111 protein-coding genes, 4 tRNA genes, 1 other RNA gene and 2 pseudogenes (2 of these 118 cut by a window edge) are annotated in these 115,343 nt (G+C 36.3%); 53 read left to right on the plus strand and 65 right to left on the minus strand.

The window, feature by feature from the left end:
- The 4 genes from uvrA to mreD form a co-directional block, all read left to right on the plus strand.
- Nucleotides 1-2,322 carry the 3' portion of an excinuclease ABC subunit UvrA gene (gene uvrA, locus HSM_RS05425; RefSeq protein ID WP_012340239.1) on the plus strand. The gene continues 510 nt to the left of window position 1, outside the view, so 2,322 of the gene's 2,832 nt are visible here — the last part of the coding sequence; its start codon lies beyond the left edge, outside the window; its stop codon occupies nucleotides 2,320-2,322.
- 171 nt (nucleotides 2,323-2,493) lie between these two features.
- A complete protein-coding gene (locus tag HSM_RS05430) occupies nucleotides 2,494-3,549 on the plus strand; it encodes a rod shape-determining protein (protein WP_011609282.1) in 1,056 nt (351 codons plus the stop codon).
- 81 nt (nucleotides 3,550-3,630) lie between these two features.
- Entirely contained in the window at nucleotides 3,631-4,683 is a 1,053-nt protein-coding gene (gene mreC / locus HSM_RS05435) for a rod shape-determining protein MreC (RefSeq protein ID WP_012340241.1), read from the plus strand.
- Complete coding sequence (mreD, locus tag HSM_RS05440; protein ID WP_011609280.1) at nucleotides 4,683-5,171, plus strand: rod shape-determining protein MreD; 489 nt, start codon at nucleotides 4,683-4,685, stop codon at nucleotides 5,169-5,171. Before mreC ends, mreD begins: the two co-directional genes overlap by 1 nt.
- A gap of 25 nt (nucleotides 5,172-5,196) precedes the next feature.
- Here mreD and HSM_RS05445 read toward each other — a convergent pair whose 3' ends face one another.
- The 3 genes from HSM_RS05445 to mazG form a co-directional block, all read right to left on the minus strand.
- Nucleotides 5,197-5,871, minus strand: coding sequence for an SPOR domain-containing protein (locus HSM_RS05445; RefSeq protein WP_012340242.1), 675 nt, complete (start codon nucleotides 5,869-5,871; stop codon nucleotides 5,197-5,199).
- A 71-nt stretch (nucleotides 5,872-5,942) separates the two neighbouring features.
- Nucleotides 5,943-8,135: a primosomal protein N' gene (priA, locus tag HSM_RS05450; RefSeq protein ID WP_012340243.1), complete on the minus strand. Its 2,193-nt coding sequence runs from the start codon at nucleotides 8,133-8,135 to the stop codon at nucleotides 5,943-5,945.
- A 4-nt stretch (nucleotides 8,136-8,139) separates the two neighbouring features.
- Nucleotides 8,140-8,949: a nucleoside triphosphate pyrophosphohydrolase gene (gene mazG, locus HSM_RS05455; RefSeq protein WP_041605067.1), complete on the minus strand. Its 810-nt coding sequence runs from the start codon at nucleotides 8,947-8,949 to the stop codon at nucleotides 8,140-8,142.
- Between the two features lie 512 nt (nucleotides 8,950-9,461).
- Between mazG and HSM_RS05460 the strand changes: the two genes are divergently transcribed.
- The 3 genes from HSM_RS05460 to HSM_RS05470 are packed head-to-tail and all read left to right on the plus strand — an operon-like array spanning nucleotide 9,462 to nucleotide 12,079.
- On the plus strand, nucleotides 9,462-10,475 hold the full coding sequence (locus HSM_RS05460; protein ID WP_012340245.1) for an aKG-HExxH-type peptide beta-hydroxylase: 1,014 nt from the start codon (nucleotides 9,462-9,464) through the stop codon (nucleotides 10,473-10,475).
- Entirely contained in the window at nucleotides 10,459-10,860 is a 402-nt protein-coding gene (locus HSM_RS05465) for a carboxymuconolactone decarboxylase family protein (RefSeq protein WP_012340246.1), read from the plus strand. Before HSM_RS05460 ends, HSM_RS05465 begins: the two co-directional genes overlap by 17 nt.
- Nucleotides 10,850-12,079 carry an MFS transporter gene (locus tag HSM_RS05470; RefSeq protein WP_041605069.1) on the plus strand — a complete coding sequence of 410 codons (1,230 nt, stop codon included), beginning with the start codon at nucleotides 10,850-10,852 and terminating at the stop codon, nucleotides 12,077-12,079. Before HSM_RS05465 ends, HSM_RS05470 begins: the two co-directional genes overlap by 11 nt.
- A gap of 62 nt (nucleotides 12,080-12,141) precedes the next feature.
- Here the strand turns inward: HSM_RS05470 and HSM_RS10815 are convergent.
- Nucleotides 12,142-12,255: pseudogene (locus tag HSM_RS10815) on the minus strand (nucleoside triphosphate pyrophosphohydrolase); the annotation flags it as partial.
- Nucleotides 12,256-12,423: 168 nt separating this feature from the next.
- Here HSM_RS10815 and uspA point away from each other — a divergent pair.
- The 5 genes from uspA to galU all read left to right on the plus strand — a co-directional run bounded on the left by uspA (nucleotide 12,424) and on the right by galU (nucleotide 18,393).
- Nucleotides 12,424-12,849 (plus strand): universal stress protein UspA, encoded by a 426-nt coding sequence (uspA, locus tag HSM_RS05480; RefSeq protein WP_011609276.1) that lies wholly within the window; start codon nucleotides 12,424-12,426, stop codon nucleotides 12,847-12,849.
- Nucleotides 12,850-13,040: 191 nt separating this feature from the next.
- A complete protein-coding gene (gene alaS, locus HSM_RS05485; RefSeq protein WP_012340248.1) occupies nucleotides 13,041-15,665 on the plus strand; it encodes an alanine--tRNA ligase in 2,625 nt (874 codons plus the stop codon).
- Nucleotides 15,666-15,851: 186 nt separating this feature from the next.
- Nucleotides 15,852-16,034 carry a carbon storage regulator CsrA gene (gene csrA, locus HSM_RS05490; protein ID WP_012340249.1) on the plus strand — a complete coding sequence of 61 codons (183 nt, stop codon included), beginning with the start codon at nucleotides 15,852-15,854 and terminating at the stop codon, nucleotides 16,032-16,034.
- A 33-nt stretch (nucleotides 16,035-16,067) separates the two neighbouring features.
- Complete coding sequence (locus HSM_RS05495; RefSeq protein WP_012340250.1) at nucleotides 16,068-17,432, plus strand: phosphohexomutase domain-containing protein; 1,365 nt, start codon at nucleotides 16,068-16,070, stop codon at nucleotides 17,430-17,432.
- 73 nt (nucleotides 17,433-17,505) lie between these two features.
- On the plus strand, nucleotides 17,506-18,393 hold the full coding sequence (galU, locus tag HSM_RS05500) for a UTP--glucose-1-phosphate uridylyltransferase GalU (RefSeq protein WP_012340251.1): 888 nt from the start codon (nucleotides 17,506-17,508) through the stop codon (nucleotides 18,391-18,393).
- Between the two features lie 47 nt (nucleotides 18,394-18,440).
- Here galU and HSM_RS05505 read toward each other — a convergent pair whose 3' ends face one another.
- From HSM_RS05505 to HSM_RS05535, 7 genes are all read right to left on the minus strand, one after another.
- Nucleotides 18,441-19,304, minus strand: coding sequence for a Dam family site-specific DNA-(adenine-N6)-methyltransferase (locus HSM_RS05505; RefSeq protein ID WP_012340252.1), 864 nt, complete (start codon nucleotides 19,302-19,304; stop codon nucleotides 18,441-18,443).
- A gap of 6 nt (nucleotides 19,305-19,310) precedes the next feature.
- Nucleotides 19,311-20,399: a 3-dehydroquinate synthase gene (gene aroB, locus HSM_RS05510; protein ID WP_012340253.1), complete on the minus strand. Its 1,089-nt coding sequence runs from the start codon at nucleotides 20,397-20,399 to the stop codon at nucleotides 19,311-19,313.
- 19 nt (nucleotides 20,400-20,418) lie between these two features.
- Nucleotides 20,419-20,946, minus strand: coding sequence for a shikimate kinase AroK (aroK, locus tag HSM_RS05515; protein ID WP_012340254.1), 528 nt, complete (start codon nucleotides 20,944-20,946; stop codon nucleotides 20,419-20,421).
- 181 nt (nucleotides 20,947-21,127) lie between these two features.
- On the minus strand, nucleotides 21,128-22,261 hold the full coding sequence (gene pilQ, locus HSM_RS05520) for a type IV pilus secretin PilQ (protein WP_012340255.1): 1,134 nt from the start codon (nucleotides 22,259-22,261) through the stop codon (nucleotides 21,128-21,130).
- A gap of 15 nt (nucleotides 22,262-22,276) precedes the next feature.
- Nucleotides 22,277-22,774 carry a hypothetical protein gene (locus tag HSM_RS05525; protein WP_011609266.1) on the minus strand — a complete coding sequence of 166 codons (498 nt, stop codon included), beginning with the start codon at nucleotides 22,772-22,774 and terminating at the stop codon, nucleotides 22,277-22,279.
- A 3-nt stretch (nucleotides 22,775-22,777) separates the two neighbouring features.
- Complete coding sequence (locus HSM_RS05530) at nucleotides 22,778-23,317, minus strand: PilN domain-containing protein (RefSeq protein ID WP_012340256.1); 540 nt, start codon at nucleotides 23,315-23,317, stop codon at nucleotides 22,778-22,780.
- A 3-nt stretch (nucleotides 23,318-23,320) separates the two neighbouring features.
- Entirely contained in the window at nucleotides 23,321-24,106 is a 786-nt protein-coding gene (locus HSM_RS05535; RefSeq protein ID WP_012340257.1) for a hypothetical protein, read from the minus strand.
- Nucleotides 24,107-24,230: 124 nt separating this feature from the next.
- Between HSM_RS05535 and HSM_RS05540 the strand changes: the two genes are divergently transcribed.
- The 5 genes from HSM_RS05540 (at nucleotide 24,231) to hflX (ending at nucleotide 31,012) form a co-directional block, all read left to right on the plus strand.
- Nucleotides 24,231-26,771 carry a penicillin-binding protein 1A gene (locus tag HSM_RS05540; RefSeq protein WP_012340258.1) on the plus strand — a complete coding sequence of 847 codons (2,541 nt, stop codon included), beginning with the start codon at nucleotides 24,231-24,233 and terminating at the stop codon, nucleotides 26,769-26,771.
- Between the two features lie 59 nt (nucleotides 26,772-26,830).
- Complete coding sequence (locus tag HSM_RS05545; RefSeq protein WP_012340259.1) at nucleotides 26,831-27,676, plus strand: 23S rRNA (adenine(2030)-N(6))-methyltransferase RlmJ; 846 nt, start codon at nucleotides 26,831-26,833, stop codon at nucleotides 27,674-27,676.
- 89 nt (nucleotides 27,677-27,765) lie between these two features.
- Nucleotides 27,766-29,136, plus strand: a complete 1,371-nt coding sequence (gorA, locus tag HSM_RS05550; RefSeq protein WP_012340260.1) for a glutathione-disulfide reductase — start codon at nucleotides 27,766-27,768, stop codon at nucleotides 29,134-29,136.
- Between the two features lie 206 nt (nucleotides 29,137-29,342).
- Nucleotides 29,343-29,633 carry an RNA chaperone Hfq gene (gene hfq, locus HSM_RS05555; RefSeq protein ID WP_012340261.1) on the plus strand — a complete coding sequence of 97 codons (291 nt, stop codon included), beginning with the start codon at nucleotides 29,343-29,345 and terminating at the stop codon, nucleotides 29,631-29,633.
- Nucleotides 29,634-29,635: 2 nt separating this feature from the next.
- Nucleotides 29,636-31,012: a ribosome rescue GTPase HflX gene (hflX, locus tag HSM_RS05560; RefSeq protein WP_012340262.1), complete on the plus strand. Its 1,377-nt coding sequence runs from the start codon at nucleotides 29,636-29,638 to the stop codon at nucleotides 31,010-31,012.
- A 16-nt stretch (nucleotides 31,013-31,028) separates the two neighbouring features.
- On the opposite strand, the gene HSM_RS05565 is transcribed toward hflX, so the two are convergent.
- A complete protein-coding gene (locus HSM_RS05565) occupies nucleotides 31,029-31,970 on the minus strand; it encodes a sigma 54-interacting transcriptional regulator (protein ID WP_012340263.1) in 942 nt (313 codons plus the stop codon).
- A gap of 206 nt (nucleotides 31,971-32,176) precedes the next feature.
- On the opposite strand from HSM_RS05565, the gene fumC reads away from it, so the two are divergent.
- Nucleotides 32,177-33,571: a class II fumarate hydratase gene (gene fumC, locus HSM_RS05570; protein WP_012340264.1), complete on the plus strand. Its 1,395-nt coding sequence runs from the start codon at nucleotides 32,177-32,179 to the stop codon at nucleotides 33,569-33,571.
- 82 nt (nucleotides 33,572-33,653) lie between these two features.
- Here fumC and HSM_RS05575 read toward each other — a convergent pair whose 3' ends face one another.
- On the minus strand, nucleotides 33,654-34,145 hold the full coding sequence (locus HSM_RS05575; RefSeq protein ID WP_012340265.1) for a hypothetical protein: 492 nt from the start codon (nucleotides 34,143-34,145) through the stop codon (nucleotides 33,654-33,656).
- Nucleotides 34,146-34,306: 161 nt separating this feature from the next.
- Here HSM_RS05575 and HSM_RS05580 point away from each other — a divergent pair, with 161 nt between their 5' ends.
- The gene (locus HSM_RS05580; RefSeq protein ID WP_011608826.1) at nucleotides 34,307-34,696 is read left to right on the plus strand and encodes a helix-turn-helix domain-containing protein; all 390 of its coding nucleotides are present in this window, start codon (nucleotides 34,307-34,309) and stop codon (nucleotides 34,694-34,696) included.
- Between the two features lie 281 nt (nucleotides 34,697-34,977).
- Here HSM_RS05580 and tyrA read toward each other — a convergent pair whose 3' ends face one another.
- Nucleotides 34,978-36,102, minus strand: coding sequence for a bifunctional chorismate mutase/prephenate dehydrogenase (tyrA, locus tag HSM_RS05585; RefSeq protein WP_041605073.1), 1,125 nt, complete (start codon nucleotides 36,100-36,102; stop codon nucleotides 34,978-34,980).
- Nucleotides 36,103-36,302: 200 nt separating this feature from the next.
- Between tyrA and purE the strand changes: the two genes are divergently transcribed.
- Entirely contained in the window at nucleotides 36,303-36,800 is a 498-nt protein-coding gene (purE, locus tag HSM_RS05590) for a 5-(carboxyamino)imidazole ribonucleotide mutase (protein WP_012340268.1), read from the plus strand.
- A 210-nt stretch (nucleotides 36,801-37,010) separates the two neighbouring features.
- On the opposite strand, the gene srlR is transcribed toward purE, so the two are convergent.
- From srlR to srlA, 7 genes are all read right to left on the minus strand, one after another.
- On the minus strand, nucleotides 37,011-37,820 hold the full coding sequence (srlR, locus tag HSM_RS05595; RefSeq protein ID WP_012340269.1) for a glucitol operon DNA-binding transcriptional repressor SrlR: 810 nt from the start codon (nucleotides 37,818-37,820) through the stop codon (nucleotides 37,011-37,013).
- A 42-nt stretch (nucleotides 37,821-37,862) separates the two neighbouring features.
- The gene (hxpB, locus tag HSM_RS05600; protein ID WP_012340270.1) at nucleotides 37,863-38,510 is read right to left on the minus strand and encodes a hexitol phosphatase HxpB; all 648 of its coding nucleotides are present in this window, start codon (nucleotides 38,508-38,510) and stop codon (nucleotides 37,863-37,865) included.
- Between the two features lie 74 nt (nucleotides 38,511-38,584).
- A complete protein-coding gene (gene gutM / locus HSM_RS05605; protein ID WP_011608831.1) occupies nucleotides 38,585-38,953 on the minus strand; it encodes a transcriptional regulator GutM in 369 nt (122 codons plus the stop codon).
- A 54-nt stretch (nucleotides 38,954-39,007) separates the two neighbouring features.
- Nucleotides 39,008-39,796, minus strand: a complete 789-nt coding sequence (gene srlD / locus HSM_RS05610) for a sorbitol-6-phosphate dehydrogenase (protein WP_011608832.1) — start codon at nucleotides 39,794-39,796, stop codon at nucleotides 39,008-39,010.
- Between the two features lie 46 nt (nucleotides 39,797-39,842).
- The gene (srlB, locus tag HSM_RS05615) at nucleotides 39,843-40,208 is read right to left on the minus strand and encodes a PTS glucitol/sorbitol transporter subunit IIA (protein WP_012340271.1); all 366 of its coding nucleotides are present in this window, start codon (nucleotides 40,206-40,208) and stop codon (nucleotides 39,843-39,845) included.
- A 60-nt stretch (nucleotides 40,209-40,268) separates the two neighbouring features.
- Nucleotides 40,269-41,264: a PTS glucitol/sorbitol transporter subunit IIB gene (gene srlE, locus HSM_RS05620; RefSeq protein ID WP_012340272.1), complete on the minus strand. Its 996-nt coding sequence runs from the start codon at nucleotides 41,262-41,264 to the stop codon at nucleotides 40,269-40,271.
- Between the two features lie 36 nt (nucleotides 41,265-41,300).
- A complete protein-coding gene (srlA, locus tag HSM_RS05625) occupies nucleotides 41,301-41,855 on the minus strand; it encodes a PTS glucitol/sorbitol transporter subunit IIC (RefSeq protein WP_011608835.1) in 555 nt (184 codons plus the stop codon).
- 669 nt (nucleotides 41,856-42,524) lie between these two features.
- Here srlA and HSM_RS05630 point away from each other — a divergent pair.
- Both HSM_RS05630 and HSM_RS05635 read left to right on the plus strand, forming a co-directional pair.
- A complete protein-coding gene (locus HSM_RS05630) occupies nucleotides 42,525-43,877 on the plus strand; it encodes a ShlB/FhaC/HecB family protein (protein WP_012340274.1) in 1,353 nt (450 codons plus the stop codon).
- 31 nt (nucleotides 43,878-43,908) lie between these two features.
- A complete protein-coding gene (locus tag HSM_RS05635) occupies nucleotides 43,909-49,176 on the plus strand; it encodes a two-partner secretion domain-containing protein (protein ID WP_012340276.1) in 5,268 nt (1,755 codons plus the stop codon).
- Nucleotides 49,177-49,237: 61 nt separating this feature from the next.
- On the opposite strand, the pseudogene HSM_RS11270 reads toward HSM_RS05635, so the two are convergent.
- The 5 genes and pseudogenes from HSM_RS11270 to HSM_RS05655 all read right to left on the minus strand — a co-directional run.
- Nucleotides 49,238-49,303 (minus strand): annotated as a pseudogene (locus HSM_RS11270) (IS3 family transposase); the annotation flags it as partial.
- A gap of 141 nt (nucleotides 49,304-49,444) precedes the next feature.
- The gene (locus HSM_RS05640; RefSeq protein ID WP_012340277.1) at nucleotides 49,445-50,620 is read right to left on the minus strand and encodes an FAD-dependent 2-octaprenylphenol hydroxylase; all 1,176 of its coding nucleotides are present in this window, start codon (nucleotides 50,618-50,620) and stop codon (nucleotides 49,445-49,447) included.
- Between the two features lie 26 nt (nucleotides 50,621-50,646).
- Nucleotides 50,647-51,846 carry a 2-octaprenyl-6-methoxyphenyl hydroxylase gene (ubiH, locus tag HSM_RS05645; protein ID WP_012340278.1) on the minus strand — a complete coding sequence of 400 codons (1,200 nt, stop codon included), beginning with the start codon at nucleotides 51,844-51,846 and terminating at the stop codon, nucleotides 50,647-50,649.
- Between the two features lie 27 nt (nucleotides 51,847-51,873).
- Nucleotides 51,874-53,208, minus strand: coding sequence for a Xaa-Pro aminopeptidase (gene pepP / locus HSM_RS05650; protein WP_012340279.1), 1,335 nt, complete (start codon nucleotides 53,206-53,208; stop codon nucleotides 51,874-51,876).
- Nucleotides 53,209-53,363: 155 nt separating this feature from the next.
- Nucleotides 53,364-53,921 (minus strand): YecA/YgfB family protein, encoded by a 558-nt coding sequence (locus HSM_RS05655; protein ID WP_012340280.1) that lies wholly within the window; start codon nucleotides 53,919-53,921, stop codon nucleotides 53,364-53,366.
- Nucleotides 53,922-54,064: 143 nt separating this feature from the next.
- On the opposite strand from HSM_RS05655, the gene HSM_RS05660 reads away from it, so the two are divergent.
- The 3 genes from HSM_RS05660 to HSM_RS05665 all read left to right on the plus strand — a co-directional run bounded on the left by HSM_RS05660 (nucleotide 54,065) and on the right by HSM_RS05665 (nucleotide 55,226).
- Nucleotides 54,065-54,364, plus strand: a complete 300-nt coding sequence (locus tag HSM_RS05660; RefSeq protein WP_011608840.1) for a cell division protein ZapA — start codon at nucleotides 54,065-54,067, stop codon at nucleotides 54,362-54,364.
- A gap of 81 nt (nucleotides 54,365-54,445) precedes the next feature.
- Nucleotides 54,446-54,631: non-coding RNA, 6S RNA (gene ssrS, locus HSM_RS10595), on the plus strand.
- Between the two features lie 28 nt (nucleotides 54,632-54,659).
- Entirely contained in the window at nucleotides 54,660-55,226 is a 567-nt protein-coding gene (locus tag HSM_RS05665) for a 5-formyltetrahydrofolate cyclo-ligase (RefSeq protein WP_012340281.1), read from the plus strand.
- On the opposite strand, the gene HSM_RS05670 is transcribed toward HSM_RS05665, so the two are convergent.
- Nucleotides 55,215-55,913, minus strand: coding sequence for a YtjB family periplasmic protein (locus tag HSM_RS05670; RefSeq protein WP_011608842.1), 699 nt, complete (start codon nucleotides 55,911-55,913; stop codon nucleotides 55,215-55,217). The genes HSM_RS05665 and HSM_RS05670 overlap by 12 nt on opposite strands.
- Before the next feature lie 67 nt (nucleotides 55,914-55,980).
- Here HSM_RS05670 and serB point away from each other — a divergent pair, with 67 nt between their 5' ends.
- Together serB and HSM_RS05680 are read left to right on the plus strand one after the other, a co-directional pair.
- Nucleotides 55,981-56,934, plus strand: coding sequence for a phosphoserine phosphatase (gene serB, locus HSM_RS05675; protein ID WP_011608843.1), 954 nt, complete (start codon nucleotides 55,981-55,983; stop codon nucleotides 56,932-56,934).
- Nucleotides 56,935-56,950: 16 nt separating this feature from the next.
- Nucleotides 56,951-57,442, plus strand: coding sequence for a YajQ family cyclic di-GMP-binding protein (locus HSM_RS05680; protein ID WP_012340283.1), 492 nt, complete (start codon nucleotides 56,951-56,953; stop codon nucleotides 57,440-57,442).
- Between the two features lie 97 nt (nucleotides 57,443-57,539).
- On the opposite strand, the gene HSM_RS05685 is transcribed toward HSM_RS05680, so the two are convergent.
- The 4 genes from HSM_RS05685 to argH form a co-directional block, all read right to left on the minus strand.
- Nucleotides 57,540-58,292: an energy transducer TonB gene (locus HSM_RS05685; protein WP_012340285.1), complete on the minus strand. Its 753-nt coding sequence runs from the start codon at nucleotides 58,290-58,292 to the stop codon at nucleotides 57,540-57,542.
- Nucleotides 58,292-58,681 carry a TonB system transport protein ExbD gene (exbD, locus tag HSM_RS05690; protein WP_012340286.1) on the minus strand — a complete coding sequence of 130 codons (390 nt, stop codon included), beginning with the start codon at nucleotides 58,679-58,681 and terminating at the stop codon, nucleotides 58,292-58,294. The genes HSM_RS05685 and exbD overlap by 1 nt, the downstream gene beginning before the upstream one ends.
- A gap of 1 nt (nucleotide 58,682) precedes the next feature.
- A complete protein-coding gene (gene exbB, locus HSM_RS05695; RefSeq protein ID WP_011608847.1) occupies nucleotides 58,683-59,138 on the minus strand; it encodes a TonB-system energizer ExbB in 456 nt (151 codons plus the stop codon).
- Between the two features lie 393 nt (nucleotides 59,139-59,531).
- Complete coding sequence (gene argH / locus HSM_RS05700; RefSeq protein WP_012340287.1) at nucleotides 59,532-60,905, minus strand: argininosuccinate lyase; 1,374 nt, start codon at nucleotides 60,903-60,905, stop codon at nucleotides 59,532-59,534.
- A gap of 449 nt (nucleotides 60,906-61,354) precedes the next feature.
- On the opposite strand from argH, the gene HSM_RS05705 reads away from it, so the two are divergent.
- Complete coding sequence (locus tag HSM_RS05705) at nucleotides 61,355-62,221, plus strand: virulence factor BrkB family protein (RefSeq protein WP_012340288.1); 867 nt, start codon at nucleotides 61,355-61,357, stop codon at nucleotides 62,219-62,221.
- Entirely contained in the window at nucleotides 62,218-62,652 is a 435-nt protein-coding gene (gene dtd / locus HSM_RS05710; RefSeq protein WP_011608850.1) for a D-aminoacyl-tRNA deacylase, read from the plus strand. The genes HSM_RS05705 and dtd overlap by 4 nt, the downstream gene beginning before the upstream one ends.
- Before the next feature lie 47 nt (nucleotides 62,653-62,699).
- On the opposite strand, the gene nanA is transcribed toward dtd, so the two are convergent.
- The 6 genes from nanA to HSM_RS05740 are packed head-to-tail and all read right to left on the minus strand — an operon-like array spanning nucleotide 62,700 to nucleotide 67,221.
- Nucleotides 62,700-63,578 (minus strand): N-acetylneuraminate lyase, encoded by an 879-nt coding sequence (gene nanA, locus HSM_RS05715; RefSeq protein WP_011608851.1) that lies wholly within the window; start codon nucleotides 63,576-63,578, stop codon nucleotides 62,700-62,702.
- Between the two features lie 32 nt (nucleotides 63,579-63,610).
- Nucleotides 63,611-64,480, minus strand: coding sequence for a MurR/RpiR family transcriptional regulator (locus HSM_RS05720; RefSeq protein ID WP_011608852.1), 870 nt, complete (start codon nucleotides 64,478-64,480; stop codon nucleotides 63,611-63,613).
- Nucleotides 64,461-64,982, minus strand: coding sequence for an N-acetylneuraminate anomerase (nanQ, locus tag HSM_RS05725; protein ID WP_012340289.1), 522 nt, complete (start codon nucleotides 64,980-64,982; stop codon nucleotides 64,461-64,463). The genes HSM_RS05720 and nanQ overlap by 20 nt, the downstream gene beginning before the upstream one ends.
- Before the next feature lie 15 nt (nucleotides 64,983-64,997).
- Nucleotides 64,998-65,876 (minus strand): N-acetylmannosamine kinase, encoded by an 879-nt coding sequence (locus tag HSM_RS05730; RefSeq protein WP_012340290.1) that lies wholly within the window; start codon nucleotides 65,874-65,876, stop codon nucleotides 64,998-65,000.
- Between the two features lie 16 nt (nucleotides 65,877-65,892).
- On the minus strand, nucleotides 65,893-66,585 hold the full coding sequence (locus HSM_RS05735) for an N-acetylmannosamine-6-phosphate 2-epimerase (protein ID WP_012340292.1): 693 nt from the start codon (nucleotides 66,583-66,585) through the stop codon (nucleotides 65,893-65,895).
- Nucleotides 66,586-66,630: 45 nt separating this feature from the next.
- A complete protein-coding gene (locus tag HSM_RS05740) occupies nucleotides 66,631-67,221 on the minus strand; it encodes an SGNH/GDSL hydrolase family protein (protein ID WP_012340293.1) in 591 nt (196 codons plus the stop codon).
- A gap of 232 nt (nucleotides 67,222-67,453) precedes the next feature.
- Here HSM_RS05740 and HSM_RS05745 point away from each other — a divergent pair, with 232 nt between their 5' ends.
- From HSM_RS05745 to HSM_RS05760, 4 genes are all read left to right on the plus strand, one after another.
- Nucleotides 67,454-68,440: a sialic acid TRAP transporter substrate-binding protein SiaP gene (locus HSM_RS05745; RefSeq protein WP_012340294.1), complete on the plus strand. Its 987-nt coding sequence runs from the start codon at nucleotides 67,454-67,456 to the stop codon at nucleotides 68,438-68,440.
- A 54-nt stretch (nucleotides 68,441-68,494) separates the two neighbouring features.
- The gene (locus HSM_RS05750) at nucleotides 68,495-70,360 is read left to right on the plus strand and encodes a TRAP transporter large permease subunit (protein WP_012340295.1); all 1,866 of its coding nucleotides are present in this window, start codon (nucleotides 68,495-68,497) and stop codon (nucleotides 70,358-70,360) included.
- 350 nt (nucleotides 70,361-70,710) lie between these two features.
- On the plus strand, nucleotides 70,711-72,852 hold the full coding sequence (pnp, locus tag HSM_RS05755) for a polyribonucleotide nucleotidyltransferase (protein ID WP_011608859.1): 2,142 nt from the start codon (nucleotides 70,711-70,713) through the stop codon (nucleotides 72,850-72,852).
- 402 nt (nucleotides 72,853-73,254) lie between these two features.
- A complete protein-coding gene (locus HSM_RS05760; protein WP_012340296.1) occupies nucleotides 73,255-75,060 on the plus strand; it encodes a DEAD/DEAH box helicase in 1,806 nt (601 codons plus the stop codon).
- A gap of 61 nt (nucleotides 75,061-75,121) precedes the next feature.
- On the opposite strand, the gene infA is transcribed toward HSM_RS05760, so the two are convergent.
- Nucleotides 75,122-75,340, minus strand: coding sequence for a translation initiation factor IF-1 (gene infA, locus HSM_RS05765; protein WP_005627617.1), 219 nt, complete (start codon nucleotides 75,338-75,340; stop codon nucleotides 75,122-75,124).
- Between the two features lie 210 nt (nucleotides 75,341-75,550).
- Here infA and HSM_RS05770 point away from each other — a divergent pair, with 210 nt between their 5' ends.
- The 6 genes from HSM_RS05770 to HSM_RS05795 all read left to right on the plus strand — a co-directional run bounded on the left by HSM_RS05770 (nucleotide 75,551) and on the right by HSM_RS05795 (nucleotide 82,124).
- Nucleotides 75,551-76,222: an acylneuraminate cytidylyltransferase family protein gene (locus HSM_RS05770; RefSeq protein ID WP_012340297.1), complete on the plus strand. Its 672-nt coding sequence runs from the start codon at nucleotides 75,551-75,553 to the stop codon at nucleotides 76,220-76,222.
- 106 nt (nucleotides 76,223-76,328) lie between these two features.
- Nucleotides 76,329-77,348, plus strand: a complete 1,020-nt coding sequence (gene rfbB / locus HSM_RS05775; RefSeq protein ID WP_012340298.1) for a dTDP-glucose 4,6-dehydratase — start codon at nucleotides 76,329-76,331, stop codon at nucleotides 77,346-77,348.
- A gap of 266 nt (nucleotides 77,349-77,614) precedes the next feature.
- On the plus strand, nucleotides 77,615-79,201 hold the full coding sequence (locus HSM_RS05780) for an L-lactate permease (RefSeq protein WP_012340299.1): 1,587 nt from the start codon (nucleotides 77,615-77,617) through the stop codon (nucleotides 79,199-79,201).
- Between the two features lie 79 nt (nucleotides 79,202-79,280).
- Nucleotides 79,281-80,012, plus strand: a complete 732-nt coding sequence (locus HSM_RS05785; RefSeq protein WP_011608864.1) for a (Fe-S)-binding protein — start codon at nucleotides 79,281-79,283, stop codon at nucleotides 80,010-80,012.
- Between the two features lies 1 nt (nucleotide 80,013).
- Nucleotides 80,014-81,426 (plus strand): LutB/LldF family L-lactate oxidation iron-sulfur protein, encoded by a 1,413-nt coding sequence (locus HSM_RS05790; RefSeq protein ID WP_012340301.1) that lies wholly within the window; start codon nucleotides 80,014-80,016, stop codon nucleotides 81,424-81,426.
- Nucleotides 81,426-82,124 (plus strand): LutC/YkgG family protein, encoded by a 699-nt coding sequence (locus tag HSM_RS05795; RefSeq protein ID WP_012340302.1) that lies wholly within the window; start codon nucleotides 81,426-81,428, stop codon nucleotides 82,122-82,124. The genes HSM_RS05790 and HSM_RS05795 overlap by 1 nt, the downstream gene beginning before the upstream one ends.
- A gap of 72 nt (nucleotides 82,125-82,196) precedes the next feature.
- Here the strand turns inward: HSM_RS05795 and HSM_RS05800 are convergent, their stop codons facing one another.
- Entirely contained in the window at nucleotides 82,197-83,909 is a 1,713-nt protein-coding gene (locus HSM_RS05800) for a protein-disulfide reductase DsbD (RefSeq protein ID WP_012340303.1), read from the minus strand.
- A 207-nt stretch (nucleotides 83,910-84,116) separates the two neighbouring features.
- Between HSM_RS05800 and arcA the strand changes: the two genes are divergently transcribed.
- On the plus strand, nucleotides 84,117-84,833 hold the full coding sequence (gene arcA, locus HSM_RS05805; protein ID WP_012340304.1) for a two-component system response regulator ArcA: 717 nt from the start codon (nucleotides 84,117-84,119) through the stop codon (nucleotides 84,831-84,833).
- 178 nt (nucleotides 84,834-85,011) lie between these two features.
- Here arcA and rluC read toward each other — a convergent pair whose 3' ends face one another.
- Nucleotides 85,012-85,992: a 23S rRNA pseudouridine(955/2504/2580) synthase RluC gene (gene rluC / locus HSM_RS05810; protein ID WP_012340305.1), complete on the minus strand. Its 981-nt coding sequence runs from the start codon at nucleotides 85,990-85,992 to the stop codon at nucleotides 85,012-85,014.
- A gap of 418 nt (nucleotides 85,993-86,410) precedes the next feature.
- Between rluC and rne the strand changes: the two genes are divergently transcribed.
- On the plus strand, nucleotides 86,411-89,239 hold the full coding sequence (gene rne / locus HSM_RS05815; protein ID WP_012340306.1) for a ribonuclease E: 2,829 nt from the start codon (nucleotides 86,411-86,413) through the stop codon (nucleotides 89,237-89,239).
- A 289-nt stretch (nucleotides 89,240-89,528) separates the two neighbouring features.
- On the opposite strand, the gene HSM_RS05820 is transcribed toward rne, so the two are convergent.
- Nucleotides 89,529-89,605 (minus strand) — tRNA-Ile (locus tag HSM_RS05820).
- A gap of 91 nt (nucleotides 89,606-89,696) precedes the next feature.
- Nucleotides 89,697-92,552: a DNA polymerase I gene (polA, locus tag HSM_RS05825; RefSeq protein ID WP_012340307.1), complete on the minus strand. Its 2,856-nt coding sequence runs from the start codon at nucleotides 92,550-92,552 to the stop codon at nucleotides 89,697-89,699.
- A gap of 207 nt (nucleotides 92,553-92,759) precedes the next feature.
- On the opposite strand from polA, the gene rep reads away from it, so the two are divergent.
- The 5 genes from rep to HSM_RS05850 all read left to right on the plus strand — a co-directional run bounded on the left by rep (nucleotide 92,760) and on the right by HSM_RS05850 (nucleotide 96,438).
- On the plus strand, nucleotides 92,760-94,772 hold the full coding sequence (gene rep, locus HSM_RS05830) for a DNA helicase Rep (protein WP_012340308.1): 2,013 nt from the start codon (nucleotides 92,760-92,762) through the stop codon (nucleotides 94,770-94,772).
- A 121-nt stretch (nucleotides 94,773-94,893) separates the two neighbouring features.
- Nucleotides 94,894-94,987: transfer RNA gene (locus HSM_RS05835), tRNA-Ser, on the plus strand.
- A gap of 10 nt (nucleotides 94,988-94,997) precedes the next feature.
- Nucleotides 94,998-95,074, plus strand: a tRNA-Arg gene (locus HSM_RS05840).
- A 76-nt stretch (nucleotides 95,075-95,150) separates the two neighbouring features.
- Nucleotides 95,151-95,227, plus strand: a tRNA-Arg gene (locus HSM_RS05845).
- 221 nt (nucleotides 95,228-95,448) lie between these two features.
- Nucleotides 95,449-96,438 (plus strand): tyrosine-type recombinase/integrase, encoded by a 990-nt coding sequence (locus HSM_RS05850; RefSeq protein ID WP_012340309.1) that lies wholly within the window; start codon nucleotides 95,449-95,451, stop codon nucleotides 96,436-96,438.
- Here the strand turns inward: HSM_RS05850 and HSM_RS05855 are convergent.
- The 7 genes from HSM_RS05855 to HSM_RS05885 form a co-directional block, all read right to left on the minus strand.
- Nucleotides 96,435-96,731: a hypothetical protein gene (locus HSM_RS05855; protein ID WP_012340311.1), complete on the minus strand. Its 297-nt coding sequence runs from the start codon at nucleotides 96,729-96,731 to the stop codon at nucleotides 96,435-96,437. The two genes, HSM_RS05850 and HSM_RS05855, sit on opposite strands and share 4 nt — an antisense overlap.
- A complete protein-coding gene (locus HSM_RS05860) occupies nucleotides 96,700-99,063 on the minus strand; it encodes a replication endonuclease (RefSeq protein WP_012340312.1) in 2,364 nt (787 codons plus the stop codon). Before HSM_RS05860 ends, HSM_RS05855 begins: the two co-directional genes overlap by 32 nt.
- 18 nt (nucleotides 99,064-99,081) lie before the next feature.
- Nucleotides 99,082-99,375, minus strand: a complete 294-nt coding sequence (locus HSM_RS05865; RefSeq protein WP_012340313.1) for a hypothetical protein — start codon at nucleotides 99,373-99,375, stop codon at nucleotides 99,082-99,084.
- Complete coding sequence (locus HSM_RS05870; protein ID WP_012340314.1) at nucleotides 99,372-99,725, minus strand: hypothetical protein; 354 nt, start codon at nucleotides 99,723-99,725, stop codon at nucleotides 99,372-99,374. Before HSM_RS05870 ends, HSM_RS05865 begins: the two co-directional genes overlap by 4 nt.
- A gap of 15 nt (nucleotides 99,726-99,740) precedes the next feature.
- On the minus strand, nucleotides 99,741-100,031 hold the full coding sequence (locus HSM_RS05875) for a hypothetical protein (RefSeq protein ID WP_012340315.1): 291 nt from the start codon (nucleotides 100,029-100,031) through the stop codon (nucleotides 99,741-99,743).
- 148 nt (nucleotides 100,032-100,179) lie between these two features.
- Nucleotides 100,180-100,449, minus strand: coding sequence for a hypothetical protein (locus HSM_RS05880; RefSeq protein ID WP_041605076.1), 270 nt, complete (start codon nucleotides 100,447-100,449; stop codon nucleotides 100,180-100,182).
- Nucleotides 100,430-100,675: a helix-turn-helix domain-containing protein gene (locus tag HSM_RS05885; protein ID WP_012340316.1), complete on the minus strand. Its 246-nt coding sequence runs from the start codon at nucleotides 100,673-100,675 to the stop codon at nucleotides 100,430-100,432. Before HSM_RS05885 ends, HSM_RS05880 begins: the two co-directional genes overlap by 20 nt.
- Nucleotides 100,676-100,814: 139 nt before the next feature.
- Between HSM_RS05885 and HSM_RS05890 the strand changes: the two genes are divergently transcribed.
- Nucleotides 100,815-101,504: an XRE family transcriptional regulator gene (locus HSM_RS05890; RefSeq protein ID WP_012340317.1), complete on the plus strand. Its 690-nt coding sequence runs from the start codon at nucleotides 100,815-100,817 to the stop codon at nucleotides 101,502-101,504.
- A 96-nt stretch (nucleotides 101,505-101,600) separates the two neighbouring features.
- A complete protein-coding gene (locus HSM_RS10820; RefSeq protein ID WP_157857766.1) occupies nucleotides 101,601-101,750 on the plus strand; it encodes a hypothetical protein in 150 nt (49 codons plus the stop codon).
- Nucleotides 101,751-101,786: 36 nt separating this feature from the next.
- Here the strand turns inward: HSM_RS10820 and HSM_RS05895 are convergent, their stop codons facing one another.
- From HSM_RS05895 to HSM_RS05915, 6 genes are all read right to left on the minus strand, one after another.
- Complete coding sequence (locus tag HSM_RS05895) at nucleotides 101,787-102,962, minus strand: contractile injection system protein, VgrG/Pvc8 family (RefSeq protein WP_012340318.1); 1,176 nt, start codon at nucleotides 102,960-102,962, stop codon at nucleotides 101,787-101,789.
- Nucleotides 102,959-103,402 (minus strand): phage tail protein, encoded by a 444-nt coding sequence (locus HSM_RS05900; protein ID WP_012340319.1) that lies wholly within the window; start codon nucleotides 103,400-103,402, stop codon nucleotides 102,959-102,961. The genes HSM_RS05895 and HSM_RS05900 overlap by 4 nt, the downstream gene beginning before the upstream one ends.
- A 61-nt stretch (nucleotides 103,403-103,463) precedes the next feature.
- The gene (locus tag HSM_RS11275; RefSeq protein ID WP_221265079.1) at nucleotides 103,464-103,688 is read right to left on the minus strand and encodes a GpE family phage tail protein; all 225 of its coding nucleotides are present in this window, start codon (nucleotides 103,686-103,688) and stop codon (nucleotides 103,464-103,466) included.
- Nucleotides 103,607-103,915 carry a phage tail assembly protein gene (locus HSM_RS05905; RefSeq protein ID WP_012340320.1) on the minus strand — a complete coding sequence of 103 codons (309 nt, stop codon included), beginning with the start codon at nucleotides 103,913-103,915 and terminating at the stop codon, nucleotides 103,607-103,609. The genes HSM_RS11275 and HSM_RS05905 overlap by 82 nt, the downstream gene beginning before the upstream one ends.
- A gap of 27 nt (nucleotides 103,916-103,942) precedes the next feature.
- Nucleotides 103,943-104,452: a phage major tail tube protein gene (locus HSM_RS05910; RefSeq protein ID WP_012340322.1), complete on the minus strand. Its 510-nt coding sequence runs from the start codon at nucleotides 104,450-104,452 to the stop codon at nucleotides 103,943-103,945.
- Nucleotides 104,453-104,462: 10 nt separating this feature from the next.
- Entirely contained in the window at nucleotides 104,463-105,716 is a 1,254-nt protein-coding gene (locus HSM_RS05915; protein ID WP_012340323.1) for a phage tail sheath protein, read from the minus strand.
- A gap of 212 nt (nucleotides 105,717-105,928) precedes the next feature.
- On the opposite strand from HSM_RS05915, the gene HSM_RS05920 reads away from it, so the two are divergent.
- The 3 genes from HSM_RS05920 (at nucleotide 105,929) to HSM_RS05930 (ending at nucleotide 106,843) form a co-directional block, all read left to right on the plus strand.
- The gene (locus HSM_RS05920; protein ID WP_012340324.1) at nucleotides 105,929-106,177 is read left to right on the plus strand and encodes a type II toxin-antitoxin system Phd/YefM family antitoxin; all 249 of its coding nucleotides are present in this window, start codon (nucleotides 105,929-105,931) and stop codon (nucleotides 106,175-106,177) included.
- Complete coding sequence (locus tag HSM_RS05925) at nucleotides 106,177-106,440, plus strand: Txe/YoeB family addiction module toxin (RefSeq protein WP_012340325.1); 264 nt, start codon at nucleotides 106,177-106,179, stop codon at nucleotides 106,438-106,440. The genes HSM_RS05920 and HSM_RS05925 overlap by 1 nt, the downstream gene beginning before the upstream one ends.
- A gap of 214 nt (nucleotides 106,441-106,654) precedes the next feature.
- Complete coding sequence (locus HSM_RS05930) at nucleotides 106,655-106,843, plus strand: hypothetical protein (RefSeq protein WP_012340326.1); 189 nt, start codon at nucleotides 106,655-106,657, stop codon at nucleotides 106,841-106,843.
- 2 nt (nucleotides 106,844-106,845) lie between these two features.
- Here HSM_RS05930 and HSM_RS05935 read toward each other — a convergent pair whose 3' ends face one another.
- Both HSM_RS05935 and HSM_RS05940 read right to left on the minus strand, forming a co-directional pair.
- Nucleotides 106,846-107,322, minus strand: coding sequence for a hypothetical protein (locus HSM_RS05935; protein WP_012340327.1), 477 nt, complete (start codon nucleotides 107,320-107,322; stop codon nucleotides 106,846-106,848).
- On the minus strand, nucleotides 107,315-107,941 hold the full coding sequence (locus tag HSM_RS05940) for a DUF4376 domain-containing protein (protein WP_012340328.1): 627 nt from the start codon (nucleotides 107,939-107,941) through the stop codon (nucleotides 107,315-107,317). The genes HSM_RS05935 and HSM_RS05940 overlap by 8 nt, the downstream gene beginning before the upstream one ends.
- A gap of 62 nt (nucleotides 107,942-108,003) precedes the next feature.
- On the opposite strand from HSM_RS05940, the gene HSM_RS05945 reads away from it, so the two are divergent.
- On the plus strand, nucleotides 108,004-108,255 hold the full coding sequence (locus HSM_RS05945; protein WP_012340329.1) for a type II toxin-antitoxin system RelE family toxin: 252 nt from the start codon (nucleotides 108,004-108,006) through the stop codon (nucleotides 108,253-108,255).
- A complete protein-coding gene (locus tag HSM_RS05950) occupies nucleotides 108,239-108,556 on the plus strand; it encodes a helix-turn-helix domain-containing protein (RefSeq protein WP_012340330.1) in 318 nt (105 codons plus the stop codon). Before HSM_RS05945 ends, HSM_RS05950 begins: the two co-directional genes overlap by 17 nt.
- Nucleotides 108,557-108,591: 35 nt before the next feature.
- On the opposite strand, the gene HSM_RS05955 is transcribed toward HSM_RS05950, so the two are convergent.
- The 8 genes from HSM_RS05955 to HSM_RS05990 form a co-directional block, all read right to left on the minus strand.
- Complete coding sequence (locus tag HSM_RS05955; RefSeq protein ID WP_012340331.1) at nucleotides 108,592-110,691, minus strand: phage tail-collar fiber domain-containing protein; 2,100 nt, start codon at nucleotides 110,689-110,691, stop codon at nucleotides 108,592-108,594.
- A gap of 45 nt (nucleotides 110,692-110,736) precedes the next feature.
- Entirely contained in the window at nucleotides 110,737-111,291 is a 555-nt protein-coding gene (locus tag HSM_RS05960; RefSeq protein WP_012340333.1) for a phage tail protein I, read from the minus strand.
- Nucleotides 111,281-112,195 (minus strand): baseplate assembly protein, encoded by a 915-nt coding sequence (locus HSM_RS05965; protein ID WP_012340334.1) that lies wholly within the window; start codon nucleotides 112,193-112,195, stop codon nucleotides 111,281-111,283. Before HSM_RS05965 ends, HSM_RS05960 begins: the two co-directional genes overlap by 11 nt.
- Nucleotides 112,179-112,535 (minus strand): GPW/gp25 family protein, encoded by a 357-nt coding sequence (locus tag HSM_RS05970; RefSeq protein ID WP_012340335.1) that lies wholly within the window; start codon nucleotides 112,533-112,535, stop codon nucleotides 112,179-112,181. The genes HSM_RS05965 and HSM_RS05970 overlap by 17 nt, the downstream gene beginning before the upstream one ends.
- On the minus strand, nucleotides 112,535-113,146 hold the full coding sequence (locus tag HSM_RS05975; protein WP_041605078.1) for a phage baseplate assembly protein V: 612 nt from the start codon (nucleotides 113,144-113,146) through the stop codon (nucleotides 112,535-112,537). Before HSM_RS05975 ends, HSM_RS05970 begins: the two co-directional genes overlap by 1 nt.
- Before the next feature lie 228 nt (nucleotides 113,147-113,374).
- Nucleotides 113,375-113,722: a type II toxin-antitoxin system RelE/ParE family toxin gene (locus HSM_RS05980; RefSeq protein WP_012340337.1), complete on the minus strand. Its 348-nt coding sequence runs from the start codon at nucleotides 113,720-113,722 to the stop codon at nucleotides 113,375-113,377.
- Complete coding sequence (locus HSM_RS05985) at nucleotides 113,710-113,994, minus strand: hypothetical protein (RefSeq protein ID WP_012340338.1); 285 nt, start codon at nucleotides 113,992-113,994, stop codon at nucleotides 113,710-113,712. Before HSM_RS05985 ends, HSM_RS05980 begins: the two co-directional genes overlap by 13 nt.
- Nucleotides 113,995-114,148: 154 nt before the next feature.
- Nucleotides 114,149-115,343, minus strand: the end of a protein-coding gene (locus HSM_RS05990; protein WP_012340339.1) for a phage tail tape measure protein. 1,304 nt of this gene lie beyond the right edge of the window; only the last 1,195 of its 2,499 coding nucleotides appear in the window; its start codon lies off the right edge, out of view; the stop codon is at nucleotides 114,149-114,151.

A 115,343-nucleotide genomic window follows, 5' to 3' on the forward strand; every position in this document is an offset into this window, starting at 1 on the left:
GCACAAGGCTATATTCGGGCAAGGATTGATGGTGAAATTTGCGATTTATCGGATCCGCCTAAATTAGAATTACAGAAAAAACATACAATTGAAGTGGTGGTTGATCGCTTTAAAGTGCGGTCTGATTTGGCTACTCGTTTGGCTGAATCTTTTGAAACAGCGTTAGAGTTGTCCGGTGGGACAGCAATCGTTGCGGATATGGAGAATTCGCAAGTGGAAGAATTGATTTTTTCCGCTAATTTTGCTTGCCCTCATTGTGGTTATTCTATCCCTGAATTAGAGCCGAGGTTGTTTTCTTTTAATAATCCTGCCGGTGCTTGTTCTACTTGTGACGGTTTAGGCGTGCAACAATATTTTGATGAAAAACGTGTTGTACAAAACGCATCGATTTCTTTAGCCGGTGGAGCGATAAAAGGGTGGGATCGGCGTAATTTTTATTATTACCAAATGTTGATGTCTTTAGCTAAGCACTATGATTTTGATATTGAACTACCTTTTGAAAAGTTACCGAAAAAAATTCAGCAAATTATCTTAAACGGTTCAGGTGACGAGGAAATTGAATTTCAATATATGAACGATCGTGGTGATGTTGTTCTTCGCCATCATAGTTTTGAGGGGATTCTCAATAATATGGCTCGCCGTTATAAAGAAACCGAATCTATGTCTGTACGAGAGGAATTGTCCAAAAATATTAGTAGTCGACCTTGTGTAGATTGTTGCGGTTCGAGATTACGTTCGGAAGCTCGCCATGTTTATATCGGTGAAGCTAATTTACCTGATGTATCAGAGAAAAGTATCGGAGAAGCACTCAATTTTATTGATAACCTGACATTGACGGGACAACGTGGACAAATTGCAGACAAAATTCTGAAAGAGATTAAAGAGCGGTTACAATTTTTAGTGAATGTGGGGCTGAGTTATTTATCTTTATCTCGTTCAGCGGAAACTTTATCCGGTGGAGAAGCACAGCGTATTCGTTTGGCAAGTCAAATTGGTGCAGGATTAGTTGGAGTAATGTATGTACTTGATGAACCCTCAATCGGTTTACACCAACGAGATAATGAGCGTTTATTAAATACTTTGTTGCATTTGCGTAATCTAGGCAACACAGTGATTGTGGTTGAACATGATGAAGATGCTATCATGGCAGCTGATCATATTATTGATATTGGTCCCGGAGCCGGTGTGCATGGAGGAAATGTTGTTGCACAAGGTAATGCACAAGAAATTATGGCTAATCCAAATTCTTTAACAGGTAACTTCTTGTCAGGTAAGGAAAAAATTGAAATTCCGCTGAAACGAACCGCAGTTGATAAGCAAAAAATGCTTAGATTAAAAGGAGCAAGCGGTAATAACCTGAAACAGGTGAATTTGGATATTCCCGTTGGTTTATTTACCTGTGTAACAGGTGTATCCGGTTCGGGAAAATCTACTTTAATCAATGATACTTTATTTCCATTGGCTCAAAATGCGTTAAATCGTGCGGAAAATTCCCAGTTTGCACCTTATCAATCAATTGAGGGACTTGAGTTTTTTGACAAAGTGATCGATATAGATCAAAGTCCGATAGGTAGAACGCCTCGTTCCAATCCTGCAACCTATACAGGGTTATTTACGCCAATTCGTGAGTTATTTTCCGGCGTGCCGGAGGCTCGAGCGAGAGGTTATAATCCGGGGAGATTCAGTTTTAATGTGCGTGGCGGACGTTGTGAAGCCTGTCAAGGTGATGGCGTTATCAAGGTTGAAATGCACTTTTTACCTGATGTTTATGTGCCTTGTGATCAATGTAAAGGTAAGCGTTATAATCGAGAAACGTTGGAAATTCGTTACAAAGGCAAAACTATCCATCAAGTGCTTGATATGACAGTAGAAGAAGCACGAGTGTTTTTTGATGCTATTCCAATGGTAGCTCGTAAATTACAAACGTTGATTGATGTTGGTTTATCCTATATTCGTTTAGGTCAATCTTCGACAACCTTGTCCGGCGGAGAGGCTCAAAGAGTTAAATTAGCAACAGAGCTTTCTAAACGAGATACAGGGAAGACGTTATACATTTTAGATGAACCGACTACAGGATTACATTTTGCCGATATTAAACAACTCCTGACCGTCTTACATTGTTTACGTGATAAGGGAAATACCATAGTGGTAATTGAACATAATCTCGATGTAATAAAAACCGCTGACTGGATCGTTGATTTAGGACCGGAAGGGGGAAATGGTGGAGGACAAATTATTGCTACCGGCACGCCGGAAGAGGTTTGCCTAGTTGAAGGATCTCATACGGCGAGATTTTTAAAAACTATGTTGGCTAAAAAATAACATCATAAATTAGAAACCGTACTTCATGGATTCGATTTTAATAAAGTGCGGTTTTTTCTTTGCTTTTTATAAAAAAGTTCTGTTACAAAGGGTGTTTTTTTGCTAAATTTAGCACAATTTTTTCGTTAAGCTCGGTAGAGCGTTTTTATACAATTTATTAGCGGACTTCTTATGTTATTCAAAAAAATTCGTGGTTTATTTTCCAATGATCTCTCAATCGATCTTGGTACGGCAAATACGTTAATTTATGTAAAAGGTCAAGGTATTGTTTTGGATGAGCCTTCAGTTGTTGCAATTCGCAAGGATAGAGCAGGTTCACTTAAAAGTATTGCGGCGGTCGGAAAAGAGGCTAAATTAATGTTGGGTCGTACGCCAAAAAGTATTGAAGCTATTCGTCCAATGAAAGATGGTGTCATTGCTGATTTTTTTGTCACAGAAAAAATGTTGCAATACTTTATCAAACAAGTTCACAGTGGCAATTTTATGCGACCGAGTCCTCGAGTGTTGGTTTGTGTTCCTGCTGGAGCAACACAAGTCGAACGTAGAGCTATTCGTGAGTCAGCAATTGGTGCGGGAGCAAGAGAGGTTTACTTAATTGAGGAGCCAATGGCAGCAGCTATTGGTGCGAAATTACCCGTTTCAACGGCAACAGGATCGATGGTTATTGATATTGGTGGTGGTACAACAGAAGTTGCAGTGATTTCTTTAAATGGTATTGTTTATTCTTCTTCTGTGCGTATTGGTGGTGATCGCTTTGATGAAGCTATTATCGCTTATGTTCGCCGCACTTTTGGTTCAATTATTGGAGAACCAACAGCAGAACGTATTAAACAGGAAATAGGTATTGCTTATATTCAAAATGATGATGAAGTGAAAGAAATGGAGGTTCATGGGCATAATTTAGCAGAGGGAGCCCCACGCACATTTAGCTTAACTTCAAAAGATGTTTTAGAAGCATTACAACAACCTTTAAATGGCATTGTGACCGCTGTACGTACAGCGTTAGAGGAATGCCAACCGGAACATGCGGCAGATATTTTTGAGCGTGGTATTGTATTGACGGGTGGTGGAGCTTTATTGCGTAATATTGATGTATTGCTTTCAAAAGAAACCGGTGTTCCGGTAATTGTTGCAGATGATCCATTAACTTGTGTCGCTAGAGGTGGTGGTGAGGCTTTAGATATGATTGATATGCACGGCGGCGATATTTTCAGTGATGAAATCTAGTTTTAACAACATGAAAAGTGCGGTAGATTTTACCGCACTTTTTGTCTTAACTATTTAATCTGTTGTGATAAATCAATCTTTATGAAACCTATTTTCAGTAAATCACCTCCTTTAGGTATTCGGCTTATTTTAGCCGTGGTAGTTTCTATCACTTTAATTCTGTTTGATGGCAAAACTAGTGCAATGATTAATCTTCGTGGTTTTATGGAAACTGCGGTAGGAAGTTTATATTATTTAGCCAATACGCCACGTGTTATACTGGATGGTGTATCGGAAAATTTGATCGATACAAATAAATTGCAAATCGAAAATAAAGTATTACGTGAACAATTACGAGAAAAAAATGCTGATTTGCTCTTGTTGGATCACTTAAAAGTTGAAAATCAGCGTTTACGTTTATTGTTAAATTCGCCACTAAGAACAGATGAATATAAAAAAATTGGTGAAATTTTAACCGCTGAAACGGATGTTTATCGCCAACAAGTTATTATCAATCAAGGTGCGAAAGACGGTGCTTATGTTGGACAGCCTGTTATTGATGAAAAAGGTGTGGTTGGTCAGATTATTTCAGTGGGGGAAAATACTAGTCGAGTATTATTATTAACTGATGTCATGCATTCTTTACCTGTTCAAGTTTTACGCAATGATGTGCGTGTAATTGCCAGTGGAACAGGGCGAAGTGATGAATTGACTTTAGAGAATGTGCCGAGATCGGTCGATATTGTAAAAGGTGATTTACTTGTTACGTCTGGACTTGGGGGGCGTTTTTTAGAAGGTTATCCCGTCGCAATTGTGGAAAATATTTCTCGTGATAGCAAAAATTACTTTGCCACTATTACAGCTAAACCTTTGGCTTCTATAGAACGTTTACGCTATATTTTACTACTTTGGCCAACGCATGAAGATATGCGTAAAGCACAATCTCTGACACCTGAAGATGTTCGTAAAGCAGTGCAACAACGTCTAGAAATGCAGCATAATTCTTCTACATATAAGGTGAAAAAGACTCCGGTACAGGAGGAATTTTTTCCATCTAATAATACAGATGAGTATTCAGTAGATATATTAGAAACCTTACCGGAAAATTTACCTGAGCAAGAGTTTCTACAAAAAGAGCAGGGGGATGAAAATTAATGAAAGTAAAATTTTTGTTACAAATTTTAGTGATCAGCGGTTTGTTTATTTTTACTTTTGCTCTTGAACTTATGCCTTGGCCAGTAACTTTTCAGAGTTTCAAACCCTCTTGGCTAGTGTTGGTTTTGCTTTATTGGATTTTAGCGATTCCGAATAAAATCAGTATTGGTACCGCATTTATATTAGGTATTATTTGGGATCTAATTTTGGGCTCGATATTAGGTGTGCATGCTTTGGTTTTATCTGTCTTTGCATATTTGATTGCAATTAATCATTTGGTTTTAAGAAATTTATCTTTATGGTTCCAAGGTATTCTTACTATTTTATTTGTTATCGCTATTCGTTTTTCAATTTTTTTGATCGAATTCTTTTTAAATGGTGTACATTTTAATTGGCAAGCGATTTTTGGAGCTATCACAAGTGGGATATTATGGCCTTGGTTATTTTTATTATTGCGTATAATTAGACGAAAATTAGATTTAAGATAGTTTTGTTCTTGCGAGGATTAAGTAATCACATGCCAATAATCACACAATTTCCAATGGAGTTGACTTTTTCTAAAGTTGTTTTTGTTGTGTTATGATCTCCAATGGGACCAATGACAACTCTGTTCCAGTTTTCACTACGTTTAATTTTAGCATCGAAACCGGCAATAGATAAACGTGCTTGCATGTTTTCTGCTTGAGCACGATTTTTAAAAGCCCCACATTGCAAGCCAAATTTCTTTTCTGGCGAATTTACAGTAGGGTTGTTTTGTATAGACTGTGCTGTTTGTACCGGCTTTGCGGACACAATATCTATTTTCTCACGTCCTTTATCTTCTTTAATTCTTGCCCGTTCAGCCGCTTTTTGCTCTTTTTCCATTTCCAGCAAAATTTTCTTTTGCTCTTCGCTTAAACGAATATCGTTATTTAACGATTGATTATTATCAACAGGAACTGTTCTTGTTTCTAGGGCTTTAATGTAACTCCATACTTCTTCCGGTGGGGTAGGGAGGACGCTTTTGGGTTTTTCAGATTTTACGGGTACCTGTATAGTTGTATTCTTCGTTTTGGTTTTCAAAAAATACAACCCAGCCACAAAGCCAATAATGATCAAAAGAATCAAGGTAATTAAGAAGATTTTATGCTTTCCTTTTGTCTGTTTTTTCTTTTTAGACTTCACACCTGTTCCGTAATCTTTTGCCACAATAAAATCCTGAATAACGAATAAGTAATAAAAATGGCAATTCTACTCAAAAAACTATAACTAATCTAGTACTAGCTCAAATCCAGCGGATCTATATCTAAAACTAACCGCACTTGTTGTAATCTTAAAAAATTTTCTTGCTGAAAAGAGTGTAAAATTTGTTGTAATTCTGCTTTGGATTTATGTTGTAATAAAAGGTGCCAGCGATATTGCCCCGCTTTTTTGCTAAAAGGTGCTTGGATAGGCCCCAAGATTTGCAAGTTTTTGCTTGAGGTATTATGAAAATAGGCGGCAATTTGGTGTAACACTTCCTCAGCTTTTTGTGAGTGGCGACTTTGGGCTTTAAACAGTGCTTGAGCACTGAAAGGCGGTAACCCCATTTGGTTACGCAAAGTGAGGGCTTGTTGGGCAAAGTAAGGATAACCTTGACTTAATAAACTAACCAATAAAGGATGTTCTGGATAGTGGGTTTGCAAGACGACCTCTCCTTGTTTTTCTTCTCGTCCGGCTCGTCCTGCAACTTGAACATAAAGTTGGGCTAAACGTTCTTCTGCCCGAAAATCAGTAGAAAAAAGTGCACTATCCACGTTTAACAGTGCCACTAAAGTTACATTGGGGAAATGATGCCCTTTGGCTAGCATTTGTGTACCAATTAAAATTTGGCTTTTTCCTAATTGAATATCCCGTAGATATTGTTCCAATTTTCCTTTGCGAGCGGTACTATCTCTGTCAATACGGGTAATCTTATAGTTTGGAAAACGTTGGTTTAAACTTTCTTCCAATTGTTCTGTTCCTAAACCTGTCGTCACTAAATGTGTCGAACCGCAATTTACACATTGCATTGGAATAGGTTTTTGTGTTCCGCAATGGTGGCAACGTAGAACTCGCTGATGTTGATGATAAGTATAAGGCTTTTCACAATGTTGGCATTCTACAATCCAGCCACATTCATGACAAAGTAGAACAGGTGCGAAACCACGGCGGTTTAAGAACAATAAAACCTGATTTCCCTTTTTTAAGTGATTTTTCATCATTGTCAACAAGGTTTCAGATAAACCGTTATGTACTATTTGTCGCTTTAGGTCGATAACCGAATGACGAAGTGCGGTAGTATTTTTTGCTCTTTTTTTGAGTGTGATGTGACGATATTTGCCTTGTCGCACATTATTGATGCTTTCCAAACTTGGCGTTGCAGATCCTAACACGATAGGAATATCCAATTGTTTAGCGTAAACTACTGCAAGATCACGAGCATGATAACGCCAGTTATCTTGTTGTTTAAATGAAAGATCATGTTCTTCATCAACGATAATTAGCCCCAGTTGTTTAAAGGGAGTAAATAGTGCTGATCTCGTGCCGATGATGACCGCACTTTCGCCATTTTTAGAACGTTGCCATACTTTCAAACGTTGGTTATCATTTAAATTTGAATGTAACACATCAATTTCAATATTAAATCTCGCTTGAAAGCGTTGTACTGTTTGTGGCGTGAGACCAATTTCCGATACCAGTACTAAAATTTGTTTCTCTTGTTGTAAAATTTCCTCAATAAATTGAAGATAGATTTCTGTTTTTCCTGAACCGGTTACGCCTTCTAATAACCAACAGATAAATCCGGATTGAAAGATTAATTGGCTGAGTGCAAGAGCTTGCTCTTGGTTAAGAGGAAGACGATCGTTAGTTTTTACAATAGATTGATGATTTAATTTTTGTTGCCAAGAGATACTTGTTTTATGTATTTCTTGTTCAGATATATACCCCTTACTTTTTAAGGTGCTCCAAACTTGGTTATGAAAAGGATTGTTATTTTTTTCTGTGATATTTTTTTGTAGATAATGTAGAGCCTCAAGCTGTTTTTTTGCTCTTTTTAACTTGTTGTTGTCTAATGCTTGTTGCCCCTGTTCCGTTAGTTGAAAGAAAAATGTTGATTTTTCTACCGCACTTTCACCACGGCGTAATTTGCTTGGCAAGCTGCTTATTAATACTTCTCCTAAGGGAAATTGATAATAGTCCGCTCCCCAATGTAGTAGACGCCATAATTCAGGGGTAAAAACAGAATGATGATCAAGAACGGAGATAATGGGTTTGAGTTGTGAAATATCTATCTCCGTTTTTTCAGGTAACTCAGTGACAATACCAATTAATTTTTGTCGTCCGAAAGGGACTAATACTCGACAGCCGACAGCGGTTGAAAGGGCATTTGGAATAAGATAATCAAAAAAACTAAACAGAGGAACGGCAAGAGCAACTCGTGCAAGTTTCATTATGTTATTTTCCTTGCGTAGTTTGTGTGATTTCATCTCGTTTAACTTCATCCCCAAAAATATCCATTTCAGCTAAAGAGGTATTTTCAAAGGTTTTGTTTACTTCACGCAATTTTTGCTCGACAGCACGAAAACGGCGTTCAAATTTTTTATTGGCTTTACGCAAGCTTTCTTCAGGATTACATTTTAGATGACGACTTAAATTTACTACCGCAAAAAGAAGATCGCCGATTTCTTCTTCAATTTTTGTTTGGTTGATAGGATTTGTTTGATATTCCTGTTTAACTTCTTCTAATTCCTCTTGTACTTTAGCTATCACAGGATTGACATTATTCCAGTCAAAACCTATTTTGGCACAGCGTTTTTGTAATTTTTCGGCACGCTTCAATGCTGGAAAAGCATGGGGAATATTATCTAAGATTGATTGATATCCTTTTTGAATATATTCACTTGCTTTTGCTTTGTTCCAATTTTCTAATGCCTCGTCTGCATTATTAGCTTTATGCTCACCAAACACATGAGGATGGCGACGCAAGATTTTTTCTGTAACGGCATGTACCACGTCATCAAAAGTAAAATATTGATCTTCCGTAGCAAGTTGGCTAAAAAATACAACTTGTAAGAGCAAATCACCTAATTCTTCTTTCAGATCAGACATGTTATTTTGCTCTATTGCTTCAATGACCTCATAAGTTTCTTCAATTAAACAAGTGATCATCGAACGATAATTTTGCTTTAAATCCCAAGGACAACCATTATTAGGATCTCGTAATTGGGCAATGATACGAATAAAATCTTGAATGTGGTAGCTCATAAATAATCTCATGAAATAAATAGTATTTGAAATAAGGATATCATAGCCTTGAATGAACAGAAAAATGAAAAATTTTTTAAATTTTTAGCCACACTGTCCCAGGAAATGACGATGAACTATCATTTGATAAATATATTGGGTCGATGAGTGCATCTATTATGTGATGAGTGCACCAAGACTGACAAGCATTTTTTTGAATCAAATATTAAAAAATTATGCTCATTTCTAAAAAAACATTTTAACATCTTGATGTTTTTAGTTTACAAGAAAAGAGCCATAGATTAACGAGGCATTTGGTTTATGGAGCTGACTTTTATTTTTTATTTTATTCACATAAGGAAGGTATTATGTTAAAGAAATTAGACCCAAGTAAAGTTGTTGGACTTAAAAACCAATCGAACTGCAAAACAATTATGACAATTGGTGTTCAAGACAAGAAATAACTCCAGTTGAGAAGACACTAGGTTGCAATCTAGTGTCTTTTTTTATTAATTAGATTTTAAGGATAATGAATGAACTTTAATGATATTTATAATCCAAACCAGTCTTTGGCGATTGCGTTGCATAGTGCAAATAACCAAAAGATTGTAGATTCTTTTTATTATTTATTGGATGTGTGTGATGAAATCTTGGATGTAAACTCCAAAGAAAATATAATAAAAGGCATAGATTTTATAAAATCCAATTCGATATTGAGAGGTATTTTATTTCAATTTGTTAATCATCTTGTTAAGTCAATTTCTAAAAATGATATTGATGAAATAAAAGATGTATTTACTTATTTTAATAATTTTATCTTATTTTATAGCCGAGAAAAAATAATTTTTTCTAGTGTAGGAAATATAGGTAACTTATATCTAAATCAGTTTAATAAAATTAATGATGATGCCTATGAGTTTTCTTGTACACCTATCAAGGATAATTTAATTAATGAATATAGGTTAAAAATTAATAATCTTATGAAATTTATCAGAGATATTGATTTAGAAACCTATATGGAAATTGAGAATATAGTCGATGATATATATGTATTTGGTGTGAATTTTAAAGATAGTCAAGAAATGATTTATTCTGGTAGTGATTTTGCCAAACTTGGTTGTATTTTCTTTAATGAAGATATTTTTTTAGATAAAGATGATTTGTTTATCTTGGATAAGATTATACATGAATCCGCTCATCAGATATTATTGTCTGTAATGATACATGATGAAGTTGTGCTAAATTCAGATGATGAGCGTTATCCATCACCTCTTAGAACCGGACTAAGAACAATGAATGGTATATATCATGCAGCTTTTGTTTTGTATCGGATAGCAAGATCAAGATTTTTTAATCAAATTATTGAGAGAAAAAATACTCAATATCCTTATAATCATTTGATTTCTTATTTTAACAAAAATAAAGAACAATTTTTGGTTTGTTATGATGTTATTTCTAAAAATGGAAAATTAACAGATTTAGGAAACGTTATCATCGAAAACTGTTATAAAGAATTAAGGAGTATGTCTAGTGAAATTGACAGATAAGCTATCTAAAAAAACCATTGAATTGATGCAAAGATTTAATGATAATGCGGTAAGAAGACTAAATGATGATTTATATCCAATAGCACCAGATTTGGTCGAAATGCTTATTGATTCAATTTACGGTAATGTTTATCAAAGAGGTGTTTTGAGTATTAAAGAAAGACATATAGCAACGCTATCGGCACTTATTGCCATTGGGGGCTCAGAAAGGCAATTGTCGTTTCAAGGGTTTGCTGCTTATAAGCTTGGTATCACAAAAGAAGAAATCCAAGAAATATTGATACAAAATGCAATATTTAGTGGATTTACGAGAGCGATGAATGCGGCTGTTGTGCTTGATGAAGTGTATAAGAAATATTTACAAGGGAAAGATGATGAAGCATAATGATTTTTATCGTTATCAATTAGCAGAAGTTATGCTTAATACTGGCATAAGAACTATTGGATTTTTGTTTGCTTGGCTTATGCTTACTACCTTTCATCAACCTCAGCATTTAGGCGTTTTTATTGGTATTTCTTGGGCGTGTCAGGTGTTGGCATTGCTTTTATTTTCTTGGGTGTGCAACCAGTCTACATTTATTATTTATAGTAAAAAGTTATTGTTGCCTTTTTGCTTTATTTGTTTTTTGTTTTTTTTGGCATTGTGTTTTGTTCATAATTATTTTGTTTTTGGCATAGTTTTTATCGTTAGTTCTGTTTTTACCATTCTCTTGAATCCATTGGGGACGAGTCTTACCAATGATTTGTATGATGGTGAAGATAAATCAAATGGATTTAAATTGCGTGGTTTTGTGAATTCTATTAATACCATTATTTCCCCTGCTATTTCCGGATTTATTATTCACTATTTTAATACACAGAAGATTATTGTTTTTTGTATCCTATTATCTTTATTAAGTGGTTTCTTATTTTATTTTATAAAAAATATAAAATTACAAGAAAACTTGGGAAAAAAATCTAAAAACACCCTTAAAATACTATTGAAAAACCCTATTGAAAAATTGATGGTTTGTGTATCATTATTAGCTAATTTTATTATCACTCCTATTATTTCATATATTATTCCTTACAATATATCCAACAAATTTAATTTATCGGCATTTTATATCGGTATTAGTGAGGCTTTCTTTGGTATCGGTATGATAATAGGTAGTGTTTATTTTCTAAAATTGTTTAATAAAAAACTTGGCAGTCATCATAGTTTGGTATTAAGTATTTTTTTAGTGATGATAGGTATTTTGTTTTCTGTGACAGATAATTTTTATATTTTTTGTTTTTCTTTAATGACGATTGGGGTTGGCGTTGTGATGTTTAATATTAACAGTACACATATTCGCTGTACGGCAACTCCCAAAAATATTCGTACCAGTTTTGAATTTGTTTTTTTAGCGTGCTGTATTGTATTTATTCCTATTGGCGTATTGTTAACGACTTGGGTATTAAATAATGGAGCTTTGGTTTATTTTTATGGAATTATTTGTTTGATTATGTTGATTTTGTCTTTAATGATTTTTAAAAATACTGATATTGTTCACATTCATCAGCTTACTGATGATAAGCTAGATGGTTATTATCAGGTTTTGTATCCCAAAATTTATCCATAGGTGTGGGTGTTGTGGTATTTGGATTGTGGCACTGCCCTAGCAGGGGCGGAGGTAGAGTATCAAGACAAACAAGTAATCATGGAACGATAATTTTGCTTTAAATTCCAAGGACAACCATTATTAGGATCTCGTAATTGGGCAATGATACGAATAAAATCTTGAATGTGGTAGTTCATAAATAATCTCATGAAATAAATAGTATCTGAAATAAGGATATCATAGCCTTGAATGAACAAAAAAATGAAAAATTTTTTAAAACGTGATCTGGTGCAAATTTTTTTATTTTTATCAATGCTAGTATAGTTCCAACAGTTAGTTAAATTCATTAAGCTAAGGAGGCAATTATGTATAAACACGTATTAGTGGCTGTAGATCTTTCAGATGAAAGTGGATTTTTACTCGAAAAGGCAGCAAAAATAGCGAAACAATATGGTGCTAAATTATCGGTTATCCATGTTGATGTGAATTTTTCAGATCTTTATACGGGTTTAATTGATGTTAATATGTCTTCAATCCAAGATAGAATTTCAACTGAAACACATCAAGCCTTGATTGAGTTATCAGAACAATCTACCTATCCTGTTTCTGAGAAATTGAGTGGTAGTGGTGATTTAGGACAAGTCTTATCTGATGCTGTTGAGCAATATCAGGTTGATTTATTAGTAACAGGTCATCATCAAGATTTTTGGAGTAAGTTAATGTCTTCCACTCGTCAAGTGATGAATTCAATTAAAGTTGATATGTTAGTTGTACCGCTTAGAGAAGAATAAATATAAAGAATTTGTGATGGGCAGCGTGAGTTGCCCTTTTTTATTAGCATTGAAATATTGTTTTGCATAATGCGTTATTACTTCTTGAGAGAATATGAATAATCAGCTAAAAAAGTTTTTTATAAATGTCAAAAATATGCAACAATAAGCAGGTTTTTTACTGGATTTACAAGATATAACAAGGTTTTTTAATGAAAACAACAGCAGAAATTAGACAGGCTTTTTTGGATTTTTTCCATAGCAAAGGACATCAAATTGTAGATAGCAGCTCTCTTGTACCGGAAAATGATCCAACGTTACTTTTTACTAATGCGGGAATGAATCAATTTAAGGATGTTTTTCTTGGATTGGATACCCGTTCTTATACGAGAGCAACTACAGCACAGCGTTGTGTACGTGCAGGCGGTAAACATAATGACTTAGAAAATGTCGGTTATACCGCTCGTCATCATACTTTTTTCGAAATGCTTGGTAATTTTAGTTTTGGAGATTATTTCAAACAAGATGCTATTAAATTTGCTTGGGAATTTTTAACTTCACCAGAATGGCTCGGATTACCAGAAGAAAAACTATATGTTACTGTTTATGAAACTGATGATGAGGCCTATGGTATTTGGCATAAAGGAGTTGGTGTGCCGGAAAATCATATTATTCGCATTGGTGATAATAAAGGTGCCCCTTATGCTTCTGATAACTTTTGGGCGATGGGTGATACAGGACCTTGCGGTCCTTGCACTGAAATTTTTTACGATCATGGTGAGCATGTGTGGGGCGGTTTACCAGGTAGTGAGGAAGAAGATGGTGATCGTTATATTGAGGTTTGGAATATTGTATTTATGCAATTCAATCGATTGGCTGACGGCACGATGGAAAAATTACCAAAACCTTCCGTTGATACGGGGATGGGGTTAGAACGCATTAGTGCGGTAATACAGCATGTAAATTCAAACTATGATATTGATATTTTCCAAAAATTAATTGCTAAGGTTGCAGAACTGACAGGGGAAAAAGATTTAACTAACAAATCGTTGCGTGTTATAGCTGATCATATTCGTTCTTGTGCCTATTTAATTGTAGATGGTGTTATTCCTTCTAATGAAGGACGTGGATATGTTTTACGTCGCATTATCCGTCGTGCGGTTCGTCACGGACATTTATTAGGTGCTAAAGACACTTTCTTTTATAAGCTCGTACCGGTTTTGATCGATGTTATGGCTACAGCCGGTAAAGATGTAAAAGCGAAGCAAGCCAATGTAGAGAAACTGCTACGATTAGAGGAAGAGCAATTTGCTCGTACTTTAGAGCGTGGTTTAGCCTTGTTAGATGAGGCTTTAATTAACGTAAAAGATGGTGTGTTATCCGGTGAAGTAGCATTTAAATTATATGATACTTACGGTTTTCCATTAGATTTAACTGCCGATGTTTGCCGTGAGCGTAATATTCGTATTGATGAGGAAGGCTTCGAGCGTGAAATGGAAGTGCAACGCTTGCGTGCACAGGCGGCAAGCCGATTTGGTGTAGATTACAATAATGTTATTCGTGTAGAAGGGACAACTACTTTTGAAGGTTATACTGAGGCTGAAACTCAGGCAAAAGTTACCGCACTTTTCTATGAAGGCAAATCCGTTGAGAGTATTAGTGCAGGGCAAAGTGCGGTTGTTATTTTAGATGATACACCGTTTTATGCTGAGTCCGGCGGACAAATAGGTGATAGAGGTTGCCTGATTGCGACAAATATGCGGTTTGACGTGAAAGATACGCAAAAATATGGGCAAGTTTTTGGTCATATCGGTACGTTAATTCAAGGCACATTAAACGTTGGTCAAACAATCAATGCTGTTGTTGATACGGAACATCGTATAAAAACTTCATTAAATCATAGTGCTACGCATTTATTACATGCGGCTTTACGTCAAGTATTAGGTTCTCATGTTGCACAAAAAGGCTCTCTCGTATCAGATACAATATTACGTTTTGACTTTGCTCAACCTGAAGCGATTAGCCAAGAACAATTGTTTGAAATTGAATGCCTCGTAAATCAGCATATTCGAGCTAATCATTTGGTAGTAACCGAAGTTATGCCTATTGATGAAGCGAAAGCTAAGGGGGCTATGGCATTATTTGGTGAAAAATATGGTGATGTAGTGCGTGTTGTGAAAATGGGCGAGTTTTCTATTGAGCTTTGTGGCGGTATTCATGTAAAACGTACGGGTGAAATTGGTCTATTTAAGATTGTTTCCGGATCTGCTATTGCGGCCGGAGTTCGACGTGTTGAGGCTGTCACTGGAGAGGGAGCAATCAATTGGCTGCAACAACAGCAGGTACTATTGATGCAAAGTGCGGATCTTTTGAAGTCTGATGCAAATTCATTAGTCGAAAAAATTCAGCAATTACAAGATAAAGCGAAGAAAACAGAAAAAGAGTTGCAAGCACTAAAAGAAAAATCTGCGATGAAGGCGGGTTCCGATATTGCTAAAAGTGCGGTAGAAATTAATGGTGTTTCTGTTATTGTTCAACAGCTTGAAAATATGGATGTAAAATCTTTACGTGTTATTGTCGATGATTTGAAAAATCAGTTGGGATCAGCGGTAATTGCTTTTGTTACGAAGAACGAAGATAAGGTTAATCTAGTTGTTGGCGTGACAACGGATTTAACCTCTAAAGTTAAAGCAGGCGAATTAGTTAATTTAATGGCACAGCAAGTGGGTGGTAAAGGTGGCGGACGTCCTGATATGGCAATGGCGGGTGGATCACAGCCGGAAAATATCTCCAAGGCGTTAACAGTTTGTAACGAATGGTTACATAAAAATTTATAAAGTAAAAATTTTGTGTTGTGGCTCACATTTTTGAATATTATTCATCTCTTTGTGGGAATAAATAACGTACAATGTAAGTCGGATAACACTTCATTATTATCATGCTTTATTATTATAACGCTTTGTTATTTAAGGATTTTAAGCAAGATAGAGATCTTATAAATTCAACTGAAATGAGAGGGTTATATGCTGATATTGACCAGAAAAGTTGGCGAGAGCTTACTCATTGGCGACGATATTTCTATCACAATATTAAATATACGTGGCAATCAAGTAAAAATCGGTGTTGAAGCACCGAAAGAGGTTTCTGTTCATAGAGAAGAAATTTATCATCGTATTAGAGATGTTAAAGATGAACAGCAGTTGTAATTGGCTTTTTGAACGATAAGATATGGAGAAATTATGAGTAAACTAACTTGTTTTAAAGCATATGATATTCGAGGTCGTTTGGGTGATGAATTGAACGTGGATATTGTATATCGTATTGGTCGTGCATTTGGACAATTTTTAAAACCCAAAACGATTGTTGTCGGTGGTGATGTTCGTTTAACAAGTAAAGAATTAAAAAGTGCTGTAACAAATGGTCTTTTGGACTCAGGTGTTAATGTTATTGATTTGGGAGAGACGGGCACTGAAGAGGTCTATTTTGCGACTTCATTCTTAAAAGCTGATGGTGGTATTGAAGTAACAGCCAGTCATAATCCTATGGATTACAATGGATTGAAACTTGTACGTGAAGGTTCGCGTCCGATTAGTGCAGATACAGGTCTTGCAGATATTCAACGTCTTGCGGAAGAAAATAATTTTGCTCCAGTTTCCCAACGTGGGGAGTATAAACAACTTTCAGTATTAGGGCATTATATTGAGCATCTCTTATCTTACATTAATTTGGAAAATTTAAAGCCAATGAAATTGGTGATTAATTCAGGCAATGGTGCAGCAGGTCATGTTATTGATGCTATTGAAGCACAATTCCGAGCTAAGCATGTGCCTGTTGAATTTGTGAAAGTTCACAATAATCCGGATGGTACTTTCCCGAATGGAATTCCTAATCCGATTTTGCATGAAAACCGTCAAGATACGATTGATGCCGTGTTAGAGCATAAAGCTGATATGGGGATTGCTTTTGATGGCGACTTTGACCGCTGTTTCCTATTTGATGAAGAGGGCGGTTTTATTGAAGGTTATTATATTGTGGGATTATTGGCACAAGCATTTTTACAGAAAAATAAAGGGGCTAAGATAATTTATGATCCACGCTTAATTTGGAATACGATTAAGTTAGTTGAAGATAATGGCGGCGAAGCGGTTATGTCTAAATCTGGACATTCTTTCATCAAAGAAAAAATGCGTACTGTTGATGCTATCTATGGGGGTGAAATGAGTGCACACCATTATTTCCGTGATTTTTTCTATTGTGATAGCGGAATGATTCCTTGGTTGCTTGTTATGGAGTTAGTGTCAACCACAGGTAAATCACTAGGTGAGTTAGTGGGGAATAGTCTTGAAACCTATCCATCACCGGGTGAAATTAACAGTAAGTTAGTTGATGCGAAGTCTGCAATAGAGCGTGTGCGTGTTGCTTATGAAAAAGAGGCAGTCAGTGTAGATGAAACTGATGGTATCAGCATTGAGTATCCAAATTGGCGTTTTAATTTACGCAGTTCAAATACGGAGCCGGTTGTTCGTTTGAATTTAGAAACACGAGGCGATAAACAATTGATGACAGAAAAAACAGAAGAAATTCTCGCTTTATTGCGTCAATAAATTAAACTTAAGTGAGGCCACACTTTGTTTCCGCAAAGTGCGGTTATTTATGGCTCTAATTAAGGAAATTAAAATGAAAGTAATTATTCCTGTTGCCGGCTTAGGAACGCGTATGTTGCCGGCAACTAAAGCAATTCCCAAGGAAATGTTAACGTTGGTTGACAAACCGTTAATTCAGTATGTCGTTAATGAATGTGTTAATGCAGGGATTAAAGAGATTGTGCTGGTAACGCATTCTTCCAAAAATGCCATAGAAAATCATTTTGATACATCTTTTGAGTTAGAAACTATGTTGGAACAGCGTGTTAAACGCCAGCTTTTAGATGAAGTTCGTTCTATTTGTCCGACAGGCGTTACTATTATGCATGTTCGTCAAGGGAATGCTAAGGGACTAGGGCATGCTGTACTTTGCGGGCGAGCAATTGTTGGCAAGGAAGCTTTTGCCGTTGTTTTACCTGATGTATTACTTGCTGAATTTGATAGTAATCAAAAAACAGAAAATCTTGCTGCAATGCTGAAGCGTTTTAAAGAAACGGGAAATAGTCAGATAATGGTTTCACCTGTACCTGATAAAGATATTAGTAGTTATGGTATTGTTGATTGTGGCGGTGTTACTTTAAATGTTGGTGAGAGTGTTAAAATCTCAAATATTATTGAGAAACCCTCATTTGAGGACGCACCTTCCAATTTGTCTGTTGTTGGGCGTTATGTTTTTTCAGCGACAATTTGGGATCTATTGGAAAAAACGCCAGTTGGTGTCGGTAATGAAATCCAATTGACTGATGCTATCGGTATGCTAATTGAAAAAGAAATTGTTGAAGCATTTCATATGACCGGCAAGGCTTTTGATTGTGGAGATAAAATAGGATATATGCAAGCCTTTGTGGAATATGGTTTACAACACCCTCAATTAGGGGAGAATTTTAAAACCTATTTGAAACAACTGGTGCAGGACTTGTAGAAATTCGTTATGGCTAAACTTTGTCGGTTCTTTAATATAAAATTTTATTAAGGGACCGATTTTTTGTGATTAAAAACAGCTATCAATTCATTTACTTTAATTCTTTTGTGAGATGATTTGCTAATAGAACGCTGAACTTTTAAGCGTTTAATTTTTGCGTCTTTGTAGATCTCTCTAGTAAATTTGGTATCGTGGTTAGAGATTAAGACCGGTACACCGTGGTTTAGTGCGGTATCTTTTGCCAGTTGAGCTAAATTTTGTTGATGAGATAAAGAAAATTCATTGCCTGAGTAGCTGGTAAAGTTTGAGTTTTGTTTCAATGGTGCATAAGGCGGATCACAATAAATAACAGAATCATTATTGATCATTGAAAATGCTTGTTGGAAATCAGCACAAATAAACACCGCTCTTTGTGCTTTTTGGGCAAAATAACGTAGTTCAGACTCCGGAAAATAATGTGTTTTATAACTACCGAATGGAACATTAAATTCATTTTTAGCATTATATCTGCATAATCCGTTGAAACCATATCTATTTAAGTACAAAAACAAAACCGCACGTTCAAAAATATTTTGCGATAAATTAAATTCAGCTCTGCGATGGTAATAATAATTAGCGGTATTAGCTTGATCATGGAAAAATATTGGTTTGCATGCCGCAATATAATGTTCAACATCTTGCTTTACAATATTAAATAAATGGATCAAGTCCGGATTAATATCTACGAGAATATAGTGTTCAAAATGAGTATTTAAGAATACAGAACCAGCACCGACGAAAGGCTCAATAAGGCAAGTTTTATTTTTAGGTAAAAGTTTGTTAATTTCCTCTGTTAAGCGAAACTTACCGCCTGCCCATTTTAAAAATGGGCGATATTTCACTAAATTAGAAGAAGTTCCTTTGTTGGACATGAAAGATTAACTTTTTTTTGAACAGGTACGAATTGCATCAAGCACGTATTCTTTGTCCGTATCTGTTGCAACGTAGGCTTGACCAAGTGATTTTAGTAAGACTAGGCGTAATTTTCCAGCAAGAACCTTTTTATCACGCATCATATGTGGTAGATAATCTTCAGCTTTCATTGTATCAGGCGAGGCTGTAGGTAAATCTGCTTGAGTTAAAAGTTTCTCCAGTCTCGTTACATCGTTAAGTGATAAATCACCTAATTTATTAGACAAGACCGCAGCTATCATCATTCCGGTTGCGACTGCTTCTCCATGTAACCAATTTCCATATCCAAGGTGAGTTTCGATAGCATGCCCGAAAGTATGACCTAAATTTAATAACGCACGCTCTCCTTTTTCAGTTTCATCACGAGTAACCACATCTGCTTTAATTTGACAACAGCGAGCAATGCACTGCTGTAAATATTGTTGTTCTAAAGCAACTAAATTAGTTATATGTTTTTCTAGCCATGTAAAAAATTCATCATCTAAAATAGCACCATATTTAATGACTTCAGCTAAACCTGCGTGAATTTCCCTTTTAGGTAAAGTAGTTAGCGTTAGCGTATCAATAATAACGGCACAAGGTTGATAAAAAGCACCGATCATGTTTTTTCCTAATTTGTGATTGACAGCCGTTTTTCCCCCAACGGAAGAATCTACTTGAGCAAGTAAAGTGGTTGGAATTTGAATAAAACGGACACCACGTTGATAGCTTGCCGCTGCATATCCGGCAATATCACCGATCACACCGCCACCCAGTGCAATAATAGAGGTATCTCGTCCATGATTAGCTTTTAAAAGTGCGGTAAAAATTAAGTCTAGAGATTCTAAAGTTTTGTATTGTTCACCTTCTGGGAGTTGCACATTCTCTACCGAGCAACCAATTTTTTCTAAGGTGTCTGTTATAGAGGATAAATAATACTGTGCAACTGTAGGGTTAGTTACAATCATCACCTTATCGCCTTTTTTTAGCGGATAAACTTGTGGTTCGGATAATAACCCCATTCCGATATGGATAGGATAACTACGTTCCCTTAGTTCTACATTTACACACAGCATTTTATACCTCAAAATGTAATTAGATTTTAAGATTATCAATTAAATCAATGATTTGATTCGCCATTAATTTGGCACTTTGCTCGTCTGTCGGCAAAATAATATCAGCCACTTCTTCATATAAAGGGTTGCGGACTTTGGCTAAATCTTCTAATACTTGGCGAGGATCTTCAACATTTTGTAGTAATGGACGTTTTTTATCACGTTGAGTACGTTGGAATTGTTTTTCAACGGTCGTTTCTAAATAAATAACGGTGCCACGAGCAGATAAATAATTACGATTATCTTTTGATACGATTGCACCACCACCGGTAGAAAGCACAATGCCTTGTTTTTGAGTTAGTTCATTGATGATACGTTCTTCGCGTTTACGAAAACCTTCTTCCCCCTCAACGTCAAAAATCCAGCTAATATCTGCACCTGCACGTTGTTCAATTTCGGCATCAGTATCAATAAATTCCATGCCTAAAATTTGTGCTAATTGACGACCGATTGTACTTTTTCCAGCCCCCATAGGACCCACTAAAAAAATATTACGTTTTTCTGCCATTTGTACTTCTTCTTTACAAATAAAATTAAAAAATTGATCTTATAAAAAACAAACGACCTAAAATAAAGAGGTCGTAAAAGATCGCCCAAAAATAATGGAGATTATCTCAATAAATGCCCCCTTTTTTCAACCTAAAAGGGGATTTATTTTAAGATTTCATTAAGTGCGGTTTATTTTAATACTATTTTAATGGTTTTATTATTTCATTAGGTTGTTCTGAACGAATGATCCTTGGGGTAACAAAAATGACTAATTCACGTTTTTGGTGTCTTTCACTTTCACGGCTGAACAGTCTTTTTAATATAGGTATGTCTCCTAACAGCGGTACTTTATCTACTCCTTTTGTGATTGTATCGTGAAATACGCCACCCAACACAATCGTTTCCCCATCTTGTGCAAAAACTTGAGTATTAATTTCTTGTTTATCAATAGATACCATTTCATTTTGCCCATAAGTAATACGACTTCCAGGGGAGTTTTGGCTTACAATGAGATCCAGTAAAATAGTATTGTCTTTAGAAATGTGTGGCGTTACTTCTAATCCTAAAACTGCTTCTCTAAACTCTACTTTCTGTTCATCAGATTTCTTGCCGGTAATAACATAAGGAATTTCAGTTCCTTGTTTAATACTTGCACTTTGCTTATTCGTTGTAAGTAAACGAGGGCTTGCAATAATTTCTACATTATTTTCTCGTTCAAGTGCGGTAAGTTCTAAGTCTAAAAGTCGATCATTAATTTTGGCAATTTGTAAAGCAATAGAACCTGCAGGTGTTGCGGTAGTAGCAAAATTGACGTTAAGTTGTTCCGTTAAATGCTGAAATCCGTTTGCTGCTAGATTGCCTGAAAGATGATGAGCGTTATTTGTAGGCTCAAAAATTCCCCAACGAACCCCCAATTCTTTTAAATTTTCATCGCTAATTGTTACAATTCTCGCTTCAATTGCAATTTGTTCAATAGGTTGATCCATTTCTTTGATTAATTTTTTTAAGGCATTGAGAGTTTCCTGATTATCCTGAATTAAGAGCAAGTTACTTCGTTCATCAAAACTAAAAGTTCCATTTGATGAAAGCCATGAACCTTGACCTGTAGTCAGTGATTTCATTACATCAGCCGCTTTAGCATAATGTAATTTGATCGAAGTCGTCGTTAAATTTGGCTCATTAGTCGATTTTGACAAATTTTCCTTTGTATCTAATTGTATATTTGTCTCTTTTTTTATGCTTCTTTGTCTTTTATCAAAGGGATCTCTAGCAGATAATTCCACACTTACTGTGAATAAGAACAAAAAGAAATATAAGAAATTTTTAATTAACATAGGTATTCTCCATGACTAAAGTTGTAAAGAAATATCGGCTTGAATGGAAAAATCTTCATTTTCACTATGAGAAATTTGCAACGAAACTAAATTGAGTGGAACTTGAGGTAAAAGTGCGGTTAAAAATTGAGATAAATCGGAAAAATAGCCTTTAACGTGAAAAGTTAAAATAGGTTGATTTCCCATTTGCCAATGAGATTGTTCAAATAATAATTTTCCATTATTTAACAATTGTAATTTTTGATTAATTTGTGCAAGAGGTTTATTAAACTCAATATTATTTTGTTGATAGCGTTCCTTTAAGCTGGTTAATATTTGTTGCCTGTGAACAAGTCGAGCATTTTTTTCGTCAATTTCAACTTGAAGTTTGTGTGCAATTTCTTGTTGCTGAATATAATTGAGCGAGGGATAAATTGAGCTTATCAAAATTATTAAGAAAAAAATTAAAATTTGTTTTAGTGAAGATAAATTTACCCATTTTACTAACAAATTATCAGAATGCTGTAACTTCATGATCTATTCCTTATGTTGAGTTAAACTTAATTCAAATTCAAATATGACTGATCTTCTCTGATCAATTTGTTTTTCTTTAAAGGTCAACAGTTTTACATTTGAAAACAAATTTTGTTGTTTCAAGAATTTTTGTAGCTGTTCAACTTCATTATTTTTCTCCGTTTCACCTTGCAAAATTAATTTTTCAAAATCTAAGGACAGCTCGTTTAATTCCCCACTTTGTAACGGAAGTTTAGAAATTGTTGTTAATATTGATAAAAATTGTTCATTCGGTAATTTTTTTAAGTTTTTTGATTTACCGCCATAATTTCTTTGTAATGTAGAAATGTTCTGTTTTATTTTTGCAAGTTTATTGTCAATTTGTTGTATTTGCTCTCTTTTTTTATCTATTTCGGTGTCAATTTTTTGAGTTAAATAAAGTATAAAAGTTACACCAGCAAGACAGATAATGAGGCTGGCAAGTGATTTATAAATAAACGATTTTATTTTTTGTCGATAAATTTCTTGTCGCCAAGGTAATAAATTAATTTCAATATTACGCATTTATTATTCCTTTAATTCCGTTATTTGATAGAGTTCATGTCTTCCCCAAAGAGCATTTCCTAAAGCAATAAAAGGCAATTCGGTATTAATGATGTTCCATTTATGAGTGATATTTTGTTGTTCATTTTTTTCACAATAGCACCAAACGTGTTGAGGTTGGCAGTTAAAACGTTGGCAGAATTCTTGATAAAGTGCGGTAATATTTTTGTCATTTTTTTGTAGAACGATTGTTTGTTGTCCGATTTCTTGTATTGCTATACAGCCGTTACGATCCTGATATAAATATAATGTTTCCATCTTTTCTTTTTGGGGGTGAAAATAATGGAATGCTCGTAGTAGGCTATTACTTAAGCAATCTAATGTATTAATTTTTATAGGGAAAAAACGATGCACATAATTTTGAGCTGTTTGTTTTCTAACAACGTAGATAGCCAGTTTTGCACCTTGTGTTAATTCTTTATATTGGTAGTCGTACCAAATATCATCGAAATCTGTCGGCAATTCATTTTCTATGATTAAGTTACATTGTTGTTGGCATTCTTGCTCATTTAACTTTTGCGTCAATATGATTGTTTTTACCCAGACGTGCTGATTGGGTAAACAGGCTATCCATGTGCAGATATTCTTTGCGAATTGTGGTGTCAAATCAGATAGTTTAAGAGGGGGATTATCGTTTTTAGTTAAAAAGTGCGGTTGTTTTTGTTCATCAAACCAGAGGAATTGCCATTGTTCATCTTGTCTATGAATACCAATTTGTAAAATATTTGCTGTTTTTTTGTTAGGTCTCATTTCATATTCTCTTTAATAAAATTTATATTTTAAAACTTAGCTTTATTAGCTAAATCCTTTATACTTACCTCATTGATTATCGATATATTTTTTTCAAATACATTAAATAAGAGAGAATTTTACGATGAGGATCGCAAAATTAATATTTAGTACCTTACTAACGTTGATTATTTTAGGGTGTGTTGTAGTCGGTATTTTTTACATTCAGATAAAGAAAGATTTGCCCAGTGTTGATGGTTTAAAAACAGTTGAGTTACAGCAACCCATGCAAATTTATACTGCTGATGGAAAATTGATTGGTGAAGTAGGGGAGCAGCGGCGTATTCCGGTTAAATTGCAGGATATTCCACAAAAATTAATTGAGGCTGTATTGGCCACGGAAGATAATCGTTTTTATGAACATCATGGATTAGATCCTATTGGTATTGCTCGAGCTATTAGTGTAGCTATCAGCAAAGGAAATGCTTCTCAGGGAGCAAGCACGATCACTCAGCAATTAGCACGCAATTTTTTCTTAACACCGGAAAAAAATCTTGTCCGTAAAATTAAAGAGGCAATTTTAGCCATTGAAATTGAGCATGTTTTAACTAAGGATGAAATTTTAGAGCTTTACCTAAATAAAATTTATTTCGGTTACCGTGCTTATGGCGTTGCGGCAGCGGCAAAAACCTATTTCGGTAAAGAATTATCGCAGTTAACTTTATCTGAAATGGCTGTCATTGCCGGATTGCCTAAAGCACCTTCAACAATGAATCCAATCAGTTCATTAAAACGTGCACAGGATAGACGTAATGTTGTATTGGGGCGTATGCTTGAGACGAACTATATTTCTAAAGCTGAATATGATGTGGCGATAAGCGAACCTATTGTTGCCTCTTATCATGGAACACAGTTAGAATTTCGAGCTGATTATGTGAGTGAAATGGTCCGTCAAGAAATGGTAAGACGCTTTGGCGAAGAACAGGCTTATACGAAAGGATATAAGGTATTCACAACAATTTTATCCAAAGATCAGGCACAAGCACAGAAGGCTTTACGTGAGAACCTTATTGCTTATGACATACGACATGGTTATCGTGGTGCGGTCACTTTATGGAAGAAAAATGAAAAGGCTTGGGAAACAGAGGCGATTGTAGCACATCTAAAATCTTTACCAAATTCCAATCCATTTATTCCTGCTGCTGTTCTGTCCATAAGTAAAATGGGCGCTAACTTGTTGTTAGCGGATGGTAAGAATATTACTTTATCTAACAATGCGATGCGTTGGGCGGGTAAAAAAATGCCTAAAGAGGGCGATCAAATTTGGGTAAGACAACAGAATAAAGAATGGGTTTTAGGGCAAATTCCGGAAGCTAATTCTGCATTAGTTTCTCTTAATAGTGATAATGGTGCTATTGAAGCGTTAGTTGGCGGTTTTAGTTTTGAGCAAAGTAAATTTAATCGTGCTACACAATCCTTGGTGCAAGTTGGCTCATCCATTAAACCTTTCATTTACGCTGCTGCCTTGGAGAAAGGATTAACTTTATCAAGTGTTTTATTGGATTCGGAAATTGTTATTCAAAAACCGGGGCAAGAACCTTGGACACCTAAAAATTCACCAAATCGATATGATGGTCCAACTCGATTACGTGTAGGATTAGGATTATCAAAAAATATGATCGCTATTCGTGCGATCCAAATGGCAGGTGTTGATTTCAGTGCCGAGTTTTTGCAACGTTTTGGTTTTAAGTCGGAGAATATTTTTGCCAGTGAAGCGATGGCATTAGGTGCAGCCTCTTTTACTCCGTTGGAGATGGCAAGGGCTTACGCAGTATTTGATAATGGCGGTTTTTTAGTTGATCCGTATTTAATTGAAAAAATTCAAGATAATATGGGGAATGATGTATTTATTGCTAACCCTAAAATAGCTTGTATCACTTGTCATGATATTCCGGTAATTTATGGAGAAACAGAGAAATTAGACGGATTTAAAGAGAATACATCTATATCGGATAATGCCAATGCCTTAGATTTAGGGGGGGAGGAAGTCAGTGAAATTACTGATATACCCGAATTAAATACGGTTAATAAAAAATTAGATGAAAGTGCGGTTCTCTTTATGGCTGAGGCGAAGACGGAGCATTCGACGGAACAATATGCACCTCGTGTGATCAGTGGTGAATTGGCTTTTCTTATTCGTAGTGCATTAACCAGTGCGGTCTTTGGTGAAGAAGGACTTGATTGGAAAGGAACCAGTTGGCGAATGGCAGAACACTTCAAGCGTCGTGATATTGGCGGAAAAACGGGTACAACCAATAATTCTAAGGTTGCATGGTATGCGGGATTTGGTGCAAATCTAGCCACTGTGGTATATGTCGGATTTGATGATAATAAAAGGAGTTTAGGGAGAGGAGAAACAGGCTCGGCAACAGCTATGCCTGCATGGATTTCCTATATGAAATTCAGTTTAAACGATATTCCGGAAAGAAAACTTGCCTTACCGCCAAATATAGTGGAAAAAAATATTGATGTTAGATCCGGTTTATTGGCAGAAACGGGAGAAGGGAAAATAGAATATTTTATTAGAGGTACGGAACCTAAAAGAACATTCGTTCAACAAGGACGTGGTTACTACCTTCCTTCTGAAACGGATCTGCCAAGTGCGGAACCGGAAGAAATTTTCTAAAACAAACCGCACTTTGTAAAAGTGCGGTCTATCTTTCATTATTTTATAAGGCTAAGTTTATGCTAAGTTATCGTCACAGTTTTCACGCAGGTAATCATGCTGACGTGTTGAAACATATTGTTTTAATGTTGATTATTGAAAATTTAAAATTAAAAGAAAAAGGATTTTATTATTTAGATACACACTCTGGTGTCGGGCGTTATCGTTTATTCGGTGATGAAGCGGAAAAAACAGCGGAATATCGAGAGGGGATTGCTCGACTTTGGGCAAAAGAGGATTTACCCGAGGCAATTCAACGTTATATTTCTTTAATTAAAAAGCTGAATTACGGTGGTAAAGAATTACGTTATTATGCAGGTTCGCCCCTGATTGCCGCACAACTTTTACGCTCACAAGATCGTGCATTGTTAACGGAGTTACATCCGGCAGATTATCCTTTGTTACGCAATGAATTTAAGGAAATCAATAACATTAGTACAAAGCGGGATAATGGTTTTCAGCAGTTGAAAGCGACTTTACCGCCTAAAGAACGTCGAGGTTTGATCTTAATTGATCCACCTTATGAACTAAAAGAAGATTATGATCTTGTGGTAAAAGCAATTGAAGAGGGATATAAACGTTTTGCAACTGGTATTTACGCCCTTTGGTATCCTGTTGTATTACGACAACAAACTAAACGAATCATCAAGGGCTTGGAAAATAGCGACATTCGTAAAATTTTGCAGATTGAATTAGCGGTACGTCCGGACTCCGAACAACGAGGAATGACTGCAAGTGGCATGATTGTGATTAATCCGCCATGGACATTAGAAGATCAAATGAAAAAAATCTTGCCTTATTTGACCCGCACTTTAGTACCAGAAGGAACCGGTAATTGGTCTGTAAAATGGATTACGCCGGAATAGAAAATACCAATCAAATTAATTTATTCAGGCAGTTGGTTTTTTTGGCAAATTTTTAGCAGAATACATAAACTTAAATATAGGAGAGAAAAATGACTAAACATTATGATTATATTGCTATTGGTGGTGGTAGTGGCGGTATTGCTTCAATTAACCGTGCTGCAAGTTATGGTAAAAAATGTGCAATTATTGAAGCAAAATATTTGGGCGGTACTTGTGTGAATGTCGGGTGTGTGCCGAAAAAAGTCATGTTTTATGGTGCACAAGTTGCTGAAGCTATTGCAAAATATGCACCTGATTATGGTTTTGATGTTACGTTAAATCATTTTGATTTTGCCAAATTGGTTGAAAGTCGTCAGGCTTATATCGATCGTATTCATACTTCGTACAACAATGTGCTTGCAAAGAATAATGTTGATGTATTAAATGGATTTGCTAAATTTTTTGATGCAAAAACCATTGAAGTGAGTTATGCAAACGGCGAAAAAGAGCTGGTTACAGCGGATCATATTTTAATTGCTACCGGAGGACGTCCGAGTCGTCCGACAATTCCAGGAGCAGAATATGGTATTGATTCTGATGGTTTTTTTGCGTTGACCGAATTACCAAAACGCATTGCGGTAGTTGGTGCGGGTTACATTGCCGTTGAATTGGCGGGCGTTGTTAATAGTTTAGGTGCGGAAACTCATTTATTTGTTCGTCGGCAAACGCCAATTCGTAGCTTTGATCCGCTGATTATTGAAACTCTTGTCGAAGTAATGAAACAAGATGGTATTCAATTACATACGCAAGCTATTCCACAAGAAATTATCAAAAATGCGGATAATTCTCTAACAATTAAATTAGAAGATGGGAGAACGCAGGACGTAGATTGTTTAATTTGGGCAATCGGTCGGGAACCTGCCACTGATGTGATTAATTTGGCTTCAACAGGTGTAGAAACTAACGAACGTGGATTTATCAAGGTAGATAAATATCAAAATACGAATGTTGAAGGTATTTATGCCGTCGGTGATATTATTGAGGGAGGAATTGAATTAACGCCGGTTGCGGTTGCGGCAGGTCGTCGCTTATCTGAGCGTTTATTTAATAATAAACCGGATGAGCATTTAGATTACCATCTTGTTCCGACGGTAGTATTTAGTCATCCAACGATAGGAACTGTTGGTTTGACTGAGCCTAAAGCTATTGAACAATACGGTGCGGAAGCAGTGAAAGTTTATACATCTTCTTTTACACCAATGTATAGTGCGGTGACTTCACACCGTCAGCCTTGCCGTATGAAGCTGGTTTGTGTTGGTAAAGAAGAAAAAATTGTCGGTTTACACGCTATAGGTTTTGGTGTCGATGAGATGATTCAAGGTTTTGCCGTAGCGATTAAAATGGGGGCAACTAAAGCGGACTTTGATAATACTGTCGCTATTCACCCGACAGGCTCGGAAGAATTTGTCACTATGCGTTGATAAAAGTGCGGTATTAATTAATGAAAAAAGGATTGTTCTCTACCTTAGAGGTCAATCCTTTTAATAGCGTATCTTGATTTAGAAAGATATTCTCGACCTTTCAAATGATTAGACATAAAAAAAATAACTGTTATACTGATCAACGAGTGGAGAATTCGGTTTATCTTCAATCTATCTCCTATAATTAGTATAAGAAGGAAAAGAAAATGGCAAAAGGACAATCACTACAAGATCCTTATTTAAACGCATTACGTCGTGAACGTATTCCTGTATCAATCTACTTAGTTAATGGCATCAAACTTCAGGGTCAAATCGAATCTTTCGACCAATTTGTTATTTTATTGAAAAATACAGTTAACCAAATGGTGTATAAACACGCAATTTCAACAGTCGTTCCGGCTCGTTCAGTTTCTCATCATAATAGTGTTCAGCATCACCATATTGTTCAAACTCAAGAAATGCAAGCGGAAGTATTAGCTGAAAATCAAACTGAATAATTTTGAATACAAACAAGCAATTCAAAGTATATACCGCAAGTGCGGTTGATTTTGCCCAAGATCCTACCGCACTTTCTTCCAACATAAATGTGCCTCAATTTGACAAAGCAATTGTGGTTCATGTTTTCTTTTCTCAAAATAAAAATCTAGAGGATTTACAGGAATTCCAACTTTTGGTTAAATCAGCAAATGTTGATATTCTTTCAATAATCACAACCTCACGCTCCACGCCACAAGCTAAATATTTTGTTGGACAAGGGAAGGCAGAGGAAATTGCTCAAGCTGTTGAACAACTCAATGCGGATATTGTGTTAGTTAATCATAGCTTAACACCTGCACAGACTCGTAATTTAGAAAGTATCTGTCAATGTCGTGTTGTCGATAGAACAGGATTGATTTTAGATATTTTTGCTCAAAGAGCGAGGTCGCATGAAGGAAAATTACAAGTTGAATTAGCACAACTCAGACACCTTGCAACTCGTTTAGTCCGCCGAAAAACAGGATTAGATCAACAAAAAGGTGCGGTTGGATTGCGTGGGCCGGGTGAAACACAATTGGAAACAGATCGCCGTTTAATCAAAGTTCGCATTACTCAATTACAAAATCGCTTAGAAAAAGTAGCAAAACAAAGAAATCAAAATCGTCAAACTCGCCGAAAAGCTGATATTCCGACAATTTCCCTTGTCGGTTATACGAATGCAGGAAAATCCACTCTATTTAATGTGCTAACTCAAGCTAATGTTTATGTGGCAGATCAATTATTTGCAACTCTAGATCCCACTTTAAAACGTTTACCAATTCAAGATGTAGGGAACTGTGTTCTTGCTGATACTGTTGGATTTATTCGTGAGTTGCCTCATGACTTGGTTTCTGCGTTTAAATCAACATTACAAGAAACTACTGAAGCAAGTTTATTGCTTCATGTTATTGATGTCGCAGATAGCCGTAAATTAGAAAATATGTTGACGGTTAATGAAGTTTTAAGTGAGATTAAAGCAAACCAAGTTACAACACTTTTAGTGTATAACAAAATTGATCAAGTCGAGAATATTCAACCTCATATTGAATTTGATGAAGAAAATCAACCGATTGCTGTTTATCTTTCTGCACAATTAAATCAAGGTTTGGATTTATTAGTTGAGGCTATTCGACAAAAATTAAGCCACGAAATTCTACATTTAGAGATCAATCTTGCTGCACAATACGGTAAAATTCGGCATTGTTTTTATCAGCTTAATTGTGTTCGGCAAGAGAAAATCAATGAACAAGGTGAATTCTTACTTGATATTCAAATTGATAAAATTGAATGGCTCAAATTAAGTAAGCAATTTCCGCTATTGAAACGTTTTTATGAAACAACAGAAATCAGCGACAAATAAACCGCACTTTTTAAGTCTATTTGACAATTCCGTATTGTTTTAATTTATTGGCAATGGCTGTATGCGACATCCCTAAACGGGCTGCCAACTTACGGCTACTTGGATATTGCTCATAAAATTTTTGTAACACCATTGACTCGAACTTATTCATTATTTGTTCTAAGGTTTCACCGGCAAATTGATCAACATTAACCGGCAAAATTTCTTGCTCTGATAAGTTTAAATCAGCAATTACCAACTCATTATTTTTGGCTAATGAGCAAGCTCGATATAAGGCATTATATAATTCACGCACATTTCCAGCCCAAGTATAATTTTTCAGATATTGAATAAACCGCTCATTAAAGTGCGGTACTGAAATAGAAAGTTTTTCACTAATTTGACGAATAAATATTTCTGTGAGAGGCTCAATATCTTCTACTCTTTCACGCAACGGTGGAATAGTCAAACTTAAAACATTTAGACGATGAAACAAATCTTCACGCATTTTACCTTGTTCAACATAGTGTTGTAGCGGAATTTGCGATGTGCAAATTACTCTTACATTTGCACAATGTTCTTTTTCCTCGCCAACACGACGAAAAGTACCATCGTTTAAAAAACGCAACAGTTTTGCTTGTAGCTCTAAAGAAAGTTCAGCAATACCATCTAATAATACCGTCCCTCTATTGGCATATTCAAAAAAGCCTGTTGTTTCAATTCCCTTATCCAAACGACCGAACATTTCACTTTCTGCATCTTCAGCAGGTAGCCCCGCACAATTTATGGCAATAAACAAGTGAGCCTTACGAGGACCGGCATTATGACTGGCTTTTGCAATTAAGTCTTTCCCTGTTCCGGTTTCTCCTTGAATGAGTAAAGGTGCGTCCAATCCGGCAAAAGCTTTTGCTGTTTCAATTAACGTCTGCATTTTTACACTTTTACATACAATATCATCAAAAGAAATCAGCTTTGTCATAATTTACCCCATTTTAAATCAATTGATTTTGTATTCTAAACGTTGAACAAAAAATGTAAAGAAAAATGAACACCAAAGATGAATATGTTTACTCTTGATCTACATCACAAAACCGAACATTTACAGGTTCAGTCAGTTCCAACACTACTACTAAAGTGTTAAAATCTCCTCAAATTTTTAAATTCACTTTAATAGCGAGGTATAAAATGGCATTTCGTATCGAAAAAGACACTATGGGCGAAGTTCAAGTTCCTGCTGATAAATATTGGGCTGCACAAACAGAACGTTCTCGTAACAATTTCAAAATCGGTCCTGAAGCTTCGATGCCAAAAGAAATTATTGAGGCTTTCGGTTATTTAAAAAAAGCCGCCGCTTATGCAAACCATGATTTAGGTGTGTTAAATACGGAAAAACGTGATTTAATCGCTCGGGCTTGCGATGAAATTCTTGCCAATAAACTTGATGACCAATTCCCTCTTGTAATTTGGCAAACTGGTTCAGGCACTCAATCGAATATGAATGTCAATGAAGTTGTTGCAAACCGTGCACATGTCATTCAAGGCGGTAAATTAGGAGAAAAATCCGTTATTCACCCGAATGATGATGTCAATAAATCCCAATCTTCAAATGATACTTATCCTACCGCCATGCATATTGCTGCTTATAAAAAAGTGGTTGAACATACGTTACCTTGTGTCAGACGTTTGCAAAAAACGTTAGCAGAAAAAGCAGAATTATTTAAAGATGTTGTAAAAATTGGTCGTACTCATTTAATGGACGCTACACCATTAACTTTAGGCCAAGAGTTTTCGGCGTATGCGGCACAACTTGCTTTCGGTATCAAGGCACTGGAAAACACCTTACCGCATTTGCGTGAGCTTGCCTTAGGTGGCACAGCTGTTGGTACAGGGCTGAATACACCTAAAGGCTATGATGTAAAAGTAGCGGAATATATTGCTAAATTTACAGGGTTGCCTTTTGTTACCGCACAAAATAAATTTGAAGCTCTTGCAACTCATGATGCGATTGTTGAAACTCATGGTGCCTTAAAACAGTTAGCAGTTTCTCTTTACAAAATCGCCAATGATGTTCGTTTATTGGCTTCAGGTCCACGCTCAGGCATTGGGGAAATTCTCATTCCTGAAAATGAGCCGGGTTCATCAATTATGCCGGGTAAAGTAAACCCAACGCAATGTGAAGCAATGACAATGGTTTGTGCACAAGTACTAGGTAATGATGTCACTATTTCTTTCGCAGGTACACAAGGTCATTTCCAATTAAATGTGTATAAACCCGTCATGGCATACAATTTCTTACAATCGGCACAATTATTAGGTGATGCTTGTGTGTCATTTGATGAACATTGTGCAATGGGTATTGAGCCAAACTATCCACGTATTAAGCAACAACTGGAGCAATCTTTAATGTTAGTTACCGCACTTAATACGCATATTGGTTATGAAAATGCAGCTAAAATTGCGAAAACTGCACATAAAAATGGTACAACATTGAAAGCAGAAGCCATCAATCTTGGGTTGGTGAGTGCGGAACAATTCGATGAATGGGTACGTCCGGAAGATATGGTTGGCAGCTTAAAATAGTTCACTTATTGAACATTTAATTAAGGCGAGATGAGTTCTCGCCTTATTTTTTACTACAATAGCTTTAACTTAACATTATTTTTTATAACTGAATTGGTTCCAATTTTGATTTTTGTTCCGTAGTTAAAACATCTGTTGAAATAATATGTAATCCGGTTTTGTTATTCAGTCCCAAATCAGCATGGAAATAATCAGGTAATTTGTACATTGCACCTGTTATAGGATCAACAATAAGTAACCCAATTAAGCCTCCAAATACAAAGTTTCCAATATACCAACCATCAAGTTTTGCTTCTAACAGAAAAGTTTGGCTTTTGGCATTTTTACCTTCAGGGGTAAAAGTAATTTCATATTTTTCGCCTTTGAAATATCCGGCTCCTGCTGGTAAGACAACATTTTGAGGTGTTTTTCCTGATGTAATAACTTTTCCAGCTCTATTTTTTATCACAAAGTAGGCATTACTAGGGTTTGATTGAATTGAAACATTATAATTGCGTTTACTCACGATAGTTGCACAACCGGTAGCAAACATAGCGACAACTGCTAATACTGATAATTTTCTTAATCTTTTCATGGATAAATCCTCTTAAATGTGTAAAATGGTAACAATTATACTAATCTGTCTATTAGTGTTCGAAGTTAGATTTTAGGTAACAATCTATATTTTGACTAGAAACGAATAAGATAAATTACTACCTAAATTGTGATTAAAATTACCCAATTTGTGAGGTTCTCATGGCAATGCATAATAAAATTCGCCTGATGCGGGAAGTCCGCCAATGGTCTCAAGAAGAAATGGCTCATAAAATGAATATGTCTCTAAGTGGTTATGCAAAAATTGAACGGGGCGAAACAAAGTTGCACTATGATAAATTGGTTCAGATTGCTCGTATTTTTAATATGAACTTAGCGGATCTGATAGATATTGATAAAGGTGTAATTTTTTGTATGAATGAGAACAGTGATTATATTTATACAAATTATGGCAATATGAGTGAATCATCGTTAATTGAAATCGAAAAATTAAAACTGACGCTTGCACATAAAAATGAGTTGCTTATTCAAAAAGAAAAAGAAATTCAATCACTTAAAAAGATTATTACCCTGTTGGAAACTTCAAAATAAGGCATTTCTCTGATGTATCGTTGATTGGCAAGAACACCACTTTAAAAATTACCTGTTGGCGAAATGATATATGTTTTAATTACTTTGCTGGATCATAATATTCCGTTATGTGTTCTTTTAGTGAGCCGGTTGTCCGAAAAAATTCATTGGCTGATGAAATAGCTTAAATTTTCCAGCATTTCATTAATTATTTAACCTCTTATCTGTTTGTCTTTCCCTTTAAAAGCGTCTTATTTTATCAATCGTCTTTGTGAAATTTTTGAGAAAAATTTGAAATGATATCAAATGCTTCTGTAATCATTCGCCTGTTGTAATAATTGCCGACTTTCTTTCAAAAATTGCTCTGAATACTCACCAAACCATTCCCGCACTTGATTAAAACAGTCAATAAACCCCTGCTTGTTATTATGTTCAAAGAAATTTAGACTTTCTTCATAGCTTTGTTTTAGACTCTTAATCACTTCCAAATTCTCCGATTTGTCCATAATAATATCTGCATAAAGTTCCGCATCTTGAGCAAATAAACGTCCGATCATGGCTAATTCAAGACGATAAATGGGTGAAGATAGGGCAAGCAATTGTGCCAACTCAATAGGTTGTTTTGATAAATGCAAACCATTTGCAAAGGTTGAAAAATGACGTAAGGCTTGTACATACGTCATACTTTTATCATGTTCGGTTGCATCAACTTGATAAATTTTCGCTCCCCACATTTGAATTTGTTCCAAAAACCATTGGTATTTTTCAGGGTAGCGACCGTCACAACGTACTACCACTTGCTTTGCCATATTGGTAATATCCGGACCAAACATTGGATGTAATCCTAATACCGCACCTTGATGCACTTGTAACATTTTTTCCAACGGTTGACGTTTGACTGAGGTTAAATCTGTTAATAGCATATTTTCGGTTAGATAAGGCTTTAGACGGTCAATCACATTTAAAGTTTGTGCAATTGGGACACAAACAATAACTACATTTGCATTTTGTAAAATTTTATCCGCACTTTGCCAATCCTGTTTCTCTAAGACAGCAATTTGATAACCGGAAGAAGACAAATAACGAGCAAATAATGCCCCTAATTTTCCCTTTCCTCCAACAATGACGATTTTTTTTATTTCAGGATTTGCTGTTTTAAAACCGTATTGATTTTCTCTAGTATAAGATTCCCGCATCAAACGACGCAAAACATCTTCAATTAAATCCGGTGAAACACCTAACTTTTCCGCTTCATTGCGACGAGCCTGTAACATTTCATTTTCACGTTCAGGTACATAAATCGGTAATCCATATTGATGTTTCACTTTGCCTACTTTTCTGACTAATTCTAAGCGTTGAGAAAAAAGGTGTAGTAATTCACGATCTAAGCAATCAATTTCTGTTCTTAAATTTTTTAAAACGTCCATAGCTATTTTCATCTTACTAATATAGTTTGTACATTTATTATTACAATGGTTGTAAAAAATAACTTACAAAATAAATATCAAATACGCAACTAAATTTTATAAAAAAATACCGCACTTTGCGTTCTGATTAATCCGCAATCGTTTGCTTGTGTAATTTATATTATGCTATTCTTAGCATTATTTTTAGTAAAGGAATTCTTATGCAAGATAATAAACCTCAAATAGCCATTGTCATGGGATCAAAAAGTGACTGGTCGACTATGCAAGAAACCGCTATCATTTTAGATAGCTTGGATTTACCTTACCATGTTGAAGTTGTATCGGCACATCGCACTCCCGATAAACTCTTTGAGTTTGCAGAAAATGCAGAAGCAAAAGGTTATAAAGTGATTATTGCTGGTGCTGGTGGTGCCGCACATTTACCCGGTATGATTGCAGCAAAAACTATCGTGCCTGTATTAGGTGTGCCAGTAAAAAGCTCAACGTTAAATGGTGTAGATAGTTTATATTCTATTGTGCAAATGCCCAAAGGCATTCCTGTGGGAACCTTGGCTATCGGATCTGCCGGAGCTGCAAATGCCGCTTTGTTAGCCTCACAAATTCTCGCTGCTTTCGATCCGCACTTAGCACAAAAATTGCACCAATTTCGCCAAGCTCAAACTGACAGTGTTTTGAATAATTCCGATCCGAGAGAATAAGGCTTTAATTCTTCATTAGGTAATGTTGAGCAATGAATAAAAAGCCGATAGTTAAAACATCCTATCGGCTTTATGACTTGGTCAGAAAAATTAGGCTTTATAATTTTTATTCAAAGCAAATGTATATCCTCTCAAACTGTTGTTTAGGACTTTCCGGTATCCATCCTGCTATTCTTAGCATAAGTCATTTGGTTTCCCAAGCCATTTTAATTAGTTGTCTTTTGACACTACTAAGAGTTCAATACCTTTTTCTCTAATTTTTTCTCTCATTTCTAAAGACAAACCTTCATCCGTAATAATTGTATGGATTTTATTTAAACCACACACAATATTCGGGCTTTTTCTTCCAAATTTGCTGGAATCGGCTAAAACCACAATTTTTTTCGCTGCATCACACATTAGAGAACTCACTTTATAGACCTCATTAAAAGTAGTTAGCCCAACGTCTAAATCAAAGCCATCAGTACCGATAAAAAGTATATCAAAGGTTGAACCGATAAAAGCAGATTCAGCAAAATAACCGTGAAAAGAAGCCGATTTTTCACGAAATGTCCCGCCGGAAATTAATAAATTATAAGGTTTATTCAGTACTAAAATAGCATTAAAGATTGTTAAACTATTTGTCATTAAAGAAAGATTATCAAACTGCTTTAAGTATGGGATCATTTGTAGCACAGTACTCCCTGCATCAAAAATGACCGAATTTCCTTCACTAATAAGCGTTGCTGCTTTTTGCCCAATACGTTGCTTTTGTTGAATATTAATTGCTGTTTTTTGTGCAATCGGTTTATCTTCTTTGTCCTCTTTATTGATTTTTTCTTCTCGTTCAAGAAGTTCTTCATCAATTAAGACGACACTTCCATAAGTACGTAAGACCTTTCTATCTTCTTCAAGTGCGGTTAAATCCTTACGAATTGTTGCACCCGTCAATTTAAAATGAGTAGCCAAAACATCTACTTCCGTTCGCCCATATTTTGCTAAAAACGCTAAAATTAGCTGTCTTCTTTCAAAAGGTTTCATTGTTCCTCCAATTTAGCAAAAATTGGAGCGAACCAATCTATGCTAATATAGTTTTAGTTTTGTCATGACATCTAAAAGTGAAGCCATTCTTTCATCGGCAATTGAAAATTTTTCATTTTCATAATTGGAATTCACCAAAAATGTAGTTAAATTGGCTGCTTTGGCTGCAATTAAACCAGTAATACTATCTTCAATAACAATACATTCTTGTTTTTCAATCCCTAATTTTTTTACTGCTCTCAAATAGACGGCAGGATGTGGTTTGCCATATTCTTCATCCATTGCACTACATTGAATTGGGAAGTAATCCCACAATTTTAAGCGATCAAAAATGGTCTTAATTACAACTGGAGGCGATGATGTAGCAACTGCCAGTTTAATATGATTAGATTTTAAAAACGCTAATAATTCATACAGCCCTTTCAAGGCTATACCTGTTTGTGCAATTGCATTACAGCCATTTTCCAAAATTGCTTCACTTAATTTTTGGTTGGATACGGATAAGTTAAATTTTTTAATCCAAGTTTCACTCAATTCATCGATCCGTTTACCCCTAGTGAATTTTTCACACTCTTTCTCGGTAATTGCGATACCAAATTCAGCCAATACCGCAATTTGAGCCTTTGCCCATTGAGGTTCTGAATCAATCATTACCCCATCCATATCAAAGATAACACTATTGATTTGCATCCTTTTTCTCCATTATCGCATTTTTCAATGAAAAAATATTCAAAATGAAATAAAATTTACATTGTTTTTTGATCTTAACAACTATATCCGGAAGATATTGCTACTTTTAACGCAAATTGTGAGCGTTTATCAGTTGGAAAAATTTTTTCCGGAATAATTTGATCAAGAGGTAAGCCAATGACGTCAACTAACTTTTGTGGTCTAGCAAAAACAGAAAAACCTTTCATGTGAAGACTATCCACAACTTTTTTCTCTTCATTAAATGCCAAGACAATCACAGATTTTGGATTAAAACGACCGCTGTTACGCCCAACAGTGATTTTTCCTTTCTTGCTTATTTCTAGAAAAGCTTGGTTAAAGGCTCTAATTTGTAGCCAGCCTAGAATAGATTGCAAAAGCCACATTATAATTGAGAATGTAATCAGCAATGTAATTGGATCCATTTTTACCTCTTAATAAAAAGCCATAGAGTCTGAATAATCTGGCTGTTTACTCATTTAGAACATCACTTGACCGCCAGTAATATTAATTGACTGTCCAGTGCAATAAGCCGCTTCTTCGCTAGCATAGAATTTTAAAACATTCAGTACATCTTGATAATCACAACCTCGCTTTAAAGGTACTTTATCAATATAAACTTGCTCCACTTCACTCTCCGAGATACCAAGTTTAGCCGCATATTGTGGAATTAAAGATTGGAACATCGGCGATTTCAATAAATTGCCTAACATTAATGAATGAACTGTAATGCCTTTGTCAGCAAGATCTAATGCTAAGGATTGCGTTAAGCCAACACCGCCAAATTTTGCCGCACTATAACCAGAATTGTACTTACTTCCGACTTTACCCGATTTAGAGTTAATTTGAATGATACGCCCTTTAATGCCATCACGAATCATTAAACGGGAAAAATGCTTGGCAGTTAAAAAGTAACCCGTTAGATTCACTTTTACTGATAAATCAAAATCATTTAAATTGAAATCCCAAATGGGTGAAGCTTTTGCAGTACCTGCGTTATAGACCAAGACATCAGCACGACCAAATACACAATCCGTTACTTTTGTCAAAGCTTCAACGCTTGATTCATCGCCCGCATCAACTTGCACCCCAATTGCATTTCCTTCGCCTTGCTTGACGTTAATATCAGCAGCTACTTTTTGTGCATTTTCGCCATTTAAGTCGGCAACAACAATACGATAGCCGGCATCCGCTAAACCTTTAGATAAAAATGCCCCTAGTGTTTGACCACCACCGACAACGATGGCTACTTTTTTTTCATTATTCATAATATATTCCTTTAACTTTCAATTTGAAATCATTTCTAATTTGGACTTAATCACGTTTAATAACTAAGATGGAACTTTCCATTAATGTTTTTGGTGGAACACCAACAACATGAACACTTCCCGGAAATTCCGCTTCGGTCGCCCCATCAAAACGGAAAGTAATGTGTCCGAGTGCGGATAAATTATCCGACGCTACACTGCCAATGGCGGTAATCGGATATTCAACACCATCAAATTCGGCAATATCGCCAACTTGTAAAGCGTCGCTTAATTCAGATGGATTGTGTAAGAAACAGTAATCTTCTAAATCGGCAGGTGCATTTTGTTTGAAAGTGATTAACATATTGTCGTTTAGTGCATCATGAGCAAAATTGCCGATTTTAGTAAACGTTGTTTTATAGATAATCGTCATTTGAATATTCCTTTTGTTTTACAAGCGGTTGGTTTGCAAATTTAACCGCTTGTAAAGTGATTACTGATAAATGAATGCAGATACCGCCCATGCAATTAATACTGTCGGTGCACCAGTCAAAAAACGACTGACTAATACAGAAGGTACGCCCACTCGCACAGTATCTTGTTTCGCTTCTGCCATTGAAAGCCCCACGGGAATGAAATCACAAGCGGCTTGAGCATTAATGGCAAAAAGTGCCGGCAGGGCTAAATGTGGTGGAATGTTCCCTAAACCGATTTGTGTCCCTACTAATACACCGATAACTTGAGCAATAACAGCTCCGGGACCTAAGAATGGAGAGAGTAGTGGGAAAGAACAAATTAACGCAAGAGTAACTAAACCGAGTGGGCTATTTGCAAGCGGTGTTAAACCATGAGCAATTAAATCCCCCAAACCGGAAGCAATAATGATTCCAATCAAGGCGGAAACGAATGCCATAAACGGTAAAATGGTTTTCAGGACTGTATCAATAGTATCACGTCCGGCTTGGAAAAAGAGTGCGGCGACAGAACCCATTCCCATACCTATTTTTGCCAATAAACCATTACTTTGTTCGGTGATTTTTTTACTTGAATCATACTCTTTTGCGGTAGTTGATGAAGCAATTTTTTCTTCAGATATGACAGAAAGGGCTGCGGCATCCACATCAATTAACGAAATATTATTTTCTTTTACGGCAGAAACATAAATATCTTCAACAATAAATTCTGCTAAAGGTCCTGATTTGCCGGTTGCGTGAATATTAATAGTTGGAATGCGACGTTTTGGGTAAAGCCCACAACGTAATACACCACCACAGTCAACAATTGCAATTCCAATTTCTTCTGCTGGCGGTTCGCCTTCTTTAAAACCATCTACTGCTTCCCAGCCAGTTAATTCCACCAATTTATTCACAATAGCAGGACGAGTGCCTCCGGTCATATAAAGTATTTTTTTGCCTTCAATAATAGATAATGTTAATGGACCACCCCAACCACCGTTACCTTTTTCAATATAAACTGCTTTATTACTCATAATGTATTCCTCTACTTTTCATTCCGTTTAATTAGTTTAGTGAGATAGATTCACTTCTCTATCTAATGTAATTCCCATTCTTTTTTCAAAGAAAGCTGTGGTAAAGTCCGTAATCCAACCACGGAAGAAGTTAGTGAACATGCCGACTAATAAATAGCTAACAGCTAAAGGCCCAAGAGGTAATCCTAAAGTCGTTAAACCACTGGCAATACCTAAATAAACGAATAATTCACCTGGGTTGATATGAGGAAATAAGCCGTTCATTGAGTGGCAGCTATAAGATGCTGCGGCGTAGTAACTTGGTTTATAACGCTCTGGTAAGAAGCGTCCTAAACTTAACGTCATAGGATTGCAAAAAACGAAAGTGCCAATTACCGGTAAGATCAAGTAACGTGAAATAGGATTGCCTGCACTTTTCTGTGCCAGTCTTTCTATACGATCTTGCCCAATAAATTTAATTAAGGCATTCATTACAACTAGTAATGAGATTAATAGAGGTAAAATACCATTCATCATTCCGACTAAGGTTTCTCCCCCTTTTTGGAACAAACCGATAAACCATTCTGCTCCGTGTGTGATTGCTTCGATCATACGACCTCCAATTTTCAAAATAAAACATATTTTTTCATCTCTGCATTTTAGAGACATGTAAATAGTAAGTTATTTTCATTTTAAAAACTGTGAAGTTGATCAAAAAATCAAAATTTATTTCAAAATAAATTATTATTGTTTCGGTTTGAAATATTGATTGAGTAATTTGGACGGAAAGAGGCACCTTTTGTTTTAAACACATAAGAATTTAAGTTAAGTAAATGCGAAAAATTAAGCCTTTTTCATCAAGCAATTGATGATTTATTCGTCGCAGAGACGAATAAAAGTACACTGGTTTTAAGTAATGGTTTGGAAATGGAAAAGGGCGATAAACCCAAACCACCTCATTATCATCATGTCGTGCATGATAAAATGATGCACCAAGCAGTCAAACAACATTTTTAGTTAGAAAAACAATGACTCACACACGATGGAGGGCGGATTAAATCAGCAACTCTTTTTTATTGATGATATTCAAGGTTATCGTGCTGAGAAAAAATCAGTTTTCAGGCAATCTGAAAATACTTTTTGAATAAATGGTCATAGTTGAATTGGAAAATATCCTAAAAATTAAAGTGATGAATTTTTCAGGATATTTTTATTTTAAACTTGACATTTAAAAAATGTCATGACAATAAAACGTAAAAAGTTTATTATGGTAAGAAGGGAATGAAGAAAAAATATATAACTGCAATTCTGTTATTAATATCAGCATATGCTTATTCATATAGGATTAATGTTATAGATGATTATGATTTAATTGATAAGGAATATATAGAATTTTGGAATAGAGATGAACTTATAAAACAGATAGAAGTATTAACAATAGAATTATTAAACAGAGGTTATGTAACATCGAAAATTATTGATAAAGAAGAGAATTTAGTTATTATTCCTGGAAAAATACAAAAAGTAATATTACAAGATAATTCGACAAAAAATGCAAAATTAAAAAAGGAATTATTAAATTTAAATAAATTAGAGGGAGAGATATTAAATATTCGTGATATTGATGAAATAGTATCTAAATTTAAAAAAATAAAAGGTAATAATGTAAAAATAAGGGTGGAAAATATCAAAGGTAGTCAAGATAGTAATATAATAATCATAAATGACTTTAAACCTGCGATATATCCTAAAATTTCTGCAGATTATTCTAAAGGTATTAATTCGGATTCTTATCGTGGTTTTAAATATGTTGTTGGATTTGGTTTCGAACAATTAATAGGTATGAATGACGAATTAAATGTGAACTTTTCTCTATTATCAGATTATAGAAATATGAGCTTGAAATATAAAATACCTATAAGAAATAATGAAGCAACAATACAGTATCAGTATACGAAAGACATTTTAAATGAAGATGTAGAAACAATAGAAAGAGAAATATTATTGAATGTAAATACGGATATTAATAATATAGATTTAAATAATTCGATAACTATAAATAATAAAAGGTTTAATGTAAGGAAAAATACGAATATAACAAACAATTGGTTTTATGAGTTTGAAACAAGTTTAGTGTATACAAAATTATTGAATTTAAGTGGTTATTATGTTCAATTAATGTTAAAACCTAAAATAGGTATAAATATTGCGGATATAAGAGCATATAAAAAAAAGGATTATGTAATTACATCAGGTATAGATTTTAATTTATATTCTAAATACTATGATTTAATAACGAATGTGATTTATAATAAGAATATGAGTTCGGATAGTGTGTATGATCGTTATACGAGAAAACTTAATATATATGGGATTGATAATATCCCGTTATCAATAGCAAAGACAGATAAACTCATAGTTATGAATAATAAAATGAAATATCCAATGACAATAAACAAAATTAATGTAATACCATATATCGATGTGGCACTAGGTAGTAATTTTAAAGAATATTCAACTGGAATGAGCATAGGTTCAAAATTTAAATATAAACAAACAAGTATTAATCTAGAATACTCAAGGAGTAATAAAGGTAATTCAGTTTTAAATTTAAATTTAGGGTTTGAATTTTAGTGAAAGGAAATCTTAGTGAAAAGGAGTAGTTATGTATAATGAGAAAAAAGTATTAACAATGGTATATTTATTTGCAGTGATATCCGCTCAAGTAAATGCACAGACCGTGAAAAATGGGGACACGGAGGTAGAAAAGAAGGATGGTTTCGATATAATCAATATTAACACGCCAAACACAAAGGGAGTTTCTGTTAATAACTTAAATGAATTTAATGTTAAAGATAAAGGGACAGTTATCAATAACATTGAGTCTACTCATAAATATAAGACAGTTCATTTTGGTGAAATCGATGGAAATAAAAATATAAAGACTAAAGAAGCAGATATAGCAGTGTTGAATGTGAAGGGGACGAGTAATACAAGCTTAAATTCAACTTTAGAAGCTGCATCATCAAATCCACTAAAAGTATACATAGCTAATGAAAATGGTATAAATGTTGATGGTGGTAAATTTGTAAATATCGACAAATTGGTACTGACTACAGGTGTTGTTGATGACAATGATATGTCAGTGTCGGTTAAAAAAGGTGATGTTAATGTTTCATCAAAAGGAATTAGCGGCGTTAAGGATATATCGATATATAGTGAAAAATTAGATAATAAAGGTAAAATTGCTGCAGAAAACACAAAAATAGTACTAGGACATAGTTCTATAAAAAATAATGAAATATCTTCATTAGATGATAATTATGTGAGTGCGAGTGATTTGGGGGCTATTTATGGGAATGATATACAAATTCAGTCGACGGGATATACGGATATTAATGTTAACGAATTATTAGCAAAAAATAATATTAATATTAATTCAAAAGGTAAAATTAAAAACAATGGAGATATTATATCTGGAAATAAAATAGATATAACTGCTAAATCGCTTGAAAATAAGGGGACTGTAGATTTTGGTAATAATACACATGAATTAAAATGGATAGATGCTAAAGGTAATGTCTACACTAAAGAACAATTAGAAAAAGTGTGGAATAAAAGAATGAAACAAACTTTAACACCAGAATATGCATTTCTTTATTTGACGGGTTCTTTATTAAATCAATGGGCTACTGATGAAGAAATGGCAAAAAGGTTAAGCCCAGAGGCTAATATTTTTAAAAGATTTGATGAAACTTTAAATAAATTTAATGATAAAGATATAAATACTTTTTTAATTAGAAAAGATAAAGAAAAAGTTAAAAATAAACATAAACAAAGAGATTTTGTTAATAAAGGAGATATTTATGCAACTGAGATAGATGATAAAAAAATATTAGAAGCAGTTGCAGTAAGTAATGTTAAAGCCAATCAATCTATTATTTCTTCAAAAAACATTAAAATTAATTTGACTGATGATTTATTAAATCAAGATGCTAGTATAGAAGCTATTGATGAATTAGATATTAAAGCTAAAGCTAAAAAATTAGTTAATAAAAATAGTTTATCAAATGATATAACATTGAATGATGGATATGAAAATTTATCTTGGGATTTAATGGTTTTACAAAAAGATATAAGAGCCAATTATGATATAATTTATGAAAAAGGCTTGGTTTCTGATCAGGCAGCAAGAAAGGCTAAAATAGCTGCTGTGAATAAATCACAAATTAAGGCTAAAAATATGAAATTAGATGTAGATAATATAGAACTTCACGATGATATAAATACAGGAGCATCTATTAAAGCAGATAAATTAGAAACAAATTCTAAAAAAATAAGTTTAAAAGGTCAAAGTATAGAAGCTAAAGAATATAATATGAAAACTGATGAGCTTGTTTTGAATAATTCAACTATTTATACAGATAATATAGATATTGGTGCTAAAAATGTTAAACTTTTAAGTAAAAAAGATAAGGAAATAGTAATAAAAACAGGTAAAGAAAATTTAACAAAAGAAATTATTTCTAGTTCAGGTATTTATGCTAAGAATAATTTAAAAATTAAATCAAAAGAATTGCAATCAAAAGGTTCAATTATTAAATCTGATAATAAAGTAGAAATTAATGTTGATTTACTAGAAAATCTTGCTGAAAAAGTTACAAAAGATTATAAATCATCTTATGATATTTCTAAAACATTTAGAAAAATTAAACATAACGAAAAAAGTGAAAGAGCGGTAGCTAGTTTTATTTATGCAAAAGATTTAGTTTTAAATTCTAAAAAAACAAATAATGTAGGGAGTTATATTGTAGGTACCGATTCAATAAACTATAAATCGGGTACAACTAAGATAGATGCCTTAAAGATTAATAATGAATTAGACAAAAATTATGGTGTAGATAATGGTATATTAGGTATAAACTATAATAAAGTTAAGAAGATGGAAGATGAAGCAGTTGGGTCTATAGTTTTAAGTAAAGGTGAAATAAAAGCTAAGATTGATAAAGAGCTAGAAATAATTGGAAGTAGCCTTAAAGGTAAAAAAATCTTTATAGAAGCTAGTGATGTTAAAATAACTTCTAAAGAACTTGACAAAACAACAGAAACTGAATCAAGACAATTACTTGCTGGGGATTTAAAAGGTGGTTTTGAAAAGAATGCTACTTTAGATAATATATCAGCAAAAGTAGATATGGAATTATATAAAAATGAAAAAATGATAGTTAAAGAAAAAAAACATTCAAAATCAGAAATTGAAGGAGAAAAAGTTACAATAGTAGCTAAAAATGAAAATTCAATAAAAGGTTCTCAAATTAATGCTAATAATTTAGAACTTAAAGGAAAAATAGTTAGAATAGAAGATGATATTTCTAAAACTGAGGTTGAGAAGAATACAGTAACGGTTTCAGCGACTAATAAAATTGCAGTAAATGAAGGAAATTTAGAAAGTGATAATAAATTAATAATTAGTAAAACTAAAGAAAATTTAAATACTGAAACTTCTAATTCCTCAAATATTAATGCTAAAGCTAATGTGAAAATAGAAGCAGACAAAGTGTTAGTGAAAGGTTCTAAAATTGAAGGACAAGAAGTAGAAATAAAATCTAAAGAAAAAGTTGATATAGTTAAATCTCAAACCAAAGAAGATTATAAAAAGGATTCTGAAACAGTTACATTAGGGTCTAATGTTAAATTAGATGCTAAATCTGTTGCAATTATTCAAACCTTAAAGAAAATGTATGATGAAAAAGACAATCTTTCAGGATATGCTTTAAATCCAGTGTCAGGATATCAAAAGATAAAAGAATATAAGGTAATGCTGGAAAAAAATATTGATAACATTAAAGAATTAGTTGCTAATGTTTCAGATAAAAAACTAGATCCTGAATCTTTAGGGGTAACGATGAATGTTGAAAATAGTATTAAATACAATACTAATCATTTAACATCTTCAAAATTTGATAATAATGAAAGTGAAATTAAAGCTGATAAAGTTACAATTAAAACAGAAGAGTTATCATTAGAAGCATCTAAGATTAAAGGAAATGAAGTTAAAATAGAAGCTGAAAAAGTGAGTTTAGAATCTGCTGAGAAAAAAGTAAATTCAAACGAAACAGATGCCAGTGTTCAAGTAGCTATGGTACATGAAATTATAAGTCAAAATACATTATTTAAAGGTGATTCAACTGTTCAAAACAAAGGAAATTATAAAACAGAACATACTTCAAGTAAAATAGAAGCAGAAAAAATAGATTTAAAAGCTAAAGAATTAAAATTACAAAATTCTCAAATAGAAACAAAAGAGGGTAAAGTTGAAACTGATAAATTAAGTGTATATGATAAGGCAGATAAAGAAACTAAATATGGCGTTACTCTAGCAGGTATGTATAATGGAGGTACAAAAATTGGGGTTGGGAGTGCTACAGCTAAAGTAGAGCATGATCAAAAAGTTAAAAATGTATCTATTGTAAAAGTTGAAAATGGTAAAGTTGATGTTAAAAAAGAAGATAAAAAGAAAGATATAGAAGTCAATATTGATGTTAATACTCAATTGGGATTAAATGTAGATCCAAGCGGTGATGTTAAGGGTAAAGCAAGTGGTGGAGCAAAAACTAAGCTAGATTCAAAAGGTAAAAAAATTCAAGGTACAGGTTATGTAGGTGTTATTGGAGATTTAGCTTTTGAAGATGGAAAAATCACAGATGTAAATGTGAGTACTGAGCTTAAAGGAGATTTGACAATTACACCAGAAAAATATGTTGATGAAATAAAATTAAAAGTTAATAATCGTTTATCTATAGATCATGATGGTCAAATAAGTAATGATTTAACTGGTAATTTATCTACTGTTACTCAAATTAATACTGAAAATATCAAAAGCAAATTAAATGTAGGTGTAGACGGTAATCTAGTTACTAAAAATATGGATATAATTCAAGGTGGAATAAAAGGAAATGCTGCTGGAGAAATAGAAGCAATAGTAAAAATAAATGATACCGTCGAATCTAAATTAAGATTGATGGCTGAAGGTAATGTAATTAAGGAACATGGAAAATACATAAAACTAGATTCTGAATTATCGTCAAATGCTAATTTGAATGTAAAAGGTGCAACTAAAAATGTTTCCGGCTACATTAATTTAGCTAATAATTCGAGCATAAAAATTAATAACGAAAATGGCATTAAAGATTATTCAATAGATAATAATGTTGATGGTAATCTAAAGTCTAAAGGAAGTATAGGCGAAAATGTTTCAGGAGACATAGACATAAATTTAAAATCGGATTTATCGAAAAAAATGTCTCAAAATATAACAACTAGTACCGCTGTTATGGGGAACGGAAATCTAAAAGTTGAAGGAAAACTAGAAAATTTAGATGGAAATATGGGATTAAATCTAAATGGAAACGTGGCAGGAAATGAGGCAGGATTACAAGAGTTAACAGGAAATGCTAAAGCTGATGGAAAATTACATGCTCATGGAGTATTGGAAGCGTTTAGTGGGGATGTAACATTAGCTGGAAATACTGAATTAAATGCAAAAGTAAATGAAGCATTGAAATTAAAGGGAAATTTAAGTGGTCATTCTAATATTAGTGTTGAGGGACAGACAGATGTAGTAGGTGGCAAAATTCAATTAAAACCTCAAGTTAATATATCGGGAGATAATGTTAATAAATTAACAACATTTGATACGAGTACTAATTTGAATGGATACATTGAATCGAAAGTGAAAAATGAGTATGTAAGAAACATTAAAGCGAACCTAAATACTATATTCAAAACTAAAAAGTTTGAGGTGGAGACTTTTGAATCAAGTCTTGATAGTGAAGTTAGATCTAAATATAAGGATATAGAATTTAATTTAGCTTCAGGAGAAAGAATATCATTAAAAGACTATATTCAACAAAAAATATCTAGTGATAAATAAAAGTTTAAAGAAAAGAAAATTTTTAAAACAAATTTTGATCTGACACTAAAAAGTTGGACTGCTATTCAAAGGACTGATTTTGATATTGTATCGGACTCAGTCCTTTTAATTGAATCCGTTCTTCGTTGTAATTTAATCAGTTGGTTATTTAGTCCTCCTTTCGGAGGCTTGATCAAAGAGTAGTTTTCTGTTTTATAAAATTTTGGGTAGTGAATAATACTCAACGCCATATCAACCTAATATCAAAACAACATACTGAATAAACAAATTAAAAGGATATTCCTAGTGCTTGTTTCATTATTTGTTCTTTGACGAAACCAAATCGGTTAGTGGTATTTAAACCTATACCACGTACTAACTTTTTCACTGGATTATCGCCGTTAAAGAGTTCTTTTAGTCCCTGCATTGTCACTAACATTTTGACTGCCGCTGTTTTCTGGCAGCGTTCATAATGACGCAAATATCGGTATTCACCAATATCCATTCTTAAAGCTAAATTTTTGTTAATTTCTTGTGCAAGTATAACAGCATCTTGAAAACCTAAGTTGACTCCAAGTCCGGCTAAGGGGTGAATAGTATGAGCCGCATCTCCTACTAACACAATGCGATGTTTGGCAAAACTACGTGCATAACGTGCAGTTAATGGTATAACTTTGCGTTCTCCACGCACCTTGCATAATCCTAAACGATTGTCAAAAGCTACAGATAAGTTTTTATTAAATTCATTTTCCTCTGCGTTTAAGAGTTCATTGGCTTGCTGTGGCGGTAAAGACCAAACTATTGAGCATAAATTTTGTTGATGTAAAGGCAAGAAAGCTAAGATGCTGTCTTTGTTAAAAATTTGTCTAGCACAATTCTTATGCGATTCAGAAGTTTTTACGTTGCAAACTAAAGCATGATGTCCATAATCACGAAAAATGAGCGGAATATCTGCTTGTTTACGCACCCAAGAATTTGCTCCGTCAGCCCCTACAATTAATTTTGCCGATAGCATTTGTCCATCATTTGTGGTTAAAATTGCATTGTTTTCGGTGAGTCCTAAATGATGCGGAAGTGCGGTAATAATTTCCACATTTTTTTGCATTTTTACCTTTTGCCAAAGTTGATTTTGAATCAGATGATTTTCAATAATATGCCCTAAATGCTCCAGCCCTAAACTTTGTGTATCAAATTGAATTTGTGCAAAACTATCTTTCTCCCAAACATCCATTTTGTCGTATGCTGTCGCTCTCAAATTCAATAAAGCTTGCCAAACTTCCAAGTTTTGCAACATTTTTTCGCTGGCTAAATTTATTGCACTCACACGATTACTAAGTTGCTCAATCGGTTCTTTATTAGGAAATCCTTCAATTACAGCAATTTTCACAGGGCTATTTCGCAAGCTGGCAGCTAAAGCCAAGCCCACCATTCCTCCACCAATAATTGCAATATCAAATATTTTCATCGTCATTACTCCAAATAAAGATAAGTTTAACACCAGCCTAACGTTGCTTTAGCAAAATACTGTCGCAATAAAGAAGATTGAGCAAATGCCATCAAGCCAAGATTACGCCCAATTTGTAGCGGTAATAAATTATTGGCAAAAATAGAGACTAAACCATCAGTTAAACCAATAATATTACGTTGATCGGGGTTGCGTTGTTTCGCATAGTTTTGTAAAACTTGATATTTCCCCCAATCTTGTTGTTGTAAATAAGCTTGCGATACCACATTTGCCAAACTCATTACATCACGAATACCTAAATTAAATCCTTGTCCGGCGACCGGATGTAAAGTTTGACAGGCATTACCAACTAAGGCAACACGATCTTGAATATGTTGTGCCGCCTTATATAAAGTTAGAGGGTAGGCAAAACGTTTACCACATTCTTTCAGTTTTCCCACTCGCCAACCAAAACGTTGTTGTAAGCGGTTTAAAAATTGCTGATCATCAAGGTTTATTATTTCTTGACTATTTTTGACGCACCAAACCAAAGACATTAAATTGTTTTTCATTGGCAATAAAGCGATTGGTCCTTCTTCGGTAAAACGTTCAAAGGCACGGTTTTGGAGAGGTTGTTGTACCAAAATATTACTGATAATGGCGGTTTGTTGATACTCACGCACAAGTTCTTGTGCAATTCCCACCGCACTTGCTACGTTGGATTGAGTACCGTCGGCTCCCACCAATAAATGAGTGCTTAAAGTGCGGTGATCTTCTAACTGAATTTTTACTTGTTCAACATTTCGTTCAAGAGAAGAAATAGAAACGGGGGAAAAATAATCTATATTGCTACAATCCTGCATAGCTCGCATCATTACCGCTCCCGCCTGATTTAATTCAATGACAGCGCCCAGAGCCGCAAGACAAAATTCTTTAGCAGAAAACTCTGCAATACCGAAATGCCCTCGGTCTGACACATGAATATGTTTGATAGGTTCACAAAGAGGCGTTAATAATTGCCACAGCGATTGCTTATTCGGCAATAAAATCTGATTGAAACGCCGGCAACTTCCTGATGATAAAGCAATACAGCGAGCATCAAAGCCACCGTGATGATGCTGATGAGGAATTTGTTTTTCCAGTACGGCTATTTTTATTTTACCCTGTGTTTGATAGCTGAGTGCCAATGCTAAACTCGCACCGGTCATACCACCACCGACAATTACAACATCGTAGTGCAAGTGCATATTTTTACCCCTCTTTCTTCACTTAAATTATTGTTGCATCAGATTTTCAATATCCTCAATTTCTTTTGGTACAGCAGAGGTTAAAATTTTATTCCCATTTTCAGTAATCAAAATATTGTCTTCAATGCGAACGCCAATTCCTTTATATTGTTCCGGTACATTTGCCTCCGTACCGATATATAAACCGGGTTCAACAGTCAACACCATGCCCGCTTCTAAAGTGCGGTCTCGTTTTTTACTATTTCGATCTCCGTTTTGCACCTCACTACTGTAGCTTCCTACATCATGCACATCAAGTCCCAACCAATGCCCTAATCCGTGCATATAAAATTGACGATAACTTTGGTTATCAATTAAGGTTTGTACATCGCCAGCTAAAATTCCCAAACGAACTAAACCCTCCACTTTAATTCTTACCACTTCATCATTTGCCTGTTGAATACTATTGCCTGCCACTAATAACTCAATAGCACGTTTTTGTGCTTTTAATACAATTTCATAAATTTCTCGTTGTGCCTGAGTAAATTTACCGTTGACAGGAAAAGTACGAGTAATATCGCCTGCATACATAGCAAATTCACAACCTGCGTCAATAAGCAACAAATCACCATCTTTTAAAATTTGATCATTTTCGTTGTAATGTAAAATACAAGCGTTTTCGCCACCGGCTACGATACTGTTATACGCAACATATCTAGCACCGAAACGATTGAAGTGATGTAGTATTTCACTTTCGATTTCATATTCAAAGCGATTAGGGCGGGTTTGTTGCATTGCGTGAATATGTGCCAAAGCAGAAATTTGTCCAGCTTGTTGTAACAACGCAATTTCATTCGGCGATTTAAACAAACGCATTTCGTCCACAATATCCGCCCAATCCAAAACTTGTGCAAATTGTGAGGTTCTTCTATTCAATATATCTTGTAAAAAATCAGTTCCCCAAGGTTGTTGAGCTGAATGGTAATAAAGTGCGGTGATATTTTCACTGAGCAGTAAAAAATGTGTTTCAAATTCGGCAATATCATAAGCCAAATCCACAGACAACGTTTTCGGTGCATTTTCAATCCCTAAACGTCTTCCATTCCAAGTTTCCATTAAAGGATCTTTTGCACGCAAAAATAAAATACTTTCTGATTTCCCTTCAGTTTTGCGTAAAAGCAAAATACTGTCAGGTTCATTAAAACCGGTTAAATACCAAAAATAGCTATCTTGTCGAAAAGGATAATGACAATCCTGATTACGAATTTTTTCTTGAGAGGAAAAAATAATGGCAATTGAATTATCTTTTAATTGTGCCAATACTTCCTTACGACGAAAAACAAACTCATCATTTGGCATTTTTGCCATATAAGTAAGATCCATAAATACTCCTTAATGCTTAAAAAACACACTGAATTCTAGCATAAAAAAACAAGTCATTCGATTGATTAAAAAACAAAGCTAATCTATCTATAAACAGCAGGCAATAAGAAAACAACGCACTTTATTAATTGAGCGAGTTTAGCTAAATACATTGACTAATGTAATACGGTTTTCTTTGTTTCCGATAATGGTCCGAAGTGATTAAAGAATAAAAAGGTAATCGTTCTCACATATTCAATAATTTCTTCTAATGCTTTAGACAACTCCTCTTGATCATCTTTTTCATCATATCCAAGTTGTCCAATAGCTTGTAAATCATCCAGTGCTTCGCCGATTTCGCCTACCTCTTTATTTAAATTAGGCTGATTTAGCCCTAATCCTAATAAAAAATGGTTGGTCCATTCCGACAGAGCATCAGCTCGAGCAAAAACATTATCTTCTTCCGGTAACCAAAGCTCAAAATTAAATTTATCAATATCGGATAAAGTGCGGTCAATTTTCTGATAAATTTGTTCCACTTCTTTCAATAAGGAAGTGGGATACGCATGATCATCATTTGTAAATTGATAAAGAAGATACTGCCAACGTTGATCTGTAATACCACCGCAAATTAAACCGGTAAGAAAACCATGCAATTCAGCCACCGTTAATGCAATATTTGCTTGCTTCAGTTGTTGATTAAATTCCGAATAAATAAGAGGTTTTTCTGACATTTGATATTTCCTTGAAAAATAATATGCCAGTTTATCACTGTTTAACTTCAGCAACCAAGAAACAAAGGGATTTTTATGACGAAAATTTTTTGCTATGGCATAATAAGGACACTTTTAGCTTTTATTATAAAATAGGAAAACACATGTCAAAGCTCATTGAATTATCCGTATCAGGGCAAGTACTACGTTTAAATTGTCCTCCGGAACAACACGATGCTTTACGTCAAGCAGCACATTTATTAGATAATCGTGTTATGGAAATGAGAGAGCGTACCGGTATTTTACAGATGGAAAAAATCCTCTCTATCGTTGCATTAAATTTAAGTTTTGAACTGATGCAGGAACAACAAAAAACTCAAACAATCGAAAATGTCATTAATCAAAAGATTGCTCAACTCGAAGGATCTTTGGAGAATATTTTGGCTCAAAAAACAACTTTTTAAACATAAATCTGTGATCTAATCGTGATAATTTGAAAAATATTCTAGCCAATAAAAATAAATTGCGTTAGTATTGCACTCAAAGATTACCTGAGATGTTTGCCGGCGGATTAAGTCCCTGAGCCGATACTGAAAACTTAATGAATTGGCGTCCTGTTGTTGGTGTGTATGCTTGCTAGCCATGCAAGAAACCTAAAAACAATATTAGCCGATTCCCTTGAACCGTAGGGTTCAAGGACCGAACATCCGCAGCGGCATCTCGGGGCTATTCTTAGTTATCCAGCCAATATATTGTCCCATGAGTATTTCTAATCAACGTCAACAAATACGACAACTTATTCGAGAAAAAAGACAAAAACTGACCGCACTTGAGCAAGCTCAAGCCGAACAAAATATTGCACAAAAAGCCTTGGATGCGATTGAAAAGTTTCGTGCGGAACATATTGCCTTGTATCTTTCTTTTGATGGTGAAATTTCAACGAAATTACTCATTGAACAACTTTGGCAACAAGAAAAAAAAGTTTATTTGCCTGTTTTACACCCATTTTCTCCCGGAAATTTATTATTCTTAGCTTTCCAAAAAGATACACCTATGCACTACAATAAATTCGGTATTTTAGAACCTAAGTTGAATGTGCGAAATGTACTGCCTGTTTCACATTTAGATTTGATTTTTACGCCTTTAGTTGCTTTTGATAAGGATGGAAACAGATTAGGAATGGGGGGAGGATTTTATGATAGAACCATACAAAATTGGCAAAAAAAATCTTTTGTCCCTGTCGGATTAGCTCATCAAATTCAAGAAGTAGAACGACTCCCCATTGAAAGTTGGGATATTCCTTTAGCAGAGATTTTAACCGGATAATGAACGCTTAAAACGTTTACGGCGGCGATGAAAATTCGCCGAAGCGGTACTTTTTTTTATTGCATGAGTAATAGGCATCATATCAGGCGTTTTTTGTCTTGTGCGACGATGGTAATTCAAAAAATAATGAATGGAATTCACCAATAAAGCACTAGCTAAAAATAGAATGATTAATTCACCATATAACTGATTAAAAATGTGGTTTATTTTACGCTGACTTGCTTGTCTATATTTCATATCAAGAGTAATACGTAAAAAACCCTCAATACCATTAGATGAATAAATCGGTTCAACAATTTGCTGAATATTCGGTTGCGTAGTATTGTTCGCTTTTTGATTTAAGTTCAATTTATCACGCAAACCGACAAAATTCGCACTATGTGCTAACAATTTACCGTTAGCACCATAAACAGAAGCATCAATCACAAATTCTTCTTTCGTAAAGTCGTTCAGTTTTTTGGTCAAAAGGTCCGAATTGGGGTTATCCGCAAAAAGCATAGCAAAAAGATTAGCTTGCTGACGCACTAATAAATTGGATAAGTAGTTCATTTGATTAATTGTTGCTAATTGTGACCCTAATTTAAACTTATTAATCCCAAATAAAATCAAAGACATAATAGTTAGACAAAGCAAAATAATGCCGAGCAACATTCCAATTTTTAGTATTTTTTCTTTTATTAAGCTCAAGTTATTTTCCCTAAAAATTATTAAATAGGCTAGAATAAGAACAAAGAAATAATTTACAGGATCTTTTATGCAAACTCAAAACCTAGAGACAATTATCTCTCATTATACGCTATTCCCTTCCCCAATTTTATCAGAAAAACCCACTGTACTTGGAGAAGATTACTTCATTCTCTATGGTAAAAATTTAAATTTGGACAGTTTATTAACTTTTCAACAAAAGTGCGGTGAAAATTTTCTGATTTTAGATTGTTGGAATCGGTTAGATTACACTGTTGCCTTATTCAAAAGCAATTGGCAATCGCAGTACTTAACTGTTGCTCATCAACTGGAACTTGATATTGCATTATTAAATTTTGATGCTCGTTTAAGTCAAGCGGGATTATTAGTTATGGATATGGATTCGACAATTATTCAAATGGAATGTATTGATGAAATAGCCAACCTTGCCGGTACAGGAAAATTAGTAACCTCCATTACTGAACAGGCTATGCGTGGAGAACTTGATTTTGAACAAAGTTTACGTCGTCGAGTAGAAACGCTTCAAGGAGCACCTGAACATATTTTACAGCAAGTTCGTGATAGTTTACCTTTGATGTGCGGTTTAACCGAGATGTTGGAAGTGTTACAAAAATATGGTTGGAAAATTGCCATTGCATCAGGTGGATTTACTTATTTTGCCGATCATTTAAAAGAAAAATTAAAGCTGGATTATGCGGTTTCCAATCACTTAGCGGTTGAGCATGGTTTTCTCACTGGAAAAGTACAAGGTGATATTGTTGATGGAGCATATAAAGCGGAAACGTTAAAATCTTTAGCTCAAAAATGGAATATAGATTTAAAAAATACAGTAGCAATTGGTGATGGTGCAAATGATTTAGCCATGATGAAAGTCGCAAATCTAGGTTGTGCTTTTCATGCCAAGCCAAAAGTTCAACAACAAGCACAAGTTGTGGTAAACTTTGCCGACTTAACCGCACTTTTATGTATTTTAAGTGCAAATGATCGGATTACAAAAAATTAAAATTGAGGAGCATATTATGCCGTCATTTGATATTGTTTCAGAAATTACTCTATATGAAATACGCAATGCAGTAGAAAATGCAAATCGTGTATTAAGTACACGTTATGATTTTCGTGGTGTTGAAGCTACAATTGAGTTAAATGAAAAAGCAGAAACCATTAAAGTTACGACTGAATCAGATTTCCAGTTAGAGCAATTAATTGAAATTCTAATCAGTTCCTGTGTTAAACGTGATATTCAACATAATTCCTTGGATATTCCGGCTGATAGCGAGCATAGCGGTAAATTGTATAGCAAAGAAATTAAGCTAAAACAGGGGATCGAAACAGACATGGCAAAGAAAATCATCAAATTAATCAAAGACGCAAAACTAAAAGTTCAAACCCAAATTCAAGGTGAGCAAGTTCGTGTTTCAGGAAAATCAAGAGATGATCTACAGGCGACTATTCAATTAGTAAAAAATGCGGAATTAGGTCAACCGTTCCAATTTAACAATTTCAGAGATTAATTTCTATTTTTCCTACAGAAACCGCCAACAATATAATTGCACATATTATTGGCGTTTTTTTGTATTCAAATTATTACAGTATTCTTAAACTTCAATACTAGTGTAATTTAAAGCTAATAGGTACTGTAATTTGGCTTGGTAGCCCAGCAGGTTTTTGCCCAATACTGCGTGCACTTTGAACCGCACTTAATGCTGCCTTATCCAAATCTTCTGAACCTGAAGATTTTGCAATACTTATTTGACTTAAGCTCCCATCAGCACCAATAGCAAAACTAACAGTAACAATCCCTTGTTTTCGCATCATTTTTGCACGTTGTGGATAACGTTTATGGCGTTCAATTTCACGACGCAACGCACTTTTATAAGCAGCAACTTCATCAGTACTATTTCCTGTTCCAATCAAATTCGGATTAGATGTTGTTACTCCGCCCAAGCCCATAGCCTGCGAATTTACTTTATCGTCAGAATCAATATCCCTATCACCTTTAGGTAAATCTTTTGGCTGTTTTTGTTTTGTGCGTTCCTTAGGTTTCTTCTTCGGTTTTTCCTTCGGCTTATCTTTCGGTTTCTCCGGTTCTTTTAATTTTTTCTCCGGCTCAGGTTTAATTGTTGGATCTGCAACTACCTCTGTTACTACAAGATCCGGCTCAGGCTCAGCTACCGGTTCTGGCTTAGAATCATCTACAACCATACCCATTAACATTTCCATTGAGATCTCAGTACCAATCAAATCCGCACTATATCCATTTGCACTGTCATCTGGTTTAGTAAACCAAAAAAAACCGCCAATTAATGCACTATGAAATACAAGCGAGAAGAAAAAACCAAACCAAGAATGATATTTCTTCATTACTTACTTGCCTTTTCTTTCATCGTTACAATAGCAACATTTTTAATTTCGTTTTTTGCCATAATATCTGTCAAGGTTACGAAATCTTGGAAAGTAGATTTAGCATCGACTTTTAATGTCACTTTTTGCTCTTTGTCCCAAGTCGCAATTTCTTGCTCCAGTTCTTCTACTGAAATGGGCTTATCATTAAAAAAAATCTCCCCTTGCTCAGTTACTGTCAATAATTTTGCTAGATCATCGGACTTGAAAGCAACTGTGCTACTTGCTTTGGGTACATTAACTTGAATTTTCCCTTGAGAAATAAAAGAAGCTGTAATTAGCACGATGGCAAGAAGCACCAACATAATGTCAATAAAGGGAATAATATTAATTTCATCAAATTTTTTCACATTACTCACCAATATTTTGCTGACTGTTTAAGGCTTTCCATTTTAGACGGTTAACTTCAACTTTACGTCCTAAACCGTTGTAAAATACCATAGAAGGAATCGCAACGAGAATACCAACTGCGGTTGCTTTTAAGGCAAGAGATAAGTTAAGCATGATAGCAGCTGCATCAATGTCTCCTCCTGAGTTACCTAATTCATAGAACGTTAATAAAATTCCAATTACCGTACCTAATAAACCGACATAAGGTGCATTAGAACCAATTGTTGAGATAATGGTCAAATGACGGTTTAAATCAATATCTAACTCATGAATATTCGTGTAACTTTCCACTTTAATTTTGGTCAGATACATAAAACGTTCAACGGAAAACCATAACATAATAAAACTCATTACACCGAGTAAACCCAAAATGATGTAGTCAATATAATGATGTAAAAAATTAAAAAACTGTGACATTGGATAACATTCCTTGCTGATAAAAATTACAAATAAGTTATTGAGAATTAATTTCAATTAGGGTGAGGATTTTAACAAATTTTATTGAGAGATCAAGCTATAATATTAAAAAGAGACTTTTTGAGTACCGCACTTTTCCATCTGTTTTTTATTTTAGTGAAATTTGACGTTTTTCGTTCATACTATGATAAAGCAATTAGAAGAAATGACTAATTGAAATACTGAAAGATAAGACACTAGTAATTGACATCCCCCTGCCTTAAGACCGGGCGGATATCAATTTCTCAAAAATTGGCTGATGACTAATTCTACGCACCATGCGATGATTTCATCATTCTCTGCCATTTGTATTGCTTTTTCTAGTTTTTCAAAGGCTTTTCGAAATGAGAGAATCTATTTAAATCTTTTTTTCGCTTCAGCTATCGCTTCAGCTACACGTAGTGGTGAAACTCCGCCTTTTGCACAACGTTTATCCAAACAGGATTGTAAAGATAAGATTTCATAAACATCCTCCTCTATAGCATTACTAAATTGATGGAATTCCTTAATACTTAAATCTTCTAAACCTTTATGTACTTTAATAGCATAAACTACTGTTTCACCCACAATATGATGAGAATCACGGAAAGGTACACCTTTGGCAACTAAATAGTCTGCTAATTCTGTTGAGTTAGAATATCCCTTTAATGCCGCTTCTTTTGTTCTTTCAACGCTAACTTTAATATCTTCTAACACAAAAGTCGCCATATCTACACAATCTTGCCAAGTATCCAACGCATCAAAAATTCCTTCTTTGTCTTCTTGCATATCTTTATTATAGGCAAGAGGCAGGCCTTTCACTGTCATCAACATACCGGTCAAAGCACCGACAACTCTTCCCACTTTGCCTCGAATTAATTCACAAGCATCGGGATTTTTCTTTTGGGGCATTAATGAAGAACCAGAGGTTACTCGATCCGACAGCTCCACAAAATCAGCCTCTCCACTATTAAAAATGATCATATCTTCAGCGAAACGTGAAAGATGAGCCATACTTAAAGACGCAGTGGAAAGAAGTTCAATAATATGATCACGATCAGATACACTATCCAAACTATTTCTCGTTGCCATCGCAAAATTCAGATCTTGTGCAAGTAAATCACGATCAATGGCATACGCAGTACCGGCTAAAGCACCACTCCCCAAAGGACAAGTATTCATTCGTTGATAAGCGTCTTGTAAACGACCATAATCACGATCCAACATTTCCACATAAGCCATACACCAATGAGCAAATGTGATTGGTTGAGCACGTTGCAAATGAGTATACCCCGGCATTACTACGTGTTGATTATGCTCTGCTGTCTCTACTAATTTACGTTGCAATTCACGCACGGAATGCTGTAATTCAGTAACACGTTGTTTACACCACATCTTAATATCTAATGCAACTTGATCATTACGGCTACGCCCAGTATGTAGTTTTTTGCCTAAGTTACCTACTTTATCAATCAGTTTACTTTCAACCCAACTATGAATGTCTTCAGCATCATCTTGTAAAATCTTTTGTGGATTTGACCGCACTTCAATTAGTAGTTCACTCAATGCGTTTTCAAGAACTTGCTGCTCTTGCTGAGTTAAAACATTTACGGTAACCAATGCTTTAGACCAACCGATTGAACCCTCAATATCTTGTTCAGCTAAACGATAGTCGAAACGCAATGAGTCGTTAAAATCTTTAAAACGTTTATCTGTCGCTTGTGTAAAACGCCCACCCCAAAGTGCCATAATCACATCCTTTTTCTGTTATTATTTGTGGATAAATTTAGTTCTCATTATCTCACACAAAGAAAAGTGCGGTCAATTTAACCTTCACAATCCCTTCTTAATATTACCGCTGACTGTCATATTGATACTAAACGACTCTACTTTTTGACTTGATTTTCGCTTGTGTTTTCTTATTGCCATCCAGTACGACATTTTTCTGCTTATTCGGTTAAAGTTAAGAGTTTTGATTTAAATTATGCGTTACATTATTTAAAATTACTGGAATGTGTCATCACATTTAGATGTTTGATTCAAGCAAGAGGACCTTAATGTAATTTATTTAGATCAATAGTGCGGTAGAATTTAAGATATTATTTAATAATAAAGGGTGATAGGTTTATCATGAAAAATTTCCGTTGGTATTTAAGTTATAGGGCGGGAAGATTTAAACATTATTGGAGAAATGTGCAGTGTCAAATTTATGTAGAAACATAAAGGTTTTTTTTAAAGTTTTTTTGTATCGCTTTAAACAAAATAAATTAAATCAAGCAGCAGGCTATTTAACTTATAGTACTACGCTGGCTCTTGTGCCATTGATTATGGTGTTTTTTTCCGTTTTTGCGGCGTTTCCCGTTTTTAATGAAATAACCGGCGAGCTGAAACAATTTATTTTTACTAATTTTGCCCCTTCAACCGGTGATGCCGTTGGAGAATATATTGATCAATTTGTCAATAATTCCAAACAAATGAGTGCGGTTGGAATTATTAGTTTAATTGTTGTTGCTTTAATGCTTATTCATTCTATCGACCGCACTTTAAACTCAATTTGGCTTGATACTAGTGTGCGTCCAGCAATATTTTCCTTTGCAATTTATTGGCTAATTTTGACGCTTGGTCCGATTGTTATTGCGACGAGTATCGGTATTAGTACTTATGTGACTAAATTTGCAACCTATACATTTGAACAAGATTTGGGTTTATCCGTGGGTATAAAACTTCTTAGTTTGATGCCGTTTTTCTTGACATGGTTTATTTTTACCGTGTTGTATATGGTAGTTCCAAACAAAAAAGTGAGTATTATACATTCTGCCGCCGGTGCATTAATTGCAGCAGTTTTCTTTACATTGGGTAAGCAGGCTTTTACTTGGTATATTACAACTTTTCCGTCTTATCAGTTAATTTATGGAGCAATGGCAACGTTGCCAATTATGTTGCTTTGGATTCAGCTCAGTTGGACGGCTGTTTTATTGGGGGCACAACTTTCCGCCGTGTTGGCGGATATGCGTTCACTTGATGACAGTAATATTCAAATAGAAAAAATGAAGGAAGAAAAATGATTGCATTAATTCAACGTGTTAGCCATGCCAAAGTGGAAGTCGGACAAAATATTGTTGGGCAAATTGGACAGGGATTGTTGGTTTTACTGGGTGTTGAAAAAGACGATGATCGAAGTAAAGCGGATAAGTTGGCTGAAAAGGTGTTAAATTATCGCATTTTCACCGATGAAAACGGCAAGATGAACTTAAATTTACAGCAAATCGGTGGAGAAATATTAATTGTTTCGCAATTTACGCTTGCTGCAGATACGCAAAAAGGGTTGAGACCGAGTTTTTCCAAAGGTGCTGATCCTGAGTTGGCTGAGAAACTTTACCAATATTTCAGTCAAAAGTGTGCGGAGAAAGTGCGGGTCGCAAACGGACAATTTGCAGCCGACATGCAAGTGAGTTTAACTAATGATGGACCTGTAACTTTTTGGTTAAATGTATAATATAAAAATACCGAGTGTTATGCTCGGTATTTTTATTTCTATTTGAATTAAAGGAATTTTTCTTTTAATTCTTTTGCGACAGCAAGTTGTTTTTCAGTCGCTTTTGCTGTCATAGGTTCACGGCAGTAACCTGCATTAACACCTTGAAGTTTAAGGATTTCTTTAATAGTTAAATATAAACCGTTAGCCAGTATACCTTCGATTAAGTCATTTGTAACATGTTGAATCTCAAGTGCTTCAGCAACTTTTCCCGCTTTTGCCAATTCAAATATTTGTCTTGCACGTAAACCATTTACATTAAATGTACTACCAATTGCACCATCAACACCTAAAGAGACTGCTGGCAACATCATTTCATCAAATCCTGCCCAAACTAGATGGTTTGGATAGGCTTTTTTCAAGCGTTCCAATAGGTAGAAATCACCGGCAGTAAATTTAACTCCTAATACTTTGGGATTGGCATAGAGTTCACCGAATTGCTCAACACCCATATTGACACCTGTTAAGAATGGAATTGAGTAAACGATCATATTGTTGCCGGTTTCAGCAATAATCGTTTCGTAATAATGTTTGATTTCGGCAAAGCTGAATTTGTAGTAGAACGGCGTGACGGCGGATAAGCTGTCGTAGCCTAATTCTGTTGCATATTTACCTAACTCAACAGCCTCGTGTAAGTTTACACTACCGACTTGAGCGATTAATGCAACTTGATCTTTTGCTTCCTCTTTGGCAATACGGAAAATTTCTTTTTTTTCTGCAGTTGAGAGCATAAAGTTTTCGCCGGTACTGCCTCCGACATATAAACCGTCAATTTTCATTTTATCAATGTTATAACGAACGATCTCACGTAAACCTTTTTCATTTATGGAACCGTCTTCGTTAAAAGACACTAATAATGCACTAAAAATACCTTTTAAGTTTTTCATTTGTTTCTCCTGATATAAAAGGGATTAAATTTTTATTTAATACGTTGTTCTAAAATCACATTAACTGTTTTTTGTTTAGTTTGTACCGCACTTTCTTCTTCCGCTTGAACAATCAAGGTGTAAATTAAGTCCAATACAAAAAGTTGAGCTATTTTTGTACCGATAGAATCGCCTTGTAGCTGCCCTTGTCGATTACCGTTGATTAATACATAATCAGAAACCATAGTGATAGGGGAGCGTAAATTATGTGTAAGAGCGACGGTAACAGCACCGTTTTTCTTGGCAATATTCAATGCTTGAACGGTTTCTTTGGAATAGCCTGAATGACTTATACCGATAACAATATCACTTGAGTTCATTAATGCGGCTTGCATATACATAAAATGATTATTGCTTGTTGCATCAACGTGTAATCCAATACGCATTAATTTATTTTTTGCTTCTTCTGCAGTTAAGCCTGATGAACCGACACCAAACAGGAAGATTCGTTTTGATACACGCATTAATTCAACAACTTTTTCGAGTTGAGCAAAATCCAGCAAATTAACGGTTTCTGAAATGACATTATGAATGACATTTTGCAATTTTTCTGCGATTTGGCTTGTTCCATCAAATTTTGATATATCCGTTTCCAGTAGAGAATTAGATTGTCGATCTTTTGTAGCCAACTCAATCGAAAGTTGTAATTTGAAATCAGTAAAGCCTTTAAAACCTAATGTTCGGCAAAAACGAATAAAGGTTGCTTCTCCGACATCGAATTGTTGTGCAATTTCCGCTAAAGAGTTTTGTCCCAACAACTCTGGAGAAGATAGAACCGTTGTGGCAATCCGTTTCTCTGTTTTTGTTAGGCTATCATACAAAGCACCAATGGTATCCAATATATTACCGCTCGTTGCCGCCATAATTGAGCCTCTTGTTAATGTTGTTTGTTTCTTGATCAATTAGTGATACAGGTATTTTAACGACTAATTTTTTTAACTCAGTAGCTTGACCATCAACATTACAGCAAGGTTTGTGCGGTTCGTAAGGGAAAAAAACGGCAAACATTTTTGGGCGTAATGTTACCGCACTTTTATGCGGAATATCATCAATTAACTGATAATCGTCTTGCTCATTATAAGCGGTACAGTCTGCTAAATTTGGATATTCAACACCATATTCAATTGTTTCCGCACCGGAAATTAATACTTGAATATCAATATATTGATGATGCAATTCTGCTTTTTTATCTTCAGAAGCCACAGTCGTTGACTCCATGACATTCATATAAATTTGATCGGTTAAATCATGTCGACCTGTGGTCAAATTTTCTAAATCTAATGTATTAAGATGATTGCAAATATCGACCATTACTTGTGGTAAGTTACGCTTAAAATCATCTCTTGTTAAATCACCAAAAATCATTTTTTACTCCTATTATTATGGGGTTTGTTGCATTTTCATCCAATAAGCCGCACCAATTAAACCTGCATCGGCACCGTATTTAGCCGGCTCCAAAATACAGTGATAAAATTTTGGCATGTCGGTTAAATATTCTTGAACGAGGGATAAGTATCCCTCAGCTAATCCAACGCTACCGCCTAAAACAACCTTTTGCACATCTAAACTAATCACCATATCAGCAATTAAGTTAGCAATAGCTTTTGCTGAGGATCGAACAAGTGCGGTTGCTTTTTCATCATTTTTACGGAACAAGTTGAACACTTCTTTCGGATTACAAGGCTTTTCCCACTTATTCGCCTCACGTTCAATTGCTCGCCCCGCCGCAATCGCTTCAACACAACCACGACGACCGCAACCACAAATTGGACCGTTCGGATCTGCCAAAGTATGCCCGATATGACCAGCTATACCATTTAGCCCAGTGGATAATTTTCCATCAAGAATAATTCCTCCGCCAACGCCAGTTGATACCGTGATAAAAATAAAATTTCGTACCGCACTTTGGTCTTGATCTTGGTACTCTGCACAAACAGCAGCCTGTACATCATTTAGCAAGCCAATCGGTTTATCTGTATGGAGAGCAATGCTTTTTTGTAAGGGGAAATCAACCAGTCCACCGAGATTTTTAGGATTAAGTGCGGTTAAAATACCGTTGTTGATGATGCCTGTCGATGCAACCGCAACCGCATCAAACTGTCCCGAATAACTTTGCATAATTTGCTCGATGGCATGATGCAATGCGACTGTAGGATCTGCTTGTGGCGTGCTGATTTGCTGACGGTTAGAGAGCTTCTTTTCTTCAACAACAGCGGTTGCAATTTTTGTACCGCCAATATCAATTGCTAAGCAACGCATACTTTTTTCCTTAAGTTTAGTAGGATTTAGCTGATTTAACCGAGGTGACAAACCAGCTTACAATATGTTCTAAGCGAGTCAATGCCGAACCAACAGTAACACAATCAGCACCAATTTCAATGGCGGCTTTAGCCAGTTCCGGTGTGTTGTAACGACCTTCCGCCATCACATAACAACCGGCGGCTTTTAAATCTTTGACTAATTGATAGTCCGGTTCTTCGGGAATATCGCCGCCAGTATACCCGGACATTGTGCTTCCTATAATATCAAAGCCCAGTTGTTGGCAATATAAACCTTCTTTCAGATTTGAGCAGTCCGCCATGGCTAAACACCCCAATTCGTGAATTTTTTTCACCGCACTTTTAATGTCAACAGGACGTTTGCGATCGGTACCGTCAACCGCAATAATATCCGCACCTGCTGCTGCTAAGTCTTCAATATCTTGTAGAAACGGTGTGATCCGCACAGGGCTGTCTTCTAAGTCTCGTTTTACAATTGCAATAATCGGTACATTCACTGCAGGACGAGTTGCTTTTAAGTTATCTACGCCTTCAATACGCAAGCCTGCGGCACCACCAATAATGGAGGCTTGAGCCATCGCTGCAACAATTTCCGGTTTATCCATAGGACCGTCATCTACGGGCTGGCAAGAAGCGATCAATCCACCTTGAATAACGGTTAAAACTTGTTTCTGTGATAATGTTGACATATAAAACTCCAAACTATAGGAATAACTGAACGTTATTCCTTTTCTTTATAAATATTGCGTTAATTTACGGGTTAGTACCTCGTAACCTTTCGGATTGAAATGTAGACCGTCAGTACATAAAGTTAAATCTAATTTTCCGTCTTTACCCACAAAATCCTGCCAAGTATCAATAAATGTTAAACGTTCAGGACAGTTTTCTCGTAAATAGTCATTTAACGCCATAATGGAAGAGTTATCTGTTGTAGCAATATTATTTACCGGTGTTGCTTCCAATAGAAAGAATTCGGATTCAGGGGAAATTTTGACTAAGGCTTGCCAAATATCACAGATCCAATCCAATACTTTGGCGTGAGAATACTCAGGCTCTTTAACAATGTCATTCACCCCTAAGAAAATAAAGACTTTTTTACCTAAATAGTTAATCAATTGAGGTTTGATAATAACATCTAAATATTGTCTAGCACTGACACCCGAAATACCTAGGTTGGCAACACGTTTGCCTCTTAGTTGAATTTCTGGTGAAATATCACTCCACATATCAAAGAGTGAGTGTCCAACTAAGGTAATATCAGCTTGCTTTTCAAATTCCGCTTTTTTAACTTGATAACGGTTGAAAATATCTTGATCTGTCAGCAATTGTCGGTCCTTAATTTAACAATATTGATTAATATTGGAACGAATTATATAAAAATTGAATTTTCTCGCAATGTTATTTGGTGTTTTACTCCAGAATTTATTTAAATTTGTGTGCCACGTCACAATTCTGAAATAAAACTCTATAAATATATTTTAAAATGATTTTTTGCTTTTAGAATATACTTTCAGCAACAGTGCTTTTCCCTTCATATTTTTAATAGGAGAACTTACGATGAAATTTGAAAAACTCGCTCTTGCAACTTTAGCGTTGAGTATGTCTGCCTCTGTTTTTGCAGCAGATTATGAGCTGAAATTCGGTATGGTTGCAGGTACCAGTTCCAATGAGTACAAAGCGGTTGAATTTTTTGCGAAAGAAGTAAAAGAAAAGTCCGATGGTAAAATTGAAATTGCAATTTTCCCAAGTGCACAACTTGGTGATGACCGTACAATGTTAAAACAACTTAAAGACGGTTCTTTAGATTTTACATTAGGTGAAACTGCCCGTTTTCAAATCTTCTTCCCTGAAGCGGAAGTGTTCGCATTGCCTTATATGCTTCCAAACTTTGAAATCAGTAAAAAAGCATTACTTGAAACCAACTTCGGTAAGGGGTTGGTCCAAAAAATTAATAAAGAGTTAAATCTTGAGTTATTGTCTGTAGCTTACAACGGTACTCGCCAAACTACATCTAATCGTGCAATCAACAGCATTGCAGATATGAAAGGCTTAAAATTACGTGTACCGAATGCGGCAACTAATTTAGCTTTTGCAAAATATGTAGGTGCTTCTCCGACACCAATGGCATTCTCGGAAGTGTATTTGGCGTTACAAACCAATGCTGTAGACGGTCAGGAAAACCCATTACCAACTGTCCAAGCACAGAAATTCTATGAAGTGCAAAAATATTTAGCTTTGACTAACCACATCTTAAACGATCAGCTTTACTTGGCAAGTCGTGAAACTTTAGAGGATTTACCGGAAGATTTGCAAAAAGTAGTTAAAGAGGCAGCTGAGAACGCAGCAGAGTATCACACTAAATTGTTCAAAGAGGGTGAAAAAAATTTAGTTGCGTTTTTCAAAGAGAAAGGTGTTACTGTAACTACTCCGGATGTAAAACCGTTCCGTGATGCGTTAAAACCTTACTATGATGAATACTTAAATAAAAATGGTGCGTTAGGGAAACAGGCAATCGAAGAAATTTCAACTCTCATTAAAAAATAAAAAATGCCCTTTCCCTAGTGAGGGAAAGGGATAGCTTTTTTGTTCGGAGTATGTATGAAAATAATGAACAAGTTAGAAGAATGGATTGGCGGGGCATTATTCCTTGCAATTTTCCTGATTTTGATTGCACAAATTGTTGCACGTCAAGTTATTCATATGCCACTTATATGGTCGGAAGAATTAGCACGTTTGCTGTTTGTTTATACGGCATTATTGGGGATCAGTATGGCGGTACGTGCACAACAACACGTCTATATTGACTTTATTACCAATTTAATGCCGCTGACAATCAAACGTATGGCGATGACCTTTGTTCAATTATTAATTTTTGTCTCAATTATTCTGTTTATCTACTTAGGTTATGGCGTTTGGGCAGACGCAACTTTTCCTATGGAAGCATTAAAAGCTACCTTTGGAACGGAAATTACGCAAAAATGGCTCTACGCAGGGTTGCCGATTATTGCATCTTTGATGTTATTCCGTTTTTTAGAAGCTCAAGCAGAAAACTTTAGAAACAAAGTCACTTACTTGCCTGTTTCTTTTTTCCTTGTAAGTGCGGTCATTATTTTTGCGATTTTATATTTTCAGCCGGAGTGGTTTAAATCTCTGCGTATTTCCAACTATATAAAATTCGGTAAAAATGCCGTTTATATCGCTTTAGCGGTTTGGTTAGTGATTATGTTCTTAGGCACGCCTGTAGGATGGTCATTATTTATTGCCGCTTTACTTTATTTTTCAATGACACGTTGGAATATCACTTATTCCGCATCGGGTAAATTAGTTGATAGCTTAGACAGCTTCCCGTTATTGTCCGTACCGTTTTTTATCTTAACCGGTATTTTGATGAACACTGGCGGTATCACTGAGCGTATCTTCCACTTCGCAAAAACGTTATTAGGACACTATACCGGTGGTATGGGACATGTAAATATCGGTGCCAGCTTAATTTTTTCGGGTATGTCAGGATCTGCTTTAGCAGATGCTGGCGGTTTAGGTCAATTGGAAATCAAAGCGATGCGTGATGCAGGCTATGATGACGATATTTGCGGTGGTATTACTGCTGCTTCCTGTATCATCGGTCCGTTAGTTCCGCCAAGTATTGCAATGATAATCTATGGTGTTATTGCTAATGAATCCATCGCAAAGCTATTTGTAGCAGGTTTTGTACCTGGCGTGTTGGTTACCATCGCATTGATGGTCATGAACTACTATGTTTCTAAAAAACGTGGTTACCCTAAAACACCAAAGGCGAGCAAAGCAGAAGTTTGTGCCGCATTTAAAGACACATTTTGGGCAATTTTGACACCGTTTTTGATTATTGGTGGTATTTTCTCAGGTTTATTTACACCGACAGAAGCGGCGGTCGTTGCTGCTGCATATTCCGTAATTGTAGGAAAGTTTGTTTATAATGATTTGAATCTAAAGAATTTCCTCAAAAGCTGTGTAGAAGCAGTATCTATTACCGGTGTAACCGCATTAATGGTAATGACAGTCACTTTCTTCGGTGACATGATTGCCCGTGAACAGGTTGCGATGAAAATTGCGGAAATTTTTGTTGCTGTTGCAGATTCGCCTATCACAGTGTTAATTATGATCAATTTGCTTCTCTTATTCTTAGGAATGTTCATTGACGCCTTGGCACTACAATTTTTAGTGTTGCCAATGTTGATTCCAATTGCGATGCAATTTGGTATTGATCTTGTCTTTTTTGGGGTCATGACTACATTAAATATGATGATTGGTATTTTAACCCCTCCAATGGGAATGGCATTATTTGTCGTTGCTCGGGTGGGTAATATGCCTGTAAGTGTGGTAGCAAAAGGTGTTTTACCTTTCTTGATACCAATTTTTATGACCTTAGTATTGATTACGATTTTCCCACAAATCATTACATTTATACCTAACTTGCTAATGCTTTAGCAGTAAAACTGGGGATTGAAAAGATAGAAGTCGGTTTATGATCGACTTCTGAAGAAATCTATTTTTCAATGTGTATCTGGATAGGTATTTATTTTTACTCAACTTAAATAAGCAATTAAGCAATAATGTTCTATATTATCATTTGATAAATTAATTTATCTTAATAAAAGATTACCAATCAATACAAAACTCCTGTACAATATCTCGGCTTTATTTTTCCGCTTAGCGTGCGGCTAACGAAAATAATTTTAGTAAAAGTAAAGAGCGGTGGTTTTTAAGATTATTTTTGCTAGTCGCAAATTGGAAAATAGAGCAATAAGATTAACTTACTAATTTATAAGGAACATATTGTGAATCCAATTGTAAAACAATTTAAATATGGTCAGCACACTGTAACATTGGAAACAGGTGCGATTGCTCGTCAAGCGACAGCTGCTGTCATGGCGAGTATGGATGATACCTCTGTTTTTGTAACCGTTGTTGCTAAAAAAGATGTGAAAGAAGGTCAAGACTTTTTCCCGTTAACCGTTAATTATCAAGAGCGTACTTATGCCGCAGGTCGTATTCCTGGTGGTTTTTTTAAGCGAGAAGGTCGTCCATCCGAAGGTGAAACATTAATTGCTCGTTTAATCGATCGTCCAATTCGTCCGCTCTTTCCGGAGGGATTTTTCAATGAAATTCAAATTATTGCTACGGTAGTTTCTGTTAATCCGCAAATTAGTCCGGATTTAGTGGCAATGATTGGTGCATCAGCAGCTCTTTCATTGTCAGGTGTGCCATTTAACGGTCCTATCGGTGCGGCTCGAGTTGGTTTTATTAATGATCAATTTGTGTTAAATCCAACCATGAATGAGCAAAAGCAAAGTCGTTTGGATCTTGTCGTTGCTGGTACTGACAAAGCTGTATTGATGGTTGAATCCGAAGCGGACATTTTAACTGAAGAGCAAATGTTGGCGGCAGTTGTTTTTGGTCATCAGCAACAACAAATTGTTATTGAGGCAATTAAAGAGTTTGCCGCCGAAGCAGGTAAACCTCGTTGGGATTGGACTGCACCGGAAGCAAACACCATATTGATTGAAAAAGTAAAATCTATTGCTGAGAATCGTTTAGGCGATGCTTATCGTATTACTGAAAAACAAGCTCGTTATGAACAAATTGATTTGATTAAAGCGGATGTAATTACGCAAGTTACGGCAGAAGATGAAACAATTAGCGAAGGAAAAATTATTGATATTTTCACCGCACTTGAAAGTCAGATCGTACGTGGTCGCATTTTAAGAGGTGAGCCTCGAATCGACGGTCGTACAGTGGATACTGTACGTGCATTGGATATTTGTACCGGCGTGTTACCTCGCACCCATGGGTCTGCGATTTTTACTCGAGGTGAAACTCAAGCGTTAGCCGTAGCGACACTTGGTACCGAGCGTGATGCACAAATTATTGATGAATTAACTGGTGAAAAGACTGATCACTTCTTATTCCATTATAATTTCCCTCCATATTCTGTGGGCGAAACAGGGATGATTGGTTCGCCAAAACGTCGTGAAATTGGACATGGTCGTCTTGCTAAACGTGGTGTTGCGGCAGTGATGCCTAGCTTGTCTGAATTCCCTTATGTAGTACGTGTTGTTTCTGAAATTACTGAATCTAACGGTTCTTCTTCAATGGCATCGGTATGTGGAGCCTCTCTTGCATTAATGGATGCGGGTGTGCCGATTAAAGCGGCGGTTGCAGGTATTGCAATGGGATTGGTGAAAGAAGAAGATAATTTTGTCGTACTGTCCGATATTTTAGGCGATGAAGATCATTTAGGTGATATGGACTTTAAAGTTGCAGGAACTCGTGAAGGTGTAACCGCACTTCAAATGGATATTAAAATTGAAGGCATTACCGCAGAAATTATGCAAATAGCTTTGAACCAAGCTAAAAGTGCACGTATGCACATTTTAGGCGTAATGGAGCAAGCAATCCCAGCACCAAGAGCAGATATTTCTGATTTTGCACCACGCATTTATACAATGAAAATTGATCCGAAGAAAATCAAAGATGTAATCGGTAAGGGCGGTGCGACAGTTCGTTCTTTGACTGAAGAAACAGGTACATCTATTGATATTGATGACGACGGTACAGTAAAAATTGCCGCTGTAGATAAAAACGCCGTTCAGGAGGTGATGTCTCGCATTGAAGATATTACAGCAGAAGTTGAGGTGGGCGTTGTTTATAAAGGTAAAGTAACTCGTCTTGCGGACTTTGGTGCCTTTGTTGCTTTAGTAGGTAACAAAGAAGGTCTTGTGCATATTTCTCAAATTGCGGAAGAGCGTGTTGAGAAAGTGAGCGATTATCTTGCAATTGGTCAAGAAGTAATAGTTAAAGTTTTGGAAATTGATCGTCAAGGTCGCATCCGTTTAACTATGAAAGAGTTGGCGAAAGACCAAACTAAGAATGAAGAAAATCTTCTGCAATCGGAAGAGGGTTCTCCGGTTCAAGAGTAAATTTGATAGAGTAACTTGAAGGGCAAATTATATTTGCCCTGTACTGTATCTGATTACTTTCATCAATATAGTGTTTTAAATGTGCTATCCATTGAAATTTAATCAATAATCTTTTTGTTTATCTTCATTGTTATTTGAACAATATTGAAATTTTGAATGAAGCCATTTATCCAGCAAAACAAGACTCAATATAAGCAAGCAAATAAAGCTTGTTGTTTTTAATTAGGCATATATTTCCGTTGGGTATCGTTTTGCCGAACTTGTAAAATTGATTGACAAGTAAATAATCCATGATGAATGAACTCAAACATGGATTCCGTGTTGTGAAACGAGCTTTACAACGATTAATTAACCTAAGGCAAAAGCATATTGAGCTTTCCTTTTTACATTCGAGTATTTTTAATGACTGAAACAACAATTACTTTTAATGATTTAGGGTTACCTGAATTCATCCTTAATGCAGTGTCCGAAATGGGCTTTTCAACTCCTTCCCCAATTCAACAGGCTTGTATCCCGCATCTATTAAATGGGCATGATGTGCTTGGCATGGCACAAACCGGTAGTGGAAAAACAGCGGCATTTTCTTTGCCATTATTGGCGAAAATTGATACTAATGAAAAATATCCACAAATGTTAGTAATGGCACCAACCCGTGAGTTGGCTATTCAAGTTGCTGATGCTTGTGAACAGTTTGTGAAGTTTTCTAAGGGGGTGCGTATTGTTACTCTGTACGGCGGACAACGTTACGATATTCAATTAAGAGCTTTAAAACAAGGTGCTCAAGTGGTCGTCGGAACACCGGGGCGTATTTTAGATCATATTCGTCGTGGTACATTGGATCTGTCAAATTTACAGTCTATTGTATTAGATGAAGCGGATGAAATGCTACGCATGGGATTTATTGATGATGTTGAAACCGTCATGGCGGAGCTTCCAGAGCAACACCAGACCGCACTTTTCTCTGCAACGATGCCTGCTCCAATTAAACGAATTACAAAACGCTTTATGCACAATCCGCAAGAAGTAAAAATTCAGTCAACACAACGTACTGCACCGGATATTACGCAAAGCTGTTGGTATGTTCGCGGTTTTCGTAAAAATGAAGCATTGTTGCGTTTCTTAGAAGTGGAAGATTTTGATGCTGCAATTATTTTTACTCGAACTAAAACAGCTACATTAGATGTCACTGAATTATTGGAAAAACACGGGTTTCGTGCAGCTGCATTAAATGGAGACATGACACAGCAATTACGTGAGCAAACATTAGATCGTCTTCGCAATGGAAGTCTTGATATTTTAGTGGCGACTGATGTTGCGGCTCGTGGCTTAGATGTTGAACGTATTAGTTTAGTTGTTAATTATGATATTCCGCTGGATGCGGAAAGTTATGTTCACCGTATTGGGCGTACAGGCCGAGCAGGTCGTGCGGGCCGTGCGATTTTGTTTGTTGAGCCTAAAGAGCGTCGTTTATTGGGGAACATTGAACGCTTAATGAAAAAAGCAATTGAAGAAGTGGAAATGCCTAACCATCTTGCTTTACAAGAATGTCGCCGTAAAAACTTCGTGGCTAAAATCACTAAGCAATTAGAACATCATGATCTAGAACAATATCGTAGCTTATTGGAAGATTTATTTACGGCAGATCAGGATCAGGAAGACATTGCGGCAGCTATGTTGATGTTATTACAAGGCAAACAAAAACTTATTCTTCCTGAAGATCCGGTGTTTGAAAAACATTCACGACGTAATGATCGTAGAGAGAGAGGGGAGCGTCGTGGTAAAGAAAATCCACGTTCTGAGCGTCATGGGTATGGTATTCCGCAACCAATGGATTTATATCGTATTGAAGTCGGTAGATGTGATGGTGTCGAGGTTCGTCATATTGTAGGTGCAATTGCAAATGAAGGGGATATTCAAAGTCGTTATATTGGACATATTAAACTTTATGACACTTATTCAACGATTGAATTGCCACAGGGCATGCCAAAAGAATTGTTACAAGTATTTGCTAAAACGCGTGTATTAAATAAACAGATGCGTATGTCTTTCGTAAGTGCGGTCAATTCTGAGGAAGAGTTTGAAGCTGGCTCAGGTGGTAAACGAAAAGGGCGTTATGAACGTGAGTTTCGTGGTGGACGTAAATTTAATGAAAAAAGTAACCGCTCTTTTTCTGAACAGCGTAAAGAACGCAGAGAAAGAAAGAGATAAAAGCAAAGGGGCTATTACAGCCCCTTCTTTCTGATAAAGCAAATAATTAATAAAAATTTTATTAACGACTGCGGAAAATAATACGACCTTTACTCAAATCATAAGGTGTCATTTCAACCGTTACTTTATCTCCTGTTAAAATACGAATATAGTTTTTACGCATCTTTCCTGAAATATGTGCAGTTACGACATGACCGTTTTCTAATTCCACACGAAACATCGTATTTGGCAAGGTTTCTAAAATTGTTCCCTGCATTTCAATGCAATCTTCTTTAGCCATTTATTCCTCTAAATATGAATGAAAAAATAAAAACTTCGGGATTATACTCTATTAATGAGAAAGACGAAAAGAATTTATTCTATTAAAGGGATATTATTTTTATTTAGCTAATATTGAAAAATTTATCGGATTGAAAAATTGTATTTACTGACTAAAAAGATTAGTATTTGACTGAAGTTATACTATATTTTTTATTAAAAAGGATAATCTATGACAAGAATTGCAATTATTCCCGCTAGGGCAGGTTCCAAAGGTATTAAGGACAAAAATCTCCAATTGGTAGGCGGTATTTCATTGGTCGGTAGAGCGATTTTAGCGGCACAAGAATCTGGTGTGTTTGATCAAATTGTTGTTAATTCTGATGGTGATAATATTCTCAATGAGGCTGAAAGGTATGGTGCGAAAACATTTTTACGTCCTTCTGAGCTGGCACAAAGTGATACGAGAACGATAGATGTTATTTTACATTATTTGAATGAATTAAAGATTGAAAAAGGAAGTGTTACTCATCTTCAACCTACCTCTCCTTTAAGAAGCGGAATAGATATTCGGAATGCAATGGAAATTTTTTCAGGAGGGTGTAAATCAGTTATATCAGCTTGTGAATGTGAACATCATCCTTATAAATCTTTCATTATGGAAAATAATGAGATTATTCCACATAGAGAAATCAGTGATTTTGAAGCACCTCGTCAGCAATTACCTAAAGCATATCGAGCAAATGGTGCTATCTATATTAATGATATTGAAGCACTATTAAAGAACAAATATTTTTTTATTCCTCCAATAAAATTCTATTTTATGCCAACTCATTGCTCTGTTGATATTGACAATACGCTGGATCTGCAAATTGCAGAAAAATTAATTCAAAATCAATATTAGAGGTTATATTTTTAAGGATAAAAATCAGCGAGATGTGTCGATTATTCGCTATGCTAAAATTACGCTGTGTTAGCAATTTTCAAACTTTGATTTATATTTGGAAAACATGAACATTCTCATTACAGGGGGAGCCGGATTTATCGGCTCTGCGCTTATTCGTTATCTACTGACTGAAACTGAACATACTATCATTAATGTGGATAAATTAACCTATGCGGCCAACCTTGATAGCTTACAAAGTGCGGTGCTCAATCCACGTTATTTTTTTGAGCAAGCTGATATTGTTGATCAACCTGTGATAACTCAAATATTTGAGCAATATCAGCCTGATGCAGTAATTCATTTGGCGGCAGAAAGTCATGTAGATCGCTCAATTGCAGCAAGTACTGAATTTATTCAAACCAATATTGTAGGGACATTTGCTTTGCTTGAGGTTACTCGTCATTATTGGCTTAAATTGCCTGCAAATAAAAAAGAGCGGTTCGTTTTTCAACATATTTCTACGGATGAAGTTTATGGTGATTTAATTGACTCTGAACAGGCTTCTACTGAAAGTAGCCCTTATCAACCAAGCAGTCCCTATTCGGCTTCGAAAGCAGCTTCGGATCATTTAGTAAGAGCATGGTATCGTACCTACGGTTTACCTATTCTAATTACGCATTGTGCCAATAATTATGGACCATTCCAACATTCGGAAAAATTAATTCCACGTATGATTTTAAATGCAGTGAAAGGGAAACCTTTGCCTATTTATGGAGATGGTTTGCAAATTCGGGATTGGTTATTTGTAGAAGATCATGTACGGGCTTTATATAAAGTATTACAAAAAGGAAAAATCGGAGAGAGTTATAATATTAGTGCAAATTGTGCAAAAACCAATCTAGAAGTGGTGCAGACAATTTGCGATTTATTAGAACAGTTAGTACCAAATAAACCTAAAGGAATAAAGCAATATCATGAGTTGATTATTCATGTCGAGGATCGTCTTGGTCATGATAAGCGTTATGCCATTGATGCTTACAAAATCCAAACGTCTTTGGGCTGGACACCTTTACAAGATTTTACCGCCGGCCTACGTAAAACCGTTCAATGGTATTTGAACAATGGAAATTGCAGAAATGGTTAAGACTGTTAGTTAAGCAGAGTAGTGATACACACAACGACAGGTTTAATATTTCGTATGCAGTATGTAAAATAGCTAATCATTAAGAGGTATATACAAGGGTTAAATAAAAAACGTTACATAAAAATTAAACAAAAAATTAACAAAAGTGTGATTTTTGTCATATTTTTGTAACATCAGGTTTATTTTTTCTTCTATTTTTGTTTACAATTCACATCGCATATATCGTTGCAATTATATCTTATAATTTATTTACTGGAGTAAGTTTTATGGCCCTCTTTTTGAGTATCTTTCCTATCGTTTTATTAATTTATTTAATGGTAAAACGTAACGCATTACCTTCTTATTTGGCATTACCTTGGATTGCCGCTGTTGTATTAATTATTCAGTTAGTTTTCTTCGGTACAGATATTAAGATTGTGAGTGCAAATATTGCATCTGCACTTGTAGCAGTTCAAACACCTATCACTGTTATTTTAGGTGCTATTTTATTCAATCGTTTCTCTGAAGTATCAGGTGCGACGAATATATTACGTAAATGGCTTGGTACTATTAACCCAAATCCGGTGGCACAATTGATGATCATCGGTTGGGCGTTTGCTTTTATGATTGAAGGGGCTAGTGGTTTTGGAACGCCGGCAGCGATTGCCGCACCTATTCTTGTCGGTCTAGGGTTCCCTGCGATTAAAGTAGCTGTTTTGACACTTATTATGAACTCTGTGCCTGTGTCATTCGGTGCGGTAGGTACACCAACTTGGTTTGGTTTTGGTCCTCTTCATTTGGGCGACGGTCAAATTTTGGAAATCGGTGCTATGACAGCATTAATTCACGCTTTCGCTGCATTGGTGATTCCTTTAATTGCCTTAAGTTTCGTTGTAAGCGTCAAAGAAATTCGTCGAAATATTATCTATGTTTATTTAAGTGTATTTGCTTGTGTTATTCCATATATTTTATTGGCACAAGTAAACTATGAATTCCCGTCATTAGTTGGTGGTGCAATAGGGTTACTTATTTCAATTCTACTTGCTAATAAAGGTATTGGCTTGGCTAAGGTTGAAAATAATATTGAAGCTGCGGTTCCTTTTAATGACGTAGTGAAAGCATTGTTTCCTACCGCACTTTTAATTGCTATTTTGATTATCACTCGCCTCCAACAGTTACCGTTCAAAGCGATGATGAACGATGCGACAACTTGGTTTGCGGTTCAATTGGGTTCGTTAGGGCGTTTTGAAATCAGTCATGGTTTAATTTTCAGCCTGAAAGACATTTTCGGTACATCAATTAATTCCAGCTATAAGTTATTGTATGTGCCGGCACTGATTCCATTTGTTGTAACAGTATTAATTGCTATTCCGGTATTTAAAGTATCGGCAGCAAATACAAAAGATATTTTCGTTACCAGCTTCCAACAAACTAAAAATCCATTCTTTGCACTTGTCGGAGCATTGATTATGGTGAATTTAATGTTAGTGGGTGGAGATGGTTCAATGGTGAAAATTATCGGTAAGAGTTTCGCTGCTGCAACAGGAGAGTATTGGACGGTCTTCTCTGCTTATTTAGGTGCTGTCGGAGCATTTTTCTCTGGATCCAATACAGTATCTAACCTGACATTTGGTAGTGTTCAGTTATCAACTGCAGAGTTAACCGGCTTATCAACTTCATTAATTCTTGCGTTACAATCTGTCGGTGGTGCAATGGGTAACATGGTATGTATTAATAATATTGTTGCAGTAAATTCAGTATTGAATATCCAAAACCAAGAAGGGGCAATTATTAAGAAAACAGTTATTCCAATGGTAATATATGGTATTATTGCCGCACTGGTTGCATTGTTTGTTATCCCGATTTTTTTCTAAATAATGTATACTTTTGGTAAGCAGTATTCTTTGATGCTGCTTACTTTTATTTATTTTAAATTGAAATATTGGAGTTCTTATGAATGTAAATTTTTATGTCACTTGTATTGCCGATGTGGTTAAGGCAGGAGTGGCAAAAAATACAGTGTTGTTGCTAGAGAAACTGGGTTGTAAGATTATCTTCTTAGAAAAGCAAGGATGTTGCGGTCAGCCTGCAATGAATAGCGGCTATACGAAGCAAGCATTGGAAGGAATGAAGAATTTAGTGTCAACTTTTGAAGTAAATGATTATCCAATTGTTGCTCCGGCAGGATCTTGTGTTTATGCAATTAAAACTTACCCTGAGCAATTTTCTCGTTTTGGTGAAACTGAATGGGCGGAAAGAGCACAAAAAGTGGCAGATCGCTTTCATGATCTCACCGATTTTATTGTGAATAAACTAAAAGTAACTAATGTCGGTGCCAAATTAACGGGAAAAGCTGTTTATCATCCGTCTTGTAGCTTATCTCGCAAACTGGGTATTGTGAATGAACCTTTAACACTTTTGCAAAATGTAAAAGGATTGGAGCTTTTACCCATTACCAATCAGCAAACTTGCTGCGGATTCGGTGGTACATTTTCGGTAAAAATGGCAGAAATCTCCGGAGAAATGGTCACTGAAAAAGTTGAGCATATTACAGAAGTTGAACCTGAGTATTTAATTGGTGCTGATGTGAGTTGCTTAATTAATATTGGTGGAAGATTGAACCGAGAAGGCAAAAAGATTAAAGTCATGCACATTGCTGAAGTATTAATGCAGGAGGATAAATAAGATGTCACTAAAAACCAGTAATCTTGCATTTAAACAGCGTGTGGACAATCAAATCCATAATGAAATGATGCGTAAAGCGGTAGTTAAAGCTCAAGAAACTATCGGTGCTAACCGTCAAAAAATGGTTGATGAATTGGGGCATTGGGAAGAATGGCGTGATTTAGCCAAACAAATTCGTAATCATGTTTTAGCAAATTTAGATGCTTACTTATATCAATTGAGCGAGAAAGTTCAGCAAAATGGTGGAAAAGTTTACTTTGCTGAAACCGCTGAAGAGGCTACTCAATATATTCGTCAAGTTGCGTTAGAAAAAAATGCTAAAACAATTGTTAAATCAAAATCAATGGTAACTGAAGAAATCGGTTTAAATGAAGTGCTTGAAAAGGAAGGCATGAAAGTCGTTGAAACTGATTTAGGCGAATATTTATTACAAATTGTTGGAGATAAACCTTCTCATATTGTTGTACCTGCTATTCATAAAGATCGTCATAGAATTCGCCAAGAATTACATGATGCCTTAGGTTATGAAGGAACGGAACAACCGGAAGAAATGAATGCTTTTGTGCGTAAAACATTGCGTAAAGATTTCCTTGAAGCTGATATTGGTATTTCCGGTTGTAATTTTGCTGTTGCTGAAACAGGCTCGGTATGTTTGGTTACTAATGAAGGAAATCTGCGTTTAGCTACAACAGTACCGAAAACCCATATTGCAGTGATGGGTATGGAGCGTTTAGCACCAACTTTCCAAGAAGTAGATGTATTAATCACCATGCTTGCTCGTAGTGCGGTAGGTGCAAAATTAACGGCTTATAATACATGGTTGACAGGTCCTCGTCTTGAAGGCGAAACCGATGGTCCAGAAGATTTTCATTTGGTTATTGTGGACAATGGTCGTTCATCTATTTTGGAAAGTGAATTTAAGGAAGTATTACGTTGTATTCGTTGTGGTGCTTGCTTAAACACTTGTCCTGCATATCGTCAAATTGGGGGACATGGTTATGGTTCTATTTATCCGGGTCCAATTGGATCGGTAATATCTCCTTTATTGGGAGGTTATGAAGAATTTAAAGAATTACCTTATGCTTGTTCGCTTTGTACTGCCTGTAACTCAGTTTGTCCGGTTAAAATTCCATTGGCACAACTCATCTCAAAACATCGTGAACACATTGCACAAGCTGGTATGACACCAATGTTAGAACGGTTGTCTATTTTTGGCTTTACTTTAGCAAACTCAAATCCGACGTTATGGAAAATAGGTGTAAAAATTGGTGCTAAAGTGGCGGCTAAAGTGATTAAAAACGGTAAAGCACCAATTGAGGTTGGAGCGTTGGCAGAGTGGACTAAAGCTCGTGATTTACCAACACCAGATGGCGAGAGTTTCCGTCAATGGTTCCAAAATAGAGGTAAAAATTAATGGATTTACAAAATCGTGATAACTTTTTAAATAAATTGGCTACCAAAATGGGCAGACCTCGTCAATTCATTCCTGAGCCTATGCCTGAGTTGGTCAATAATTATCCGACAACGCGTTTAACTGAGTTGAGCAAAACCGACTTAGTTGATGAGTTTGTGCGTTTTGCTAAAGTGATGATGGCGGATGTTATTGAAACAAGTGAAGCTGAACTAAACCGCACTTTACTGGAAGTTTGCGAGAAATATGGTGGCGGTAGCGTTATTTTAAATAATGACAAAAGATTAGCTGATTTGGGTATTTTGCAATCTGTCCAAGAAAAATACGATAGTTATATTTGGGATTTAAATCAAACGGAAGAAAATTTTGCCCAAGCAGAAAAAGCTAATATTGGTATTGTGTATGGTGAGTATGGGTTGGCAGAATCCGGTGGCATTGTTTTATTTTCGGATAAAGATTTTGGCCGTTCAGTGAGTTTATTACCGGAAAAATCCATTGTGGTTTTACGTAAAAGCACCGTTTTACCACGAGTTGCACAATTGGCCAAGATTTTACATGAAAAGGCACAACGAGGAGAAAGGATGCCTTCTTGTATAAATATTATTTCGGGACCGAGTGCTACAGCAGATATTGAGTTAATTAAAGTCGTTGGTGTACATGGACCGGTACATAAAATTTATATTGTCATTGATGACTTATAATTGATAATTAAATCGTTAAAAAAATGACCGCACTTCAACATAAGTGCGGTCATTTCTTATTTGATTTATAGGTTATGGCAACACATTACTTTTAAGCCATTGTTCAAATTCATTATTGTTCATAAAACCTGTTATACGAGCTTGTTCTATTTCCTTTCCTGATTGATCAAAGAAAATGATAGTCGGCAATCCTAAAACAGTCAGTTGCTTCATGAGTTCAGTATTGTCTGGACTGTTTTTGGTCATATTTACTTGTAACAGTAAGATATGCTCAAATAAAGGCTGTACATTTGAAGCACTGAATGTATATTTTTCAAACTCTTTGCAGGCAATACACCAATCAGCATAAAGATCCAACATGGCAACCGATTTTGGATTATTAGCAAGAACTTGTTGCAATTCTGCATAATTTTGAATGAGTTGGAATTGAGAATGAGAGGGTTGTTGTTGAACTGCGTTTTGTTCGTGATTCCAATTTGAATTGAGCAAAAAAAGTGCGGTAAAAACAAAGGCGATAATCCAACCTAACCAGTTTTTTCTTAATTGAATAAAAAACCAGACAATGAAAGCAAACAACCAGCTTGCCCATAAATAATCACTATATTCAGGTAAAACACGAGAAAGTAGGAAAATAGGTAACAGTAACATGACGAAACCGAAAGCGGCTTTGACCTTTTCCATCCAAACACCTGACTTTGGTAGAATTTTGTTGCCAAACAAAGTAATTAACATCAGAGGAATGCCCATGCCTAGGGCCAATAAATAGAGTGTAAATGCACCCGTTGTGAGATCACCGGTTTGAGCTACATAAAGCAATGCTCCTGATAATGGTGCGGAAGTACAGGGAGAGGCAACAAGACCTGCAATCATTCCCATCACAAAAACACCGCCAAAAGCACCGCTCTTTTGTTGTTGGCTGAGTAAGGTGAGTTTAGTTTGTAGCGAGCTTGGCAGTTGTAGAGTAAAGACTCCAAACATGGATAATGCTAATAGAATAAAAATAACGGATAGACTGACCAGTACGTAAGGACTTTGCAGTGCTATTTGAAATGGTAATCCGATTGCCGCTACAATTAATCCCAATGATGTATAGGTGAGTGCCATACCTTGTACATAAGCAAAGCTTAACCCCAATGCTCGTAAACTATTCGGTCTTTGATTTGCACCGATAATAATCGCTGACAATAAGGGAAGCATAGGTAAAACGCAAGGAGTAAATGCAAGCCCTAAGCCTAACAAGAAAAAACCTAATGGTGCGTATTTGTTGTTTAATAAGTTTGCAGCAAGTTGATTTTGTTCAGGGTGTTGCATGGCAGTTTTTCCCGCAACACTTAACAGATCTTTGTTAATAGAGATTTCTTGAGTTTCAGGTGGATAACAAAGTCCTTTGGTACAACCTTGATAGGTAATGAGTGCTTTATTAATAGAACTATCCGTTGGAATATTGATGGATAGATCTAATTGATGGCGATAAATCTCAGTTTCTCCAAAAAATTCATCTTGATGTAGCTCAGCGGTAGGGAAATGAAGATTCTCAATAGAAACACGTTGATTTTTGTTATCATCATTCACTAATTCAATACTGATTTCTTTTTTATACAGATAATAGTTTTCAGCGATAGCCCAATGAAGATCAAGTTTTTTTCCTTCTTGTTGACTACTGAATTGAAATGCTTCATGGCTTTTTAAAAATTGTGTTTTTTTACCGAACATGTTTCCTTGTGCTTGAGATGCAAAAAAAAGTGCGGTGAAAAAAATATAAAAAATAGTTAAAATTTTTTTCATTCAAATGATCCTTTTCTAAATACTTTAATCGTTCAATCTATGCAGGGCGACATAATATCCGTGGCATCAGATTAAAACAAGCGTTTTATGATCTACGTCATGAAATCTAGCTGTATGGAAAAAATTATCTCTTTTCACTTGTTACGATAATGTTGCAATTATACAATAAGCCCCGAACTGAATTGGATTATATTCTAGGAATAAAGTATGAACATACCGCAAATTTTGATTGTTGAAGATGAAGTGATTACTAGAAATATGTTAAAAAGTATCTTTGAGGCTGAAGGTTATAATACGCTGGAGGCGGCTGATGGTAATCAAATGCATCGTATACTTGCTACATGTGAAATTAACTTAGTTATTATGGATATTAATTTACCGGGGAAAAATGGTTTAATGTTGGCACGTGAATTGCGTGAAAATACAAATACAGCATTAATGTTTTTAACCGGTCGAGATAATGAAGTAGATAAGATTTTAGGTTTGGAAATCGGTGCGGATGATTATATTACTAAACCGTTTAATCCCCGAGAATTGACTATTCGTGCAAGAAATCTTTTACAGCGTACTATGCAAGAAATACCTAAATCTGGCACCAGTCAGGTAGAACAGTATAGATTCAATGGTTGGACATTAGATTTAAATTCACGTTCCTTAATTAATCCTGACGGAGAAGAATATAAATTACCTCGTAGCGAATTTCGAGCAATGTTGCATTTTTGTGAAAACCCAAGGAAAATTCAAACTCGTGAAGAGCTATTGAGAAAAATGACGGGAAGGGAATTAAAACCACAAGATCGTACAGTAGATGTAACAATTCATCGTATTCGAAAACATTTTGAAGATCATGCAGATACTCCGGAAATTATTACTACTGTTCATGGTGAAGGTTATCGTTTCTGTGGTGAATTAGAAGAAAACTAATTAATTTGAACAGGGTAAAAAGTGTCATCCTTTTGGTATTTTTTGTATTGGTTTGCACATTGCCCTTTTTCTAAAAATGAATTGAAAATAAATCTCACTACTTTCAATACTTTTTCTACTCTAATATTTTGATAAGAAAAGCATTTTTAAGTAATGGAAATCTCTTAAAAATAATAAGTCAAAGAGTTTTATTTTTTGTTTCTCGTAAGGCTTGTAAAATATTTTTCATTGCGAGATCTAATGGAGCAACTAGGCGTAGCCTTTCCCCTGTTTTGGGATGTTCAAAACAAATAGCAAAAGCATGCAAGAATAAACGGTTTAAGCCAAGTGCGGTCATTTGTTGATTAAAATTTTTATCACCATATTTATCATCAAGTGCGATAGGATGACCAGCGTATTGGGTATGTACACGAATTTGATGAGTTCTTCCTGTAATAGGAGATGCCTTAACTAAAGTAGCATTATTATAACGTTCTTCAACGCTAAACTTTGTTTCTGAAGGCTTACCTTGTTCACTTACTTTTACAATTCGTTCGCCGCTCGTAAGTTCACTTTTCAACAATGGTGCTTGTATCATCTTACAATGAGATTGCCAATGACCACGAACTAATGCCAGATATTCTTTTTGTATGGTTTTTTCACGTAGTTGCTCATGTAGGCTACGTAAAGCAGATCGTTTCTTTGCAATAAGCAATATACCTGAAGTATCTCTGTCCAAGCGGTGTACTAATTCTAAAAAACGTGCTTCAGGGCGTAATGTACGTAATGCTTCTATTGCTCCAAAATTTAATCCGCTACCGCCATGTACTGCAAGGCCTGAAGGCTTGTTTAACACTAATAAATAATTGTCTTCAAAGATAATTTGTTGTTCCAACTGTGCGACTTTATTCAATTTTTTTGAAATAGGGGTATGTTCTTTTTCCGCAATACGAACCGGTGGAATTCTAACAATATCACCACTTTGTAGTTTATACTCAGGTTTAATTCTGCCTTTGTTGACCCTTACTTCACCTTTACGCAAAATTCGATAAATCAAACTTTTGGGTACGCTTTTCAATTTTGCCAACAAAAAATTATCAATACGCTGTCCACTTTCATCTTCATTGATTGTTAGTATTTTTACACTTTGGTTTATGATTTTTTCATTAATATGTGTCATTTTTAAATTTTTTCAGCTTATCAAATTGTTATGTATCATAGCATAAAAATAGGAATTACCTTGCTAAAATTTATTTATCAGTAGATAATAGAGCCTATTTTTGGGTAGGTAAAATACTCAAAACTAAATAAGTCATCATTGATCATTTTTTAATGCTGCGAATGGCGTAAGACATTAATATATGAAGTGATTTCTTGGTAGATTAAAGTAAACGACAGCTTGCAAAATTAAACATTTCAATAATTTTGTTTGTATTAAGAAAGCTATTTTAACACCCGTCTTAATAACGCATTCAATGCATCCGGCAACTGACAGTCGAGAGACAGGCATTTTGTGACAGATAATAGGTCGATTGCGAAGCAAAGAGCGGTTATTTTAATGCTAATTTTGATAATAAAATTTAGAGAAAATTTAAACAATGAAAAGAATGTTGATTAATGCAACTCAAAAAGAGGAGTTGCGTGTTGCTTTAGTTGATGGGCAACGTTTATTTGATTTGGATATTGAAAATCCTGGACATGAACAAAAAAAAGCAAATATTTACAAAGGTCGTATTACTCGTGTTGAACCGAGTTTGGAAGCTGCATTTGTTGATTATGGTGTAGAAAGACATGGTTTTTTACCTTTAAAAGAAATTGCACGGGAGTATTTTCCGGATGATTACGTTTATCAAGGTCGTCCGAATATTCGAGATATTTTATCTGAGGGGCAAGAAGTTATTGTTCAGGTCAATAAAGAAGAACGCGGTAACAAAGGAGCTGCCTTAACAACCTTTGTGTCTTTGGCTGGAAGTTATTTAGTCATTATGCCTAATAATCCTCGTGCAGGTGGAATTTCACGCCGTATTGAAGGGGATGAACGTTTAGAATTAAAAGAGGCATTAAGCTCTTTGGATGTGCCTGAAGGCGTTGGCTTAATTGTTCGTACTGCCGGTGTCGGTAAATCACCTGAAGAATTACAGTGGGATTTAAAAGTCTTGTTACATCACTGGGAAGCGATTAAACAAGCCTCTCAAAGTCGTCCTGCTCCCTTTTTAATTCATCAAGAAAGTGATGTGATTGTTCGTGCTATTCGTGATTATTTACGCCGTGATATTGGCGAAATATTAATTGATAGCCCGAAAGTGTATGAGAAAGCGAAAGCACATATTAAATTAGTGCGTCCCGATTTTATTAACCGAGTTAAACTTTATCAAGGTGAAGTTCCTCTGTTTAGCCATTATCAAATTGAATCACAAATTGAATCTGCGTTCCGGCGGGAAGTAAGATTGCCTTCCGGCGGTTCCATTGTTATTGATGCTACAGAGGCATTAACCGCAATTGATATTAACTCGGCTCGTTCTACACGGGGGGGGGATATTGAGGAAACGGCTTTAAATACAAATTTAGAAGCAGCGGATGAGATTGCTCGTCAATTACGTTTACGTGATTTAGGCGGGTTAATTGTTATTGATTTTATTGATATGACACCGGTACGTCATCAACGTGAAGTTGAAAATCGTATGCGAGAAGCTGTTCGTCAGGATCGTGCTAGAATTCAAATTAGCCGTATTTCACGTTTTGGCTTACTGGAAATGTCACGTCAGCGTTTAAGTCCTTCATTGGGTGAATCAAGTCATCATGTTTGCCCTCGTTGTCAGGGAACGGGAAAAATACGTGATAATGAATCTTTATCATTGTCTATTTTACGTTTACTTGAGGAAGAGGCATTAAAAGAAAATACCAAACAAGTTCATACTATTGTTCCTGTTCAAATTGCTTCTTATTTATTGAATGAAAAACGGAAAGCGATCCATAGTATTGAGAAACGTCATAATGTTGATATTGTGGTAGCTCCGAATGAAGCCATGGAAACCCCGCACTTTAGCGTTTTTCGTGTTCGTGAAGGTGAGGAAATAAATGAGTTAAGTTATAACTTAGCTAAGTTGCATGAAATGAATGATGAGACTTATGTTGTTGAGGACGCTTTTATTTCTCGTCACCTTGAAAATTCAGCAGCAACAGTGGAAAGTGCAGTCGAGAATGCGGCGGTTTCATTAGCTATTGAAACTCCAGCACCAATGCCACAAGAAAGAAAACAAGAGAGAGAATCCTTATTGAGACGTATTATTGAGGGGATTAAAAACTTGTTTGCTGATAATTCAAGTAAAAATAAAAAAAACAAAAATACTCGTCAGAATAAAAATGCTCGTCATAATCGTCGTAACCAAGATCGTCGTTCTAGCCGTCGTATTCGTCAAGAGCATGAGATTAAATCTGATGAAAATAATAAATTAGATACACAGCATTCTCATTATACTGAACGTTATTCTAAGCATGCTAAGAAAGGCGTTGATGATCCGCAAATTCAGACAAAGAAAGCGGGTGAGTTGGAAATTCACACAAAAGATGAGGAGACTATTGAAACAATTCAGCCTCGTCGCCAACGTCGTGATTTGCGTAAGAAAGTCAGAGTTGAGGAAAATTTAGTTGATACGACAAATTTGGGAGCAACTGAAGAACACGTTGAAAATGAAAAAACAACAGAGCCTGTTACAAGTTTAGAACAAGCGGTTTTACAGACAGAAAATGAGAAAACTCATGAACGTCAAGATAATAACTATCGTCATCGACGCTTACCTCGTCATTTAAGAGTGAATAATCAAAGACGTCGTCGTAATGTAGAGTTGAAATCTGCGATGCCTCTATTTGCTGCGGTAGCATCTCCGGAGTTAGCGAGTGGGAAAGTTTGGGTTGATGTTAATGTAGTTAATTCAAAAAATAACAATTTTTTATCTGTAGATGAATTACTAAAACAGCAATATCAACAAGAGGAAATTGAAGTTGTTATTCCTGCTAGTGAAATCTTGATGGATACTCAATCTGATGATATTAAGCCTTTAAGTAACTTTGTTAGCCAACCAGCAAATGAAGCAGTTGAAAAGAAAGTTCAAGAAACCTTGCAACGTTTAACTCAAGAGGTGGTTGACGAATCATCAACAATCGAACGCACAGAGGTAGATACCAATATTTCTGTACCTGAGTTTGTACGTGAATATCAGTTTAACGGACGATTGGGGACAATTTCTGCGGTTATGCATACGAAAGCAGAAATGACACTTGCCAAGTCAAGTGATGAGCCAATGCAGCCTTTCTCAATCGTTGAATGGCAAGATTCTCGTTATTATTTCTATGGTAGAGGAGCGGCAGGACATCATTGTGCAATCAGCCATGTTTATTCTGAACCTGCTAATACTAAAATAGAATAAATATTTTACATGAATGAAAATTCCACGCTTGAATAGAACATGAGAAAATCATGGACAATACAGGCGTGGATTTTTGTTTTTATAAAGTCATAAAATAGGTATAACAAAGAAAAATCTATAGAATAACTTTCTTGGTTCTGATGGAAAATATCGTAAAACTTCTTTTTGTTCTTTCGCAAGTGAGTATCGGCTCAAAACACTCTGTCATAGGTACATTGTAGTAGAGAAGAGTTTGCCATAGTTTAGAAATTTTGAAAATGTTTCAACACATTGCAGGATAGGGGTTAAATGGTCCCCCCTACCGGACTTGAACCAGTGACCAAGCGATTATGAGTCGCCTGCTCTAACCAACTGAGCTAAAGGGGGACAGGTCGTGGATTATATTGAATAAAAATAATAAAGTCTATAAAAAGGAGATTAAAAGCTTAAAATTCATTCAATCTCTTGATTTCAACTATTAATGTGCCTCATCCCAATTATCACCCACACCAATATCCACAATTAATGGGACTGATAAATGTGCCGCATTTTCCATTAAAGACTTAATTAATGCAGAATATTCATCTACCTTATTTTCTTTCACTTCAAATACCAATTCATCATGAACCTGCATGATCATTTGAATATCATTTTTTTTGATTTCGTTATGAATAGCAATCATAGCTAATTTAATAATATCTGCCGCAGTACCCTGCATTGGTGCATTTATCGCCACTCGTTCAGCTCCTTTACGGCGTATTGCATTAGATGAATTGATTTCAGGCAAATATAGACGGCGTCCAAATAATGTTTCTACATAGCCCTGCTCTTTTGCTTTTTCTCGAATATCAACCATAAAAGTTTGCACTCCCGGATAACGTTGGAAATATAGATCCATATATTTTTGAGCATTTGCCCGTGAAATACCAAGTTGATTAGATAAACCAAAAGAACTCATTCCATAAATCAAGCCAAAGTTAATTGCTTTTGCACTTCGACGTTGTTCACTTGTTACTTCATTTAATGGAATACCGAAAATCTCAGCTGCCGTAGAACGATGAATATCTTTTCCCTCATTAAATGCCATAATCAAACCATTATCTTGAGATAAATGTGCCATAATTCGTAATTCAATTTGTGAATAGTCTGCGGCAATAATTTTATACCCCTTACGTGCAATAAAGGCTTGGCGAATACAACGACCTTCTTCATTTTTAATCGGAATATTTTGTAAATTGGGATCGCTGGAAGATAAACGTCCCGTTGCTGTTACTGCTTGATGATAAGATGTATGCACTCGTCCGGTTTTTTTGTTCACCATTGAAGGTAATTTATCAGTGTAAGTAGATTTTAATTTTGCTAATCCACGATGTTCCATCAATAATTTAGGCACAATATGTCCCTGTTGAGCTAGCGTTTCCAATACATCTTCATTTGTTGAAGGTGCACCTTTTGGGGTTTTTGCAATGATAGGTAAGGCTAATTTAGTAAAGAGAATTTCTTGTAGTTGTTTGGTTGAAGCTAAATTAAATTCTGCTCCCGCTTCTTGATAAACTTGTTGCTCAAGTGCGGTCAATCTTCTCGCAATTTTTTCAGATTGCTTTAACAATGCCTGACTATCAATTAGTACACCATTGCGTTCCATCGTTGATAATACTTTTACCAAAGGCAACTCAATATCATTAAATACCTTCACTAAACTTGGCGATTGTTGTAATTCTTGCCAGAGGACTTGATGTAATTTCATTGTAATATCCGCATCTTCAGCAGCATATTCTGTCGCTTGAGCAATGGCAATTTTATCAAACGTTACTTGTTTTTTTCCTTTACCGGCAATACTTTCAAATTCAATAACTTGATGTCCTAAATATCGTTCCGATAAGGCACCCATATTATGTCGTCCTGTGCTGTCAAGCACATAGGATTGTAGCATCGTATCAAAACAAACACCGTTTAATTGAATATGATGATTGGCAAAAATAGTTAAATCATATTTAATATTTTGTCCAATTTTTTGAATAGACGGATTTTCTAGCAACGGCTTTAATTGTGCCAGACACGTCTCTTTATTTAATTGATTTTTTACAAGCTCAAATTGTTCAGCATTTTGTTCTGATTCAGTGAATAAATCTGTTTGTGTCATTTCTTTTACAGCTTGTTTATGAGCCAGAGGAATATAGCAAGCCTCGCCGTTGGTCAGTGCAAAGGAAATACCGACAAGATTAGCTCGCATAGGATCTAAAGCATCGGTTTCCGTATCAACAGCAATAAGATCTGCCTGTTGAAGTTTTTCCAGCCAACTATTTAATTTCTCTTGAGTATCAATAGTTTCATATGAAGTGCGGTCGATTTTAATCGTTTTTTTGACCGCACTTTTCGACTCAGAGGCACTATTTGTTTGAGTTTTATCAAGTTTAATTTCTTGCTGAGTTGCTTTGGTAAGTGAGCTTTCACCGCTTATCACTTCGTTTAGCCAACGTTTAAATTCATAACGAGCAAAGTATTCAATCAATTGATCTTGGTTATTTTGCCCCAACACGAGTTGATCCGGTGTAATATCTAACTCAACGTTGGTTTTTATTGTTGCTAAAAGGTAAGATAAATCCGCATCTGCCTTGGCGGAGGATAGTTTCTCCCCGAGTTTTTTTGCTCCTCTAACTGATAATCCAGCCACTTTTTCTAAATTTGCATAAATTTCCGCCATACTCCCAATGCCTTGCAACAATCCCAATGCTGTTTTTTCACCGACACCGCTAACTCCCGGAATATTATCGGAGCTGTCGCCCATTAGTGCTAAATAATCAACAATTAATTCAGGCGGAATACCATATTTGTCTATTACACCATCTCTATCCAGTAAACTGTTATTCATGGTATTGATCAACATAATATTATCATCAACCAATTGTGCCATATCTTTGTCGCCGGTGCTAATTAGAACGTTTTTTCCCTGCTGAGAGGCCTGAACCGCTAATGTACCGATTACATCATCAGCCTCGACACCTTCAACAGACAACAGCGGAATTCCTAGTGCTTTGATAATATTGTGTAATGGCTGAATTTGTTGACGTAAATCATCTGGCATAGGGGGACGATGGGATTTATATTGTTCAAATATTTCATCACGGAACGTTTTTCCCTTTGCATCAAATACAACCGCTATATGGGTCGGTTGAACCTGAGCAATTAAACTTTTTAGCATATTCAATACGCCATACATTGCACCTGTCGGTTCGCCAAGAGAATTTGTTAATGGAGGAAAAGCATAGAATGCACGATATAAATAAGAAGAACCATCTACAAGAACAAGCGGATTTTCAGCAATTTTAGCCATAATAGAATAATCTCAAATAACACAAAGAGCGGTTATTATAGAGCAAATTTTTGAGGGAGGCGAATTTGAAACCGGAATAAACAAGACTGAAAAGAATATATTTTAAGCAATGCAAAATAAATCCTTAGACTTACGCAACTTAAAGCAATACAATTTCCCATCAATTTTGTCGATGTTTTTAACTGCACTTTTAAACCAAAAGATCTTATGAAACTCAATGCTCAACAACAACAAGCCGTAGAATACACACAAGGTCCTTGCTTAGTTTTAGCCGGTGCCGGCTCCGGTAAAACTCGGGTTATTATTAATAAAATTGCTTATTTAATTGAACAGTGTGGCTACTTACCAAAACAAATTGCTGCTGTCACATTTACTAACAAAGCGGCTAGAGAAATGAAAGATCGTGTTGCACATTCAATTGGTAAAGAAAAAACAAGAGGTCTGCTTGTTTCAACTTTTCATACTTTAGGTTTTGACATTATTAAACAAGAATACAAACATCTCGGTTTTAAAGCCAATATGACCTTATTTGATGAATATGATCAAATGGCATTATTAAAAGAGATTACGGCAGATCTATTAAAAGAAGATAAGGAGCTATTGCAAGAGACAGTTTCGGCGATCTCTCGTTGGAAAAATGATCTTATTCTTCCTCAACAAGCGTTCACTCAAGTAAGAGACAGTAAGCAACAAACTTTTGCCAAGTGTTATGAGCGTTACAATAATCAAATTCGTGCCTACAATGTATTAGATTTTGACGATTTAATTATGTTGCCCACTTTATTATTTCTCCAAAATCAAGAAGTGCGGTCTAAATGGCAAGAAAAAATTCGTTATTTATTAGTTGATGAATATCAAGATACTAATACAAGTCAATATGAATTGGTGAAGTTATTAGTCGGTCAACATACTCACTTTACTGTAGTTGGTGATGATGATCAGTCTATTTACTCATGGCGAGGTGCACAACCGCAAAATATGGCTCGGTTAAAAAATGATTTTCCACAATTACAAGTTATTAAACTGGAACAAAATTATCGTTCTAACCAGCGTATTTTGCATTGTGCTAACATCTTAATTGCAAATAATGATCATGTATTTGAAAAACGTTTATTTTCTACTTTAGAGCAAGGTGAAAAACTACAAGTTTTGGAGGCAAAAAATGAGGAGCATGAAGCGGAGCTGGTCGTTGGAGAATTAATCACCCATCGTTTTATGTATAAAACCAATTATCGTGATTATGCAATATTGTATAGAGGAAATCATCAATCAAGACTATTCGAGAAAGTCTTAATGCAAAATCGAATTCCCTATAAAATCTCAGGGGGAACTTCTTTTTTCTCTCGAGCAGAGATTAAAGATATGATGGCTTATTTACGTGTACTGATAAATCAAGATGATGATGCGGCTTTATTACGTATTATTAATACACCCAAACGAGAAATAGGCTCCGTTACTTTGGCAAAAGTTGGAAAACTTGCTCAAGAAAAACATATTAGCCTTTTTGACGCTATTTTTGATTTTGACTTAATTCACCAACTCAATCCCAAATCCTATAATGCCTTACAAGGCTTTGCATATTGGATTGTCGAACTCAATGATGAAATTCAACGCTCAGAGCCTGAGCAAGCAATCAAACGAATGTTGGCACAGTTACATTATGAAGAATATTTATATGAACATGCCAACAACCCTAAAATTGCAGAAATGCAAAGCAAAAATGTAGCCACGTTATTTGAATGGGTTGCAGTTATGCTAAAAGGAGATGAGTTCAATGAATCTATGTCTCTTAGTCAGGTTGTCAGCCATCTGACGTTACGAGATATGTTGGAACGCAATGAAACTGATGAAGAAAGTAATCAAGTGCAATTGATGACATTACATGCATCGAAAGGTTTGGAGTTTCCACACGTTTTTTTAATCGGAATGGAAGAAAATATTCTGCCACATCAAACCAGTATTGATGAGGATAATGTTGAAGAAGAACGGCGTTTAGCTTATGTAGGTATTACTAGAGCACAAAAATCTCTCACATTTTCTTTATGCAAAGAGCGGAAACAATTTGGTGAGATTTTCAAGCCTGAGCCCAGTCGGTTTTTATCTGAGTTACCCCAAGATGATCTTCAATGGGAGAGAAATGAAACACATGCAACAGAACAAGAAAAAAAAGAAATGAAAAATGCCGGATTTGCCAGTTTAAGGGCGATATTAAATCAATAATGCTACCTATTATAAATTTTATACCTACTTTGTAGATAAATCAGACAACCAAATAAATTTTATAAAAAATCGTTTGACTTATTTTTAGAAAAACGTATTATACCGCCCACAAACCGATTGTGGTGAGATGGCCGAGCCGGCTGAAGGCGCTCCCCTGCTAAGGGAGTATGGGGTCAAAAACTCCATCGAGGGTTCGAATCCCTCTCTCACCGCCATTTACTCAGTGCATCCGTAGCTCAGCTGGATAGAGTACTCGGCTACGAACCGAGCGGTCAGAGGTTCGAATCCTCTCGGATGTGCCATGTTGATTTTTGATTTTATTGAACTCTACAATAAAACATACACAATAATATATTCGGTTAAAAATCAAACTAATACGCACCCGTAGCTCAGCTGGATAGAGTACTCGGCTACGAACCGAGCGGTCAGAGGTTCGAATCCTCTCGGGTGCGCCATCGACAAAAACCCCTGATAAATAACCATATATAGCCCCTTGCGATCTAGCGTGATAATTGCTTGAAAATCAAGTATTTTCCGCATATTCAAAAACAAAGTATTGTATTTATATACAGTATAAATTATGATCTAAAAGAACCGATTACAGAATTTAACTGTTACCAAAAACTGATCCAAAAACAAAAAAAGTGTACCAAACAAAGAAAAAAGGGGGGATGAAATGGCAACTTACCAAAAACGGGGAGACAAATGGCGAGCAATAGTCCGCAAAAAGAACGTTCTAAAAACAAAAACATTCCGCACAAAAGCACAAGCGTTCGCATGGGCAAACAAAATAGAAGCGGAAATAATGGAAAATTTATATCAAGAAGTGGCTAACATCCCTCTAGAAAAAGTGATAGACAGATACCTACACGAAGTTACACCACAAAAACGAGGAGCAAAAAAAGAACGACAATTTCTCTACCGTTTCCAAGCATTACCCATCAGCAAAATATCACTGAGACACCTAAACGAAGACGACTTCAAACAATGGCGAGATGAACGACTAAAAAAAGTCTCCTCAGCAACAGTATTAAGAGAATGGGCGGTCATCGGACACATACTAAACGTCGCAATCACAGAATGGAAACTACTCAAAACCAACCCACTAAAAGGGGTCAAAAAACCGAAAGCCCCCAAACCAAGAACGAGACGCTACAGCCAACAAGAAATAGATGCCTTAGTCTATACATCCGGTTTTTCTTGGAACGAACCGCCAACGACAGCGACTGCAAGAGTAGGAGCAGCGATATTATTCGCCATAGAAACAGCAATGAGGGTAGGAGAAATAGTCAACCTAACATGGGAACACGTTCATTTTAACGACAAAATAGCCCATCTCCCACAAACAAAAAACGGCTGGTCAAGAGACGTCCCCTTATCAACAACCGCAATAAAAATATTAAAATTATTGGAACAAATCGCAGAGGGAGAAAGCGTATTCCAATTATCAACCTCAAGACTGGATGCGTTATTCAGAAAGTTAAAAAATAGAATGCTACTAGAAGATTTACATTTTCACGACACAAGACGAGAAGCGTTAACAAGACTGGCGGAAAAAGTCGACGTAATGACATTAGCGAAAATATCCGGACATAGAGATCTAAGTATCTTACAAAACACCTACTACGCACCGGATATGAAAAAAGTTGCCTTATTACTGGATTAACGTTTTGCTCGTTGACGTTTACGAGCAAACGCAATCACATCGCCAGCAATCCAACGATTAGCAGAACGTCCACCCGTGCGACATTGCAACTTCACCGCATCCGGAAAATCCGGATCGGACATAATAGAACGTTTCGTATGCTCATAGCTCATCTTAAAATAAGTAGCCACATCTTGAGCCGTCCAAATAGCTTGATTAGTTTGCGTATAGTTTGCCACCTTCAACAACTCACGCACAGCTTGCAACTCCCTTAAAATATCCTCATTGGTTATCGCTTCTTTCATCGCTTCCATAAAAATTTCCTCTAAAATTCCTTAATTTCTCTAAACAACTCGGCTCATTATGCTCATTCCCATAAAACGAACGTAAAGGCACAGAGTGGTCTGAAATAATCACCTCATCATTGATAAGTTTCATCGATGTCATCGCATTCAATCTAACCGATCTACCTTTCAACAAATGATTAATTGCATGCTCATTCAACGGTTTCCCAATTGGTCGTATCGCTTCTTTTATTTTTTGAACAATTTCCTCCCTTCTTACTAAATTTTCAAGGTTACAGTTACTGACACAAGTCCAAGGTTGCACTACGTGCAACTTAGTGTCGCTCCGCTCCATTTCTTTATTACGTCTATTCGGATCACCTTTCTTAATGACCCACTTTTTAAGACGTGTTTTAATAAAATCACCTAAACTAAATTTATTGCTCACCCCATTTATTTTTTTATGTGTCTCTTGGTATTGATTAACCTCGCTTTCCTCATAATGCAAACACAACGGCACATCCTTACGCAACGCCAACGGACCCCCAAGACGTTTCATAAAAGCAGCATAATCGCCAATATCTGCACAAATTCTTGCCTCTTCAACCAATTCATCATCAGCTTGACCGGCAACAAGACGGCGTAATTCACGCCACACACCGACATATTTATCCCCATAAAATTGAAACTGACGAATACCCCAAAGGCTCGCCCATGCTCTCGCTTTTTTAGCATTATCTTTTAAACTCATATCGGCATCTTCATCAGACCGCTCACCATCTAAAGCAAAACCATTAATATTTTTTGAAATATACTTAGCAATATAACCCGTTGCCGAGCCCTTAGTTTTATCGCAATCTTCAATTTTACAGCGATGTTTTTTAGCCCCCATTTCATCACCGTCAAGCTCCAACGCTTTTTCACGAAACAATCTCACCACCTCTTCACGATGCGTCTCATGAACATAAACCAACAAATGCCAATGGGGCGTTGCGTCATGATGAGGTTCAGCGACACGCATACCATAAAAAGCAATATTACGTTTTTTCAATAACGCCCTGAATTGCCCCCAAATCTTATTCAAATAGTCCTGCGTTTGCTTAGGATTAGCCCCTTTCCATTTCTTATTTTGCGTACCGTCATTATGGATTGCATGGAATGATGAAGGGGCGGTCAGCGTTAAAAACAACGCATGATGATCGGACTCCTCCGCCCACTCCTCCAACCCACGTAAACGGGTCATCAACTCAATCCGACGCTGAGCCGGATTCGCAGAAGATTTCAAATACATATCAAACAGCTCAGCTTGCTCACTCGGATCGTCGATATTCTCAATAATCATCTGTTTCAAAAAATCATAGTTTTTCTTAATCTCATGCAAATACTCAGAAAAACCGGCTCTTGAAATATAATTGCTTCTGCGTTTGCAAACCTCGCCACAGGCAATCGCAACATGCTCAACCATCTTTTTCTGCACCTTCCGCATACGCTTAAACCAATATTTCTCACAAATAATCTTATGAAAAACCGTATCAATATAATCCAATCTAACCGGCTTTCCTTTCTTAAACTTATCCCAATGGGAAACAGGAAAACCAATATTTTCACAAGCCTCACCGCATAACTGATAAATCTTCCGCATATGCTCATTAAACTCATCATCGCTTAAATCCGACCGCCCTTTTTCCACCAAATCCAACATATAACCACGCTGAACATTAGCAAACAGCGTAGCCAATTTATAAGCAATCTCCTCCAGCTTCTTCTCGCTCAACAAATAAAAAGGCATTTTTGCACGTTGACATTCTTGACGGCTATAATGCTCAAAATTCTTGCGTAACTTCAAAATCTCATGTTGCTCACGCAACAACCGGCTTTCATATTCCTCCGGCTCGCCAGTTACCGGCAATAAATCCCCATTGTGCGGTTGTTTTTTTTCCAACACATCAAAGGACAAATCCGCTAACCATTTCGGATCACGTTCATCAAACGCCAACAACCACGCCATATTGCAACGATACTGATCGAACACAAGGCGTAAACGAGTACCCAAGGTTTCACGCAACCAAGTATTAGCATGTCTACGTTGTTTATTCCCGAAAGCAAACGAAATCGACCCATCATCTTCAACAGACCGATATTCATTTAAATACAAACGCCGAAAATGCTCACGTTGTCGTTCACGTGGCAATTTCGCCAATAATTTCTCAACAAACACATAGCTTTCGGGAACAGTATTAAAAAGCTCCATCTGAGCTTGTGTCCCTGTTTTTTCCTCTTTATGAGGAACACGAGGGGAAACCTGGAAAAAAGGCACCGCAGTTTCCTTTTGCTCGTTTTTAAATACCGTCACGAATGCCATAAAAGCCTACTCAACAACTTAAAACGATGGCGGAATATGAGCCTTCAACTCTCGCACTTCCGCATAAATCGCCTGCAACACATTGAGAATATCAAACAACGTATTCACATCCTCATTGCGTAACTCACAACGAATTAACGCCTCAATGACATCCTCAAATTTTCTAAAACACATCACCTGCCGAGCCGAGCTACCTTTCTGATCCAACATAAAAACCGCTTTTTCGCCCGGCTCAACCTTTAAAATCTCATAAACACCCTGACGAATTCGTAACAAATAACAATCAGAAAGCTCAAAAATATAATCCGTCATACAGACCCCTTCACAATAAAATCACGCTTTTTCACCCCCGCATGATAGAACGGCAAAAGTGCATTCAACGTACTAAAAATGGCATTTGAAATCTTCTTCTGCCCGGATTCATTAAAATGTATCAATTTAGAATATTGATAATTCAACGGATCGACCAAATCCGACGTCTCTAATTTCGCCTTATCAAACAACGCATATTTCTGCTCCATCGGCAAGGCATCAAAAATACGCTCGGCAGCATTAGGCGACTGATTTAAAATACGCCGCAAAGAAGCAACCCCCGCCTTAGAAACCGCCTCATGATCGGGTAACCGCTGAACAATAATGCTCTCCACATCAAAATGACCCATAACTCCCCCTCAAGCCTAGCGAGCCAAAAAATCCCAAAACGACGTCAAAAAACGGCGAACGCAACCCAGTTTCGGCGGTTGTTTTTTCTCTTCTGGCAAAGTAACACGTTCCAATTCGCTCAAACGTTGCAAAATTTCCTCATTAGTGATTTGATAACTTTGATGAAGCTCAATATTTACCCTATTCATTTTTTTTTGTATTTCAAATTTACGTTCAATATTTGCCAAACGCTTTTCCATCTTAAAAAGATTGATACGTTTTTTATTCATTGCAGTACATTTTTGATGAAATTTTTGTTTAATCATGTTGTGTTTCCTCATATGTGTTGTTTTCCATTTGTGCGAATGTGATTGCCTACTGTAGGGGCGGATTACATCCGCCCTTTTTTAGGTTGCAAAAACCCACGCCATTAAAAAACAGCGATTTTTTATCTAAAAAGAAAGAAATAATAGATTACGTGTCTTCGTCGATTGGACTTGCCTCAAACAAATCCTTCGTATTTGTATCACTTTGTAACAACGGTTTATTAATCCGCTTTACCTCCGGACGCTCATGATAAGTAGGCGTTTGCACCGTCACAATTTCGCTATAAATATGATGTTTAGTAGAACAACTATTACAAACCCAAATTGCCTCAATCACCAACATACCGACGGATTCAGAATGACGAACCCGCATACTATGACTACCGCAATTGGCACACTTATGATTCATATTTGCCATCTTTACGCTCCCAGCATTGCCGAATAACCTCCCAATCCACATCAGGACGTAAATCCTCGGGCGTTACCTCGCCATTAGTCGCCTTGATAAGGGACGGGATATATTTCACGTCCATTTTTCCGCCTTTTAGCCAAATAGAAATTGAAGGCTGACTAACACTACATAATTTCGCTAGTTTCGTTTGAGTACCAACCAAATTAATTGTTTTTTTTATATTTTTATCCATTTAATTATTCCTTTTTTTTATTAAGGTATAAAAATAATTATTTTAATTATAGATTATTACTTTTATTATATTCAGTCAATAACAAAATGAAAGTTGTTTTTTATAATTTAAGTTATAAAATTAAATACAGGAGATTTTTATGAATACATTAGCTTCCCGTTTAAATTATTTAATGAATAAGATTGGAGTTTCCCAGTCTGAATTAGCTAGATATATAGGGATAACACAGCCATCAGTGCATAAAATACTAAACGGTGAAACCCGCAACCCTAAAAATATAGTTGAAATAGCGACCGCACTTGGCGTTGATGTGCATTGGTTAAAGACAGGCGAAGGAGAACCCAATATTACGCCTCATTCTTCTATATTGGTGAGCAATGAACCCGACGAAAAGCATACTCACCGCATAAACCGATATGATTTTCAACTATCCGCCGGAGACGGAATCATTAACTCGGATTACCCGGAGACCATTTCGAGCATTTGGCTCACCCCTGAAGGTATGATGCAAATAATCGGACGTTATAGTGAAAAAGGGATCTGTATTTTTAAAGTCCCCACCGACAGCATGGAACCCACCATCTCATCAAAAGACCTCGTTTTTATTGATACCAATATTACCTATTTTGCCGGCGACGGAATTTATGCCTTTCGACTTAACGGCAAAGACTACATAAAACGCCTCCAACAACTCCCCACCGGCATAATCCGAGCCTTAAGCGACAACAAACTTTACGACCCTTTCGACATTACAGAAGAATTATTCGACACCGCAGAAATCGTCGGAAAATTTATCCGAGTCGTCCCCCTCAACCCAAAGGATTTGTAGGGGATATTTTTAGCTCGGAAAAAGGAACGTTAAATATGATTAAACAAAAAACAAACAATTTCTTCTTCAACACAAAGGGGATAAAATTGGCGATGTGTGATACAGATAAATTCACACGAAGACAACGACCTAATCCGGCTGACAAAGGAAAACAACCCTATGAAGACGATGACATTAATTCAACGCAAACAATCCCTTGAGTTTGATATTCAACGTTCTATTCGTTATAACAGTAATGGTTGGTAATGGTTGGTAAATTTTTACAATCCCTAACTCAGGGCTTTATTTTTCCTCGCCACCATTAATATCCAACTCCAATTCTAACGAGGTTGTAAATCCGCTTGTGGTGAGATTATGGGTAACTTTACTGATTATCCAATTGCTACTGTCGATTTGGTCTTTAAACCCTCGCACTTTTACACGCAATTCAGGCATAAGCCACGCATTCCCATCAGCTAAATTAATCGACAAACTCGCAATCCCCCTTCGCATTTTGTCAAAAGCAGCTTTAGCAGCATTGATAGCATAAGCTTCTGTTTTATAGGTATGTCTCAAGGTTTTCATCTTATTACTATCGGTTTCCACCGGTTGAGTTTGAACAAGCGTAACTTTTTTCTTGGTTTTTGATGTTTCCGTGCTTGTTCCGCCTTCCTCTGTGGGGTGTGTCGGTTTTGCCAAGCGTTCTATTTTGGTATTTTCATCAATCACCACAACGCCCTTTTTGCCTGTGTCCATATTATGCCAATAAGCACGAACCGCTTTATAATTGTCGCTTTCTGTCAACGAAAAAGAAAAATTGTCGCCCATCTGCCTTGTAATCTCAATGGTCGGCAAGGCTTTACCGCTCACAGTCAACCCCATTCCCACAGGCATAAATAATAATTTACCGTTTTTCACCGTCGCAATGGCATCGTAATTTTCCGCTAAACGACTTAACAAATTAATATCGCTTTCATTGGTCTGATCTAAATGCGGAATCACTTTTTCTTTAAACGCCTCGGCACAAGCCCCCTCAAGTTGATTTTCTTTTGCAATCTGATTAATCAAATTTTCAAATGAAATATTATCAAAGGAACGTTCTTTTTTATCGCTAAGTGAGCCTCTCAAATCCGCACTTCTTGCACGAAGAGTAAGACTATCCGGACTTCCGCTATATTGCAGTTCATCAACAATAAATTTACCTTTCGGAATTAATTGCTCCCCTTGCCAACCAATGGCTACTTCAAGCATTGCACCACGGCGAGGAAACGCCAATTTCCCATCATGATCACTTAGCTGAATATCAATTTCGTCCGCCTCAAATCCCCTGTTATCAGCAATCGTCATCGACATTAAGCGATGGCTAATTAGCGTAGTAATGTCTTTTTTGTTTTCATCTTGCGTTATCACCCTCAAGCGATAATGAGGAATCCGATGATGATTTGCTACAGTGCGGTCTAAAAATTCAGAATAGCTCATAGTTCAATTAAACTCTTTAACGTATCGCCAATATCTTTTAACAAACTTTCGTTTGTCCGTTTTAACTTCATTGAAAAATCAATGCGACGTGAAGCACCGTCCGCAAAAAAATAGGATTTCCCGACGCTAATTTCCTCAATGACAAACCAGCCTAAAACAAGAAAAGTACTCCCATCAATTAACGGCAAAGGCTCCCCCTGTTCCGCTAAGGTTTCAAGGGCAGTAATACTGAGAGTAGATCCCGTAATTTCAGGCATTAACACGCCATTAATGGTTAATGTTTCGCTATCCTTTCCTGTAAATTGTGTTTTGGGTAATTCCCCTATCACTGAATTTGTCGGATGTCGCCACGTAATAGTTCTTTGCGTCTCCTGATAAGGTATCGTTGACCGCATAAAAACAAAAAAACCATACGCCATCATTGCATTAGATTGAATCATTGCTTTTCCTTCCAAAGGGCTAATAAAAAGCGGTGAAATTCGTCAAATCTCACCGCACTTTTTACGTGTCTACTTGGCTTCTTTCTCTTGCTTTTTCACGCCACAACATCAATTCCGCTAAATCCATTTCATCAAATACAGCCGGCGACCAATGAAAAATAGTGGCAATATCCGCAATAGCGTCTTCTACGCAATGAGGAATAACTAAGCCTGTTGTGTCGCCGTTGTATTCTCCGTCGTATCGTTCGTTTCCGTTTTGACGAAAAAACCGATTACCTCCGAACAAAGGGCGGTAAAATCAATCGGATCAAGGTTTAAAATTTCCATTTTCCCTAAAGACGGTTGCGTTACACGTGGCAACAGTTGGCAATAAGCGTCAACGTCCATTTGCATTACATCAAACATCTTCAAGCCTTTAAGGGCATTAACATTTGGCTTAATTAAACGAATTTCATTGATTTCCGTTTCGCCACGTTTTAACGGCTGAATCAGTGTAACAGTTTTATTTTTCATCTTTTTTTCCTTACAATTCCTATACGATTATAAACCGATGGCTCGGCGATGTTCTTTTAAGCGATCTACACCATTGACAACAAAAACATGATTAATTAAATCAATTTCAATCAGCGTTTTACCGTTGACGATTTCTTTGTAATACGTGAGTGAAGCCTTAAAGGTTTCTTCCGTATCATCGCCCACTTTCGCATTACCCGGATCAATTTCCGTATAACGCCCACGCATAACTAATTCAACAGCGGTTACTTCGCCCGTGTCGTCACGTTGATAAGCCTGCGACAAACGCAACAGTACGCCGCCAATTTCTGCCGAACCGAATAAAGCACGCATATTCTCCATATGCCCACCGAATTTTAATTCAGCCTCTAATTTTTCTAAGCCTAAATTAATATCGACTTCGCCTAACATATCGCCTGCACGATAACTTTCCGCTTTAATGGCGAGTTTGGGGCGAGTAACCTCGTTGACTTGTCCTAAATAACTTTCGCCGTCTTGGTGTAAATTCATTAATTTTAATTTATTGGGTAAAGACATAGTTCATCTCCTAAGCAGCAGCGACTTTAGATGCAAATTCAGTTAAATAACGGTCGGTAATACGTTGACGGAAATTTAAATTTTCTAACGGCGGTACCGGTGTATAGTCATAGTCAATATACAAACGCCCCGCTTTTAACGTCTCTTTGCTATTAATCTCAGCGTCATACCAACAGCTGGCGTCAACAAGATAGCCTAATGCGACAAGTTCCCTAAATTTCGCATTCACACCCTCTATAATGTCTTTCACTAATGTCGGGGTCATCGGCTTATCAATTGCCCAGGCGTGAGCCTCCGCAATCGTATCACGCAAAATTTGAGCGGTACGTGTATAGTTTTCAAACTGGAATAACGGATCGGCAGAACAAGTACGAGACCCCCACAAACGATAACCATTAAAATTAATCGGTACAGTGACGTTATTTTCATTCAGGTAATTGGCGTCTGTACTGGTATCTTGAATATCAAAGGTAATATCACGACTCACCCCGCTCACTCCCTCGACAACCACATTAGAAATCGTTTTATGCCAGCCCATAGTTTTATCTAAATACGCACGCAATCCTAACGCACGAGCAACCGCACTTTCATTTTCAACCTTCTTACTATTAACATCAAAAGCTAAAAAATCACCATGAATAACCATAACTTCACGCTGTCCAAATCCTTTTTGATATTGAACCGCTTGCTCTTTGGTTTCGCAACCATGAGCGGATATATACGCAAACGCATTTAACTTTTTAGCGACGCCGGCTAATTCTGTGGCAACGGCTTTATTATCCAAGTAAGGCACACCCAAAATACGAGGTTTTACGCCGATTTTACTTTGGGCAACTAACAAGGCTTTCATACCCGTATACTGTCCTTTTTCTGTTACCGTACCGATAATATTTGCCGTGGTTTGTGCATTATCAGTTTCAGTGTCGCTGACGCTTTCGTCTTGGACATCGCTCTCACTATCGCCACCGCCTCTTCTCGTGGCTTTGGTTTTGCTTTTTTTGCCTTCTTCTACACGCACTACAACAGTCAACGTATTGACCTGATCACTAATTGCTTCAAGGGTTTTTGCCAACGTACCCGTCTTGCCCGCTTTAGCAATCGCAGTCAACGGATTCGTTAATAAAACAGGGGTATTAAGTGGAAACGCTTCACTATCAGCATCATTTGCGGTACAAACAACACCGATAACCGCCGTTGCCACGGTTTTTATTGTGCGAGTACCTTCGTTAATCTCAATAACACGCACACCATGCAAATAATCCATATTAAAATCCTTTCGGTTAAGTTAAGGGAAATTTCAGACATCTTAGGAAATCTTAGGAAATCTCAGCTATTGTGCAAGGTCAAAAAAGAGCGGTCTAGTGGCTTGAAATGTGAAAAATAAATTCACCTGCACCCGCTAAGAAGTCCTATCGCATTGACAACCATAAAGCGTACATTATAATGTACATAAAAATAAAATAGAGAGGTTCCTAGATGCTTAATACAAATATCACGAATTTTAGAAAAAATATTTTTTCACTGTTGGAACAGACGATTAAATATAACGAACCGGTCAATGTGAGTACGAAAGACGGCAATGCTGTTATTATCAGTGAAGAAGATTATAACGATCTGATGGAAACACTGTATCTTTCTTCTATTCCAACGATGAAAGAAAACATCATAGAGGGATTACAAACGCCACTTGATGAATGCCTGTCAGAAAACGAGGTACAGTGGTAATGTATTCCATCGTTTATACAAAAAAAGCAGCTGATGATATACCTAAGCTCAAATTGGCAAAATTGGAGAAAAAAGCGAAGGCATTGATAGACCTTATCCGTGAAAATCCCTATCAGACACCCCCGCCTTATGAGAAACTGCTAGGCGATTTACAAGGGGCTTATTCACGGCGTATTAATATTAAACACCGCCTTGTTTATGCCGTTTTAGAGGAAAAACAAACGGTAAAAATAATTAGCTTGTGGACACATTATGAATTTTGAGAAATGAAGAAACCGCCCTTGTTGAGAGCGGTAACTAAAAGGAACTGGATTATGTATTTTAAGTTGTTAATCCTAGTTATCTTAATCTTAATAAGCACGCCAGCTTATTAGATTAGAAGGCTAAAAGTCCTGGCAGAGACTGCCATCTCTGCTAGGCAGTTCCTAAATACTACAACCACAGCTATTAAAAATCAACAATTTATAGGAAAACACTATGGCAATGACAAAACAAGAAATTCAAGCAAAAAGCGATGCTAAGCGTGGTGTTCGGTTGCAATCCTACAAACTTCACGAAGATATTATTGCTCTACTTTCTGAACTGTCGGAGCAAACAGGACTTTCTAAAACCCAAATTGTCACACAAGGAATTAAACTGTTTGCCGAAACAAAAAAGGTCGCTTAGTGTTAAATCCGTTTAAAATCAGCCACTATTTGAGCCAACTGATTAGGATTAAATCGCCAGCCCTTTTCGCTTCTGAATATGGCATTAAAACACCATTCCGAGCAAAAGAATTTACTTTTCTTCTCACGAAAACCTAATACTAAGCCAAACACGCCTTGCCAATCATAGTTAGCCCCTTTTGTCTTCTTAAAATAGGCTTTCACTTGTTCTTCAGTGAGATTATCAAGCGGAATTAAATCCCATTTTTCTGTCTTAAGGGTCATTTCTTTTTTTCGCACACCGCCATCACGAGGGCTTGAACTGTAGCAATCGTAGGTGATATATGGATAATAATCGCCACTTAAAAACGCCGTTTGCTCAATGGCAATTTCACAATGGCTATATTGCCCCTTCGTGATGTGACGAATAAGCCCATCTGTAAATCGGTCATAGAGGCTACCGCCTCGCCCCTTGTACAGAGCTAAATACACCTTACTCATTGCTCAACTCCTTCAAATACTCCCCATAACTGGTTGTCCACCCGCTGGAATAATCATATTCCGCCGGATTGTCCGATTGCTCCATAGCGGTTTTATGTTTCAAGGCGTTAGCATGATTACTTGTTTTAGCCTGCATTAACGCCTGCCAAATTTGCATTAATTTTTCCTTATTTATCATCAAAACAGCGTTATCCGCACAAGTCCACGCAATTTCCATATCACCGAATAAATCATAACTGGCTTTCACCGATAAAATATTCCGCTCCGCCGTAGCGTCCGTATCAATCCACTTGCCCACCGCTTCCACAAATACCCCGCCATTGATTTTTTCATCTCGCAAGGCATTGATTTTCTCTCGCATTTCCGCCCGCACTTGGGTTAAATGTGCGGTTTGATTTTCAGGCGAAATAACCCACTGCCCCTTTTCAATATGATGAAATGGACTGGGTTGCGGTTCGGCTAACTGCGGATAACCGTTTTCATCTGTGATTATTTGTTTGCCTTCTGATTGACCCATCAGTAAAGAGCGGTATAAATCTTCGGAGATTTCCACCGCACCTTGGGGAATATTGTTGTGAATGTGGCTCATATAAAAGCCGTCTTTGAAGTAGATTTTCATGTGTTGTCCTTGGTTGTTGTTTTTGCTAAAATAAACTTATATTTAACTTATATTCTTTATTCATGAAGTCGGTTATTTTCCAACCCAAAGCGTTAAAGCAATTAAGAAAAATTCCAACAGGGGCGAAAATTGCACGAAAATGCCAAGAATTAACGCATTTTCCTTTTTGTTCTAATGTAAAAGCCCTTGTTAATCATCGTTACCCCTATCGTTTTAGGGTCGGCGATTACCGAGTTTTCTTTGAAATTGCCGGCGATATGATGAATATTATTTCCATTGAAGAGGTGAAAAAACGAGATGAACGCACTTACTAACATTCAATATTTACATGATGAAAGCGGACACCCTGCTTTTGCCGTCATGCCCATCGCTACCCTTGAATGGTTAAAACAACAAGCAAAACTTTCCTCTCCTTTAGATAGTGGCGTGCCTTTTGCTGTAGCGACTTTTGCCTTAGAAAATAATTGCTCCGCACTTGTTGCGTGGCGTGAGCATTTAGGATTAACGCAAAAAGACATGGCAAGCCGTTTAAATATTACTCAATCTGCATATAGTCAATATGAAAAATCATCTCACTTGCGTAAAGCCACAAGGGAAAAATCGCCCTTGCTTTAGGAATTCATGCGACGCAATTGGATTTTTAATTGTCATTATTTGTCCTCTTTCCAACGTCCGATAACAAGCCATTCTGACTTACCCAAGTACCAGTTAGTGATAATTGCTTGGGTATTTGTATCCGCGGTCATAAATATCCAGTTATATTGTCCTTCACCACTCGCTCTATCTTCGTATTTTTCTGTTATGAAACATCGGTAATTTTTATCCACAAAGGCAATTGGAAATACCACGTGATTTTTCACGGTATAACCTTCACTTTTATGAGTGAAAATACCAGTCTGAATCATCGTACCATCAGGATATTTGCGTACCTCAACATCACCGATTTTTTGATAGCTAAACTGAGAGGCAACGGCACTGTTAAAATCGGTAATTTGGCTAGCTGTGTGCAAATGCTCTAAATCCGATTTGCCCTGCAACGCTACAGCGATTTTACTTGCGTCCATCATTCCTTGATTATCGACAGTTCCGAATGCCTTAATCCAAAATTGTACATCGTCAAAGGTATTTTTGGCTTTAATGCACAATTTGAGAACAAGAGACTTAGGACGAGTTTCTTCGGCACCTGAATAGAATATTGCTCCGTTAGTGCGGATTTTATAATTATCCGTAGTTTTATTATTCCCAGTAGCAATTGTGTCATTATTGTCTACATGGAACTGATAATTACTTGAATTATGGTTTGTGCCATAATTTAAGTAATGCGTTTTAATTGCATCCTCTTGTACCCTCCCCACAACCAGCTCATTTGCTGCATTACGCAAAAAACGGTCTTCCGCTTTAGGGACGTTGTCTATACTGGTATATTTTTCAATCAGGTATTTATACAACTCAGGGTAAGTATCTTCTTTTACCTTTTCCTTGATTTCATCAAACGCAATCCAGCCATCAGGAATATTATCTGTCGCAAAATACGCCGTCATACCGACATCTGAGCGAGTTAAATTGGGTAAAGTGTTTTTATTGCCTAAAGTGCGGTATAAATCGGGGTAGGTGCGTTGGTCAATAGTCGTTCCATCGCATTTTAAAAAGCCAGTGGGATTAGTAATAGCTTTTGGAAACGCTACAATCGCCCCCAAAGGCACACCATCACCGCCGATATCTTTCCATTCCGTCCATTTTGAGCCGCTAAAAAAGCGAGTTTTGACTTTTGTATCATTGGCTTTGCGGGCGATTTGTCGCACGGCGGTAGTTTGCCCACCGCTCACCACTTCAACATGCCACGCTCCGTTGTTGTCGGGCAAATGCTGACTGCTCGCAAAATAATAATGCCCGTCGGTTTTGTAATTATCAACATCGTCCGAACCTGTTTTAACCTGAAAATCGGTAATGCCGTAGCCAGCTAATGTAGTTTCAGGGGATTGTTTGCTTTCAGCAAGTTTTCTTGCGTCTTCCGCTTTGTCGTAGGCAGTTTTAACCGCTTTTGATGTAGCGACAGTATCGGAGCTATTGCTATCGGTTGCGTCGGATTTTTTGCTGTTTGGAATATATTCCTCTAGCTTTTTTGCTAACTCTTTCCCCGCTTTAGCGGTTAAGGCGAGTGTTTCGCTGTCTGAGGTTGTCTCGTTGGTCAGTTGCACAATGCCTTGTTGGCTTGTACTCGCTTTGGTTATCTCGTGAGTATGTCCGTCTTCATCAATTTTATTTTGACTGTTGCCATTAATGGTTTTGGGTTGTAGCTGTCCCGTTTTCGCAAAAATAACGTCATTATCTATTTTTAATTCAAAGGCGTCTGATGAGGATACCGCCAAAATTAAGCGGATAATTTGGACTTTTCCGCTACCGCTTGATAATTGAGGTTTAAAACTTTCAGGGCAATTGGCATAAGCAACTAATTTTTCATTCTCGTCTAACAGTCCAATTTCTCTAATCCAAAAACCGCCCTCTGTTTCAGGGATCAGTAATTCAAAGATAACTTGCTGATGATTTCTTGGATCGACAGAGATTTGATTTACATTGCTACTATAAACTTTGTTTTTTAATGCGGTTGCGTTTTTATCCGGCGTTACCGCTTGTCCGTTGCCGTCGCCGATTGCCATTTTTAAGAGTTGTAAGGGTTTTTTGTTGGCAATGGCTGAGGTAATGAGCTGTTCCCCATGTTGGGTTAATACGGAATAATAGGTTTTTGTCATTTCTTTTCCTTATTTGGTTTAATTGGGTTATTTAATTTAATCGGGTTATGGATAAACACTGATAATTTCGCCCATATATTGACCAATAAAATGATGTAATGGGCATTTAGGCGATATAGAAATAGCTAACTGTGTTAAATGTCTTGATACCGGCTTTGCATCATCAACGAGACGGACTACTTCATTGTAGGTTTGTTCATTCAATCCGCTTTCAGCGACTTCAATCGTAATGCTGAATGTGCCTGGTGTGCCTTGTGGGTGCAGATCAAACCATTCTTTGACTTCCACCAAATAGCCGATAGGCTCAACCACTCGACGAATAGCACTAATCGTACCTTTGTATTTGTGGATTAAAAAAGCCTGTTGAATGGCAATACGTTTGACTTGTTCTGTCCAATGCTCATCCCATCTATCTACACTGAACGCCCACGCTAAATACGGCAACAGCTCAACGGGGCAACGCTGAGGATTGATTAAGTCTGCAATAATAATAGGATTGCGGACAGCAAACTGTAACACTTCTGACGCTTTACGCTCCAGCTCGCTACTGCCTAAAGGCAATAGTGCGGGGACGGTTGGGAACCTGTCATCAATAATCATCTGCTGTCACCAATTCAAGTGTAATTTTTTCACAAAAGCCGGCTTGATTATTCTGTAATACAATATCGGCTTGAGGTTGTAGTAATTCTACACGTTGCACCCCTTCAATATGCAAGGACGCATAAATACCGGATAAGGTAATATCTCGTCCTAATCGTTGTTTGTCTTCGGTGTATTTTTTGATTTTTTCCTGTGCCTGTTTGTTGATGGGTTCGTATTCCGGTCCTCTGTAGATGTGCAGTTTTGCATGAATTTGATACCGATGAATACTGGCACTTTGTACCGTTACTCTATCCGCTATTGGGCGGATATTTTCATCATTCAGTTTTTTGGTCACCGCATTTAAAACCGCCTCACTGGCTTGCCCGTCCCCTTTTTTGGCTAAAATAGTGACAGTCACATTCGCAGGTGAGGGCGATATCACAGAGACATCAGCAACCTCCGCATGTGCGGATAACGCATGGAATACATAAGCTGCACGAGGTCCCGCCACAGACAACCCCTCAAACGCTAATTGGCAACGCAAACGTAAATCTGTGTCGCTTTCTCGTTTTTCTTCTATTGGCGGATTTACGCTATAGTCCGCTTTTTGTATGATGAGACGCTGTACATTAAAATTAGCTGCTATCACATCAAGATCGCTCCCTGTTGCATAAGCTAACATTGTTGCTTTTGCTGCTTCGTTAATGCGTTTGCGTTCTAATAACTGCAAATAACAATTTTCTTGTAATAATTTGTTAATCGGTTCACTTTCTAATGCGAGTACGGTTTCCCAATAGGCTTGTTTTTCTTTAGGGTAGAGTGCTATAAATTGAGCTTTGCGTTGTTTTAATAACTGTTCAAAATCAAGGTGTTCTAATACCTTTGGGGCGTCTAATTTCGATAAATTAACTAATTCGCTCATGCCGTTTCCCTAATATGATTTGATTAAAATTTATTTTTTTGTTGTCTTTTTTGCGGATAAAGTCCATATTGGCGGTGATTTGTGCTTTCTCCGGTACTATATCCACTTTAAAACGTGTAATTTCAATTCTCGGCTCCCATTTTTTCAAGGCGATCACTGACGCCGTGGCAAGTTGTAACATCAGGGCTTTTGTGATGGGACGGTCGATCAGCTCAAAAATATAACTGCCATACTCTCGGCGTTGTATTCTCGTCCCAATCGGCGTTAATAAAATATCCGTGATAGATTGTTTTAAATGGGCGTTTTCGTTTTCGCAATATCTGCCTGTGTGTTTATCCATTAGTTAGGCACTCCTGTCGTTCCGCCACTATCTCCTGCGTGTGTATGCGTTTGTAGCGATACACCACCGGCGGTAACATCGCCTTGTGCGTTAATATTGCCTTTAACACGTATTGACCCTTGTACATCACTTGAGCCTTGCACACTGCTTGACCCTTTGATATTGACGTTACCGTCTATATGCATATCTTGCGTACAATGCACTAAGGGCGTGTTAAGCGTTACGCTGACATTCGCTTCAATAAGTGCGGTTTTAATACCGCTTACTTTTAATTCACTTGTCGCTTGGTTGTATTGGATAATGGCATTATCCGCAAATTGAATTACATGCTCATCAGGCGAATTGCTCGGGGTGTTAAATTCCAACGTGTAGAGGGCACTCAAAATAAAACCGCTGTTTATTTCACCCGCAGGGGAAATAAGAATACATTGTTCACCCGGTGTAATTGGCGACCAAATTTTGGTTGTACCGGCACGTGAAGCACACCACGGCAACCAATCCGTTAAGATATTACCTGTTTGTACTTTGGCACGGCGTTTTTCGTGGTTCACTTCTGCCACGACACCATACCGCACAATATTTTCTAATTTTCGGTTAAATTCTGCTTGCATTGCACATTCGCACATTCTTAAATAAAGTGCATTTTGAGAAATTTAACCGTGTTTGAGTAGTATGCCGGGTTGTTAAGCCGGAAATAACAAAAAATAAAATACATTAAAGGGCGGATATAATCCGCCCCTACAGTAGGGGCGAATCACATTCGCCCAATCACATTCGCCAAACAAAAGTAAGTTGATTAATTGTTATTTTAGTAACAGGTTACATCGTCGGAGTTGAAGTCATTCAGTGAAAGTCAGCCAATCCAAACGGTAGGCATTTTCACGAAAATGTTTAACCGTTAAAATCAAAATTTGGTTATTGGGTTCGTCATACCAAAAGAGATAGCTATAACCACTTTTTCTATAAGAGACAAAAACCTCTCTTACATTTTTCAAGGTCTTGCCATCTACCGACAAATCATAGGCTTTGCCGTTATTTGGTCTATCTTGGCTAGCAACAAAAGAATTTTTTAGCAGTTGCATGACTGCATTTGCTTGCTTTGTTGCTCCTACGTCAGTCAAAAAGTTATAAATTCTTGTTAAATCAGATTGAGCAAGTCTTGTGATGATGAGCTTTACTTGTGACATGGGGGCATATCCTTTGGTTCGTCTGTTTCTAGGCTGTCCACCCAATCCATAAACTCACTTAGCGTAATATGCAATCCTGTTTCCTGATAATCTTGGTAGGCTTGTATAGCTCGTCTATCATAGGTTTGTTTAGCTTTTAAGCGTTCAATGTGACTATCTACGGCATCTAACACAATACTGTGAACGCTACCGCCAAAATCTTGGGCTAATTCTTGCAAAATTGCTTTGCGGTAACCCAGTTTTACGCTGGTTACTTCTTGATTGGCAAGCATAATTAATTTCCTTTAGAACAAGAGAACAAGTAGTCGCTCATAGTAATACAAAAGTATTACTCGATCAATGAAAAGTCTTCGGAAATATGAGGTTTATTGCATTGACATCCGCCCCTGCCTAACGTCGGGGCGAATCACATTCGCCCCCAATTAATTAATCTCTGTCTCGTAATGCGGATCTCAAGCGTGCTTGTTTTTGTTGTTCTATTTTAACTAGGGCTTTCTCCACTTCTCTTGCAATATCTTCCGCACGTTGTCCCGCCGTGGCATGAATATTGATTGTCACTTGCATAGGTTGAGGTGTTTCTTGCAGGTGACGTGTTGTTGGACTTAAGGGCGGTCGATTATCCATAACAAAAGGCTGTGCGGTTGCAACGCTTAATCCCATTCCGGCGGTCAACATGGCTTTTTTTCCGTAATTTAGGGCGTTTAATAAGGGGACGCCAAGGCGTGATGTTGCCTCTTTGGTCATAATATATTCCCCGCCGTGAAATATGCCCATAGGCTGATATTTTCCACCGTTTCCGGCATATCCGCCTGACCATTTATTCACCGGCGGAACGTGATTGGTTGTTGTTTGTGTGGTGAAGGTGGCTTTTGTGTCGGTGTCTATGCCGATTTTTTCTTTAAACCACCCCCATACTGACGAACCTACATTGCTAATAGTGTCTTTTACTTTGCCGAGGGCGTTTACTATGCCTGAACTTAATTTTTCCATCAGCAAGCTACCAACATCAGAGAAACTGGCGGGCAGTTCAACACCAAAATAATTTAACACGGCGGAAAAAGCTTTGTAGAATAATCCGATAGGTGACCAATCTATAATCAACTTGCTCACGCCGCCAATTCCGCCGTTAAAGGCTTCTTTGATGTGTTCCCAAATGCCTCCCAAAAACTGAAAAATACCGTTCCATACGTGGAAAACAATATTTTTTATACTTTCCCATACCTCGCTACAAGCCGTTTTTAGCCATTGCCAGCCTGCAACAAGTGCAGCAATGACTTTATCCCAGTTTTTCCAAAGTAAATAGATTGCGGCAATTAACGCAACAATACCGGCGATAATCCAAGTAATGGGATTGGTTAAAAGTGCGGCTGAAAAGGCAATAATTTTAGGGATTATAGCCAAAAAAGATATCCCCAACTTTCCTAAAAACAGGATTAATTTACCAAAGCCTAAAATAGTACGGGCAACAGGATAGACAATGTAGCCTAAAAATAATGATAATGCACCTAATGCTCCTATCACCACCGCTATTACACTTCCAACTTTTACTATGTTTGCGGTTAATTCTTGGTTTGCATTTATCCATTGATTAACGCCACGCAGCAAATCGGTTATTTTCCCC

It is taken from the genome of Histophilus somni 2336, from assembly GCF_000019405.1.
Taxonomy (GTDB): Bacteria; Pseudomonadota; Gammaproteobacteria; order Enterobacterales; family Pasteurellaceae; genus Histophilus; species Histophilus somni.

Coding starts and splice junctions, on each gene's coding strand:
- HSM_RS05430 (WP_011609282.1), top strand. CDS start 2,494: ATGTTATTCAAAAAAATTCGTGGTTTATTTTCCAATGATCTCTCAATC.
- mreC (WP_012340241.1), top strand. CDS start 3,631: ATGAAACCTATTTTCAGTAAATCACCTCCTTTAGGTATTCGGCTTATT.
- mreD (WP_011609280.1), top strand. CDS start 4,683: ATGAAAGTAAAATTTTTGTTACAAATTTTAGTGATCAGCGGTTTGTTT.
- priA (WP_012340243.1), bottom strand. CDS start 8,135: ATGAAACTTGCACGAGTTGCTCTTGCCGTTCCTCTGTTTAGTTTTTTT.
- mazG (WP_041605067.1), bottom strand. CDS start 8,949: ATGAGCTACCACATTCAAGATTTTATTCGTATCATTGCCCAATTACGA.
- HSM_RS05460 (WP_012340245.1), top strand. CDS start 9,462: ATGAACTTTAATGATATTTATAATCCAAACCAGTCTTTGGCGATTGCG.
- HSM_RS05470 (WP_041605069.1), top strand. CDS start 10,850: ATGAAGCATAATGATTTTTATCGTTATCAATTAGCAGAAGTTATGCTT.
- uspA (WP_011609276.1), top strand. CDS start 12,424: ATGTATAAACACGTATTAGTGGCTGTAGATCTTTCAGATGAAAGTGGA.
- alaS (WP_012340248.1), top strand. CDS start 13,041: ATGAAAACAACAGCAGAAATTAGACAGGCTTTTTTGGATTTTTTCCAT.
- csrA (WP_012340249.1), top strand. CDS start 15,852: ATGCTGATATTGACCAGAAAAGTTGGCGAGAGCTTACTCATTGGCGAC.
- HSM_RS05495 (WP_012340250.1), top strand. CDS start 16,068: ATGAGTAAACTAACTTGTTTTAAAGCATATGATATTCGAGGTCGTTTG.
- galU (WP_012340251.1), top strand. CDS start 17,506: ATGAAAGTAATTATTCCTGTTGCCGGCTTAGGAACGCGTATGTTGCCG.
- HSM_RS05505 (WP_012340252.1), bottom strand. CDS start 19,304: ATGTCCAACAAAGGAACTTCTTCTAATTTAGTGAAATATCGCCCATTT.
- aroB (WP_012340253.1), bottom strand. CDS start 20,399: ATGCTGTGTGTAAATGTAGAACTAAGGGAACGTAGTTATCCTATCCAT.
- aroK (WP_012340254.1), bottom strand. CDS start 20,946: ATGGCAGAAAAACGTAATATTTTTTTAGTGGGTCCTATGGGGGCTGGA.
- pilQ (WP_012340255.1), bottom strand. CDS start 22,261: ATGTTAATTAAAAATTTCTTATATTTCTTTTTGTTCTTATTCACAGTA.
- HSM_RS05525 (WP_011609266.1), bottom strand. CDS start 22,774: ATGAAGTTACAGCATTCTGATAATTTGTTAGTAAAATGGGTAAATTTA.
- HSM_RS05530 (WP_012340256.1), bottom strand. CDS start 23,317: ATGCGTAATATTGAAATTAATTTATTACCTTGGCGACAAGAAATTTAT.
- HSM_RS05535 (WP_012340257.1), bottom strand. CDS start 24,106: ATGAGACCTAACAAAAAAACAGCAAATATTTTACAAATTGGTATTCAT.
- HSM_RS05540 (WP_012340258.1), top strand. CDS start 24,231: ATGAGGATCGCAAAATTAATATTTAGTACCTTACTAACGTTGATTATT.
- HSM_RS05545 (WP_012340259.1), top strand. CDS start 26,831: ATGCTAAGTTATCGTCACAGTTTTCACGCAGGTAATCATGCTGACGTG.
- gorA (WP_012340260.1), top strand. CDS start 27,766: ATGACTAAACATTATGATTATATTGCTATTGGTGGTGGTAGTGGCGGT.
- hfq (WP_012340261.1), top strand. CDS start 29,343: ATGGCAAAAGGACAATCACTACAAGATCCTTATTTAAACGCATTACGT.
- HSM_RS05565 (WP_012340263.1), bottom strand. CDS start 31,970: ATGACAAAGCTGATTTCTTTTGATGATATTGTATGTAAAAGTGTAAAA.
- fumC (WP_012340264.1), top strand. CDS start 32,177: ATGGCATTTCGTATCGAAAAAGACACTATGGGCGAAGTTCAAGTTCCT.
- HSM_RS05575 (WP_012340265.1), bottom strand. CDS start 34,145: ATGAAAAGATTAAGAAAATTATCAGTATTAGCAGTTGTCGCTATGTTT.
- HSM_RS05580 (WP_011608826.1), top strand. CDS start 34,307: ATGGCAATGCATAATAAAATTCGCCTGATGCGGGAAGTCCGCCAATGG.
- tyrA (WP_041605073.1), bottom strand. CDS start 36,102: ATGGACGTTTTAAAAAATTTAAGAACAGAAATTGATTGCTTAGATCGT.
- purE (WP_012340268.1), top strand. CDS start 36,303: ATGCAAGATAATAAACCTCAAATAGCCATTGTCATGGGATCAAAAAGT.
- srlR (WP_012340269.1), bottom strand. CDS start 37,820: ATGAAACCTTTTGAAAGAAGACAGCTAATTTTAGCGTTTTTAGCAAAA.
- hxpB (WP_012340270.1), bottom strand. CDS start 38,510: ATGCAAATCAATAGTGTTATCTTTGATATGGATGGGGTAATGATTGAT.
- gutM (WP_011608831.1), bottom strand. CDS start 38,953: ATGGATCCAATTACATTGCTGATTACATTCTCAATTATAATGTGGCTT.
- srlD (WP_011608832.1), bottom strand. CDS start 39,796: ATGAATAATGAAAAAAAAGTAGCCATCGTTGTCGGTGGTGGTCAAACA.
- srlB (WP_012340271.1), bottom strand. CDS start 40,208: ATGACGATTATCTATAAAACAACGTTTACTAAAATCGGCAATTTTGCT.
- srlE (WP_012340272.1), bottom strand. CDS start 41,264: ATGAGTAATAAAGCAGTTTATATTGAAAAAGGTAACGGTGGTTGGGGT.
- srlA (WP_011608835.1), bottom strand. CDS start 41,855: ATGATCGAAGCAATCACACACGGAGCAGAATGGTTTATCGGTTTGTTC.
- HSM_RS05630 (WP_012340274.1), top strand. CDS start 42,525: ATGAAGAAAAAATATATAACTGCAATTCTGTTATTAATATCAGCATAT.
- HSM_RS05635 (WP_012340276.1), top strand. CDS start 43,909: ATGTATAATGAGAAAAAAGTATTAACAATGGTATATTTATTTGCAGTG.
- HSM_RS05640 (WP_012340277.1), bottom strand. CDS start 50,620: ATGAAAATATTTGATATTGCAATTATTGGTGGAGGAATGGTGGGCTTG.
- ubiH (WP_012340278.1), bottom strand. CDS start 51,846: ATGCACTTGCACTACGATGTTGTAATTGTCGGTGGTGGTATGACCGGT.
- pepP (WP_012340279.1), bottom strand. CDS start 53,208: ATGGATCTTACTTATATGGCAAAAATGCCAAATGATGAGTTTGTTTTT.
- HSM_RS05655 (WP_012340280.1), bottom strand. CDS start 53,921: ATGTCAGAAAAACCTCTTATTTATTCGGAATTTAATCAACAACTGAAG.
- HSM_RS05660 (WP_011608840.1), top strand. CDS start 54,065: ATGTCAAAGCTCATTGAATTATCCGTATCAGGGCAAGTACTACGTTTA.
- HSM_RS05665 (WP_012340281.1), top strand. CDS start 54,660: ATGAGTATTTCTAATCAACGTCAACAAATACGACAACTTATTCGAGAA.
- serB (WP_011608843.1), top strand. CDS start 55,981: ATGCAAACTCAAAACCTAGAGACAATTATCTCTCATTATACGCTATTC.
- HSM_RS05680 (WP_012340283.1), top strand. CDS start 56,951: ATGCCGTCATTTGATATTGTTTCAGAAATTACTCTATATGAAATACGC.
- HSM_RS05685 (WP_012340285.1), bottom strand. CDS start 58,292: ATGAAGAAATATCATTCTTGGTTTGGTTTTTTCTTCTCGCTTGTATTT.
- exbB (WP_011608847.1), bottom strand. CDS start 59,138: ATGTCACAGTTTTTTAATTTTTTACATCATTATATTGACTACATCATT.
- argH (WP_012340287.1), bottom strand. CDS start 60,905: ATGGCACTTTGGGGTGGGCGTTTTACACAAGCGACAGATAAACGTTTT.
- dtd (WP_011608850.1), top strand. CDS start 62,218: ATGATTGCATTAATTCAACGTGTTAGCCATGCCAAAGTGGAAGTCGGA.
- nanA (WP_011608851.1), bottom strand. CDS start 63,578: ATGAAAAACTTAAAAGGTATTTTTAGTGCATTATTAGTGTCTTTTAAC.
- HSM_RS05720 (WP_011608852.1), bottom strand. CDS start 64,480: ATGGCGGCAACGAGCGGTAATATATTGGATACCATTGGTGCTTTGTAT.
- nanQ (WP_012340289.1), bottom strand. CDS start 64,982: ATGATTTTTGGTGATTTAACAAGAGATGATTTTAAGCGTAACTTACCA.
- HSM_RS05730 (WP_012340290.1), bottom strand. CDS start 65,876: ATGCGTTGCTTAGCAATTGATATTGGCGGTACAAAAATTGCAACCGCT.
- HSM_RS05735 (WP_012340292.1), bottom strand. CDS start 66,585: ATGTCAACATTATCACAGAAACAAGTTTTAACCGTTATTCAAGGTGGA.
- HSM_RS05745 (WP_012340294.1), top strand. CDS start 67,454: ATGAAATTTGAAAAACTCGCTCTTGCAACTTTAGCGTTGAGTATGTCT.
- HSM_RS05750 (WP_012340295.1), top strand. CDS start 68,495: ATGAAAATAATGAACAAGTTAGAAGAATGGATTGGCGGGGCATTATTC.
- HSM_RS05760 (WP_012340296.1), top strand. CDS start 73,255: ATGACTGAAACAACAATTACTTTTAATGATTTAGGGTTACCTGAATTC.
- infA (WP_005627617.1), bottom strand. CDS start 75,340: ATGGCTAAAGAAGATTGCATTGAAATGCAGGGAACAATTTTAGAAACC.
- HSM_RS05770 (WP_012340297.1), top strand. CDS start 75,551: ATGACAAGAATTGCAATTATTCCCGCTAGGGCAGGTTCCAAAGGTATT.
- rfbB (WP_012340298.1), top strand. CDS start 76,329: ATGAACATTCTCATTACAGGGGGAGCCGGATTTATCGGCTCTGCGCTT.
- HSM_RS05780 (WP_012340299.1), top strand. CDS start 77,615: ATGGCCCTCTTTTTGAGTATCTTTCCTATCGTTTTATTAATTTATTTA.
- HSM_RS05785 (WP_011608864.1), top strand. CDS start 79,281: ATGAATGTAAATTTTTATGTCACTTGTATTGCCGATGTGGTTAAGGCA.
- HSM_RS05790 (WP_012340301.1), top strand. CDS start 80,014: ATGTCACTAAAAACCAGTAATCTTGCATTTAAACAGCGTGTGGACAAT.
- HSM_RS05795 (WP_012340302.1), top strand. CDS start 81,426: ATGGATTTACAAAATCGTGATAACTTTTTAAATAAATTGGCTACCAAA.
- HSM_RS05800 (WP_012340303.1), bottom strand. CDS start 83,909: ATGAAAAAAATTTTAACTATTTTTTATATTTTTTTCACCGCACTTTTT.
- arcA (WP_012340304.1), top strand. CDS start 84,117: ATGAACATACCGCAAATTTTGATTGTTGAAGATGAAGTGATTACTAGA.
- rluC (WP_012340305.1), bottom strand. CDS start 85,992: ATGACACATATTAATGAAAAAATCATAAACCAAAGTGTAAAAATACTA.
- rne (WP_012340306.1), top strand. CDS start 86,411: ATGAAAAGAATGTTGATTAATGCAACTCAAAAAGAGGAGTTGCGTGTT.
- polA (WP_012340307.1), bottom strand. CDS start 92,552: ATGGCTAAAATTGCTGAAAATCCGCTTGTTCTTGTAGATGGTTCTTCT.
- rep (WP_012340308.1), top strand. CDS start 92,760: ATGAAACTCAATGCTCAACAACAACAAGCCGTAGAATACACACAAGGT.
- HSM_RS05850 (WP_012340309.1), top strand. CDS start 95,449: ATGGCAACTTACCAAAAACGGGGAGACAAATGGCGAGCAATAGTCCGC.
- HSM_RS05855 (WP_012340311.1), bottom strand. CDS start 96,731: ATGGAAGCGATGAAAGAAGCGATAACCAATGAGGATATTTTAAGGGAG.
- HSM_RS05860 (WP_012340312.1), bottom strand. CDS start 99,063: ATGGCATTCGTGACGGTATTTAAAAACGAGCAAAAGGAAACTGCGGTG.
- HSM_RS05865 (WP_012340313.1), bottom strand. CDS start 99,375: ATGACGGATTATATTTTTGAGCTTTCTGATTGTTATTTGTTACGAATT.
- HSM_RS05870 (WP_012340314.1), bottom strand. CDS start 99,725: ATGGGTCATTTTGATGTGGAGAGCATTATTGTTCAGCGGTTACCCGAT.
- HSM_RS05875 (WP_012340315.1), bottom strand. CDS start 100,031: ATGATTAAACAAAAATTTCATCAAAAATGTACTGCAATGAATAAAAAA.
- HSM_RS05880 (WP_041605076.1), bottom strand. CDS start 100,449: ATGGCAAATATGAATCATAAGTGTGCCAATTGCGGTAGTCATAGTATG.
- HSM_RS05885 (WP_012340316.1), bottom strand. CDS start 100,675: ATGGATAAAAATATAAAAAAAACAATTAATTTGGTTGGTACTCAAACG.
- HSM_RS05890 (WP_012340317.1), top strand. CDS start 100,815: ATGAATACATTAGCTTCCCGTTTAAATTATTTAATGAATAAGATTGGA.
- HSM_RS05895 (WP_012340318.1), bottom strand. CDS start 102,962: ATGAGCTATTCTGAATTTTTAGACCGCACTGTAGCAAATCATCATCGG.
- HSM_RS05900 (WP_012340319.1), bottom strand. CDS start 103,402: ATGATTCAATCTAATGCAATGATGGCGTATGGTTTTTTTGTTTTTATG.
- HSM_RS05905 (WP_012340320.1), bottom strand. CDS start 103,915: ATGAAAAATAAAACTGTTACACTGATTCAGCCGTTAAAACGTGGCGAA.
- HSM_RS05910 (WP_012340322.1), bottom strand. CDS start 104,452: ATGTCTTTACCCAATAAATTAAAATTAATGAATTTACACCAAGACGGC.
- HSM_RS05915 (WP_012340323.1), bottom strand. CDS start 105,716: ATGGATTATTTGCATGGTGTGCGTGTTATTGAGATTAACGAAGGTACT.
- HSM_RS05920 (WP_012340324.1), top strand. CDS start 105,929: ATGCTTAATACAAATATCACGAATTTTAGAAAAAATATTTTTTCACTG.
- HSM_RS05925 (WP_012340325.1), top strand. CDS start 106,177: ATGTATTCCATCGTTTATACAAAAAAAGCAGCTGATGATATACCTAAG.
- HSM_RS05930 (WP_012340326.1), top strand. CDS start 106,655: ATGGCAATGACAAAACAAGAAATTCAAGCAAAAAGCGATGCTAAGCGT.
- HSM_RS05935 (WP_012340327.1), bottom strand. CDS start 107,322: ATGAGTAAGGTGTATTTAGCTCTGTACAAGGGGCGAGGCGGTAGCCTC.
- HSM_RS05940 (WP_012340328.1), bottom strand. CDS start 107,941: ATGAAAATCTACTTCAAAGACGGCTTTTATATGAGCCACATTCACAAC.
- HSM_RS05945 (WP_012340329.1), top strand. CDS start 108,004: ATGAAGTCGGTTATTTTCCAACCCAAAGCGTTAAAGCAATTAAGAAAA.
- HSM_RS05950 (WP_012340330.1), top strand. CDS start 108,239: ATGAACGCACTTACTAACATTCAATATTTACATGATGAAAGCGGACAC.
- HSM_RS05955 (WP_012340331.1), bottom strand. CDS start 110,691: ATGACAAAAACCTATTATTCCGTATTAACCCAACATGGGGAACAGCTC.
- HSM_RS05960 (WP_012340333.1), bottom strand. CDS start 111,291: ATGATTATTGATGACAGGTTCCCAACCGTCCCCGCACTATTGCCTTTA.
- HSM_RS05965 (WP_012340334.1), bottom strand. CDS start 112,195: ATGAGCGAATTAGTTAATTTATCGAAATTAGACGCCCCAAAGGTATTA.
- HSM_RS05970 (WP_012340335.1), bottom strand. CDS start 112,535: ATGGATAAACACACAGGCAGATATTGCGAAAACGAAAACGCCCATTTA.
- HSM_RS05975 (WP_041605078.1), bottom strand. CDS start 113,146: ATGCAAGCAGAATTTAACCGAAAATTAGAAAATATTGTGCGGTATGGT.
- HSM_RS05980 (WP_012340337.1), bottom strand. CDS start 113,722: ATGTCACAAGTAAAGCTCATCATCACAAGACTTGCTCAATCTGATTTA.
- HSM_RS05985 (WP_012340338.1), bottom strand. CDS start 113,994: ATGCTTGCCAATCAAGAAGTAACCAGCGTAAAACTGGGTTACCGCAAA.